This window comes from Enterococcus sp. DIV0086 (genome assembly GCF_050498705.1).
Lineage (GTDB): Bacteria > Bacillota > Bacilli > Lactobacillales > Enterococcaceae > Enterococcus > Enterococcus faecalis.
Genome location: NZ_JBNIDN010000001.1, coordinates 115344 through 230686 on the forward strand (window position 1 = coordinate 115344; position 115343 = coordinate 230686).

A 115343-nucleotide genomic window follows, 5' to 3' on the forward strand; every position below is an offset into this window, starting at 1 on the left:
ACAAGTAATTCAGGAAGACCTTCCAACGTAGTTGTGAAGGCTTTTTTTACGAAAAGAATAAAAAAATGTTAAAATAAAGAAACTGAGATAAAAGTAGTAAGCTGTCTGTTCTAAAGAGGCCGGGACAGGACCGTTTAGTTCAGAGAAAGCGGACAATTACCAAAAACAAGCGGAGCAGTAGTCGGCAGGACTGTTAGCTCCAGACAATAAAAAAGAGTCAAGAAGGAGTTTTTATGACGAAAGAAAAAACATTCAAACTTGTTGCAACGGCTGCTAGTGGCTTAGAAGCATTAGTTGGAAAAGAATTGCGTGATTTAGGGATTCCCTGTGAAGTAGAAAATGGCCGGGCCGTCTTTGAAGGCACTGTTGAAACAATTGCTACTGCCAATTTATGGCTACGGACAGCAGATCGTATTAAAATCGTCGTTGGCGAATTTAACGCCTATAGTTTTGATGAATTATTTGAAAAAGTTAAAGCACTTCCTTGGGAAGATTATTTGCCTTTAGATGCAGAATTTCCAGTTGCAGGTAAATCAATTAAGTCAAAGTTGTATAGTGTTCCTGATTGCCAAGCCATCACCAAAAAAGCCATTGTTAACCGTTTAAGAGAAGTTTACCATCGTCCAGCGACGGTGCCTTTAACCGAAACAGGAGCTTTGTTTAAATTAGAAGTGGCTCTTCTAAAAGATAAAGTGACGTTGACGTTGGACACGACTGGGTCAAGTTTATTTAAACGGGGCTATCGCATTGAAAAGGGGGGCGCACCTCTTAAGGAAAACATGGCAGCTGCTTTAGTGATGTTGACCAATTGGCGCAAAGATCGTCCTTTTTATGATCCAGTTTGTGGTTCTGGAACAATTTGTATTGAAGCAGCATTAATTGGCCATAACATTGCCCCTGGCTTTAATCGTAGTTTCACTTGTGAAACATGGGATTGGGTTGATCCAGCGATTTTTGAAAAAGTACGTAACGAAGCCGAGACAAAGGCAGACTACGATGTTGAATTAGATATCTGTGGTTCAGATGTTGATGGACGAATGATTGAAGTCGCACGAGCGAATGCTGAGGAAGTTGGTTTAGGTGATTCAATTACCTTTAAACAATTGGCCTTAAAAGATTTTACAACCGAGAAGGAATATGGTGTAATGGTAGCTAACCCGCCTTATGGTGAACGTTTAGGAGAAGAGGAAAGTGTTCGCCGTTTGTATAAAGAAATGGGCCATGTTTTCCGTCCGTTAACTACTTGGAGCAAGTATATACTGACGAGTGATCTTGCTTTTGAAGAATATTATGGTGCCAAAGCTACTAAAAAACGGAAGCTTTACAACGGAGCCTTACGAACAGATTTATTCCAATACTGGGGAACGCGTCCACCAAGAAAACCACGGGAAGACTAAGAAAGCTGGTGTAAAAAATGAAGGAAGCTGTATTTTTACAAGAAGTGAAAGAAATTCAATTACTAAAAAATGCCTTGACATTATTAGACTGGGATTCATCAACTGGGATGCCAGAAAAAAGTAGTCCTTTTCGAGGAGAAGTAGAAGGATATTTAACCGGATTATATTTTGAACGAAGTATTGGCCCAGTTATTCAAGAAGCATTGGCCTATTTTGAAACATGCCCTGAAGAATTATCTGAATTAGGGAAACTGGTTTTTGAAAAAGTAAAAGAAGAATATGCTTTGAATAAAAATGTTCCAGCTGAACGTATGCAAGAATATGTTAAAGTATTAAACCAAGCACATACAGATTGGCTAAAAGCACGCGCTGCACAAGATTTCGGCTTGTTAGAAGAAACCTTAACGAAGGTCGTTGCGTTCCAAAAAGAGTTCATTCCTTATTGGCAAAAAGAAGAAAAAACTCCGTATGATGTGTTATTAAATCAATTTGAACCAGGGATGACGGTTGAGAAACTAGACCAAGTATTCGACCAAGTAAAACAAGGGATTCAAGAGATTCGGACCGTTTTAGCAGAAAAAGGTACGCCGCCTAGAACTGACTTTTTATCTAGAAAAATGACCAAAGAACAACAACGCCGTTTTGTGATTGGTGTGGTTGAGCAATTAGGCTATGATTTTTCAAAAGGACGATTAGATGATACAGTTCATCCATTTATGACAGCTCTAAATCGAAATGATGCGCGGATTACTACGCGCTGGGAAGAAAATAATTTCTCAATGGCAACATTTGGTGTGATTCATGAAGCGGGTCATGGGATGTACGAACAAAATTTTGATCCTAAATTTGACTTTACGCCACTAAGCGAAGGTGCCTCTATGGGGATTCACGAATCACAATCGCTCTTTAATGAAATTATCATTGGTAGCAACCGGGCTTTTTGGCAAAAACAATACCCGTTTTTCCAAGAATGCGCAGAAGGTACTTTTGATGATATTGCTTTTGAAGATTTCTATGCTTCTTTAAAAGAAACGAAAGCAAGTTTGATTCGGATTGATTCCGATAGTCTCACCTATCCTTTGCATATCATTATTCGTTATGAAATTGAGAAAATGTTGTTTAATGGTTCTTTGGAAGTCGCTGATTTGCCAAAAGTGTGGAACGAAAAATACCAAGAGTACTTAGGCGTATCACCTGAAAATGACTTAGAAGGTGTCCTTCAAGATGTTCATTGGTCTGGAGGTAGCTTTGGTTATTTCCCATCTTATGCCTTGGGTTATATGTACGCCGCACAACTATTTCACGCAATGAAACAAGAATTATCTGTTGATGAAATTTTAGCTTCGGAGGATTATTCTGATATCCGTAAATGGTTAACACAACATATTCATCAGTACGGCGCTTCACGTAAACCAAATCAATTAATTTATGATGCAACGGGAGAAGAATTGAATCCTAGTTATTTAATTGATTATATGAAAGCTATTTATTTTGATGTTTATCAAGTGCAATAAGTGAAACAAGCAAGGGGAAGTGGACAACAACAATGTTATCAATTCGTGAATATTTAGAAGCTGGTGAAACAACAATCTCAAACTTACTATTTGATCATTACCAAAAAATTGGTTTGAAAGATGATGAATTTCTCTTTTTACTGCAACTTTTTCGTTCGCAAAATGCAGGCGATTTATTTCCAGACTTAATGGCGATTGCAGAGACGATGGGCAAAACGCCAGATACGATTTATAAGTTGTTAAATCAATTGGTTTCTCGCGGATTTATTCGAATTGAAACACAACAAAACCAAAAAGGTCAAATGATGGATACTTATGATTTACTGCCTGTTTTTCAAAAGATTCAATTATTTTTACAAACGAGCAAAGAAAAACAAGTTGTCGCAAACCACGAAGATGAAATTAAACAGCTTTACCAAGGCTTTGAAAAAGAATTCGGACGTCCACTTTCACCAATTGAATTAGAAATGATTGGTCAGTGGTTGAACACGGACCATTATTCCCCTGAATTAATCCGGTTAGCGTTGCGAGAAGCTGTTTTAAATCAGGCGTATAGTTTGAAATATATTGATCGTATTTTACTTGCGTGGGAGCGTAAAAATATTACCACCAAAGAACAAGTTGCTGCTGATCAGAAAAAACGAAAAGATTCTATGATTCAAAATGAGATTGAACAACAAGGTCAGACACAAGAAGCGTTACCAAAGGTTACATTACACAATTGGTTAAATCCAGAAGACAGTGAATAAAAAGGAGGTGGGCCATGCTATCAAAAGAGAAAACGATGGAAGCTATTGAAATTATGTATGAGATGTTTCCAAATGCAGAATGTGAATTAAAACATAAGAATCCTTTTGAATTATTAATTGCTGTGATTTTAAGTGCGCAAGCAACCGATGTATCGGTAAATAAAGCGACTCCTGGTTTATTCGCAGCTTTTCCAACACCAGAAGCTTTAGCAGCTGCACCGGTGGAGGAGATTATTGCTAAAATAAAAACCATTGGCTTATATCGCAATAAAGCAAAAAATATTAAAGCGTGCGCACAACAACTTTTAGAACGTTTCAATGGAGAAGTTCCGCAAACCAGAGATGAACTGGTCAGTTTACCTGGCGTGGGGAGAAAAACAGCCAATGTAGTAATGGGAGATGCTTTCGGCGAACCGGCTTTTGCAGTAGATACACATGTGGAACGAGTGTCCAAGCGCCTTAGAATTTGTAAGCTAAATGCGAATGTTACTGAAGTTGAGCAAACCTTAATGCGTAAAGTTCCGAAAGAACTCTGGGTGAAAACGCACCATACCATGATTTTCTTTGGGCGTTATCACTGCCTAGCAAGAGCGCCTAAATGTGAAGCCTGTCCGCTACTCTATATGTGTCAAGAAGGCAAAGAACGGATGAAAGGGAAATAACATATTTTTTCCTAAAAAAGCGAGCCACAAGTCCAACCGACTTGTGGCTCGCTTTCTTTTTTGATGTTTAAGAAACGCAACAAATGATTGCGGTTTCTTAAAAATTGATTTAGTATAGACAGTGTGGTATATACTAGAAAATTTATTTTTTTGAAGAAAGATAGGCGATGAAATGACAGAAAATGCACCCAAATTTAAGCAAATTTCTGCAGAAATTGAAAAGAAGATTCGAGACGGTCTGTATGTAAGTGCACAAAAATTACCTTCAGAATATGATTTAGCTAAAGAATATAACTGCAGTCGCTTGACCATCCGTAAAGCGATTGATGATTTGATTCGCAAAAATATTTTGGTAAAACGACATGGTAAAGGTAGTTATGTGATGTCGCAAGCGAAAATTCAAAGTGGTCGCGCTGGCTTACAAGGTTTTACTGAGGCAGCCAAAGCTTACGGGAAAAAAAGCCAGACAGAAGTCATTTCCTTTGAAGAAGTAGTACATCCCGCTGAGAAAATTCGGGAGGCGCTCCAAGTAGGCAAAAATGAGGCGATTTATGAACTGATTCGCCGCCGAATGTTAGACGGCGAGCCAATGACAGTTGAAAAAATTTATTTGCCACAGGCATACGTACAAGGCTATACGAAGCAAGACTTCGAGGGCTCTCTTTTCTGCTTAATCGAGAAGAACGTCGAGATTGCTTATTCGCATCAAGAAATTGAAGCAATCTTAGTTGAAGCGGAAATTTCAGAATTATTGAATGTTCCTGTGGGCCAGCCACTTTTACAAGTCCACTCTATCACCTATGCGCTTGATGCAACCCCCATTTTATATGATGTCTCTTTATATCGAGCAGATCGGTACACGTTTAAAAACACACTGACCCGCTATAGCCCGTCTGAAAACAACCAAGTGGAGCTAGGAGGTTCTTGGAACGAATGAAGATCAAAGAAGAAATAGCCGCTCAAAAAGATTTATTTTATGAAGACTTAAACAAAATTATGGCGATTCGAAGTGTGAAAGGGTCGCCTAAAAAAGAGGCACCTTTTGGTGAAGGACCGAAAAGAGCCTTGGAAGAAACGCTGAAACTGGCAGAGCGTTATGGCTTTCAAACTGGGATTGTCAATGACGCAGTTGGCTATGCGCAATGGGGAACAGCGGAAGAATATCTGGGAATTATTGGTCATTTAGACGTAGTACCAGAAGGTTCTGGCTGGTCAGTGCCGCCCTTTCAATTAACGAAAAAAAATCAACGTTTGTATGGTAGAGGAATTCTAGATAATAAAGGTCCTATCTTGGCTTGCCTGTATGGAATGAAATTACTGAAAGAACTTGGTTACCAACCAAAGAAAACCATTCGCTTAATGTTTGGCACGGATGAAGAAAGTGGGAGTGGAGATATCCCCTTATATTTAGAGAAGGAAAACGCACCCGTTTTTGGATTTACTCCAGATTGTAAATATCCAGTAGTTTATGGGGAGCGAGGGATTGTTAATTATGAAATCACAACGACCATCCCAGATGATTCAAGTGAACAAATTGGTCAGATTATGGGTGATCAAGCAAAAGACCACGTACCTGATCAATTAAGTGTGGTGATTACGGGAAAAACAACAGCAATCACGGGAAAACGCGCCCCTTCCAATGCGCCAGAACTAGGCAAGAACGCGATTACTTTATTGGCACAGAAAATTAGCGAGGAACAGTTAGTCAAAGGAAATTTATTACAGTATTTCGACTGGTTAACCGCTAGTTTTCACGAAAAGCACTATGGCGAAGGAGTAGCTCTGGACTTTAAGGATCAGGATAGTGGGCAATTGATTTTAACGCCCTATGCGTTGGAAAAACGAGGACAGCAATTGGTGTTATCATTGGCCGTGCGTTATCCTGTTTCTATTACAGAAAACGAAGTAACCACGCAGCTAACGAAGGCACTATTTCCAGAAAGTGAAGTGACCGTCATCCGCCGCCTCCCTAGTACGCTGTTTCCAAAAGATGAGCGCAATGTTCAAAAATTAACCAAGGTTTATGAACAAATTACTGGCTTAGATGGGACGCCAGTCACAACTACAGGTGCTACGTATGCTCGTTTTATGCCGAATATCGTTGCTTTTGGTCCATCATTTCCTGGTCAAAAAGGCATTGCGCATAACCAAGATGAATATATGGATGAAAAAGATTTACTGCTTAATCTGGAAATCTATATGCAAGCGATGATTGCATTAACAGAAGCGTAAAACCAATAGAAGATACACGTATGAGAAGAAGCCAATGTGTTTCGTAGAGGTCGCATACGTGTATCTTCTATTTTTCTGTATAAAATTTCATTTTCAGTATATACAAAACAGTATATACTAGTTTATAATGGTGGAGAAATGTAAGCGTTAACGAAAGGGCGGATGGAAAATGACTTGGGGTGCAATTGCGACATGGCGGATGGCACATGATGGGTTACTAAAAGCTACAGAAGAATTACAACAAGGAGGTGCTGCAGGCACGGCCGTGGAACAATTAATTAAAGAAGTAGAAGACTATCCTTTTTATAAGTCAGTGGGCTACGGCGGTTTACCTAATGAGGAAGGGATTTTAGAAATGGATGCTGCCTATATGGATGGAGACACATTTGCAATTGGTGCTGTGGCAGGAATTACAGATGTTAAAAATCCGATTTCAGTGGCTAAAGCATTAAGTAAAGAGAAGTTTAATAGTTTTCGTGTTGGCGCAGGTGCAACGAAATATTCAATGTTGCACGGTTTTGAAAGAAAGAATATGTTGACAGAACGCGCTAATCAATGGTGGCAAAAGCGTTTAAAAGAAATTCAGGAAAATCAGTTGAACCCCTATGATGGGCATGATACTGTCGGCGCTATTACGTTAGACCAAACAGGATCAATGGCAGCTGGCACTTCCAGTTCGGGACTCTTCATGAAAAAAGCAGGACGTGTTGGTGATTCACCACTGTCAGGTTCTGGTTTTTATGTTGATAGCGAAATTGGTGGTGCTGCGGCTACAGGATTAGGTGAAGATTTAATGAAAGGCTGTCTTTCTTATGAAATCGTCCGTTTAATGGGGGAAGGGCGCTCGCCACAACAAGCATGTGATCAAGCGGTCTATGCTTTTCACGAAAAATTGACCCAACGTTATGGGAAAGCAGGAGCTTTTTCACTAGTGGCCATGAACAAACAGGGAGACTGGGGCGTAGCTACGAATGTGGAATTTACTTTTACGGTTGGTACTGATATGCAGCAACCAGAAATTTATATTGCAAATCCAGGCAAGAATCATACCACAGAGATTCAGCTAATTTCACAAGAATGGTTAGCGGCCTATGAAAAAAGAATTAAAGCACCAATCGAATAAATGAGGAGAGTGAAGGAACATGAGTAAAAAACAAATTTATCTTTTTTGTGATGCAGGGATGTCTACAAGTATTATGGTGAATAAAATGATGGAAGTGGTTGAAAAACATCAAATGCCTTTAATGATTACTGCTTTTCCTATTGCAAGAGCACAAGAAGTGGTTGAAACAGAGAAGCCTGTTGCTATTTTATTAGGACCACAAGTCCGTTTTTTATTAGAAAAAACAAAAGAACAATTTGCTCCTCAAGGGATTCCTGTCGCTGCAATTGCGCCAGAAATTTATGGCATGATGGATGGCGAAAAAGCATTGAAAGAAGCGCTGCGGTTAATTAAGCAAAATAAAAAATAATAGATAGGAGTGACGACCGTGCAAAAATTTTTGGATTGGTTAGAGCGCGTATTGACCCCTTTGGCAAAAGTGATAGGAGAAAATAAGTATTTAGTAGCGATTCGTGATGGCTTCCTTTTATCAACGCCCTTGTTGATTGTTGGTTCGGTCTTCTTATTAATTGCTAATTTTCCTTTGCCACAATGGGATACTTGGATGTCTCATTTGCTTGGTAAAGACTGGGCGACAATGATGTCTGTTCCAGCTAGTGCTAGTTTTGATGTAATGACCATTCTGGCCGTTGTCGGTATTGCCTATAGTTTAGGGAAACAATTCAATGTGGATGCAATGCAAGCAGGAATTATCGCATTGGTTTCATTTTTTATTGTAACGCCTTATCAAACATTATTTACACCGGAAAATAGTTCAAAGGTTTATGAAGTTATCAGTTTACCTTTAAAATGGATGGGTTCCAGTGGCTTGTTTTTAGGAATGATTGTCGCGTTAATTGCGACTCGTTTATTTGTGGCCATTGTTCGTAAAGGGTGGACAATAAAAATGCCAGAAGGAGTGCCACCAACAGTGGTTAAGTCTTTTGAGGCCTTGATTCCGAGTTTTTTAGTTGTTACTCTCATGTTTTTAGTCAATTGGCTGGCTGCTTTAAGTCCTTATGGTAATTTACAAGATGTTATTTTTGAATTTCTACAAACGCCCTTATTGAGTCTTGGTAATACCTTAGGTGCAATGAGCATTGCTTATTTATTTTTACACTTCTTTTGGTTCTTTGGCATTAACGGAGGTAGTGTGGTTGGCGCAGTCTTTAATCCTGTTTTGCGGGCATTGTCTGTTGAAAATTTACAAGCATTTAAAGACGGTCATGAAATTCCCAACATCATCACTGGACAATTTCAAGATATGTTTGCAACATTTGGTGGCGCCGGTTCCACACTCTCATTAATCATTGTGATGGTCTTATTCTGTAAAAGTCAACGAATTAAAAAGCTTTCGCAACTTTCACTAATTCCTGGTGTTTTTGGGATTAACGAACCAATCATTTTTGGGTTACCAATTGTTTTAAATCCAATCCTTTTAATTCCATTTGTCTTAGTACCTGCGATTAATATTATTATTGCCTATTTTGCTATGGATTGGGGCTTAGTGCCATTGACGAATGGTATTCAATTGCCGTGGACGACCCCACCAATTATCTCAGGATTTTTAGTCAGCGGTTGGCAAGGATCAATTCTGCAAGCTCTCTTATTGGTACTAGGAATGTTCATTTATTATCCTTTTATTCGAGTTATGGATGACCAATATTTACGTGAAGAATGGAAAGCACAAGAAGAAGAAAGTGAAGAAATTGATTTTGATTCCTTTGACTTCGATGATTTATAAATAAGGAGGAAATAGGCGTGAAAAAAATTCTTTTAGTCTTAAACCACAGTTTAGCAGGATTTGGCAGTGATGAACAAGCTCAGCTGAAACCAAGTGGTAAAAAAGCTCCCTTAGGTCCAGGGGTAACATTGCTACCATTTTTACAGGAGCGAGGAGCAGAAATTGTTGCGACACTTTATTGTGGAGACCAATATTATTTGGAAAACGAGGAAGAGGTAGCAAAGAAATTTATTGGCTTTGCAAAAAAGTTTCATGCCGATGCGGTTCTTTGCGGACCTGCCATGCATTATCCTAATTTTGGAGAAATGGCTGCTCGTCTAGCTTGTAAGTTTAATGCTGTAGGCATTCCTGCAATTGCAGCGATGGCAGAAGAAAATCCAGCAGTTAGTCACTATTATCAGCAAGTACCGATTGTGAAGATGCCCAAAAAGGGCGGCATTGGTTTAAATAATTCGTTTAAACAAATGGCGCAATTGGTCGTGGCAAAAGCAAATGGAAAAGAAACCAAACAGTTAGAAGAAACAAGTTGTTTTTAATTGATGATAATCTAAAGAGAAATCCAGAATGAACGCATGATTGTGTTCGTTTTGGATTTTTTGCTTTTGTTTAGCGAATGTATGTTCTATAATAGGGAGGCAGATAGGTGGGATTACGTGAAATCAACGAGAAAAATTGCGGTTCGTCAAGTGGTCGAATTTATTTTAAGGCGGGGAAGTATCGATTCTCGCCATGTGAGTGAACATACACCACAAGAAGGTAGTCGCCTTCATCGAATGTTGCAAAAGGAAGCGGGGAGCCTTTATCAAAAGGAAGTATCTTTAAAAATTGAGGTGCCTTTAAATGGCCATAATTATTGTGTAGAAGGTCGTGCAGACGGCATTTTTGTGAAAGAAACTGGGCAAGTGGTCATTGATGAAATTAAAACATCCGAACCAGCGTTTGAAGAATTGCCGCCAGAAAAGGTCGAATTGTTTTGGTATCAAGTGATGTGTTATGGTCACATGTATTGCCAACAAGAACAACTTTCTGAAATAACGCTGCAACTAACTTATTATCAGACCACCACAAAACAAATCACACGACAAGAACGCCATTTTACAGAAGCTGCATTAGCGGAGTTTTTTACTGATTTGATGAAGCGCTATGAACAGTGGGTAATTTTTAAAGAAGAATGGCGTATTTTGAGAAATAAATCATTAAAAAATCTTAGTTTTCCTTACGGGGAGTATCGCAAAGGGCAACGAGAATTGGCGGTAGCCGTCTATAAAACAATTCTTAGTAAACAGCGGCTCTTCGTGGAAGCACCAACTGGAACAGGCAAGACAATGTCCACTCTTTTTCCAGCGATGAAAGCAATTGGTGAAGAAGAAGGCGAACGGATTTTTTATTTAACAGCTAAGACCATCACGCGGCAAGTGGCTGAAGATGCCGTCAAAGCGCTGTCCGAAAAACAAGCGCAAACTAAGAGTATTACGTTAACAGCAAAAGATAAAATTTGTTTTTTAACTGAACGAAATTGTACACCAGAACATTGCCCGTTTGCTGACGGCTATTATGATCGTTTAAATGAGGGACTGTGGGATTTATTGCAACATGAAAATCATTTAACGAGAGAGGTTATTGAACGGTATGCACAAAAGCACCAATTGTGTCCATTCGAGTTGTCGCTAGATGCAAGTCTTTGGTGTGATTTAATTATTGGCGATTACAATTATCTATTTGATCCAACGGTTTATTTACGGCGCTTCTTTGAAGAACCCCAAAGTGCAGAAGAAAATATTTTTTTAGTGGATGAAACCCATAATTTGGTTAATCGTTCACGGGAGATGTATTCGGCCGCTATTTCTAGGAATGCGGTTTTGCAAATTCAAAAAAGATTGCAAAAAGAATCTGTTCAATTAAAAAGAGCTTGTCAAAAAGTCTTAACTACGTTTGATGATATTGAAGCAATCTGTGAAGAAAAAGACACGGATTTTTTTGCCCAACGTGCGCCAATTGATTCATTAGTTAAACAGATACATCGATTAACAGAAGTAATTGCAGAATGGTTGCCAGAAAATCAACACATTGAGGAATTGGCGTCGATTCTCAGTTTTTATTTTGATTGTTTAAGTTATCTTCGAATCAGCGAGTATTACGACAACGGCTTTTATACGTCTATTTCTTTGCGAAACTATGACTGCGTTGTGAAACAATTTTGTGTCGATCCGGCTTATTTATTGTCACAACGATTAGATAAAGGGAAAGCGAGTATCTTATTTTCGGCAAGTTTAACACCTCTGAATTATTATCAAGAAGTGCTTGGTGGAGGTGAAGAAAGCCTACGTTATCGGATTCCGTATCCTTTTCCAGAAGAAAATCAATTGTTGATGATTGGTAGTCATCTCCAAACAACCTATAAAAACCGTGAAAAAAGTTATCCACAGATTAGTGAACTTTTAGGGAAGTTAAGTGAAACAAAAACAGGTAATTATTTAATTTTCTTCCCTTCTTATGCCTATATGGATGATGTCTATCAAGTATTTAGCCAACGCTACCCGCAAGTAAAAACTCAAATTCAGGGAACGGACTTAAACGAAAAAGAGCGAGAAGCATTTTTAGCTGAATTTAAAGAGAATCCTCAAGAAACTTTCATCGGTTTTTGTGTTTTAGGTGGTATATTTTCAGAAGGAATTGACTTGAAAGGTACCCGATTGATTGGTACGATAATTGTTAGTGTCGGGCTACCACAAATGAATCCGGAGCAAGAACTGATTCGCACGTTTTATCAAGAAGAGCGAGGGCAAGGGTTTCAATTTGCGTATCAAATTCCTGGTATGAATAAAGTCTTGCAAGCGGCTGGACGTGTCATTCGAGATGCGCGAGATAAAGGCTTTGTGTTGTTATTAGACGAACGATTTGAATTACCAAGTGTCCAGCGTTTCTTTCCGCCGCATTGGTTGGCGCATCGAAAGGCAAACACCAATGAACAACTCATTCAACAAGTGAAACAATTTTGGTTAAAAAATAAAGAAAACAAAGGAGGAAACAAATGAAGACCATTTTAGTCCTTCATACAGGTGGGACCATTTCCATGTCAAAAGTAGCAGGAGGAAGTGTTGCCCCGAATGAAAAAAATCCGTTGATGGAACAAGAAGCATTATTTTCTGGCAAGGTTCATTTAGTTGTCGAAGATATTTTTAATATTCCCTCACCACACATGACCTTAGAACGGATGTTTCAATTAAAAGAACGGATTCAAAAAGCTTATTCTGAACCAATTGATGGCGTGGTTATTACGCATGGAACAGATACATTAGAAGAAACAGCTTATTTTTTAGATATAACCTTAGAGAAAAAAATCCCCATTGTTTTAACAGGAGCAATGCGGTCAAGTAACGAAATCGGTAGTGATGGCTTGTATAATTTCATCAGTGCTATTTGGACTGCTTGTTCAGACGAATCGTACGATAAAGGTGTTTTAGTCGTGATGAATGATGAAATTCATACGGCGCGTTATGTGACAAAAACACATACAACGAACGTAGCAACATTTCGGACGCCAACTTTTGGACCAATTGGAACCATTGCGAAAGAACGTGCTTTTTTTGCGAAAGAGGTCTTACCGCAAGAAGTTTGCGATGTTTCTTCTGTGAAAGGAAATGTTCACGTAGTGAAGGCCTATGCGGGGATGGGTGAACGGATGTTTGAATTATTAAATACCCCCGAAACGGATGGGTTAGTAATTGAAGCGCTAGGTGCGGGCAATTTACCGCCAGAAACGCTCCCAGCATTACAAAAGATGCTAGACAACGGGATTCCAGTCGTTTTAGTTTCTCGTTGTTCTAATGGCATCGCTGAAGATATCTATGATTATGCTGGTGGTGGCGTTGGCTTGAAAAAAATGGGGGTCGTTTTTGCCCGTGGTTTAAACGGACCGAAAGCGCGGATTCGTTTAATTGTTGGTTTAAACAGCGAAAAAAATCCTGCAGAGTTAAAAGAATTTTTGGAACAGTAACTAATTTTAAGGAGAAAATAAATGAAGCTGTTTGAACGCATTCATCAAGATACTGAAATTCGACAAATTTATGATGCAATTGGTCAAATGGAAGATGAAGAAGCTGGGTGGGCATACCATAATTGGTTTCATGTAAACAATGTCGTAGCCATGACGGAAATGATTTTGAAACAACTTGCTGTTTCAGAGGAGTATTTAGAGGCGGCAAAAATTGCGGCACTGCTCCATGATGTGGGTGCGCTACAAGGAAAAGCAGGACATGCACTTCGTGGGAAACAATTTGCAGAAGCATATTTTCGTAAGCAAAAGATTTGTTTGCCTTATCAAGAAGAAATTTTATCTTCTATAGAAAATCATAGTAACGGCTTTGATTCGGAAGAGTTAATGACACTAGCGCTAATCATTAGTGATAAATTAGATATTACAACCTCTCGTGTTGCAAAGGCTGGTTATTTCGTGCCAGGAATGCGGCAATTTCAATTTTTAAAGAAAATTGAAATTATGCTTTCAGAACAAGAGGTTTGTGTCTCGTTTACGGCAGAAGAAGAACTGGATTTAGAAGAATTAAATGCGTTTTATTTTATGCCAAAGGTTTTTAAAGCAATTGCCGCTTTTTCAGAAAAAATCCAACGTCGACCAATCGTTTTATTGAATAAACAAGAATGGCCGGTACCAAAACAAAAAAAACCTTCAACTATTCATTAACAGTTGAAGGATTTTTTTAGCGATAATTGTTAAACTCAAGAGCCATTGGTAAATCTAATTCTCGTAAAAGAGCCATGACTTTTTGTAAATCATCCCGACTTTTTCCAGTTACCCGAATTTTGTCTTCTTGGATTTGTGACTTAACTTTAATACCAGAGTTTTTGATAGCTGTGTTGATTTTTTTCGCATTTTCTTTATCAATACCACTGATTAAATCACCATATTGGCGAGCAGTACCGCCTAAGGCTTTTTCACTTTCTGAGAAATGAATATTCTTAATCGGAACATTGCGTTTGACTAATTTTCCAAATAAAATATCCTTCACTTGCTCGACTTTATAATCATCTTCAGCTACGACTACTAATTTATCGTTTTCCAATTTAATATCAGCAATTGACCCTTTAAAGTCAAAACGATTTTTCAATTCTTTCAAGGCAATTTGAATCGCGTTTTTGACTTCCTCCATATTGACCTCTGAAACTACATCAAAACTTGCTTCTTTTGCAGCCATGTAAAAACCTCCTAAAATATTCTTTGCTTCATCATATCATGAAATAGTAAAAAAGGTTAGGCTAGAATCATTTTGAATAGAGAAATAAGAAGATCAATTTTTAGGGATATCTTCTCGCATTCTTTCATGGAAACGTTGCAAAAAAATTTTTTTCAATGTTCGCTTTTAGCCCCTTTTCTTTTAGGATAGAACCTGTTATTCTAAGTCAGAAGAATAGCGAAGGAGCGAAGAAAAATGAGTCGATTGGTTAGTACTTACCAAAGAAATGAATCGATAAAAAAAATAGCAGTGATGGCGATAACCGCTTTGACTTCTGCGGTCGGTTTGAATTTCTTTTTGATTCCGGCAAAAGTTTTTTCGGCAGGGATGAACGGAATTGCGCAAATCATTGCTACATTATTATATACAAATTTAGGAATCCATATTAATACAGGGATTTTCATTTTATTTTTAAACATTCCCGTCTTCATTCTAGGGTTTGTAAAATTAGGGAAACAATCAACTATTCTTAGTTTCATCAATGTTATTGGCATTTCCGTTGTCACTATGTTTGTGCCAATCGTAACAGTCACAACGAATCCTTTGATGAACGCAATTATGGGTGGTGTCTTAGTCGGTGTTGGCGCAGGGCTTTCATTGAAAATGGGCTTTAACACTGGCGGCATGGACATCATTTCACTGATTCTTTCAAAAACAACAGGGAAAACCGTTGGTAATTTTATGTTCTTATTAAATGGTATTATTGTGCTGTTGGCTGGTTTTGTATTTAACTGGGAAAGTGCGTTGTATACTATTATTTCTATTTACTGTTTGAGTCAGGTGGTCGACATGATTCATACCAGTCACCAAAAAGTCACAGCAATGATTGTCACCACGAGACCAGAAGCCGTTGCCTTAGAAGTTTCTCAACAAATCGCTCGTGGCATGACCTTGTTGCCTTCAATCGGCGGCTATTCAGGTGCAGAAGGTCGGATGATTATGATGGTCATTACTCGCTACGAACTCTATGATTTAGAACAAGCAGTTTACAGTATCGATGAGAATGCCTTTGTAAATATTTTACCAACACAATCGGTTTTAGGGCGTTTTGCCAATGAAGATGAACAACGGATTTTTCATAGTACAGGAACATTTCCTGAGCTTCAATCCTACAAGGTGAAACGTTATCCACCAAAGAAAAAATTAAAATAGCAAGTCGGCCTTCAGGTCCCAAAGTCTTAACGGGAAAACTGGAGGTTTTTTTATAAAAATGAAGGTTATGTGAAAGAATAGACAAAAATTTTCTGAAAAAGGGAATTTTACTAGAAAAGTGTCAGGAATTCTGCTAAAATAGAACCGTTGGTTAGGGAACACCTAACAAATAAAGTTTTTAAAAACTTAGGAGGAATTTTTTATGCCAGTAGTATCAGGAGCAGAATTCTTAAAAGCAGCACGTAAAGGCGGCTATGCAGTAGGTGGCTATAACACAAATAACTTAGAATGGACACAAGCGATTTTAGAAGCAGCAGAAGCTAAAAAAGCACCAGTTCTAATCCAAACATCAATGGGCGCTGCTAAATACATGGGCGGCTACAAAGTAGCTAAAGACATGATTACTAATTTAGTAGACTCAATGAATATCACAGTTCCAGTAGCAATTCACTTAGACCACGGTGACTACGAAGCAGCTTTAGAATGTATCGAAGTTGGCTATACTTCAATCATGTTTGATGGTTCTCACTTACCATTCGAAGAAAACTTAAAATTAGCGAAAGATGTAGTTGAAAAAGCTCACGCTAAAGGTATTTCTGTCGAATGTGAAGTTGGTTCAATCGGTGGTGAAGAAGACGGAATCATCGGTACTGGCGAATTAGCTGATATCGAAGAATGTAAACAAATGGTTGCTACAGGTATTGACTACTTAGCATGTGGTATCGGTAACATCCATGGTCAATATCCAGAAAACTGGAAAGGTTTAGCATTTGATCACTTACAAGCAATTGCTGAAGCTGTCGGTTCTGATGTACCTCTAGTATTACACGGAGGTTCTGGTATTCCTCAAGAACAAATTGAAAAAGCAATTTCAATGGGTATCTCAAAAGTTAACGTAAATACAGAATTCCAATTATCATTCGCTAAAGCAACGCGCGAATATATTGAAGCTGGTAAAGATTTAGAAGGTAAAGGATTTGACCCTCGTAAATTATTAGCACCAGGTAAAGCTGCAATCATCAAAGATGCAGAAGAACACATTGATTGGTTCGGTTCAGCTAACAAAGCTTAATCAACTAGTTACGTTAAAGACAGCCACAGCACGTGGCTGTCTTTTTTATTTTTTGTTATTTTTTCATTCTATTAAAATACCTGAGAAGTTTTCTTTTTTCTTAAGCTTGATTATGATAGAATGATTGGGTAGTTTATTTAGAAAACGTATATTACAGATAGGTGAGAATATAAATGAAAAAAATCGTAATCAATGGGAATCGTCCATTAAAGGGCGAAGTAACCATTAGCGGCGCCAAAAATAGTGTGGTCGCTTTAATTCCGGCTGCTATTTTAGCAGATTCGCCTGTGACTTTAGATGGCGTTCCTGACATTCAGGATGTTCACTCATTAATTGAAATTTTAGAAATTATGGGTGCTAAAATTACTTTTGAAAATAATACATTAATTATTGACCCAACAGAAGTTGTTTCTGTGCCAATGCCAAAAGGAAAAATCAATAGCTTACGTGCGTCCTATTATTTTATGGGCTCACTTCTTGGTCGATTTGGGGAAGGCGTTGTTGGCTTACCTGGCGGTTGTTACTTAGGACCTCGTCCAATTGATTTACATATCAAAGGATTTGAAGCATTAGGCGCTCATGTAACCAACGAACATGGGGCGATGTACTTGAGAATAGACGAAGCTGGCTTACAAGGAACACGAATTTTTATGGATATGGTATCTATTGGCGCTACAATCAATGTCATGTTAGCCGCAGTTAAAGCCAAAGGCAAAACGATTATTGAAAATGCTGCGCGTGAGCCAGAAATTATTGATATTGCTACATTATTAAATAACATGGGTGCAAAAGTCCGAGGAGCTGGAACGGACGTTATTCGGATTGAAGGTGTCGAAGAATTACATGGTTGTCGTCACTCGATTATTCCAGATCGAATTGAAGCTGGGACTTATTTAGCTATGGCAGCAGCTATGGGTGAAGGAATCAAAGTTCGAAATGTTATTTATGAGCATTTAGAAAGCTTCATTGCGAAATTGCAAGAAATGGGCGTTAAGATGACAATTGAAGAAGACATGATTGAAGTTCATCCATCACATGATCTGAAAATGACGACGGTGAAAACCTATCCGTATCCTGGGTTTGCCACAGACTTGCAACAACCGTTAACGCCATTACTTTTAAAAGCGCAAGGAACTGGTGAAATTATTGATACAATTTATGCTCAACGAAATAAGCATATTCCTGAGTTGGTGCGGATGGGGGCCGATGCTTCGGTTGAAGGCAATATGATTATTTTAAATGGTCCAAATCAATTACATGGTGCAGAAGTAGTCGCCTCTGATTTACGGGCAGGCGCTTGCCTAGTCACTGCCGGCTTGATGGCTGAAGGTACGACCACGATTTATAATGTAGAATATATTTTACGTGGGTACGACCACATTATCGAAAAGTTAACTGCTTTGGGCGCTGATATTCAAATGCTAGAAACCGAAGAACAAGAAGGTCCGTTTGAGGTGGATCAATGAGCGACTATTTAACAATGGCTGAATTGGAAAACAGTACGTTAAAAGATATTTATGCGTACGCGAAAGAGTTTAAAATTCCTTATTATAGCCAAATGAACAAAAAAGAATTGTCTTTAGCTGTGATTCGTGCACAAGCTGAGAAGCAAGGTTTTTTCTTCATGGAAGGAATTTTAGATATTGTTTCTCAGGATGGTTATGGCTTTTTGCGGCCAATTAATTATGGACCAAGTGCAGAAGACATTTATATTTCTTCTTCTCAAATTCGTCGTTTCGGATTGAGAAATGGGGACAAAGTAGCTGGCAAGGCGCGTCCGCCAAAGGAATCAGAACGTTACTATGGACTCATGCATGTTGAAAGTGTCAATGGGAAAGATCCTGAAGAAGCGAAAGAGCGGCCACATTTTCCAGCGCTAACACCGTTGTATCCTGAAAAACAATTAACGTTAGAAACAACGGCTGGCAGATTATCAACACGAATGATTGATGTATTTGCACCAATTGGTTTTGGGCAACGTGGTTTAATTGTAGCGCCGCCAAAAGCGGGAAAAACAAGTGTTTTAAAGGAAATTGCTAATGGGATTACAGAAAATCATCCTGATGTGGAATTGATTCTGTTGTTAATTGACGAGCGTCCTGAAGAAGTGACTGATTTAGAGCGAAGCGTTAAAGGCGATGTGGTTTCTTCAACTTTTGATCAACAACCACAAAATCATACGCGAGTTGCTGAATTGGTTCTGGATCGAGCAATGCGCTTAGTTGAAGATAAACGGGACGTAGTTATTTTAATGGACAGCATCACTCGTTTAGCAAGGGCCTATAATTTAGTGGTCCCGCCTAGTGGTCGAACCTTAAGTGGCGGAATAGATCCAGCTGCGTTTTTCAAACCTAAACGATTTTTTGGTGCTGCCAGAAATATCGAAGAAGGGGGCAGTCTGACTATTTTAGCCACGGCATTGGTGGATACAGGTAGCCGAATGGATGATGTCATCTATGAAGAATTCAAAGGTACAGGCAACATGGAGCTTCATTTATCTCGTGAATTAGCAGAGCGCCGTATTTTCCCAGCAATTGATATTAAAAAATCAAGTACGCGAAAAGAAGAGTTGTTAATGACACCAGAACAACTAGAAGAAACGTGGAAATTGAGAAATAATATGTCGGGAGACTCGCTGGAATATACGGATCAATTCATAAAAATGTTGAAACGGACCCAAAATAATCAACAATTATTTGAAGTTTTCCATGATGTTTCGTTTGGCAAACAAATTAAAAGAAATCCAAAAAGATAATTGCATACCAACTGAAAACATGGTAAGATAGCATTGTTGTATACCGACAAAATAACTCTGATACAGCAAATGGATCAGGGCAAAGGAGCGAAAAAAACGTATGAAACAAGATATCCATCCAAATTACCAACCAGTAGTATTCATGGATTCAACAACAGGTTTCAAATTCCTTTCAGGTTCAACTAAAGGATCTTCAGAAACTGTTGAATGGGAAGATGGCAACACTTATCCATTATTACGTGTTGAGGTTACTTCAGACTCACACCCATTCTACACTGGTCGTCAAAAATTCACACAAGCCGACGGACGTGTGGACCGTTTCAACAAAAAATACGGTCTCAAAGACGAAAACGCAAATCCAGACGCATAGTCTTTCAAAACATTGTTATGACAAGGTTTATAGAGGTTTTCCACTGTGGTGGGGAACCTCTTTTTTTGCGTTAGATATGCAGTTTTAATTCAGAGAAAAGAAATAAAGCAACTTACCAATCTTTTCCTCTTTTTTTTTCAAGATTATCCTTCCCAAAAGTCAAAGATTGATCAGCATTGTTTCGCTGATTTGTTAGACTAGTAGGTACATTCAGCTTTATAAAGGAGATCTTGAAGAAATGAGTAGAAAAAAAGTCGGTGTTTTCTGTCTATTGCTGTTTTTCACATTTTTGATTATTGTTCCAAAAGTAGAAGCTACAGAAGAAATGAAGACTAAATTTACAGTAACGCCTGTTTTACCAGAAAATCAAGTGTCAGGAACATCAAGTTATTATGATTTAATTCTAGCACCAAAGCAATCTTCCACTATTGTCTTAGATATAAAAAATAAGACAGACGAAAAATTGTCCATCGTATTGACTCTAGCAAATGCATCAACAAATGATAATGGGTTGATTGTGTACAATGATTTTGATAAACTACTTGATTCATCGTTAAAGGTTCCGCTGACAGACTTGGTTACTTTAGAAAATGAGGAAGTGAGTGTGCCGCCTCATCAAACAGTATCAGCAAAGATGAAGGTGAAGGGACTTGATCAGCCTATCAAAGGAGTTGTGTTAGGCGGGGTTTATGCGCATCTCAAAGATGAAAAAACAGAGGAAGAGAACCAAACAATGGGATTAACCAGTCGCTACGGGTTTAATGTTGCGATTGCCATGAGGAGTGCTGAGAATGCTCCTTTAACAGAGGTGAACCAACTGAAATTAGTGAAAGTAACACCTACAATTGCTTTAGGGGCCAAATCACTAAAGGCGGTCATTCAAAATCCATATGCTGCTATTTTTCCAGAAGTTCGTTTAGAAGGTCAAGTGATAAAAAAAGGATCCTCTAAAAAAATTGCACAACGGACACTAAAAAATGTTCGCTTTGCCCCAAATAGTTCCATGAATTTTCATCTTGATTTGGGTAAACAACCGCTAGATGCTGGGACTTATATATTTACAGGACGTGCTATTTTACAACAAGATGAACAACAGTCTTGGCCTTTTCAACAAGAATTTACGATTAACACTCGTGAAGCAAAAAAATTGAATCAAGAAGCTACGGTCAAATGGGTCCTACCCACATGGTGGTTACCGACTTTCTACACGTTGTTAGTAATCACAATTGGGGCAATTTATAGTGTCATTTGGCGCAATAATTATCAAAAAACAAGCGAAAAGGAGAGTGAGAATAATGGCTAGTTGGTTTTGGTTGTCTGGCGGTTTAGCGGTCATTTGTTTTATGTTTTTCCTCTTTTCTTTGCTGACTAGTATGAGTTTTATTCAGCATGCAAAAGAGCCCAGAAGTATTCTAAAAGAAACACTTTTGAGTTGGTTAATGCTTTTACTTAGTGGTGGCTGGATTACAATCGGACTATTGTTATATTTTTCGCTAAAGAATCAATAAACAAAAAACGAGCATTCATTGTTAGATAACCGTGAATGCTCGTTTTTTTGTTTTAGGAAAATGCTCTTTAGCAACTTGCCAGATTTCATTGGGCAACCTGACTGAAATTGTTAAATTGTTCTGTCGAAACGACAAAAAAGTGGTAAACTAAACGTGTATGTTAGTTATTTAATCAAAAGTAATGTATCCGCTTACTTATAAAATGGAAACGAAGGAGCATATTGCAATGACAGAAAAACTTTTAGGAAGTATCGAAGCCGGTGGCACAAAATTTGTATGTGGCGTTGGGACAGATGATTTGACCATTGTGGAACGTGTCAGTTTTCCCACAACAACCCCAGAAGAAACAATGAAAAAAGTAATAGAATTTTTCCAACAATATCCTTTAAAAGCGATTGGGATTGGTTCGTTTGGTCCGATTGATATTCACGTTGATTCTCCTACGTATGGTTATATCACTTCTACACCAAAATTAGCTTGGCGTAACTTTGACTTGTTAGGAACTATGAAACAACATTTTGATGTGCCAATGGCTTGGACAACGGATGTGAATGCTGCGGCATATGGTGAGTATGTTGCTGGAAATGGGCAACATACATCTAGTTGTGTATATTATACAATTGGAACTGGTGTTGGCGCTGGAGCGATTCAAAACGGTGAGTTTATTGAAGGCTTTAGCCACCCAGAAATGGGGCATGCGTTAGTCCGTCGTCATCCTGAAGATACGTATGCAGGAAATTGTCCTTATCATGGAGATTGTTTAGAAGGGATTGCAGCAGGACCAGCAGTTGAAGGTCGTTCTGGTAAAAAAGGTCATTTATTGGAAGAGGATCATAAAACTTGGGAACTAGAAGCTTATTATTTAGCGCAAGCAGCGTACAATACTACTTTATTATTAGCGCCAGAAGTGATCATTTTAGGCGGCGGTGTCATGAAACAACGTCATTTGATGCCGAAAGTTCGTGAAAAATTTGCTGAATTAGTCAATGGATACGTGGAAACACCGCCTTTAGAAAAATACTTGGTGACGCCTCTTTTAGAAGATAATCCAGGAACAATTGGTTGCTTTGCCTTGGCAAAAAAAGCTTTAATGGCTCAAAAATAACCATTTATTCGTAGTTCATGCATTATATTTGAAGGAAATGGCTAAGAATGATACTCTTATTATGTAATTAATTATTTAGGAGGGATTAGCATGGCAGATTTAAAAGGACGTTTTGACGATGCAAAAGATAAAGTAGAAGGTACTGCAAAAGAAGCGCAAGGCAAAGTTACGGATGATAAAGGCAAAGAACTTGAAGGAAAAGCTCAATCAACCTTTGCTGACGTAAAAGACAAAGCACGTGATGCCGGCGACGACCTTAAAGAAGGCGCTGAAAAATTAACTGATAAAGTTAAAGAAGGCTTTGAAGACTTAAAAGACAAATTTAGTAAAGATAAATAAAAATTAACAAAAGAGCGTGGGCTTACGTTATTTCAACGTAGGCCCACGCTCTTTTGTTTAGACATCAAATCCTTGTTTTTGCAAGAAAATTTTTACTTCTGGGCGACGATTATAAGAAAAATAGGACAAAGACTTCTGTGACCAATCCGCTGTTTGGGCGTTACTTGAGCGGCTGGCATAATAATCTTTTAATAATTCATCATATGTGTGCATATTTGTCAATTTGTCTGATTGGTAGTGATTTTCGCTTAAAATATTTTCAAAAGGCATCCGTGGTTTTACACCATTTAACGTTTCTGGTACACCGATTGTTAATCCGAAAAGTGGTACAGTTAATTCAGGCAAAGATAAGCGTTTGGCTACTGTGTCTAAGTCATTTCGAATGCCGCCAATATAACAAATCCCTAAATCCATAGATTCAGCCGCAATGGCCATGTTTTGCGCAGCAATCGTTGTATCAACGGCAGCTACTAATAATGATTCTGGTGTCTTTAAGGGTTCTAATGATTGCCCCTCTTTTGACAAAATCGTTGCATGACGATACAAATCAGCAACAAAAACATAGAACACACCAGTGTTAACGACATAGTCTTCACAATTCGCTAAACGTCCTAATTCTCTGCGTAGCTCAGGATCTTTGATTTCTATAATTGTATAAGCTTGTAAAAAATTGGAGCTTGATCCTGCTTGAGCTGCAGTAATTAACTGTTGTTTCTGCTTGTCCGTTAACGCTTGCTTTTTAAAATGACGAACGGAACGGTGACTTAGTAATTGTTCAATTGTTTGATTCATAAAAAACCTCCGTTTAAATTAAGAAAGAGAACAGAAAAACCCACAGCTTAATAGTGGGTTTCTCTGTCGTTAATTGCTAAAGATTACAGAATACGTTCAAATGGATCTAAACTAATTCCTTGGTCTAAAACGATTTTTGCGTATTCTTTCGCTGCAAATAAAGAATGATCTTTGTAGTTTCCACACTCTTTTGCAGAGACTGCTGGAACAACTTCTGTATTGATTACTTTGTTTAAAACGTTGACTAATGCATCACGGATTTCTTGTGGTGAATGTTGATCCCACATAATCATATAAAAACCAGTGCGGCAACCCATTGGCGAAATGTCAATGATTCCTTTTAATTCATCACGCATGTTAACTGCTAATAAATGTTCCAACGTGTGTAATGCGCCTGTTGGTAGGGCATCTTTGTTTGGTTGTAAGAAACGTAAGTCATATTTTTCGACTAACGCATCACCATTTTGTTCTGTGCCAGCAAGGCGAACATATGGTGCTTTTACTGTGTTGTGATCTAATTCAAAACTTTCTACGCGTGCCATGAAATTTCGCTCCCTTTATAATTAAATTCGTTTTAACTATAACAAATTTAAGTCAAAAGTCAATGGATAGTCCTTTGATGGGTAATAGTTTTAAAATATCATGGGAAAATAAAAAAAATCATTTTTTTGACTATGTAGGTTTTTTCAATACTATGGTAAAATAGGACAAGTAGCTTTTACAAGAAGGTAAGAGGGGAGTATGAAAATATGGGAAAAGAATATCATGTTGCCGTGGTAGGAGCAACAGGTGCTGTCGGGACAAGAATGATTGAATTGTTAGCAGAAACAAGTTTGCCAATTGCCAGTGTGAGGTTATTGGCGTCTAAGCGTTCTGCTGGACAAGCGATTCAGTTTAAAGGACAACCTCTTATCGTGGAAGAATTAGTCCCGGAATCATTTGAAGGAATCGATTTAGCGTTATTTAGTGCTGGTGGGAGTATTTCCGAAAAGTTTGCACCAGAAGCAGTTAATCGCGGAGCTGTCGTTGTTGACAACACTAGCCATTTTAGAATGGCAAAAGATGTTCCTTTAGTTGTTCCAGAAGTGAATCCGGAAGCCTTGAAAAATCATCAGGGAATTATCGCAAATCCCAATTGTTCTACGATTCAAATGATGGTGGCCTTGGAACCAATTCGGCAAGCGTTTGGCTTAGAACGAATCATCGTTTCAACGTATCAAGCTGTGAGTGGCGCAGGTATCCGTGCAATTAATGAGCTAAAAGAACAAGCCAAAGATTTTTTAGAGGGAAAACCTGTCAGCGAATGGTCAGCTGAAATTTTACCAGCTGGCAGTGACAAAAAACATTATCCAATTGCTTTTAATGCGTTGCCTCAAATTAATGTTTTTTCAGAAGCAGGGTATACCTACGAAGAATGGAAAATGATGAATGAAACAAAAAAAATCATGGGGGACAACGAGCTAAAAGTCGTTGCCACCTGTGTCCGTATTCCGGTAATTTCAGGACATTCTGAATCTGTTTATATAGAAGTGAAACAAGCAGATGCATCGGTCTCAGCCATCCAAGAATTAATGGCGCAAGCTCCAGGTGTAATTTTGCAAGATGAGCCAAGTGAACAACTATATCCACAAGCGCTAAATAGCGTCAACCAGAAAGAAACATTTGTCGGCCGTATTCGTCAAGACGTTGACGTGAAGAACGGTTTCCATTTATGGATTGTATCAGACAACCTATTAAAAGGAGCTGCTTGGAACTCGGTCCAAATTGCTGAAACGCTACACGAAATGAATTTGCTTCGTGTACCTGAAAACGACTAGAAGGTTTGTATTGTATACTCGGGAGGGAATAGGATGGATTTAACGAATGCAACAATTATTACGGCAATGGTTACGCCGTTTCAAGAATCGGGAGAAATAGATTTTGATAAACTACCGCAATTGGTAGACTATTTATTGGCCAATCATACAGAAGGCGTTATTTTAGCAGGAACAACTGGTGAATCACCCACGTTAACCCATGAAGAAGAATTACAATTATTCCAGCGAATGATTGAACTGATCGATGGACGTATTCCGATTATTTGTGGTGTGGGTACGAATGATACACGTGACTCAGTCGCTTTTGTGAAAGAGTTAGCGACAATCGCTGGTATCGATGCTGTTTTGGCGGTTGTTCCTTATTATAATAAACCAAATCAAGAAGGTATGTATCAACATTTTAAAACCATCGCAGAAGCAAGTGAACTGCCAATTATTTTGTACAATGTTCCTGGTAGAACGGCTGCATGCCTAGAAGTGGAAACTACTTTGCGCTTAGCACAATTGGAAAAAATTGTGGCAATTAAAGAATGTGCAGGGTTAGATGCAATTACTGAGTTGATTGAAAGAGCGCCAAAAGACTTTCTAGTGTATACTGGAGAAGACGGGTTGGCTTTTGCCACCAAGGCACTTGGCGGACAAGGGGTTATTTCGGTAGCCAGTCATGTCTTCGGTTCGTCAATGTATGAGATGTATCAAGCGCTGGAGCAGGGGAACTTGCCGGAAGCGGCTAAAATTCAACGACAGTTGTTACCAAAAATGAACGCCTTGTTTTCAGTGCCTTCGCCGGCACCCGTGAAAGCGGCCTTAAATCATTTAGGTATTCCTGTTGGAAATTTACGTTTACCTCTAGTTGCTTGTACACCAGAAGAAGAGCAAAGAATTATTCGCACGTTAGAGATTTAAAGAACGTGTAATCATAGAGAGGTGAAAAGAGTGAGTACAATAAAAATCGTTCCATTAGGCGGCGTTCGTGAAAATGGAAAAAATATGTACGTTGCTGAAGTGGAAGATGAAATTTTTGTACTGGATTGTGGATTACAATATCCAGAGAACGAACTTTTAGGAATTGACGTTGTCATTCCGGATTTTACGTATTTAGAAGAAAATAGTGAACGAATTGCAGGGGTCTTTTTAACACATGGCCATGCAGATGCAATTGGGGCCTTACCGTATTTGCTTTCAAAAATTCAAGTGCCTGTTTTTGGGACAGAATTAACGATTGAACTAGCAAAACTAAGTGTCAACAGTCATGCGGAAACGAAGAAATTTAAAGATTTCCATGTGATTGACCCGCATACAGAAATTGATTTTGGTCAAGCAACGGTGAGCTTCTTTAAAACAACGCACACCATTCCAGATTCGATTGGTGTTAGCATCAAAACAAAAGAAGGTAACATTGTTTATACTGGTGATTTTAAATTTGATCAAAGTGCGATTGAGATGTATCAAACCGATTATGGCCGCTTGGCTGAAATTGGGAAAGAAGGCGTCTTGGCGCTACTTAGTGATTCATCAAATGCTGAAAACCCAGCCCAAGTTGCATCGGAAGCCCAAATCGCTGATGAAGTGTTCGACACGATTCGCTATTGGGAAGGACGAATCATCGTGGCATGTGTGGCAAGTAATTTGCAACGGGTCCAACAAGTATTGAATGCAGCGGATCGTTCTGGTCGTAAAGTCGTTTTGACAGGCCAAGATTTTGAACGGATTATTCGGACGGCGATGAAATTGGAAAAATTACAATTACCAAGCGAAGATCTATTAGTGAAACCAAAAGAAATGAAAAAATATGCACCCGAACAGTTATTAATTTTAGAAACAGGCCGGATGGGAGAACCTATTAAGTCACTTCAAAAAATGGCTAATAATACACATGGTGTCGTTCGAATTGAAGAAGGCGATTTAGTTTATATTACGACAACGCCAACAACGGCCATGGAAACAACGGTTGCCAAAACAGAGGATATTGTCTATCGGGCCGGTGCTACGGTGAAGCAAATTTCCGACAATTTACGTGTGTCTGGTCACGCTAATCCGAATGACTTGCAATTGATGCTGAACTTAATGAAACCAAAATATTTCATTCCTGTCCAAGGTGAATACCGCCAGTTAGCTGCGCATGCGGACTTAGCACACGAAATTGGCATGCCTTATAAAGATATCTTTATTACAGGTCGTGGGGACATTTTAGAGTATACAAAAGGTAGAATGTCGGTAGCTGGCAGCACAACGGCCGAAAATATTATGATTGACGGGATTGGTGTCGGCGATATTGGTAATATCGTTTTACGAGATCGTCGTATTCTTTCCGAAGATGGTATTTTTGTGGCTGTTGTGACAATTAATCGCCGAGAAAAACGAATTGTTTCACCAGCTAAAATTACTTCTAGAGGTTTTGTTTACGTTAAAACAAGTAAAGACCTAATGAAAGAAAGTAGCAATATTGTCACAGAAATTGTTGAAAAGCATTTAGAAAGTGACGATTTTGAATGGAGCAAACTGAAACAAGAAATCCGCGAAAACTTAAGCCGTTATTTATTTGAACAAACCAAACGTCGTCCTGTGATCTTACCAGTTATCATGGAAGCGACGCAACGCAAGCGTCCCAAAAATAACGCATAGTTCGTCCTGATAAAAGCAGGTGATTTTAGGAGAAATTCTTCTAAAGTCATCTGTTCTTTTTTGTAACTTTCTTCTATAAATATGGTACTATTAATCAGAGCGCTGAATAAAGGAGGCGATTTTAGTGGAAGAGATTGTGTTGTTCCATACCAATGATCTTCATTCTCACTTTGAAAATTGGCCCAAAATACGGCGTCTGGTTAAAGCCAAACGTTCGCTGTACCAAAAAGAGGGCAAAACAGTCGTAACCATTGATTTAGGTGACTTTTCAGATCGGTGTCATCCTTTGACCGAAGCAACAGATGGTCGAGCAAATGTAGCTATAATGAATACATTAGCGTATGACCTGGTTACAATTGGAAATAATGAAGGAATCGGCAATTCAAAGAAACAATTAGAGCATTTATATGATCAGGCAGCATTTGAAGTGGTCTTAGCTAATTTAGAAGACCCAAAAACCAAAACGTTACCAGATTTTTGTCAAGCATATAAAATTATGACAACTAAAGAAGGCACAAAGTTAGGGTTTATTGGCTTAACCGCACCATTTCCTTTAACGTATAATCCTAATGGCTGGACAATCAAACAAGTGGAAGCAGTCCTTCCTCAACTGATTACAAAAGTTGCGCCTCAATGTGATGTTCTCATTTTGCTTAGTCACTTGGGGATAGATACTGATTTTATGATTGCGGCGAATTATCCTGAAATTCAAGTGATCTTAGGTTCCCATACACATCATTTATTTAAAGATGGTGAAAAAATTAATCATGTACAACTAGCAGCTGCTGGCAAATATGGACAGTATATTGGTGAAGTGCATCTGTTTGTGGATACCGACACGAAGCAAGTCACAAGTTATGCAAAAACGATTGAAACAGCAAGTTTAGAAGAGCAAGCAACTGATGCCAAGGAAATTGCGGGTTACTTAACGGAAGGTCATCGACTATTGCAAGCGCAGCAAATTGCACAAATCCCTGAAACCTTGTCAACGGACTTACGGCAACCGCATGCCTTTATAACTGTTGCCTTGAAGGCGTTAAAAGAAGCGGGGCAGACCGAAGCGGCTGTGTTAAACAACGGGTTATTTTTAGCAGATTTACCAGAAGGAATAATCAATGCAGACCAATTACATGAGGCCTTGCCTCATCCAATGCATTTAATCAAGGTTACCTTGAAAGGGTCAGACATGAGCCGTTTGATTCGTGAAATGGAAAAAAGTCGTCAATTTCTGCGGAAATTTCCGATTCGCGGGATGGGCTTCCGCGGGAAAATTTTTGGCGAATTATGTTATGATGGGATTCGTTTTGAGCGAAATAGCCAGACCGTTTTTTGGCAAGGGAAACCTATTCAGCCAGAGCAGAAGTATACGCTGACAACAGTGGATCACTTTCAATTTGTTCCGTTTTTCCCAACGATTGAGTTAGTTGGAGAAGTCGAATTTTTATTTCCAGACGTTTTAAGAACTGTCGTGGCGAACTATCTGCATGCCCACTATCCAATCAAATAAAAACAAGGTATAATAAAAACTAGGTGGTGAAAAAATGACAGACAAAAAGACAACCGAAAAAAAAGAAACAGAAACAGAAACTGCTGCAACCTTTACAGAAGAACTAACAGCAGTTCTTGAAGAAATAAAAGAAGAACCTGTAAAAGAAAAGAAAAAAGGGGAAATTGTCACCATTGTGAATGAAACAGATATTCAAATTGGTGAAAGAGAGTACCGAATTGTTAAAAATCATCGTGATGCCTTTGATCCTGAACGCTTAGGTGAACGGTTTAGTGAAGTATTAGCGCGTTATGATTATATCGTAGGAGACTGGGGCTATGAACAGTTACGCTTGCGTGGCTTTTTTGATACTTCTAATCGTCGGGCAGCGCCGGATCAACGCATTGATACACTAGAAGACTATTTGTATGAATATTGTAATTTTGGCTGTGCCTATTTTGTAATTGAACGAACAGGGGAACGTAAAGAAAAAACAACGCATCGTCGTCGTCGCCATAAAAAGAATAATCGTTCTAACGCGTTTGTCGAGGAAAAGAGTGCGCCCGCTAATAAAAATAGCAAGCCAGTGATTCGTACGCGAAAAGAAGAAAATAAAAAAACGACTACACCCAAACAGCCTAGTCCCAAAAAATCTGGCAAAGGCTTTACGATTCGTCAACGTGAGGAGTAAACAGAGTGAAAAAAGACTATCAAGGATATTTAATTGATTTAGATGGAACGATTTATTTAGGAAAAGAACCAATTCCAGCCGGAAAACGTTTTGTCGAGCAGTTACAGGAAAAAGATTTGCCTTTTTTATTTGTAACGAATAATACCACTAAATCTCCTGAAACAGTGGCACAACGTTTAGCAAATGAATTTGATATTCATGTCCCAGCATCCCTTGTTTATACAGCGACTTTAGCGACGATTGATTACATGAAAGAAACCAATCGAGGCAAGAAAGTCTTTGTCATCGGCGAGGCTGGTTTAATTGACTTAATTTTAGAAGCAGGTTTTGAATGGGATGAAACAAATCCTGATTATGTTGTCGTGGGACTTGATACAGAATTATCTTACGAAAAAGTGGTTTTAGCTACCTTAGCCATTCAAAAAGGGGCGTTGTTTATTGGGACCAATCCAGATAAGAACATTCCGACAGAAAGAGGCTTATTACCTGGTGCAGGTTCAGTTGTGACGTTTGTGGAGACAGCTACTCAAACAAAACCAGTTTATATTGGCAAACCAAAAGCGATTATCATGGAACGAGCGATTGCGCATTTAGGTGTGGAAAAAGAGCAAGTAATTATGGTTGGAGATAATTATGAAACCGATATTCAATCAGGGATTCAAAATGGTATTGATAGCTTGTTAGTTACATCAGGTTTTACCCCTAAGTCAGCTGTTCCAACTTTGCCAACGCCACCAACCTATGTTGTTGATTCCTTAGATGAATGGACTTTTTGAGTATGATGAGGTCGAAATTGCGTTTAAGGGAAACACTTGGACTCATTTGTTTGTTTTTAACGATTGTGGCTTTAAGTATCACGATCACGATTAATTTTCGTCCATTGTATCTTTTTGATATCCAACACTTAAATATTTTAAAAGACGTAGAGGTTGATCGTGTGACCTTGATTAAAAATTACGATCATTTAATGATGTACTTAAACAATCCTTTTGAAAAAACATTAGTATTTCCTGATTTTCCAATGTCTGATAGCGCGGCTTTTCATTTTTATGAAGTGAAAAAATTGTTTTTATTGTGCTATGGCGTATTACTAGTTACGTTGTTGCCTAGTGTCCTTTATTTAAAATATTTGGTAAAAAATCAGCGTTTATGGACATTGATACGGCCATTTCAGTGGGGAATGTTTTTGCCTGTGCTTTTTGGCTTTTTCATGCTAATTGGCTTTGATCAATTTTTTATTGCGTTTCATGGATTATTTTTTAACAACGATGCTTGGTTATTTAATCCGCTGACTGATCCGATTATCAATGCCTTACCTGAAGCCTACTTTATGCATTGTTTTATCTTGTTTTTTGTTTTATTAGAAGGCCTGTTTTTGATAGGTATTTTAATCGGAAAACGTTCTTTAAAAAAATAAAGAGAGAAAAGTGAACAATTCCAAAATTGCTCGCTTTTCTTTTTTATTCAATCTAGTTTTAAAAACTAGATTGAATAATTGTCAAAAGTATGATATTCTTTTTTAGAAATGGCTAGGAGGGTTTTTATGGACGAGATAGAAAAATCACTGCAAAATTGGGGCCAACAATTGGAAAACGTTCATTTGCCAAGATGGCATGAGTTACCAGATATTGAATTATATATGGATCAAGTGATTACTCTGATAGAAAAATACTTATCCCCATTGATTACACTGGAAAAACATACTTTGTTAACGTCCTCAATGGTTAATAATTATGTCAAACACGGGTTAATCCCGGCCCCAGTGAAAAAGCGCTACAATCAAAAGCATTTAGCGTTTTTAATTGCGATTACGTTGTTGAAACAAGTGTTAACATTGCCAGAAATTAAGCAAGGCATTTTATTCCAAGGAGCCACGGTTGGTATTCGTGAAGCGTACAATTTATTTTGTCAAGAACAGGAACGAGCGATTTATGTGATTGCTGCTCAAGCGCAAGAAAAAGAAGTTCAGGCCAAATCACAAGAACCTATGGGGATTGAATATTTGGCTGTAAAAGCAGCGACAATGTCTTTTGCTACTAAAATGTTTAGTGAAAAAGTGATTGAATTGGAACAAGAATACTTAAAAGAAATGGATGAGATGACACATGAATAAAGAAAAGATCGCACTACTGGTTGATTCTGGGACAGATGTTCCAGAGGCATTAGTCAAACAATACGGCATGTATGTCTTGCCTTTACAGATTATTTATCCTGAAAAAACCTATACAGATAAGGTAGATATTACACCAGAAGAAGTGTATCAACGTTTAGAGAAAGAAATCCCTAGTACTTCATTACCAGATGGTGCAACAATCCAAGCTATTTTTGACAAAATTAAAAAAGCGGGTTACGAAAAAGTCTTAGCGGTGACCATTTCTAGTGGTTTAAGTGGAACCTATAATGTGGTTCGCTTGCTTGGAGAACAAACCGAAGGACTAGATGTATTTGTTTTAGATACAAAGAACATTGGTATCGGGGCTGGCATTCAAGCGATTCGAGCAGCAGAATTAATTGAAACAGGATTAGGATGGCAAGAATTACAACAAAAATTAACAGAAGAAGTAGCCAACGCAAAAGTATTTTTTAATGTAGCCACTTTAGAATATCTACAAAAAGGTGGACGAATTGGTTTAGTCACTTCTATTTTAGGCAATGCGCTAAAATTAAACCCTATTATTTCTTGTAATGAAGAAGGCATTTATTATACGGTGGCTAAGTCTCGTGGCCGTAAAAAAAGTCTTGATAAAACGTTTGAGTTGGTGACGAACTTTATAAGTGAGGCACCCCGTTTTCGTTTGGCAGTCGCTCACGGTGCGGCAGAGGAAGAAGCAAAAGCAATGATGGAACACTTGAAAGCGGCTTTTCCACAAGCAGAAGAAATTTACTTTGGAACGATTAGTCCGGCATTAGTTGTTCATACAGGACCAGGACTTTTAGGTGTTGGTATACAGTTATTAAATGATTAATTAAATGAAAAATCTCCTCAAATTTTTTTGAGGGGATTTTTCATTTAAGATTTCTCTTTTTCATAGAAATATCATTTTGCTGAAAAAACAACGAAAATTATATTGAAAATTTCACGAATGTGTTACAATTTGTCTACAAAGGGGGAATTTTTTGTGAAAAAAGCAATAGCAGAATGTTTAGGAACATTTATTCTTGTCTTTTTTGGGACAGGAACAGCCGTTCTAGGAAATGGTATGGAAGGGATTGGAACAACGGGGATTGCCTTAGCCTTTGGGTTAACAATCGTTGCTGCTGCCTATAGTATTGGCACAATTTCAGGTGCACATCTAAATCCAGCTGTTTCTATAGGAATGTGGCTTAATAAACGAATAACAACAATGGAACTAATCTACTATGTAGTGGGACAAATTGTTGGCGGCTTGATTGCCTCATTTGCATTATTAAGCATTCTAAAAGGTGCTGGTAAAAGTATTGAGAACTTAGGTCAAAATGGTGTAGGGGAATTAAGTGTTGCTGGTGCATTGACAGTCGAAATTATTTTAACATTTATTTTTGTTTTAGTTGTCATGACAGTTACAAGTGCTAAGAAAGGCAATGCTTCATTAGCAGGAATCGTAATTGGGTTAACACTAACAATGATTCACTTAGTCGGCATTCCTTTGACAGGAACTTCTGTCAACCCAGCTCGTAGCATCGCGCCAGCCGTTTTTGCGGGTGGTTCAGCGTTATCTGAGTTGTGGATTTTTATCGTTGCGCCATTAATTGGTGGATTATTAGCCGCTCTTGTAGCAAAATTCGTCTTAGATACGGAAGAATAGATTAGCGAAAGAAGAATCTTTGATAACAAGCGTCAATTGTTGTCAGAGATTCTTTTTTTGTTATACTAGGAGAACCTAAAGGCGCATTTTTAACCAAAGATGAAAACATCATCAAAATAAGGTATAATAGGAAAGTATCAAATAAGATTAGAAGGAAAAAGAGGTGTCTCTTTGTGAAGAAAATTTTAGTAGTTGATGACGAGAAGCCAATTTCAGAGATCGTTAAATATAATTTGGTTAAAGAAGGATATGAAGTATTTACTGCTTATGATGGAGAAGAAGCACTTGAAAAAGTGGAAGAAGTGGAACCAGACTTAATTATTTTAGACTTAATGCTCCCTAAAATGGATGGCTTAGAAGTCGCACGAGAAGTGCGCAAAACACATGATATGCCAATCATTATGGTGACTGCCAAAGATTCTGAAATTGATAAGGTTTTAGGATTGGAATTAGGAGCCGATGACTATGTAACGAAACCATTTTCAAATCGTGAATTAGTTGCTCGTGTAAAAGCCAATTTACGGCGAGGTGCAACCAATGCGAAAGAAGCCGAGGTGACAACACAATCTGAATTAACGATTGGTGATTTAACCATTCATCCTGATGCATATATGGTCTCAAAACGGGGTGAAAAAATTGAATTAACCCACCGTGAATTTGAGTTACTTTATTACTTAGCAAAACATATCGGACAAGTGATGACTCGTGAACATTTATTACAAACCGTTTGGGGTTATGATTATTTTGGTGATGTGCGGACAGTGGACGTAACCGTACGTCGTTTAAGAGAAAAAATTGAAGATAGTCCAAGTCATCCAACGTATTTAGTTACTCGTCGTGGGGTTGGTTATTATCTAAGAAATCCTGAACAGGAGTAATCAGGTATGAAGAAAAAAGTTCACTTTTTTCAATCTGTTAATTTTAAGATTGCTTTATCATTTATTCTGCTGTTACTAATCGCGATTCAAATCATTGGTGGCTATTTCATTCGTGAATTGGAAGCCACTACAATTTCCGATTTTAAAAAAAATATGGATTCCCAAGTTGTCCAATTGTCAAATACGTTAAGCACGCAGATGAGCAACAAAGATCTCGAACGTAGTGACGTTGATGCAAATTTAAAAAAAGCGTTATCTGATTTTTCAAATGCAGACATTTCTGAAGCGAGAATTGTCGATGATAAAGGGATTATTCGGGCAACCAATGATTTAAATCAACAAAATATTATTGGGAAAAAGAATGATTATCGTGATTTAAATGACTTTACGAGTAAAAAATATCAAGCTTTAGATAATGATAAACGCGTGTATGTGAATGTCCAGCCGATTCAATCGCCTACTGGAGAAACAGTGATTGGTGTCCTTTATGTGAAAAGTAATTTAGAAAATAAATACCAAGAAATTACCAACACAGCAAGTATCTTTTTCACTGCTTCTATTATTGCCGCAGCAATCTCGATTATTGTGACCTTACTGATTGCACGATCAATCACGAAGCCGATTGGTGAAATGCGCGAGCAAGCCATTCGAATCGCTCGTGGTGATTACGCTGGAAAAGTAGAAGTCCATGGAAAAGATGAATTAGGCCAATTAGCAGAAACATTTAATCAATTATCAGAACGGATTGAAGAAGCACAAGAAACAATGGAATCAGAAAGAAATCGTTTAGATAGTGTCTTAACGCATATGACAGATGGTGTCATTGCGACGGATCGCCGCGGAAAGGTGATTACAATTAATGAGATGGCCCTTTCATTATTAAATGTAAAAAATGAAAATGTGATTGGGACCTCGTTATTAGAGTTGTTAGATATTGAAGAAGATTACACATTACGGAAGCTGTTAGAAGAGCCAGATGAACTGCTGATTGATCGCTCAACGTCTGATCGTGAAGAAGACCAAATGATTATCCGGGTAGACTTTACGATGATTCGTCGGGAATCAGGATTTATTACTGGCTTAGTTTGCGTACTTCATGACGTCACAGAACAGGAAAAAAACGAACGGGAAAGACGGGAATTTGTTTCCAATGTTTCTCATGAGTTGCGAACGCCTTTGACAAGTATGCGTAGTTATATAGAGGCTTTGAGTGAAGGAGCTTGGGAAAACCCTGAGATTGCGCCGAATTTCTTAAAAGTCACGTTAGAAGAAACCGACCGGATGATTCGTATGATTAATGATTTGTTAAATTTATCTCGGATGGACTCTGGGAATACACATCTTCAATTAGAGTATGTGAATTTTAACGAATTGATTAATTTTGTCTTGGATCGCTTTGATATGATGATTGAAAATGAGCAAAAAAATTACAAAATTCGCCGTGAATTTACTAAACGCGATTTATGGGTAGAGTTAGATACAGACAAAGTAATTCAGGTTTTAGACAACATTTTGAACAATGCGATTAAGTATTCGCCAGATGGCGGCGTCATTACCTGCCGACTAGTTGAAACACATAATAATGTCGTCTTTAGTATCTCGGACCAAGGTTTGGGCATCCCTAAAAAAGATCTCGGGAAAGTCTTCGAGCGTTTTTATCGTGTGGATAAAGCACGTGCGCGAGCACAAGGTGGGACTGGTTTAGGTTTAGCAATTTCTAAAGAAGTAATTCGGGCCCATAACGGGAGTATTTGGGTGGAAAGTACAGAAGGTGAAGGATCGACTTTCTATATTTCACTACCATATGAACCTTATGAAGAGGATTGGTGGGAATGATGAAATTATCAGAATGGATTACAAGAATTGGCTTGATTTTGATGGTCATTTTAAGTATATATTTTTCAGTCAATATCTGGCTGAATTCTGCCAAAAAAATACCAGAAATGAAGTCGGGAAGCCAAGTCACAACAGCTGTCAATGAAAAAGCCATTGGCGATGTCTATTTACCTTTGCAATTGATTCGAATAGCCGATGGAAAAGCGATGCAAAGTAATCGTGAAACATTAATTAGTAATGTTCAAAATGATATTAAAATGGCTACGTTTGGTAAATTGACACAAGTTGTGACAAAAAATGCAGAGCAACTTAAGCGCTACAACCAAATGGAACAAGGCATTGAACTTCTTTATCAAGGTCCCTTTTTAATCTCGGACTATGCTTCGATTTATAATCTATCCATTAATTTTACTAACTTTAATGAGTTGACGGACCAGTATTTTACGAAAATTCAATTGGATTTTAACGAAAATAAGATACGTTTTTTAGATTATGACCAAGCCAACGTCTATGAAGCGCCCATGACTGTCAATAAGGCGCGCTTAATGGGAATTATCAATAAAGAGGGATTACAATATCAAGACGTTTCCGAAAATACGCTAACCAAACAAGGGCAATGTTATTTAACCAATGATATGAAGTTGAAAAAGTACAGTTATATTTTAGCTTCGCAACCAGTTACTCGTTTTAGGAATGCTTTTTTCAATGAAACGGAAGATATCCAAACCAATGAAGACAGTCAAGACTTAACCTATACGAGTAAAGAAGAACGATTGTTTGCAGAAGAAAAACTGGGAAAAATCGATTTTAAAGGGACCTTGCCAGAAGAGAATAAACGGGACTCAATCTATAATCAAAGCTTTTCTTATGTAAAACGTTTAGGAACCAATATGGGGAATTTACGTTACTTTGATCGAACGAAAGATAGTGTCAATTATCGGACTTTTGTGGAAGGTTTCCCAGTGTTCAGTAATGATTTAAAAGGCCAAGTGGATATTCGCATCACGAACAACGATGGTGCTGCGCCAAGCGTAACCATTAACACAAGTGTGAATACGATCCAAGTGCCGATTCCTTCAGAAGAAGAAGTGACGCTGGAAAGCACGGAAAAATTGATTAAGCGTTTAGAAACGGCTGGTGCTAAAAAGGAAAAAATTCAATCGGCTGTTATCGGTTATACGTGGCAGACAATTGAAGAAGTCAAACAAGTCGTTGATTTAAGTCCGGAATGGTATGTCCTTTATAACAACAATTGGTACACTGCAACGGACTTGGTAAAACAATTACCAAGCTTGGAGGTGGGCTAATGGATTTTAAACGAATTGAGTGGATTTTCTTCTTAGCATTTTTAGGATTAAATATCTTTTTATTTGGAATTTATCGGGAAGGTCAACAAGAGGAGAGCAACGTCTCTTCTTCCAGCCAAACAGAATCGATTGAAAGTCGGTTGGAAAAAGATAACATCTCGTATAAAGGAACACTTTCTTCAGAACGATTGGAAGGTTATTATTTAAGTGGCGAACAAACCAATTTTTCTGCTGCTTTAAAAATCCAACGTGAAAAGAATAAAAATTTTTTGAGAAATGGGCTGCAAATTGCGGATAATACTTTAACGAGTGTACCTAGTAAAAACTATTTTATTGATCCTAAGAAAATTGATAAAGATTTAAGTACCTTTTTAAATGAAAAAAATGCTTTATTATTCGGAGACGAATATCAATACTTACCAGAATTTTCTCATTTAAAAGAGCCGACGGCAGAAATTGTGGCTGCACAATCGTATAAAGGAATTCCTTTTAGAGACGACACGGCAAAATTAAGTATTTTAGCAGATACGTCAGGTGAATTATGGAAAATTAGTAAATATTCGCAAACGCACATTGAAAATATTGAAGAGTTACGAGACAAAACGGATTTATATTCCAATCGTGATGCGATAGACACGCTCTATATGAATAACCGGATTCCTAGTAATTCCAAAATAACATTCATTAAATTGGCCTATTCAAGAATTTATAAAATTCGTGAGAAAAATGTATACGTTCCAGTCTGGTTTGTAGGAATTTCTACTGGTGAAGATTCAGTTGAAATTGAACAGGTGAATGCCGTAAGTAATACCATCATCACAAATAATACTGTGCCAAAGGTGGAAAAACATTAAGGTCCGTTGTATAATGAAACACGTTAATGTTGTAATGTAGAAGGGAAGAGTTTTAAATGGATTCAGAGTTTGCTTTTAATATCAGTGTTCTTGCCAGTGGCAGTACAGGCAATTCCCTTTTTATTGAAACCAACCAAAAGAAAGTATTAGTAGATGCGGGTTTAAGTGGCAAAAAAATCACTTCACTTTTAGCAGAAGTCAATCGCAAACCAGAAGATTTAGATGCGATTTTAGTTACACATGAACATCGGGATCACATTCATGGCGTTGGCGTGTTAGCGCGAAAATATAAGTTAGATGTCTATGCTAATGAAAAAACGTGGCAAGCGATGGATCCCATGATTGGCAAAGTCGATGTCGCTCAAAAACATATTTTTGAAATGGGCAAAGTTTTGACCTTGGGAGATATGGACATTGAAAGTTTTGGTGTCTCACATGATGCGATTGCGCCTCAATTTTATCGTTTTCATCGCAATAATCGTTCCTTTGTTGTTCTAACGGATACAGGTTATTGCAGCGATCATATTCGTGGCACGATTGAAAACGCAGATGCTTATTTAGTCGAAAGCAATCATGAAATTGAAATTTTGCGAGCAGGACCTTATCCATGGAGTCTTAAACAACGGATTTTAGGAGATAAAGGCCATCTATCCAATGATGATGGTGCTCTTGTGATGGCGGATGTGTTAGGTGATAAAACAAAACGCATTTATTTAGGTCATCTTAGCAAAGAAAATAATACGAAACTTCATGCGCGAATGGCAATGGAGTCTACTTTGAAGCAAAAGGATTTAGGCGTCGGTGAAGCATTTAAGGTATATGATACAGACCCCGATTCAGCCTCAGAGTTATTTCAAATTTAGAATAATGGTGGTTTATCAGTTTTTGAGCGTGGAGCAAAAATCCAAAGTGATTTTTGTCCCATGCTCATTTTTTGTTCTTTTATCCAGCTGGTTTGACAGAGACATCGGTGATAATACTTTTAAACTCTTAGTTAATTTTTTGACAAATACTTGTGTTTGTCTGGTGTTAGGAGTATAGTTAACTAGATTTTTACTAGTGGGAGGTCTATAATGTTTCAATTTTTACCAAACTCTGTTTTACAGATGAGCACTATTTTTCTTTCGATTATTATCGAAGCATTGCCTTTTGTCATGTTAGGTTGCTTGATTTCAGGCGCTTTACATGTTTTTTTAACACCAGAACGAGTAAAAAAAGTGTTACCTAAAAATAAATTTTTATCAATTTGTGTAGGGAGTTTCCTAGGGTTTTTCTTCCCTTCTTGTGAATGCGGGATCGTCCCAATTGTGCATCAATTTGTTAAAAAAGATGTACCAACACATACCGCTTTTGCTTTTATGTTAACGGCACCAATCATTAATCCAATTGTGCTATTCTCAACATACGTAGCCTTTAGTGGCGCAACAAAATTTGTGATTTGGCGAGTTTTAGGCAGTATGATTGTCGCGTGGGTTATCGGCATTTGGTTAGCTTATTTTCGAAAAGAATCAATTTTAACAGAAAAAGAGTTGGCGCAGATTAAAGAAGAGCAGGTTGCTCATACGCATGAACACGTTGATGAAGTTCGTTCATTTTGGAAAAACGGCTGGTCAGCGTTAACCCATAGTATTGATGAATTTTTTGATACAGGTCGCTATTTAATTTTTGGTTCTTTGTTGGCAGCAATCATGCAAACGTATATCCCAACTGGTGCACTTATGCAATTAGGCCATTCAAAGATTTTAGCGATTCTAGTCATGCTAGTCATCGCTGCCACTCTATCACTTTGTTCAGAAGCAGATGCATTTATTGGTTCTTCTCTTTTGAGTTTGTTTGGAACAGGACCAATTGTCGCCTTCCTAGTTTTTGGTCCAATGGTAGATATTAAAAATTTATTGATGATGAAACGTTATTTTAAAATGTCATTCATTGTACAATTTGTTTTGATAGTGGCGCTTGTCGTAACTATTTATGCGGCAGTAGTTTAGAAAGGAGGCCTACAATCGATGATACGATTTATTATTTTAATTGGATATATGGGTTTGATGATGTATCTTCAAATTTCAGGTGAACTGAACCAATATATCAATATTCATTATAATTACTTAGCTGTTTTATCAATGGTTTTAGCTTTTATTATGGCGATTGTCCAATTGATTTTGTGGAACCAAGCAGATCCATCAATGCAAAAAAAACATGAAGACATGCACCAACATGGGGGACATGAACATCATGGCCATCAGCATAATTTGGAAAAACCTAGCCAAAGAGGGCTTGCCTATTTACTACTTTCTTTACCATTGATTGTTGGCTTATTATTTCCGACAGTTAGTTTAGACACAACAATTGTTGAAGCAAAAGGATTTAACTTTCCAGTAAGTAAAGAATCAGTAGGGGATCCTGATATGCAAACGCAATATTTGAAACCTGATACAAGTATGTATTTCAATAAGACGGATTATGACAAGCAGATGGCAAAAGCCATGAAACAATATGATGGCCAATCTGTGATTTCAATTACGGATGAAAACTATTTGGAAATTATGGAACTAATCTATAATTATCCAAGTCAATTTGCAGGGAAAAGGATTTCTTATAAAGGCTTTGTCTATAATTCAAAACGAGAAGAAAGTGTTGACCAATTTGTCTTCCGTTTTGGGATTATTCATTGTGTCGCTGATTCTGGCGTTTTTGGCTTGTTGGTTCATTTTCCTGAACATACTCAATTTCAAAACAATGATTGGGTAACGATTACCGGAACGGTTGAGTTATCCTATTATCCACCGTTTAAACGGCAAATACCAACTGTGCAAGTGGAGAAAGTCAAAGCAGATCAAGCACCAAAAAATCAATATGTCTATCGTTCCTTTTAAAAAAAGTTGGTTGCTTCCTTATCAAATGGCAGCAACCAACTTTTTTGCTATCTATTTTTTAATTTTGTTGCGCTTACGACGAATAAAACCCAAAGATTCTCTTTTTTCCCGAAAGCTGCGGATATTCTGATTGAAAACCTCAGAAGCGACTAAGCCTAACGCAATTACCCCAGCAATCATTACAGCTTGCACGGTAAAATAGGCGCCTTTTTCATAATTGCCAATTACGATATTCCGAACAGCTTGATAAGCTAAGCCACCAGGTACCAATGGAACAATACCAGGAATATTAAAAATCGTGACAGGCATTTTCAATATTTTTGAGAATAGGTAGCTTACTGCCGCAACACCGACAGCACCGATGAGGGAACCTAATGCCGCATTTCCACTAAAAACTTCAACGATTACCCAATAAAGCATCCAGCTTACACTACCAGTTAGACCACAAGCCACCAGTGATCGTCGAGGAACATTAATAATAATTGCAAACGCCGCAGAAGCTAAAAAACTAAAGATAAATTGTACCAAAACGATTCCTAGCAAGTAAGTCACTCCTTTTAATAGAAAAGTTGAAAGACAAAAGCAATGCCAAAACCAATCATTCCTGAAGTCATTAATGCTTCAGTCCCACGAGAAACACCCGATAAGTAGTGTCCAGCTAGCAAATCGCGAAGAGCATTGGTAATTTGCACACCAGGCACTAAAGGCATGACACAACCAATGATGATTAAATCTTGTGATTGTCCGAGTCCCAATTTGACTGAAAGAATAGCGGCTGCACCAATGAACAGCGAAGCTAAAAATTCAGATAAAAATTTAATCTTGAGAAACTTTAAACTAAAATAATAAAGACTATAGCCGCAACCACCAATCAGAAAAGTCAAGAACAAATCGGACCAGACACCACCAAAAAGAATCATAATTGTAGCGCTGACAACGGCCGCACTAACAATGCGTGCGCTAATTGGAAAATGTCGGTGTTCACTATCTATCACTTTTAGTTTATTCAGTAATTCCTCTAAAGAAAAATCACCAGCCACATAAGCACGAGACAGCTGATTCACACGAGAGATTTTTTCTAAATCAATGCCACGTTTCATTACTTGAACCATACGAATCGTGGAGGTTCCATCTATGCCAACAAATAACCCGGTTTGTGTCACATAGCTAACCATTCGATAGTTGCCAGAAGCAAGCGCAATTCGGCTCATTGTATCTTCAACACGGTACATTTCTGCATCGCTTTCTATCATAATTTTACCAGCTAACAAACAGGTTTCTAAAAGTAAATCCAAATGAGCAGGAGTCATTGAGCAAGCCTCACTTTATGTATTTTCTTCTAGTGTACTACAAACGAACCAAAAAGAGGAAATAAATAACAGCTGCAATCGAAAATTTACATCGTAAACAGATTGTTAGCGAATTGTAACATTAAAAGGCTGATATTATTTAATCATAGATATTTAAAAGTTTTCAAAAGAGAAACGTCGATTTTTTCGCAAAATGAATTGGAGGGAAAGGTGATATTCTGGCGATTTAGCAGACCTTTATTCTTGTTTTATAAAGTTGTGTATTTGTTTTTATAATTTTAAAATTATCGATGGCTGTCATTTTTTTACGAAGCCTTTATTAATAAAAGACTAAGAAATAACAAAAAAGAGAGAAGAAGAAGAAATTTTGTTTGTAGTTTCGGTTCTTTTCTAGTAAAATGAAATTGTATAAAAGTAGAAGTGAGGTGTAGTAAAATGGGTTTTACAGACGAAACAGTACGCTTTGATTTTGATGATAATCGAAAAAAAGCAATCAGTGAAACGTTAGAAACCGTATATCGGGCATTAGAAGAAAAGGGATACAATCCTATTAACCAAATAGTAGGGTATTTACTTTCTGGGGACCCGGCTTACATTCCTCGTTATCAAGATGCTCGAAACTTAATTCGTCGTCATGAACGTGATGAAATCATGGAAGAATTAACCAAATATTACTTAGCGAACCACGGAATCGATATCAAATGAGGATCATGGGGCTAGATGTAGGTTCACGGACAGTCGGTGTGGCTGTTAGTGATTTATTAGGTTGGACAGCACAAGGCATCGAAATTATTCGCATCAATGAAGAGGAAGAGAACTTCGGTTTTGAGCGATTAGGTGAATTGGTGAAAGAATACGAAGTCACGAAATTTGTCGTAGGTTTACCGAAAAACATGAATAATTCCATCGGTCCTAGAGCTGAAGCATCCATGGCATATGGTGATAAGATTCAAGAATTATTTCAATTACCTGTTGACTATCAAGATGAACGATTAACAACTGTCCAAGCAGAGCGTTTCTTGGTGGAGCAAGCAGATGCTTCAAGAGCCAAAAGAAAAAAAGTCATTGATAAACTAGCGGCAGTAATGATTCTACAAAATTATTTAGATGCACATAGCCGATAATTATCGAGCTTTGAATACATCAAGGGAGAGAAGAAGAATGACAGAACACAACCACGATCATGATCACGAAGGACATGAACACATTACTTTAGTAGACGAACAAGGAAATGAAACATTATACGAGATCTTACTAACTGTTGACGGTCAAGAAGAATTCGGTAAAAATTATGTTTTATTATATCCAGCAGGAATTCCTGAGGATGAAGATGTTGAATTGCAAGCTTACTCATATGTGGAAAACGCAGAAGGTACAGAAGGCGATTTACAGCAAATCGAAACAGACGCTGAATGGGATATGATTGAAGAAGTTTTCAATACATTCATGGCTGAAGAAGAAGAGTAAAACTGTAACGAGAGAAGCGCTACTTCTCCTATTGAGAAGTAGCTTTCTTAATAATAATTGTTATAATGTACATGTTGTTTCTATCATAAGATACTATCACTATCATTGAGTGTGGTGGATAAAGAAGGACAGCATTGTCTAGTTTTACAAGATGTTGTAAAAACGTAACATCCTTGTAATGACGTTAATTTGGCAACTATCTAGCATAATTTATAATTTGTGTTATACTAAGTATGAGGTTTTGGAAATACTGTTAATTTTATAATATTAAATAAAAAAATGGCTCCACCTACTGGCATAGGTAGAGCCGTCAGAAATTCAGTTAAACAAACACGTAATTATTGGTGTGGTGCATTGCCACGAACTGAAATTCCAGTTAATAAAGCAAGTAAATCAAACATATATTTCACCTCCTTTATTATGATAGCTTCATTATAACATTATCTGTAAAATGATGGTATGTTTAATACAAAAAAAATAGAAAGATTGGAGTTTTGACTGTGAGAGTAGCGGGAGAAAAAATCAAAACAGCGCGTAAAAAGAAAAAATTATCGCAAGCTGAATTGGCAAAAGGAATTTGTACACAAGCAACAATTAGTAACATTGAAAACAAAAATGTGTGTGACAGTTTAGACATTTTCTCATCTGTATGTCTACGTTTAGACTTACAAGTAGAAGAATGTATCGAAGGTTCTAGTGAGAAAAAACTCGAAAGCTTATTAAATAAAGTAGAAGAATTATGCTTTTACTTTAAGCACGATGAAGCCTATGATTTGTTGAAAGACTATCCAGATGATATCGAAAGTTCAAACAGAATTTTAGAAACAAAATTTTTCTATTATAAAGGAATTACGAGTTTATTAGGTAAGAAAAATAATAGCGAAGCATTGTTCTATTTACATCGTGGTTCTGAAATTAGTCGTGATATTAATATTTATAATATTTTGAGCATGAATGCGATTGGTATTTTATATGAATTAGAAGATGATATTGAAAAAGCAAAAGTTTATTACGATAAATCTTTACAGTTGCTAAGCGAATTCAAATTAGATTATCCATTAGAGCAATGCCGTATTTATTATAATACCGCAAAATTCTATTCATTAATTAAAGACTATGCAAAGAGTATTGAATTAAGTGATAAAGGAATCGAAATTAATCGGACGCACAGTTCTATTTACTCTTTAGATTGCTTATTATACGAAAAAGCGTTTAATAAACAAATGCTAGGACTAGATGCTGTTGAAGATTATCGTATTGCGTACTACTTTACACGTTTCTTTGAAAATAAAAAATTACTTACTTATATTGAAAAAGATATGCAAGAGTTTAACATCAGTTTTAAATAATGAATTATCGTTTCAGATTTTAAAAAGAACAACCTAACTCAAGAGGAGTTAGGTTGTTCTTTTTTTCTCTTTTTAATTTGTTTCTTTGACAGCGTTACGGACGCTTTCAGCGACGACTTTTGCGACTCCTTCTTGGAATGGATCGGGAATAATATTGGTCGGCGTGAGTTCATTATCGGGAATCAATTTTGCAATACCTTTGGCAGCGGCAATTTGCATTTCAATCGTAATCTTTTTCGCCCGAGCATCTAAGGCACCACGGAAGATACCAGGGAAGGCTAACACATTATTAATTTGATTCGGAAAGTCACTACGACCAGTTCCGACAATATAAGCGCCTGCCGCTAAAGCTTCATCAGGAAAAATTTCAGGAACCGGGTTAGCCATTGCAAAAATAACTGGCTGCTCATTCATCTGTTGAATCCACTCGGGTTTTAAAACACCTGGTGCCGAAACACCAACAAAGACATCAGCGCCTTCAAGAGCAGTAGCTAAATCACCGGTACGGTGTTCCCGATTGGTTAGCTTCGCAATTTCTGCGTGGTGTGGTGGCAGAGCTGTATCTGTTTCGCTCAGAATCCCTGCACGGTCAACAATGATAATATGTTTTACGCCAGCAGCTAAAAATTTTCTTGTGATCGAAAGACCAGCGGAGCCACCGCCGTTGATTACCACATGAATGTCCTCTATTTTCTTGTTGATTAATTTTAAGCTGTTGTACAAAGCCGCTAGAACAACAATCGCTGTCCCGTGTTGATCATCATGGAAAACGGGAATATCTAGTTCATCGATTAAACGCTGTTCAATTTCAAAACAACGAGGAGCGCTGATATCTTCCAAGTTAATTCCCCCAAAGGTTGGAGCCAAAAATTTCACCGTTTGAATAATTTCTTCGGTATCTTGTGTATCTAAAACAAGGGGAATCGAATCCACACCAGCAAAGCGTTTAAACAATGCAGCTTTTCCTTCCATGACAGGCATCGCTGCTTCAGGACCAATGTTACCTAAACCTAAAACTGCTGAACCATCACTGATAACGGCGACGGTGTTTTTCTTTGTCGTTAATTCGTAAGCGCGTTCTTTTTTTTCATGTATGGCAGAAGAAACAGCCGCAACACCTGGTGTGTAGGCAATTCCTAAATCTGCTTTTGTTTCAATCGGAACTTTAGGGCAGACTTCCAATTTCCCCCCAAATTTTTTTGCTTGCTCAATCGCTAATTCTTTTACATCTTTTGTTGACATATCATTTTCCTCCTAAATAATTCACTTATAGTTAAAAAAGCATTCTAAAAATAGCAGTCATTGTTATTACTGTAATGGCACCGCCTAAACGTGTCGCAACTTGTGCAAACGGCATTAAGTTCATTCGATTGGCTGTACTTAAAATAGCCACATCGCCAGTCCCACCCATACCACTCTGACAAGCGGAGACAATGGCAGCCTCAACGGGATTCATATTCATGAAGCGTGAAACGAAAAATCCTGTAGCAATAACAGTGAAAACGACACTAATTACCACAACAAAATATTGCCAGCTAAGCATTCCTACGACATCTTTTAAAGGAATATATAACATACCTAAGCCGACCATTAACGGGAACGTAAAATTGCCAGAGATAAATTTATAAAGCTGTTTTGATCCGCGTTGGGTTTCTTTCGGTACTACGTTTAAGTATTTTAAAAAAGCTGCGACAACAATCATCAAAACAGGACCAGGAAAGCCTGTTAAGTGTTGCAATAAACCGCCTGTAATAAATAAGGTACACGCAATTAAAACACCAGCACCCATTAATTTTACATCAATTGGTGCTTTGTCTTCTTCTAAAGCATCACTTAAATCATCTGAATTGGTAATTTTAATCAACTGACCTTGTCCAGAAAGTTCAGGGCGTTTTTCTCCTAAACGACTAAGTAAACCTGAACACATGATAGCAAAAAAATTACCAATAATGGTTGCGGGAATTAATTGCCCCACTAATTGTTCACTTGGCAATCCAGTAATGGCACTATAACCAAGGGATAAAGGAAGAATGCCTTCACCGATTCCACCAGCTAAAACAGGAGTGACAATATAGAAAAGGCTATGTTTCCAACCGAGACCTAACAGCGTTCCAACTAGGGTCCCAACACCCATTGCTAAAATCATTCCTAATGCCATCGGGACAATCATGCGCATTAAACCTTGGACTAAAATTTTGCGGTTCATTCCAAGGATACTTCCACAGACCAAACATGCAATATAGAAATAGAGAAAGTTTGCTTGTTTCATTAAAATATCTGTTGAGTCTAAGACATTTTGGTTGAGTAAATTGAAAAAGACCATAATTGATGGTACTAATAAAGATAAAATTGCGGGACCGCCAAAATGTTTCAAAATAGGAATATTTCCACCAATTGTTCCAAGTAACCAACCCATTGTTAAAATTACGGCAAAACCACCTAACATATTGACTGGTAGTTGTTCTAATAGAGCCGTAACAAGAATAATGCTAGCTGTTACAAGATAAACAGGTAACGTAACCGAACCAATCCTCGTTTTGGTTAATTTGTTGCGCCAATCTGTTTCATTAGCAGCTGTTGCGTGCAATTTCTTTTCCATGCTATTTCCTCCTATAACTTTAATCTATATTCATCATAATGTAAACGTTTTCTTTAGAGTAGATTATTTAATTAATTTAACTAAAGAAAAGTTTTTTAACCAAATCTTCCTATGCTATACTTTATTTGAAGAGAAAAGAGGGATGGAATGAAGCGTGGCGGGAAATTATGGTGCTTCTTATCAGTGATTTTTATTGCAACATTAATTATTATGATTACTTTCTTTTACGGAGTAACGACGGTCCAAACAATTAAAGAAGTTCGTAAAAACCAAGAGCAAGCACTTTTAGCCGTCGGGGAACAGTTGGCTATTGAACCGAATGTTATTGAAGCCTTAAAGAATGATCACTATTCAGATGAATTGGAAGCGTATACGGTTCGTTTAGGTGAAATCCATCAGTTGGATTTTATCGTGATTATGAATATGCAGGGGATTCGTTTAACACATCCTGATCGCCAAAAAATAGGTAAGCATTTTGAAGGTGGCGATGAAGTGCGAGCATTAAAAGGGGAGGAACATTTGTCTGTTAGTCAAGGGAGTTTAGGAGAATCATTACGAGGTTTTGTCCCAGTCTATGATCAAGGAAAACAAATTGGGGTTGTGGCAATGGGCATTAAAATGACCTCGCTTTCACAATTGATTGAACGAACAAAAAATGATTACACAGTGAGTGTCCTTTTAAGTGTTGGTTTTGGCTTTATATTAGCCATCGTGGTTTCTTATTATTTAAAAAAACAACTTCACGATTTAGAGCCAAGAGAAATTGCTCGTCTATTAGAAGAGCGAAACGCCATGCTTGAGGAAACGAAAGATGCAATCCTTGTGATTGATACCGATCAAAATATTTTATTAGCAAATATTGAAGCAACTAAAATGTATCGTAATATAACAGATAATGAAGAAAATTTACTAGGAAAGAAACTTTCAGCATTGGTTTTATCTCCTGAAAAATTAATCGTACATTCAAAAACAGAGCAATTCTATCGTCAAAATGGCCAGGATTATTTCGTCTCAATCGCCCCGATTAATGTCCGTAAAAAAACAATTGGGCATGTTATCTTTCTGAAAAATGCGACGGAAACGTTTATTGTCGCAGAACAGCTTGTCAGCACAACGACATATGCTTCGGCATTACAAAGTCAATCACATGAATTTATGAATAAGATGCATGTCATTTATGGCTTAGTCGATTTAGAAGATTACGAGGCGCTAAAACATTATCTAGCCGATTTATTGAAACCAGAAAAGGAATTTGCACAGCGCTTAGCTATTTTGGTTAGGAATCCTATTTTAGCAGGTTTTTTAAGTGGGGAAAGAATCAAGTTTGCAGAAATTAAAACACAATTAGCTATTGAAATTTATCCAGAAATTCCACCAAATAAACGAGATGAAGATACGCAAAATTTGATTGCTATCTACCGTTATATTCATCGTTTCCTGATGGAACAACCGTTACCAGAAGAGATCATTGAAACCATTGATTATCAGCCAGGAAGTTTGACGACGACTTATTCGTTTGCTTATCCAAAAGAACAACTGCAACGCTTTGAACAAGAGTTTTTCACTTCTTATTTGGCAAGATTATTAGAGAATGCGGAAGCGACATTGACTTGGGAAAACCAACAAAACAATTGGCTTGTCATTCGCATAAATGTTCATTACGAAGGAGCAGAGGAAAATGAACCTATTGATTATTGAAGACGATCCTATGGTTGCATATATACATCAAAAATATCTTGAAAAATTAATTCACCAACCGACTATTTTTACGGCGCCAACAATTGCTGAAGGTCTACAACTAACGAAAGAAAAACAACCAGCACTTGTTTTATTAGATGTTCATTTAAAAGATGGCAATGGCTTGACCTATCTGGCAACAATTAGAGATGAAAAAATTGACACAGAAGTTATCCTGATTACGGCTGCCAACGAGTTAGAAAATGTTAAACGAAGCTTACATTTAGGCGTTTTAGACTATTTAGTTAAACCCTTTTCTTTTGAGCGATTTCAACAAAGTATCGAAAACTATCAGAAAAAAGCTGCTCAATTCACGCTGGAAACGAAGGAGCTTTCGCAAACAAAAGTGGACCAATTGTTTCATTCTTCACAGACAAACGCACGTAAAAATGAACAAGATCTTCAAAACATGTCCTTAGAAAAAGGACTAACACAAGCAACATTACAATTATTGTTAAAAAAATAGACGAATTTACCGACTATTTTACGATTCAAGAATTATCAGAAGCGAGTCAGCTTTCACATGTTTCTGTTCGTAAATATGTGTTGTTTCTAGAAAAAAATAACCTTTTAGAAAGTAAAAATAGCTATTTAAAAGTGGGGCGTCCCTATCAATCGTATCGGAGAATTTAGTATTTTTTATTTTTTAGTAAATAAAAAAAGTAATTGAAAAGTGGCAAAATACAGAGGATACTCCTTTTTATTCTCATTTAAAGAACTTAATTGAGAATGTAAAAGAGGATATTATTTGTTATTTTTTAAGAATATATGATATTCTTTATTATGTAAGAAATAATATTATATGGGAGGAACGAGCGATGAAAGTTATTGTTTTAGGATCATCACATGGAGGTTATGAAGCGGTAGAGGAATTACTAAATCTTCATCCTGATGCAGAAATTCAATGGTATGAGAAAGGTGATTTTATCTCATTCTTGTCTTGTGGCATGCAGTTGTACCTAGAAGGAAAAGTGAAAGATGTTAATTCTGTTCGCTATATGACTGGCGAAAAAATGGAGAGTCGTGGTGTGAATGTCTTTTCTAATACTGAAATTACAGCGATTCAACCAAAAGAACATCAAGTGACAGTGAAAGATTTAGTGTCAGGTGAAGAACGTGTTGAAAATTATGATAAATTAATCATCAGTCCCGGAGCTGTCCCATTTGAATTAGATATTCCAGGTAAAGATTTGGATAATATTTACTTGATGCGTGGTCGTCAATGGGCCATTAAATTAAAACAAAAAACAGTAGATCCAGAAGTCAATAATGTGGTTGTGATTGGTAGTGGTTATATTGGGATTGAAGCTGCCGAAGCATTTGCAAAAGCCGGTAAAAAGGTTACCGTTATTGATATTTTAGATCGTCCATTAGGGGTGTATCTAGATAAAGAATTTACAGATGTTTTAACAGAAGAGATGGAAGCCAATAACATTACCATTGCAACTGGTGAAACAGTTGAACGTTACGAAGGCGACGGTCGTGTGCAAAAAGTCGTTACAGATAAAAATGCGTACGATGCTGATTTGGTCGTTGTAGCGGTTGGTGTCCGTCCAAACACTGCTTGGTTAAAAGGTACCTTAGAATTACATCCGAATGGCCTAATCAAGACGGATGAATACATGCGGACAAGTGAGCCAGATGTATTTGCAGTAGGGGATGCTACGTTAATTAAATACAATCCTGCAGACACAGAAGTAAATATTGCCTTAGCAACGAATGCTCGTAAACAAGGTCGCTTTGCTGTGAAAAACCTAGAGAAACCAGTTAAACCTTTCCCTGGTGTTCAAGGATCTTCTGGCTTGGCCGTCTTTGATTATAAATTTGCTTCAACAGGGATTAACGAAGTCATGGCTCAAAAATTAGGAAAAGAAACAAAAGCGGTGACAGTAGTAGAAGACTACTTGATGGACTTTAATCCAGACAAACAAAAAGCTTGGTTTAAATTAGTGTATGATCCTGAAACAACACAAATTTTAGGCGCTCAATTAATGTCAAAAGCAGATTTAACTGCAAACATTAATGCTATTTCATTAGCGATTCAAGCCAAAATGACAATTGAAGACTTAGCCTATGCGGATTTCTTCTTCCAACCAGCGTTTGACAAACCTTGGAATATTATTAATACAGCGGCTTTAGAAGCGGTGAAACAAGAACGTTAATAGAAGAGAAAATAAAACCCATGAGTATTTATAGTACTCGTGGGTTTTATTTTTATTTTGTATTCAATTGATTTTTCAACTCTTGTTGGACACGAGTTAATTCTTGTTCATCCACACGTTGATAGGAAACACCATCTTGCATAAAACCAGTACCTTGAAGTTGGTCTTGTTTCACTTTACCAAAGGCACTGCGATAATCTAAGGCAATTTTTTTCATGTCATCAAAACTTAAATCTGTCTTCATATTATCAGAAACAGCTGTTAAAATTTCTTGATAGTTGCTTACGCTATTAAGACTTAAGACTTTTTGGACGATGCCTTCAATCACTTTTCTTTGACGTTCTTGGCGGCCGTAGTCACCATTAGGATCTTCGTAACGCATTCTTGAATAGGAGAGTGCTTGTTCACCATCCAATGAAATTTTACCAATCGTAAAATCATATCCGTCTTGTGAAAAAGTCAGATTATTGTTCACTTCGATTCCGCCAACCGCGTTGACTAATTCTTTTAAACCAGCCATATTAATTGAAACATAATGATTAATAGGTATGTTTAAATAGTTTTCAACTGTGTCCATTGCTAAAGATGCCCCACCAAAAGCATAGGCGTGATTCAATTTATCTTGTTTTCCTTGACCTGGAATATCAACATAGGTATCTCGAGCAAGACTGACTAAGGTTGTTTGCTTGTCACGAGGATTAACTGTTGCAACAATTGTTGTATCCGAACGACCTTGCTCGACACGCCCATCATCGCCTGTATCAATCCCTAATAATAAAACAGAAAAAGGCTCCTTATTGTTTAAATTGACCTGACTTTTTTTAGATCGTTCTACTGTTTCATAGGTTTTATCCATTGATTTAGAAACATCCCAATAAAGTTTTGCTCCCATTCCAACAACTGCAAGAAATAGAACCAAGATAATTCCAAAGATAATGGCAAAAATTTTCTTCCCTTTTGACATATTTTTCCTTCAATAATTTATCACAGGTTGTGATTTTTTTCTTATAGGTTAATCTTACTAATTTTTAGTGAAGAAGTATATAATAATTGTTGAAAGACTATAAAACTTTAAGGTATTTTGCATTATTTTTGCTTAATCTTTTGAAATATCTCAATTCTATTAAAATATGCGAATTAGTATATTACACGTTTTCAAGGTGTTTCATTGTTGATTAATTAGAATTTTAGTGGTATTTTTGTATTTGTAATTAGTACAGATTTTAATTGGAGGTATAACAGTGAGTAAAAAAGGATCAGATATCATAGTAGAAAGTTTAATCAATCACGAAGTGCCCTATATTTTTGGGATTCCCGGTGCAAAAATTGATGGAGTTTTTGATGCATTAGTTGACAAAGGTCCAGAATTAATTTTAGCTCGACATGAACAAAATGCAGCCTTTATGGCACAAGGGATTGGTCGTTTGACGGGAGAGCCTGGCTTAGTTATTGCAACTAGTGGACCTGGTGCCAGCAATTTAGCAACTGGGTTAGTAACTGCGACTGCAGAAGGGGACCCTGTTTTAGCATTGGCTGGACAGGTGAAACGGTCCGATTTGTCAAAATTAACTCACCAAAGCATGAATAATGCTGCATTATTTAGTCCAATAACAAAATTCAGTACAGAAATTCAAGATCCAGAAACATTATCTGAAAATATTGCCAATGCTTACCGTATCGCCAAAACAGCGAAAAAAGGCGCAACATTCTTATCGATCCCACAAGATGTCACAGATAGTCCGGTGACAGGCGAAGCAATTAAGCCTTTGTCGGCTCCGAAACTGGGCCATGCATCAGCAGAAACAATCGCAGCTTTAGCTGAACGAATCAAGCAAGCGAAATTACCTGTTTTACTTTTAGGAATGCGGGCCTCTGCACGAAAAGTTACCGCAGCCATTCGTGAATTGGTTGCTATAACTGGTTTGCCAGTCGTGGAAACGTTCCAAGGAGCAGGAATTATTTCAAAAGAATTAGAAGAACATTTCTTTGGGCGTGTTGGTTTATTTCGAAACCAGCCTGGGGACCGTTTGTTAAAAAGAAGTGATTTAGTGATTGCGATTGGTTATGACCCCATTGAATATGAAGCACGTAATTGGAACGCAGAAAAAGATGCGCGCGTTATTGTTATTGATGAAGTTCAAATGGAAATTGATCAATATATGCAACCGGAAGAAGAGCTAATTGGTGATATGTCTAAAAATATTTTGAAATTATCAGAAGCATTTAGTGAACCAATATTAACAGAAGATGCGCAAGATTATTTAGAAACGCTTCAAGAAAAATTAACGATTAAAGAAGTAAAAACAAGTACAATTGAAAATCGATTACATCCATTAGAAATTGTTCAAACGCTTCAAGAAAAAACCACGAATGAAATGACAGTTACTGTTGACGTAGGGAGTCACTACATTTGGATGGCTCGCCACTTTAGAAGTTATGAACCGCGTCATTTATTATTTAGTAACGGTATGCAAACATTAGGTGTCGCTTTGCCTTGGGCAATCTCGGCTGCGCTGGTTCGTCCAAATACACAAATTATCTCTGTTTCTGGGGATGGCGGTTTCCTATTTTCAGCGCAAGAATTAGAAACAGCGGTTCGGTTAAAGCAAAATATCGTGCATATTATTTGGAATGATGGTAGTTATGATATGGTTAAATTCCAAGAAGAAATGAAATATAATCGATCCTCTGGCGTAGATTTTGGTCCAGTTGATTTTGTGAAATATGCTGAAGCTTTTGGAGCCAAAGGGGTTCGAGTACATTCACAAGCAGAATTTGCCGCAGCTTTAGAAGAAGGAATGCAAACAGAAGGCCCAGTGATTATTGATGTTCCTGTGGATTATTCAGATAATCAAGAATTAGGTAAAACATTGTTACCAGATCAACTTTATTAGGAGATGGAAAAATGAGCGAACAATATGTTTATCAACATGGTACGCTAGGCGGTTTAATGGAAAGTTTGATGGCAGGAACGGCAGAAATTGGTACGTTACTCACGCAAGGTGATTTTGGAATTGGGACATTAGAAGGATCAAATGGCGAAATTATCTTATTGGACGGTACATTGTATCATGCAAATCAAACTGGCGAAATTACTATTCTAGAAGGCGAAGAATTAACGCCATATGCCGCAGTTACTCGTTTTCAAGAAGATGGCGCATTCCCTGTATCAACGGAAACCGATGAAAATATTAAAGCACAAATTTTAGAAAAAATTAGTCCTAATTTTTTTGCGGCAATTAAAATTAGCGGTCTTTTTGCGAAGATGCATGTCCGTGTGGCACCTAAACAAGAAAAACCGTATCCACCATTTGTAGAAGCCGCACGCAATCAACCTGAATTTACAGCGGAGAATATTCAGGGAACAGTTGTAGGGTTCTTTACACCTAAATTATTTCATGGTGCTTCTGCCGCAGGGTTTCATTTGCACTTTATCAGTGAGGATCACCAATTTGGTGGGCACATTCTTGATTTTGGCATTAAACAAGGGACTGTTTCGTGGATGGAAACAGCAGAATTGCGGCAGCATTTTCCAGTTCATGATGCTGATTATCGGAATAAAGAAATTGATATTGCAAAAGCTTTGTTCGCAATTGAAGAAGCGGAATAACTGAATAACAAGGCACATTTCTCCACGCCCATTCAAGTTGACCTAGTTAGTCAACTTGAATGGGCTTATTGCTGTTCGTCGCTTTTTGTTGTTATTTTTCAAAAAAAAATAGTATCCTTTTTATAATAAGCAAATAGCAATTGGAAAGGATGGCGTAATGGACACACTTTATAGAAGTTGGCAATTATCTGGTTGGCTCTATCATGATATTTTTGTTATCATTGTAGCAATTATTTTTATAGTAATTAGTGGTATTTTGGTTATTTCCTTAATAAGAAGGCGGAGTACAAGGAGACTGGTTCCCTATGCGTTAATTTTATTGGTTTATCTTGCAGTGGTACATTTTGCTGGTTTAATCTTTTTCGGAATGTTTCGTTCAGTAACGATTGAAGAGAAAAGTGCGACGTTTTATTCTGAAAAAACGAAAGGCTTAACTTCAATCGAGCGAATGATTATTCCAAATGGACGAACGAATGGCATTAGCACCAGTAACTCATTGTTCCAAGTGATTTCTGTTAATAGTCAGACGGGCGAACGAATGTGGAGTAAACGTTTAGGTTGGCGTGATTATTTAATTGGTCAAACAGATCAATATGTGGTTTTGAATAATGCTGATAACGAGGCCATTTACTTACTAGATACAAAAACAGGGAAAAAACAGTTTTCTGAAGGGGATTTAGTGAAGAAATTCCCTGAATTAAAAGACTATTTAAGCTCTAATTTTGTTGATTATCGTTTTATGGATAATCGCTATCTCTATATTTATGGATTAAACAATCGATATTATCAATTAGATTTGAAAAATTGGCAGTTAAAACAAGACCCAACTTTCAAAGAAGTCTTTCAAACACAAGAAGCGCCTAAATGGACGGTAGATTCAAATGAGAGTCAAATTGGTCAAGAGCTGTCATCGGAAGAGCGTACAACAGTGCAAGGAAAACTAGAAGAGCAACTAATAGCACCAGTTTTACTAGGCAAGAAAGATGAAGCAAATTATTATGTTCTGTCATACAAGAAAAGACAAAGTAATCAAGCGATAGTTGGCTTATACAATTGGCAGAAAAAAACATACGAGTGGCAAACATCGTTGCTTTTAACTAAAGAAAATGTACCTATTGAAGCTTTTCAAGTAGAGGATGCGTTATTCATTAAAGTCCCGCGTTATTTATACAAAATTAACCTGAATAATGGTAATCAAGAGTATCAGTTTGATTACCGTTGGGGCCAAGTGATTCGTTAAACGAAAAGCGGTAAAGCATGCTTAGACAAATAGAAGGAGCAAATAGTCCTTATGATATAAAAAAACGCTTAGAAGAGTAGTGATTCCGCTAGTTTTCTAAGCGTTTTTTTTATTTTATGCAGGTCCAGAGATTAAATTCCAGATAAGCGAACCTGTATATGCGCCAGGAAATAATTGTGAAACAGGGGTTTGGATTGCAAGAGAAATATCGGTCATGCGGCCGCTCCACATTCCTTGTCCTTTTCTATCACCAGCGTTACTCATTAAAGTCGCACCGTTACCGATAATAATTGGGTTGGTCGGGAAGTCGGGTGCAGCAGGATCTTCTGAAAAATCCAGTCCATACATTGTATTTGTCATAAAGAAACGCCTTAACGTTTTGTCATAGCGGGCATAGCCGCCTGTTAATTGAAACGTAATGATGCCTAGTAAAGAATGAGCTTCGTTTCGCATGTGTGGGATTTCAGCAGTGACATGCCAACCAGTTAAGGCTCCGCGAACATCCCCCATCCCGAAGTGTCTCATTGTATGAGTATTACCTTCAGAAGGTCGGATAGGAACTGCTGTTAAATCACCAGAAATCGCTTGGGTTTCAAAAGTAAATTCTTTCGGAATAAAGAGCAAGTCAAAACTAGTGTTAGGATTTTCTAAATCAGGATCAATGGCATCGTTAACCGATTCATCGCCAGGCAGCCCTCCAAGTTCTAGTTTAACTGAAACAGGCGTTTTTCCAGAACGGGTGGCAAAAGAAACCGATGGGTCAAAACTAAAGAGACTGAATACTAGCAACAAGACGGCAAGTGATTGATAAGTGAGTAGATTGTTTTGCTTCAAGAAAGTTCCTCCTTTAGGTGCTGATAATCTAAGTATACGCAAAAGGAGCTGTTTTTATTTATCAGTAATTTACAGGTAATTCGAAAATATTGAGATAGATAGTGTTTAATATTAGTAGAGAAAGATGAGTCGACAATTTTTACTTGTTGATTCTGTCTTTTTTGAGCACAATTCGTTATATCAAGCATGCTAAAATATAAAAGAAATCATCAAGTATCACTAATCAAAATGGAGAGGAGGAGAAAAATTGAGTAAGTGTTTCGGGTTGTTGATGATTTTATTTGTATTATCTGGCTGTTCAGGAAGTAGGAATTCGCAACAGGAAGTCGTTATAGAAAGGTCTGCTAATAATGACAAAGCAAGACAATTTGTTGATCAAAAAAATCCGCATTTAGGAACGCAATTAGAAGCAGAATCTTATACTAAACAGGAAGCGATTGAATTTTTACAAAATGGTTTAGGGATACCAACGAATGACTCGGCGTTTCATTATACGTTTAAGCAGTCAAATAAAGGAAGTTATGTTGTTCAAATTATATCTGAAAAGAATAGTGTCTCAAAAGAGAATGAATTGTTCGGATATTATCAGGTGTATCAAGATGGTATTATAGTGAAAATGATGGAAAAGGATCAAACGTTCCAAGAAAATTAAATGATAAATAAAAAAGTTGACAAAAAACACAAACAGTTTTGTTTGTGTTTTTTTGTTTAATGTTCGTGTTTTATTTTTTAATAACCTTTTCCGAAAAAATATACGAACGTTCGGGTTTAAAAACGAACAAAAAGATGAAAATATGTTGAAATATACGTTTTCCTTGCGTATACTGATGAAGTGAAAAAACGAACGAGGAGTGTACGAATGAACAAGAAAGTTCCTTATTTAATTGTGGCACCGGGGCTAGTACTATTATTATTTTTCTTAATGATTCCATTAATTACTAGCATTTTGCCAACCATTTTTACTGATCATGGCTTGACACTAAATCAGTATGTTACTTTTTTTAAAGATGACTATAATGTTTCAATTTTCTGGCGAACGATAAGAGTTTCGTTAATTGTGACGGGTATTTCAATTGTGTTGGGCATTCCAACGGCATACTTTATTGCTGGAGTTTCCAAAAAATGGCGTGGCTTTTTAATGGCTATGACCTTGTTTCCACTATTAACCAATTCAGTTATTCGAAGTTTTGCTTGGATTAACATTTTAGGAAAAAACGGTGTAGTGAATACGTTGTTATTAAAAACAGGCTTAATTGAGCAACCGCTGAATTTATTGTATACAGAATTTGCAATTATTATCGGTTCAGTGTATTTATTTTTACCAACAATGATTATGACCTTAGTTGGGGTTATGGAAAACATTGAAGGAGAAATGCTAGAAGCGGCTGAGACGCTAGGCGCCAATCCAATGACGGCTTTTCGGAAAATTGTTTTACCTTTATCAATTCCAGGCACCATTGTAGGAAGTATATTAGTGTTTACAGGAACTTTAACGGCTTATACGACGCCACAGCTGTTAGGTGGTAACCAAAAAATGATGATGTCGACCTTCTTATATCAAAAGGCTAATACTTTAGGTGATTGGCAATCGGCGAGTGTTCTTGCATTTATTATGATTTTAACAACATTAATTGTGATGAAAGGCCTAGACATGGTCGCTAAGAAAGTAGATCGGAGAGAAGCAAATCATGCGTAAGCAAAAAGGACTATCTGTTATTGCAATTCTAGTTTTTCTGTTTTTATTTTTACCATTATGTTTGATTGTGGTGACTTCTTTTGGAACAGCCGCAGCGATTCAATTTCCGATTAAAGGATTTACTTTAGATTGGTACGCCAAAGCCTTACAATCGGAAACGTTTATGGACAGTTTTAAGTTAAGCTTGTTGATTGGGGTATTAGCGACTGTTTTAGCATTAATAGTAGGGATTCCTGCTTCCTATGCGCTGGCACGTTATTCCGTTCGCGGGCGCAACTTTATTAAAAGCTTTTTCTTATCCCCAACTGTGATTCCAGGAATTGTGGTCGGGTATACGTTATTTCAATATATTGTTATTAAATTAGGTTTGCCTGTATTTCAAGGATTATTAATGGGGCATTTTTTAATTAGTTTGCCTTATATTATTCGAGTGGTTGGGTCAAGTATGGAACAACTAGATTATTCAATGGAAGAAGTAGCTTGGACATTAGGTTGTACAAGATTGCGAGCTTTCATTCAAATTGTTTTACCCAATGTGTCTTCAGGAATTTTTGCAGCCTTTATGTTAGCATTTGTCAATTCGTTTAACAATGTTCCTGTATCGATGTTTTTATCAGGTCCCGGTGTGACGATGCTGCCTACTTCTTTATTAAGTTATATGGAATACAATTATGATCCAACTGTTTCAGCAATTTCTGTATTGTTGATGCTACTAACAATGGGCTTAATGTTTTTAATTGAAAAAACGTTGGGACTAGCTTCCATTGCCTAAAACATGGAAGAAGCACGAGATAGAAAGAGGAGAAAATTTTGACTTTTGTGGATTTAAAAGATATTCGCGTCAGCTATGACGGAAAACAAGATATTTTAAAAGATTTAAATATTTCAATGGAAAAAGGAGAGTTAGTTTCTTTATTAGGACCGAGTGGTTGTGGTAAAACGACTACGCTAAGAGTGATTGCTGGATTAATTAAGCCAAACGACGGACAGTTTTTCGTTGATCAAGAAGAACTAACAAAGGTTCCTGTCCATAAAAGAAACTTCGGGATGTTTTTTCAAAGTTATGCGTTATTCCCTCATTTAACGATTGCAGAAAATGTGGCTTTTGGGCTGAAATTACGCAAAGAAAGCAAACAAACCATGGACCAAAAAGTCACGGAAATGCTAAAAGTATGTGGTTTAGAAAGTTTAGGCGACCGTTATCCAAAACAATTATCTGGTGGTCAAAGACAGCGGGTTGCGCTAGCACGTGCTCTGATTATCGAACCTAAACTATTACTACTAGATGAACCGTTGAGTAATTTAGATGCAAAATTGCGAGTGGCGATGCGGATTGAAATCAAACGGATTCAACAACAATTAGGCATTACGACAGTTTTTGTCACACATGACCAAGAAGAATGTTTTTCTATTTCAGATAAAGTGGCCATTATGAATAATGGCGTGATTGAACAATATGATTCACCAGAAACGATTTATCGTTTGCCTCGTACTAAGTTTGTCGCTGAATTTATCGGTTTTGAAAACTTTTTCTCTGTCGAAAAAATGGAAGCCGGTCATTATCGGACACAAACAAATCAAATAGTGAAAACGACTAATCCTGAACCAAATGTTACAACGACGGTGGCAACGATTCGTCCAGAGGACATTGAGATTGTTTCAGAAGCTGCTACTAATACTGTCGCAGGTACTGTCGCTGTCCGAACATTTTTAGGGAAAAGCTATCAATATGAAGTGGAAACAGCGTTAGGTACATTGCTGGTTAATGGAACAAGTGAACAGTTATATGAAACAAACGAAACCATTCACTTGGCTTTTCCAGCTGAGAAATTAGTTATTTTAGAAAAATAAAAACCATTTTGGAGGAAGATTTAAAAATGAAAAAACGCGTAATTTTAGGGACATTAGTCGCTGCAACGTTATTAATGACTGCTTGTGGAAACAGCGAAGCAACTACGAAAAGCGAGAGCAAAGGTGGAAGTAATGCTTTAGTCGTTTCAACTTTCGGATTAAGTGAAGATATTGTCAAAAAAGACATCATCGCTCCGTTTGAAAAAGAGAATGAAGCGAAAGTTACCTTAGAAGTAGGCAATAGCGCAGACCGCTTTACGAAATTAAAAAATAATCCCAATGCGGGAATTGATGTCATTGAATTAGCACAAGCAAATGCAGCACAAGGTGGAAAAGAAGGGTTATTTGAAAAAATTACAGAAAAAGAAGTACCTAATTTAAGTCAGTTAACGCCGGGAGCAAAAGAGGTTTTTGAAAGTGGTGCTGGCTTACCAATCGCTGTAAACAGTATCGGGATTGTTTACAACAAAGAAAAATTAGGCAAAGAAATTAAGAACTGGGATGATTTATGGTCAGCTGATTTGAAAGGTAAAATTTCTGTTCCAGACGTTGCCACGACGGCAGGTCCTTTAATGTTATACGTTGCTAGTGAACATGCTGGTCAAGATATTACAAAAGATAACGGGAAGGCCGCTTTTGAAGCGATGAAAGAATTAAAACCAAACGTTGTTAAAACGTATTCAAAATCGTCAGACTTAGCTAATATGTTCCAATCTGGTGAAATTGAAGCAGCTGTGGTTGCTGATTTTGCGGTTGATATTATTCAAGGCGCAGCAGAAAACGTGACGTATGTCGTCCCAGAAAGCGGCACGTATGCCAACTATAATACAGTCAATATTCCTAAAAAAGCACAAAACAAAGAAACCACCTTTAAATTTGTTAACGCACGGATTAGTGAAGAATCACAAAAGGCCAAAGCGATTTCATTAAATGAAGGACCTACAAATCAACAAGTAACGCTAAGCGAAAAAGAAGCGAAAAATAAAACATATGGTGCCATTGCCGAACGTGCCAAAACAGTCGATTTTAATTTTATTAATAGTCAACTAGCGGATTGGATTGATCAATGGAATCGGACGATGAATCAATAGTTTTAGAAAAGAGGGACAAAATGAACGTCGATGTATTACTAAAAAATGTGTGGCTGTATCAAACAGTCACTCAAACATTCGTTCAACGAAATGTTGCGATTAAAAATGATAAATTTTATTACATTTATGAAGAAGAGAACGTCAATTTGCAGCCCAAAAAAACAATTAATGCCGAGAATCAATGGATGATTCCCGGCTTAATTGATGCACACATGCATATTGAAAGTTCCATGACGACACCTACTATTTTTTCCAAAGCAGTAGTGCGTTACGGTGTGACAACGGTGATTGCCGATGCCCATGAAATGGCTAACGTATTTGGCTTAGAAGGCTTAAAAGCTTTTATGGCCGCTGAAACAGAACTAGATATCTTTCACGCAATTCCTTCCTCGGTTCCTTCGACCACTCCCGAATTAGAAACAACTGGTGGGATTATCGGCTTAGCAGAAGTAGCAGAATTACTCAAAGAGCCAAAAGTGATTTGTTTAGGGGAAGCCATGAATTTTAAAGGGATTTCCTATGAGCCAGATTCTTTAATTCGTCAAATTATCGATTTGTGTCAAAAACAACGACCAACCATGCCTTTAGAAGGCCACTGTCCTAAAATCGAAGATCAAGAGTTAGCAGATTTTCTATATAGTGGTATCACTTCAGATCATACCCATCAATTTCCTAAAACGTTAAAAGAAAAAATTGAAGCGGGCGTCTTTATTCAATTTCAAAATAAATCAATCACTCCTGAAAACATTCAGGTGATAGTAGACAATGACTTCTACAATTATGTAAGTATTATCACGGATGACGTGATGGCTGATGATTTGCTAAAAGGTCATCTAAATGAAAATGTCAAAAAAGCCGTTCAAGCAGGGTTGCCTATCGAAAAAGCCATTTATATGGCAACTTATACGCCGGCCAAACGAATGGGTCTCCATGATCGCGGCGAAATTGCACCTGGTAAAAAAGCTGACTTTTTGTTATTAAATGACTTAGAAAGTTTTGATATTAATACGGTTTATAAATCTGGAAAGGTCGTTTTTGAAAAAGGCGAGCCCTTCCATTATCCAGAAAAAATCGAAGAGTTTCCAGCCGCTTACCAACAAACTATCCAATGTAAAAAGTTAACAGAAGAAGATTTACTTTTAAAGGTGGCTACAACAAAAGAAACAGTTCGTTGTAATGTGATTCAAAAACAAGAAATTGGCACATTTACAGAGCGAATTACAAAAGAAATTCCTGTTGAAAATGGACTGTTGCAATGGCAAAAAGCCAACTGTGCCTTATTAATTGTGATGGAACGTTACGGAAAAAATGGCAATATTTCTTTTTCTTTAATGGATCAACCCCTTTCCGAGAAAGGAGCCATTGCGACAACCTGGGCCCATGATCATCATAATTTAATGGTGATGGGTAATACGATTGAGGATATTCTGTTAGCGCAGAATGAATTATTAGCGATGCAAGGCGGCTATTTGGTTGCTTCGGATCAGCAAGTGATGGCAACTTGTCCTTTACCAATTGGTGGGATTTTATCGCAAGCACCGATTGAACAATTAGGCGCTTCTTTACAAAAAGTCCGACAAGCTATGCAAGCGTTAGGCTATCAAAATATGAATGAAATCATGTCCTTTTCCACACTATCATTGCCTGTCTCGCCAGCCATTAAAGTGACAGATTTTGGGATGATGGATACGAAGTCACAACGTTTCTATCCATTAGTTTTTCCAGAGGATGGAGTTCTTTTGCATGAAAACACTCATTAAAAATGTGCATATACTAACAATGGATGAGCAATTTTCAGAAATCAAAGCCGGCTATTTAGTGATTGAAGAAGACACAATTGTGGAATTAGCACCAATGACCACACTTGATGAAAAGCGAATGGCTGCAAATCAAGTAATCGATGGCCAAAATGGAATTTTAATGCCTGGGATGATTAACACCCATACCCATGTAGGCATGATTCCGTTTCGTTCGTTAGGAGACGATGTGCCAGATCGACTCCGGCGTTTTCTTTTTCCATTAGAACAATTCATGACAAAAGAATTAGTAGGATGCAGTAGTGATTATGCAATTGCTGAAATGTTACTGAGTGGTATTACGAGCTTTTGTGATATGTATTATTTTGAAGATGAAATTGCTAAAAGTTGTGAAAAAATGAGTGTTCGTGCTTTGCTCGGAGAGACGATCATTGATATGCCCACTTGTGATAGTCCGGAGCCTTCAGGCGGTCTTTTTTACGCGGAAACCTTTATTCGCAAGTGGCAAGGCCATCCGTTGATTACGCCTATACTTGCGCCACATGCACCGAATACCAATTCACCAGAAGTGTTAGCAAAAATTATTGAACTTAGTCGGCGATACCAAGTTCCTGTGACCATGCACGTTGCTGAAATGACTTATGAAATGGCTGAGTTTGAAAAAGCCTATCAAAAAACACCAATTGCTTTCTTAGAAGAACTGGGTTATTTGAGCGAGCCGTTTATTTTAGCGCATTGTATTTTGGCAACAGATGAAGATCTTGCGAGTTTAGCTGCTACTAATGGAAAAGCGCGTGTCGCTCATTGTATCGGTGCGAATACTAAATCAGCCAAAGGCGTAGCGCCGATTAAGCAAATGCTTGATCAAGGGATTATTGTCGGTTTAGGCACGGATGGACCTAGTAGTGGGAATACATTAGATTTATTCACCCAAATGCGCATGGTTGCGAATTTTCATAAGACAGCACACCAAGATCGCTCCTTGTTTCCTGCGAAAGAAATTGTTTATCTGGCAACGATGGGGGGCGCTAAAACATTAGGTTTGGCGGAGCAAGTCGGCTCATTGGAAATGGGCAAAAAAGCGGATATAACATTAATTGAAACGCAATCAGTTAATATGTTTCCGATTTTTGATGCCTATTCAGCGTTGGTCTATTCAGCAAATGCTAGCAATGTTGAAGCCGTTTGGGTGAACGGTCAACAGTTAGTTGCCAATAAAGAATTACAACAAGCTAATCTCAAAGAAATCAAGGAAAAATTATATCAGGCCATGAATACGTTTGTGAAAGAAGCTAAAAAAAGAGCTGCTCTCTAAACAGAGCAAGTAGGACGTATCGGATTGATTAAATAACGCTGAATTGACGTTTAGTGATTTAGGTTCTAATAGAGCGCAGACAAACTTTTAATGAAAGAGTTGTCTGTGTTCTTTTTTGTTATAAACATTTTTCTTTTTCTATATATATTTTTAAGGTAAGTTGTATTATAGTAAGTTTGAGAAGATGAGAATGAGAGGAAAAGCAATGAATATACAACGGTTTATAGAAAAACGCAAAGCACGTGGTTTGTCGCAAAGTGAATTGGCTAAAGGGATTTGTACGCAAGTTACGGTTAGTCGTTTTGAAAAGAATGGTCAAGTCCCAACTTTAAAAATATTGATCCAACTATGTAATCGTTTAGAGCTACCTTTGGGGGAACTCTTCCCGCGCGTAGGGATTAAACAACCTGAAATTCTTGAAAAAATGGAAGAAGCAGAATTCTTCTTGATTACCAGCGAACATGACCAATTGCAAACAATTTTAAAAAATATTCCTTTTGATGAAATCAAAGATTCCCAACTGTTATTAGAATATTATTATTTACAAGGCTTTGTCATGATTTTTCAAAATGCTTCGTTGATGGATTGCTTATTTACCTTTGAAAAACTTCTGTTTGAAGAGCAAAAATACACGAGCGATATTTACCGTTTGTTAGCTTTTACTGGAATTGGCATGGCCTATGCCAAAGAAGGCGAAATTGAGAAAGCCGAATTTTATTTCAATAAGGTCTTCAAGGAAATTTATCTCTATACTATTCAATCAATGGAAGATACTTGGCGAGTATTAAATGTTGTCTTTCACTGTGGTGTTTTTTATGCAGAAAAAGGCGATTTAGAAACAAGTGATGCTTTGTTAGAGTATGCGATTTCCATCTGTTCTGATAATCACGTCACGTATTACTTGGCAAGAGCAGCTTTCCAACTTGCGAAAAATGCCTTAGCTGAAGAAAAGCCGCAAGAGCAAATTTTAGAACTACTACAAGATGCCCGCGCGTATGCAAAAATCAATAAAAATCGCATCTTGTTGGAAGCAATTCAAACATTGAAAGAAACAATTTTATCTAAGAATAATTAGTTTATATAGAAAATTATATATTTATTTTCAAAATATAATAAAAAAAGCGTTTTTTAAAAGAGTTCAAGACACATTACGACCTTAAATGAAAATTTTAAGGTCGTTATTTTATATAAAAAAATATATAAACGACTTGACTGGCATCAAATAAAGGCGTATGATTCATTTGTGAATAAATGTGAAATAAAACACAATCTTTCGTGGAGAGGAAGTCTTGAGGTGCAACAAAGTCAAACTATTTATTTGATGGGCACAGTAATAGATGTTTTTGTAGACCATGAAGAACCTGAAAAAATTCTAGAAGAAGTGCATCAAAGATTGATCACTTATGAACAACGTTTTAGTGCAAATGATTCAACTTCGGAACTGATGGCTGTCAATCAACAAGCTGGGCAAAAACCAGTCAGCGTTCATCCAGAGTTGTATCAATTAATTGCATTAGGGAAAAAACATAGTTGTGATCCAGCTAGTCATTTGAATGTTACCATTGGCCCACTAGTTCAAACATGGCGAATCGGTTTTAAAGATGCCCGTGTCCCGTCAGAAGAGGAAATTAAAGCCTGTTTGAAAAAAATTAATCCAGAAAAGATTCACTTAAATCCCTTAAAACAAACGGTTTTTTTGGAAGAAGAAGGAATGAAATTAGATCTGGGGGCTTTAGCAAAAGGCTATATCGTTGATTTACTAATTGCCTATTTGAAAGAAGTCCATGTTACGTCTGCTTTGATTAATCTGGGCGGCAATATTGTGACATTGGGGCCCTCTACGCATCAAAACAAAAAATGGCGAATTGGTATTCGCAATCCGCAAAAATCCAGAGAAACAATCAGCTTACTTGTCGAAGTGGCTAATCAATCGGTTGTGACGTCGGGCATTTATGAAAGAAGTTTAACCGAAGCTGGGCGAGTCTATCACCATTTGTTGGATCCGACAACCGGATACCCATTGGAAACTGAAATGGCCAGCATCACAATTATCTCGGATGCTTCAGTGGATGGTGAGATTTGGACAACGCGTTTATTTGGTTATCCAATTCCAGAAGCGCTTGAAATCCTCAATCAACTAGATGGGATTGAAGGAGTCATCATTACACAAGACCAGCAAATTTTATATAGCAGCGGGTTAGCAGATACTCTTCACATTATCCATTCATAGAACCGAAAAAGAAAGGACAGCTCATTATGAAAAAAATTATCGGCTTAGTAGGAACGAACTCAGAGCAATCAACCAATCGTCAACTTTTGCAATTTATGCAACACTATTTTGCGCAGGAGGCTGACATTGAACTAGTTGAAATTGTTGACTTTCCTATGTTTAACAAGCCAGAAGACAAAGTTTTGCCAGAAATAGTTAAAACGGTTGCTGAAAAAATTGAAGTAGCAGATGGCGTCATTATCAGTACGCCTGAATATGACCATGCGGTGCCGGCTTCTTTGATGAATGCCCTAAGTTGGTTATCTTACGGGATTTTTCCGTTTGTTGATAAACCAGTTATGATTACTGGTGCATCCTATGGCACGTTAGGTTCCTCTAGAGCACAAGCGCATCTGCGTCAAATTTTAGATGCTCCTGAATTGAAAGCACGAATTATGCCAAGCTCTGAATTTCTATTAGCGCATTCCTTACAAGCTTTTGATGAAAACAATGCGTTAAAAGATTCAGAACAAATAGATAAACTAGCTGGTTTGTTTGCAGATTTTTGTGTATTTATTGAAATTACAGAACAGCTGAAACATGCGCATGCGCAAAATAAAAAAGAAGCAGAAAATTTCTCATGGGAAACGATTTAACGAAATGGAGTGAATAAAATGAAATTAATTGGGATCGTCGGATCAAACGCTGATTCTTCTTATAATCGGTTACTACTGCAATATATTGGCAAAGAGTTTTATAAAATGTTCGACTTGGAAATTTTAGAAATTAAAGATATTCCAATGTTTAATCAAAGTAAGGATCAAACGAACAGTGTCTTGATTCAGAATATGAATCGCAAAATTTTACAAGCAGACGGCGTAATTATTGCGACGCCCGAACATAACCATACCATTCCTGCCGGTTTGAAAAGTGTGTTAGAATGGTTATCTTTCAAAATTCATCCGCTGGAAAATAAACCAGTAATGATTGTTGGTTGCTCTTATTATGATCAAGGAACCTCACGTGCGCAATTACATCTCCGTCAAATTCTTGATGCACCTGGTGTCAATGCAATCGTGATGCCTGGAAACGAGTTTTTATTAGGAAAAGCTAAAGAAGCATTTGATGAAAACGGCAACTTAATTGCGGAGGGAACACGTCAATTTTTAGAAAGCACATTACAAAAATTCGTGGAATTCATTGATGTGATTTCAAAATTAGAAGGGGCTAAGCCAAAAGACTTACCTGAGGATTTACATGCAAAAGGAACCATTGAAACAACGATCGAAGGGGTTGATATGGCAGCAGATGATTGGGTAGAACAAGCAGCAGAAGCGGTTCAGGCTGTGGAAGGCGACACATACGTAAAATTAGATCGAGGCATTTTAACCGTAGATCAGCTAAATTATTTCTTAAAATCAATGCCAATGGAATTGACTTATGCAGACAGTAACAATCAATTTTTATATTACAATAAAAAAATGGCTGCTGAAGAAATGTTTGCTAAACGGCAACCAGGACAAGTTGGTAATCCATTAGCGAATTGCCATCCGCCAAAAGCATTGAAAAATGTAGAATGGGTGATTCAACAATTACGGTCAGGAAAAACAGATGCTATTCGCGTTCATGTTCCAATGCACGGACCAGATACCTATGTAGTGCATAATTATCAAGCGATGTATGATGATAATGGAAATTACGCGGGAATTAATGAGTATATTTTAGACTTTAAACCAATTGTTGATTGGTATTTAAAACAAACAGGGCAAGAATTAGTCGGTGGAAAAAACGTCGATGCAGTCAGTGGTGCCTCCAAAAAAGAAGCACCAGAAACGGCAGATAGTGTCTCAAGTGCATCAGTCCATGAAGAAGAGTCAGCGACCGAAAAGCCAACAGTTGACAGCGTTTCTAGCGCTTCAATTAAAGAGTAAAATAACAGCAAAAAATAGCGGCAACAAGTAGTCATACTGTATTCAGATTAGCAATGCCAAATGAGGACTTTTATTGACAGAAGCTGATACTTAAAAGAGTAAGAACTTTATAGGAAGATAGTATAGAAGGCGAACCAAAAGTTTCAATCATTTTTGACGAATAGGCTAGAAAAGAAACAGAAAATTAGTCAAACAAATCAGCTTTTCTTTAAATTTAAAGTAAAAAAATAACAAAAAAAGCCTCCTTGGTGACGCAAGGGGGCTTTTTTTGGTTAAAATAATACTTTTCTATGAAGATTCCTAAATATTGAAAGAATCATTTTTAAATTTGTGGAAAAAATAAGCAAGATTGACACTCACGTCTTGTTAAAAAAATAGATACTTAAGGCGTGATAGTTTGGAGTTGAAAATGTGACTACTTTGTTAGATGAATTATTAGACCAAGAATTCCGAGATAAATTACTTATTTATCAAACTTTTATGAATAGTGAAGGTCCATTATTAAAAGAAGAATTTTATGGATATTTTGATTTATCCACTCAAAAGTTAGAATCGTTGTGCCGTCAAATAAATTATGAATGTACACAGATTTCTTCAAGGAGTCAAATTCTTTTTCCAGCTAAAGGACTGATTAGTGCGCAAAAATTATCGCAAATTGATTATCAAGCCTTAAGAAAATACTATTTTGATCAATCACTAATGGCCAAGTTGCTTCTTGATGTGGGCCTCTATCAAAAGCACACGATTCAAGAATTTTCTCAAATTCATTTTATGAGCAAAAGCAAAATTTATGCCTTCTCGTATAAGCTAAATCTGATTTTAGCTAATTGGCGTATTAAATTAAAGTCAACAGGCTTGGTTGGAGAAGAGAAAAATATCCGAAGTTTTTGTTTTCAATGCTTGTATTATTTTTATGGAAGTAATCAAGAAAGGCTGCCTAACATTTTGCTGGAAAATAGTCCTGGCATTAAGCGATTTATAAACGATTTACAACTGATGTATCAAAGAACGTTTAGTCTTAATCAAAGCGCACAACTATTTATTCTTTTAACGATCCAACGTTTTCGTGTATTTTCTGATCATGTAGTGGACTCTTTTACGGAAGTTCATGTGCCTAGCTGTTTACAGCATGCGTTTGAAAAAATCTATACAAGCGAAACGCCTCTTTTTAAAGAGGATTTTGGCAAAGAAACTTCATATATTTTTCTTTTTTTAAGTTTAAATGAATACATTGATAGTCCGATTGTTTTTCCAGATAAGTTAACCATGTTAGACGAATTTATTGATCATATGAATAGTGTTATTCCTTTCTTTGAAAAGCGAATTACGGTGGAAACAAAAGAAAAATTAAAGTTGATTTGTTATCGCTGGGACCGCCTATACTTTTCAGTGGCTGCATTTATTCCCGCCAAGCAGAGCAGTTTCTTTGAAGAGCGGTTTCCTCAAATTCATCGCGCCTTAGATGGTTTTATACAAAAGACAGAGTCGCTGCATCAAAAACGATTTTTAATGTATGAACGCGTGCATCTATATTATGATTTTATGTTTTGTTTGTTAAATGATCGGTCTTTTTGCGCAATTGAAAAAACGATTCATGTATTTGTTGATTTTTCTGGTGGGGAGGATTATAACCGCTTTATTGCAAAAATTATTGCTTCTTTCAATTATATGGATGTCATGATTGATCACAAATTAACCTTAGAAACCGATTTGTATTTGTCCGATTTTTATAGTTCGAAAGTACGGTGTCGTCAATTGACATGGCGTCATTTGCCGGAAACAAAAGATTGGCAAGTATTTGCTGAGGTGGTCAGAGAACTAAGAAAGGGAGAGACTCAGAAAAATGAGCACTATGGGAGAGACCCAATCGAGATGTGGCGAGAACAAGAATACGAAGGATAGTCAATTGAGACATGCAGGTAACTATAAAGACTTAACTGGTCAAAAGTTTGGTGAGTTGACAGTAGTAGCACCAACGGTAAAAAGAAAAGAAGGGCTAATTGTTTGGACCTGTCGCTGTTCTTGTGGGAGCTATACAGAAGCTTCAAGAAGACAACTAATTCGTGGGTATCGAACCAAATGTGCGCACCATCGCTATCAAACAATGTTGAAAAAAAACTATCATGAATTAGTCGTGGTACGGATCGAAAGTATTCAACAGACAATGAAAGCGTATTGTCTGTGTTCGTGCGGACAATCTTGCTGGGTTCGCTGTGAAAATTTGTTGAATGGCCATACCAAAAGTTGCGGTCATCGTAAAAAGAAGGATTACCGACAAAGAGTTGCTGGCGTAATTCCAGGGAAGTTACAAAGTAAACGCCCCAAAAATAATAGCAGCGGACACAAAGGAGTGAGCCAGACCGCTTCTGGGAAATGGCTGGCTTATATCTCTTTGAAAGGCAAGCGTCATAACTTAGGTATCTTTACGAAAAAAAGTGAAGCAATTTTAGCAAGAAAATTAGCAGAACGTCGTCTATTTCAACCAATTTTACAACAAGAAATAGTGACTACAAATAAGGAAGTTTAGCAACAGAGAGGATGCGAAAGATGTTAGCAGGCTTATTTTCAGTAACTGGAATGATTTTATTGGGGATTTTATTTTGCTTAATTGGTTATCAAACGTTTCGAAAACATCATCATTAAGAGAAGAATGTTCTAGCTAGATAATTTCATCGACAGATGAAATTATCTAGCTTTTTTTATAAAAAAGCTAAGAAAAGGATAAGAGATTGTGGAAATTCTTTAGGTTGTTTAACAAAGCCTTAATTTCCTTTGTTTTAGATTGTGGTTAAGAAGATTTTTCTCTATACTAAGTCTTCGGAAATCAAAGAAAAGAAAGGAGCGAGTGATGTGGTTAAAAAAATTGGTTTAAGTATAATGCTCTTATTTTTTTTCTTAATTATCGCACTCCCAATCTATGCGTGGAAGATTGAGCCGAATTTAGTTCACGTTAATCAGGTGACTTTGGGAAAGAAAAATCAACGAGAACCATTGAATGTTGTGCAACTTTCGGATATACAAGTTTCAGAATTTTATGAGACGAAGCGGTTAGATAAAGTCATAAAAAAAGTCAATCGTGAAAAACCAGATATTATCGTTTTTACAGGTGATTTATTTGACAATTATGCCAAAAATCCGCAACAAAAAGAACCGATGATTGAAAAGTTAAAACAGTTGCAAGCGACAATTGGAAAATATGCAGTTTGGGGAAATCATGATTATGGTGGCGGTGCTTCTGCGGTGTATGATGAAGTCATGGAGGCCAGTGGCTTTACCGTTATGAAAAACCAAGGAGAAACAGTAACCTTAGCAGATGGACGCCGTCTTTTTATTGGTGGTTTAGATGACTCGTTATTAGGAAATCCTTCCGTTTCAGAAACATTATCCTATCGAGAAACGTATGACTATGCGTTATTAATGACCCATGAACCAGATGTCGCGGATGCATTTGTTGGTACGGGTACACAGTTAGTTTTAGCAGGACATAGCCATGGCGGACAAATTTGGATTCCTTTTTATCCAATCACAAATGTTTTAGCAGAAAAGTATACCAGAGGATTGTATCAGTTGGACCAAGAAACGCAACTATATGTTAATACAGGCTTAGGAACGACCGCCATTCATGCCCGTTTTGGGGTGATCCCTGAAATTACACATTTTACTATCTATATTTAAAAAGTCTGGTCAATCCGACCAGACTTTTTTCTGTTATTTAACAGAATTATTTTTAAGAAAAAGATGTTCATATTTTTGGTGAAACGTTTCTATAAAATGCTTTAAAATATCTGAAAAGAGTATTTTTATGGAAAAAGAAGCAGGGAAAATAATTTCTTTATAAATGGTCTATAGCGCTTTTTAATGCTGTTATTTTTAAATAAAACCATAATGTAAGGGTTTACAACCGTTTGAAGTGAATGTATAATCTGTTTGTAGAAACGTTTCACTAAAAAGAAAGGAACCCTGCTTATGAAAAAACTAAAAAAGTTTTATGATCAGCGGCAATTGCATTGGATGGTACTTCCGGGTGTAGCATTCATGATTGTCTTTAACTACATTCCAATTTATGGAATTATCATTGCTTTTAAAAATTATACGATTGTTGATACGGTTTCTTCTGCACCATGGGTTGGACTTGAAAATTTTCGAATCATTATGGAAGATAGTTTTTTTTGGGAAGCAGTTCGTAATACCTTAGCGATTAGTTTAATGAAACTTTTTTTAGGATTCGCTATTCCGATTATCTTAGCGGTAATGATTTTTGAAATGAGAGATGGACATTTAAAAAAAGTGATTCAGACGATTTCTTATATTCCGCACTTTTTTTCTTGGATCGTTTTAGGCGGGATGTTGATTTCGTGGCTTTCAACAAATGGCTTTATCAACCAAGTCATGATGTCGTTAGGCTTAATGAATCAGGGCGTCAATCATTTGTTAGATCCTGATAAGTATTGGTGGATTGCTGTTCTTTCTGATTTGTGGAAAGAAGTAGGTTGGGGCACGATTCTCTATCTTGCTGGTATGTCTCGTATTGATCCAACGTTTTATGAAGCGGCGAGAATTGATGGTGCTTCAAAATTAACACAAATCCGAACGATTACTTTGCCCTTATTAGCGCCGATTATTTCGTTGAACTTAATTCTAAATGTTAGCGGTTTATTGGGATCGAACTTAGATCAAACGTTGGTTTTAATGAATGCTCAAAACCAAAACAAATCAGAAGTAATTAATTCATTTGTTTATCGTATGGGGCTAACGCAAGGGGACTTTTCTTATGCGACGGCAGTTGGTTTAGGGATTTCTGTTATTTCAATTGTTTTATTAGTCATTACAGATCGCATTACTAGAAAAATGAACAATGGTCGGTCGGTTATTTTATAAAGGAGGCAACAGCTGTGATTAAAAGAAAATCAAAAGAAAACAAATGGTTTTACTTTTTCAATACGTTAATTCTTGTGTTGTTTTCTTTATTAATTATCGTGCCAATTTGGAATATTTTAGTTTCCTCAGTTTCGTCAAGTTCGGGTTTAGCCGGTAAAGGCTTGGTTTTATGGCCGAAAGGATTTACGCTAGAAAATTATCGGAAAGTTTTTTCGGATAGTAGCATTCCGCGAGCGTTTTTGATTTCTGTTTTAAAAACAGTCATCGGTGCGTCGACGCATACGCTGTTCTGTGCAATTGTTGCTTATGGACTTAGTAAATCTAGACTAGTCGGGCGTAATATTTATACAACGATGGGTGTCATTACAATGTACTTTGGTGGGGGCATGATTCCCACGTATCTTTTGATTAAGTCATTAGGACTCTTAGATACCTTCTGGGTATATATCATTCCAGCTTTATTTAGCTATTATGATGTAGTTATCTTAATGAACTTTTTCCGAGAAATTCCACCATCTTTAGAAGAATCCGCCAAAATAGACGGCGCCAGTGAGTTTCAAATTTTTTATAAAATCTTTTTACCTTTAACAAAACCGGCATTAGCCACCATTATTTTATTTAATGGGGTAGGTCAATGGAATGACTTTATGACCACGAAATTATATATTACCAAAGAATATCTGTATCCATTGCAGATGAAAATTTATGAAATTATTGTTCAATCAAACTTGAGTACCATGACAGAGAGCGGCAGTACAGATATGGTGGTGCAGGCAACGACACGTGGTGTTCAGCTGGCAACAATTGTCATTACAACGATACCAATTTTAATCATTTATCCATTACTACAAAAACACTTTATCGGCGGTATGATGGCCGGTGCAGTAAAAGAATAAAGAAAGTAGGGAACAATATGAAAAAAGTTTTAGGCGGTTTATTGGTGGCAACGGCGGTCGTTAGTTTAGCGGCCTGTAGCGGTGGGGAAAAGAAAGCTAGCTCAGATGTCTCAATTAAGGATCGGTATGAATTAGATGAAAAGACGCCTGCTTGGAAGTTAGATAAGAAGAAAGAACCGACCAAGATTAAATGGTATATTAACTCAGATTGGACGGCGCTGCCTTTTGGAAAAGACGTGACCACTGCGCAGATTAAAAAAGACTTAAATGTGGATATTGAATTTATTTCCGGCGATGATTCAAAATTAAATGCCATGATTTCAAGTGGAGATATGCCTGATATCGTGACATTAACTGAAAAAACTGGACAAGCAGCATTGAAAGCAGATTCTTGGGCCTATTCTTTAAACGATTTAGCTAAAAAATATGACCCCTATTTAATGAAAGTTGTTAACCAAGATACGTTTAAATGGTATGCCTTGGAGGATGGAAAAACATATGGTTACCCTAATTACTCTAATACACAAGCGGATTATGAAAGTGGAAATATCCCAGTAAATGATAATTTTGTTATTCGTGAAGATGTCTATAATGCATTAGGCAAGCCAGACGTTTCAACACCAGAAAATTTTGAAAAAGTCATGCAACAGATTAAAGAAAAATATCCTGAGATGACCCCAATGGGTTTCACCACAGTGGGCGATGGTGCAGGACCATTTTTAGACAAATTACAAGACTTCTTAGGTGTTCCTTTAGAGGATAAAAATGGGAAATACTATGATCGAAATTTAGATAAAGAATATTTAGAATGGTTAAAAACATTTAATGATGTTTACCGAGCAGGCAATATTAGTGATGATAGCTTCACAGATGATGGAGCGACGTTTGATGAAAAAGTGAAACAAGGAAATTATGCAACCATGCTCGTTGCCGGAACCAGTGGTCAAGGTGGGAACTTCACAGAATTTATGAAAAAATCTGGCACACGTTATATAGCCATTGATGGACCAAGTAGCACTTCTGGCCGAAAACCAACATTAAATCAAACCGGCATTTCAGGTTGGTTAAGTAATTACATTACGAAAGATGCGAAAGATCCAGCGAAAGTCACTCAACTATTCACATATTTAATTGATGAACCAGGACAAATTTTAACAAAATATGGCGTTGAAGGAGTTACTTATGCGTACAATGATCAAGGAAAAATTGATTATTTACCAGAAGTGAAAAAATTAGAACAAACAGACAATGATGCCTATAACAAAAAATATGGCATTAGTCGTTTCCTATACTTTAACAATGACCGTGTTAATAAACTAAAAGTGCCAATGGAAAGTGCTTTAACGCAAATGCAAGAATGGGGCAAAGGAAAATTGGTCCCACATTTCGTAATTGAAAATATTAATCCAGATGCAGGAACTCCGGAAGCTCGGGCGAATGAAGCGATTGAAACCAAACTAAATACAACCGTTATTTCAATGATTCGTGCGAAAGATGATAAAGCCTTTGACAAATCTTTAGAAGACTACAAAGCATTCTTAAAATCAAATAAATGGGATGCAATTGAAAAAATAAAATCTGAGAAAATGGCAGAAAACAGAGACAAACTTAAGTAAGAGAGGAGGAGAGAAAAGCGGATAAAGCAACGAGAAATCCGCTTTTCTCTTTTAATATGAATAAGCTATTTGCATATGAAGGTTGGTATTATCGGATTTTTTCTTTTATTGCCAACTTGATCATTATTAATTTTCTCTTTTTAATTACCTGTATAACAGGCATCTTTAGCGGTGTCGGCTTAATTGCGTTGTATCGAACGATCTATCGTTTGTATCGTGAAAAAGATATTCCTGTTTTACGAACGTTTTGGACAGCGTTAAAAACTAATATCATGCGAGGTTTTATTTTAACAGGTGTCTTGTTCGTTGCTTTTTTACTGGGCGGTATTGTCGTAACAAGTTTATTTAAAATAGCCACTAGTTTAGGTTTCTTAGCTATTTTTCTATTAAGTTTTGTTGCATTATTTTTGACGAGTTTTCTTTTTCTCTTTTCCGTTTTTAATTGGTCCGTTAAAAAGACACTAGGTGAGACGGTTTATGTGGTCTTAAGTAATAGTGCAAATGCGATTATTTTGTTTATTTTACCTCTTTTAACGTTTGTTTTTTTCTATAAGCTTAATTTGTTTTTATATATTGCGTTAGGATTCGGGACAACGGCTTTTCTTCAAGTTGCGTTTTTTCAGAAAGTGTTAGGTGTGGAACATGAATGAGTATTTTGAGTTTTGGCAAAAGACCAAGGAAGAACTTCAAAAAATACCGCTAGATATCCATCGGCGGGTCATTGACTATCCATTGGAAAATGTTCAAGTGGAACAGGTCGACTTTTTAAGTTTCCTAGGTGAGCGCATCTTTGGCTATTTGTTACTTCCTAAAACGGCGGGGAAACAGCCAATAGTGATTGATTGTTTAGGCTATATGAATCATATTCAAGAACCTTGTCAATTTGCTCATTGGACACAAATTGGTTGTGCTTGTTTTGTCATTGATAATCGAGGTCAAGGGGGATTAACCAAAGATCGTGTGCCATATCAAACAATTTGGCATGAAGCACCAATGGGACGAGGATTTCTAGACAAAGAAGATTGGTACCAACGCCGCTTGTTTGCCGACCATTTACGTAGCGTAGAAGTGGTGCGGACCTTTACTGAAATTAATCAGGACCAAATCATTCTTCGTGGTGGTTCCCAAGGGGGTGGCGTAGTGTTAATGGTGAACAGTTTAGTCGACTTCCCGATTTTAGCTACTTTTGCAGATGTTCCAAGTCATTCTTGTTTAGAAAATAGAGTAGCAGAAGGAACGGGTTCGTATCAAATTATTCATCAGTACTTACAAGAGCATCCTCAAGCGCATGAAAAAATTGCCGCGGTTCTTCCTTATTTTGATAGTCGTCACTTTGTTTCGCAAATTAAAAATCCAGTCTTTGCTTCTGTTGGGAGTCACGATCCGATATGTCCAATGAAAGATTTTTTCCCTTCTTATCATCAGATAAAGGCAAGAAAAGCAGTCAGAGTGTATTGGAAAAAAGGCCATGGTGGCGGTGAAACAACCCAGATCCGTCGAGAGATGCGTCAAATTCAACAACTATTGCAGGAGGTTAAAAATGAAAATAGCTACGTATAATGTCCGGGTAGATACAGAGTATGACCAAGATTGGCAATGGTCTTTTCGTAAAGAGGCTGTTTGTCAGTTAATCAATTTTCATGATTGGAGCCTTTGTTGTATTCAAGAAGTACGACCGAATCAAGTCAGGGATTTAAAGGCGTATACAACATTCACCTGTCTTTCTGCGGAAAGAGAAGGGGATGGTCAAGGAGAAGGACTAGCGATTCTCTATAACGAACAAAAAGTTCAGGCTATTGATACAGGGTATTTTTGGTTATCTGAAACACCTCAGCAGCCAAGTATCCATCCTGAAGCTGGCTGTCCAAGAATTGCTTTGTGGGGACTATTTAAGGAAACGACTCAAAATACGCCTTTTTTAGTCATCAATGTTCATTTGGATCATATTTCAGCTCATGCTCGTTTAGCAGGAATGACCGTTATCTTAGAGGAGTTACATGACAAAATTGCACAGTATCCAACTTTATTAATGGGCGATTTTAATGCAGAGTCGGGGGAAGCGGTGCATCAACTTGTTCAAAAAAAATTTCAAGATAGCAAAAATTTAGCTACTCATTATGGCCCAAGAGGAACATTTCAAAATTTTACTTACACAAAACCTTGGGCGGAATTAGAAGAAATTGATTATATTTATGTAAAAGGTTGGCAAGTACAGCAAACCGCAAGTTTAACAGATAGTATTGATGGACGTTTTCCCTCCGACCATTTTCCTTTAGAAGCAGAAGTATGTATTGAAGAAAGGTGAGAGTATGAAAGAAAATCAACTGATTCAATTAGTCGAAGAAATGACAATTGATGAGAAAATTAATCAATTATTACAATTAGCAGCAGCGTTTTATTCAGATAAAGCAGAAGAAAAGACCGGCCCTATGTCAGAGCTAGGACTAAGTCAAGAAACGATTGATACGGCGGGGACAACACTGGGTGTTTCCGGTGCAAATGAAGCAAAACGTGTTCAAAAAGAATATATGCAAAATCATCGATTAAATATTCCAACACTTTTAATGGCGGATATTATTCATGGTTTCAGAACCATCTTTCCGATTCCTTTGGCTTTAGGAAGCACTTGGGATGAAGCAGCGGTTGAAAAAATGGCGGAGATTTCAGCAAAAGAAGCTGCTGTTTCAGGATTACATGTAACCTTTTCACCAATGGTTGATTTAGTGCGCGATCCACGTTGGGGACGTGTCATGGAGTCAACAGGTGAAGATCCATTACTCAACAGCCGCTTAGCTGCTGCAATGGTTAGAGGTTACCAAGGAGAAAATTTAAAAGAAGACAATTGGCGAGTAGCCGCGTGCGTGAAGCACTTTGCGGCATATGGTGGTGCCTTAGCTGGTCGGGATTATAATACGGTAGATATGTCTGAACGGCAGCTAAGAGAAATGTATTTACCTGGCTATAAAGCTGGATTAGATGAGGGTGCAAAACTTGTCATGACGTCCTTCAATACAGTGGATGGGATTCCTGCTACAGGCAACCAATGGCTGTTTAGAGACGTATTACGAAATGAATTTGGCTTTGAAGGAGTTGTGATTTCAGACTGGGGAGCGATTAAAGAATTAATTCCTCATGGCGTTGCCAAAGATGAAAAACAGGCAGCAGAATTGGCTATCAAAGCTGGTGTAGATATTGAAATGATGACCACGTGTTATCCAGATTATTTAAAAGAATTACTTGAAGAAGGCCGGATTGCTGAAACACTTATTGATGAAGCAGTTATGCGAATTTTAAAACTAAAAAATGAGCTAGGCTTATTTGAAAATCCCTATCGTGGTGCGGATGAACAAGCGGAAGCAGAAGTGATTTTAAGCAAAGAACATCGAGAAATAGCTAAAAAGATTGCTCAAAAATCAATGGTTCTTTTAAAAAATGAAAATATTTTGCCTTTTACACCGCAAGAAAAAATCGCGCTTGTCGGCCCAGGGGCCCAATCACAAGATATTTTAGGGGCCTGGTCATGGCAAGGAAAGAAAGAAGAAGCCATTTCCCTCGTGGCTGGTGCCCAAAAATTAACCACAAATCTCCTAGTTGCCCAAGAACCCTTTGATTACTTTGAACCGACCGCGGCGGCCATTGAAGAGGCTTTAACGTTAGCTAGTCAAGCAGATAAAGTAGTAGTGGCACTAGGCGAAACAGATTGGATGAGTGGGGAAGCTGCCAGTCGCAGTGATATTCGTCTACCCGAAAAACAATTAGTAGTAGTTGCACAAATTATTGAGAAAAATCCCAATGTTGTTGTCACGGTCTACAGTGGCCGGCCCTTAGATTTACAAGGGATAGATGTTGCAAAAGGAATTGTGCAAGCTTGGCAACCTGGAACAGAAGGGGGCAATGCGCTAGCAGAAATTTTGTGGGGACAGTACAATCCAAGTGGTCGTTTAAGTATGTCGTTTCCAGAAACGGTTGGTCAAGTGCCAATTTTTTACAATGTCGACAATACTGGGCGTCCTTATGAGTCAGCACCAGAAGAAAAATATGTTTCTAAATATTTAGATGTCTCTAATTACGCTAAATATCCCTTTGGATTTGGCTTAAGTTATAGTCATTTCTCTTATCAACCAATTCAACTAAGTGCATTAACATTTACCAAAGAACAACCAGTCACGGTCTCTGTTTTAGTAAGAAATGACAGTCCAATCGCTGGAGAGGAAACCGTGCAATTTTATGTACGTGATTTGGTTGGACAAGTGGTTCGCCCAATTAAAGAGTTAAAAGATTTCCAAAAAGTTTGGCTGGAACCAAAGGAAGAAAAAGAAGTTCAGTTTCTTCTTTCAGAGGATATGGTGCGCTATGCTCATTCAGACAATCAGGTAACCAGTGATGCAGGTGAATTTATCGTAATGATTGGTGGAAATAGTCGCGATGTACAAACCGCAACAGTCACGTTAAATGAATAAGATGGGAAGGATAAGTTATGCAGATAAAGAATCTTAAGCAAGCAGACACAGTTGCTACATTTCTAGAGACAGGTGATTTAAAAGAATTGAATAGCTGTGGCATGATGATTAATCAATTAGAAGGTAATCCTTTAGACGGCAGTATGAACCAACTCTATTTGCGGATAATTACAGGGGACACAATTAATTATCGACCAATGATTGGTTCCAACAGTCAAAGTGATTTTTATCTTTCAGATAACCAATTGACATGGCGGGGCGAATTTGAAGCGGTTCGTTACCAAGTTGACTTTCGTTTGGGGCCAAGCAATCAATGGTTCTGGCGGGTTAATGTCACTGGAACTGGCTTAGTAGATATTGTTTATGGTCAAGATATTGGCTTAGCGACAAAAGGAGCCGTTCAGTCAAATGAAGCGTATGTGTCGCAGTATCTTGATCATCACATTTGGCAAGAGGGCGAAGAGCTTGTTGTTTTATCAAGACAAAATCAACCGCAAAATGAGAAGTTTCCAGCCCTTATTCAAGGGAGTTTTCAAAAATTAGTAGGCTACTCAACGGACGGCTATCAATTTTTCGGACGTTCATTTAAACAAACGAACACACCAGAAGCATTGGGAAAAAGATATTTAGCAAATGAAGTCTATCAATATGAATTTGCTTACACCGCTTTACAAACGGAAGCCGTCCAATTAACGAATGAAAGTAAGGAATTTGTTTTTTATGGTGCGGTAACAGAAACACATCCGCAAGCATTAGCTGAACCTTTTTTATCGAAAGAAGACTTACAAGCTATTTATGAAACTGTGACATTCGATTCATTAGAAGAAACACAGGACTATCCTCCGAAACTTTTAGGAGAACCTATCACAGGAAATCCATTAACAGAAGAAGATTTGGCTGCACTTTATCCCATTCAGACACAAATTGAAAAAGTAGCAGGTCAGACGTATTCCTTTTTCACGGAAAATTACCATCACGTTGTTCTTCAAGAAAAAGAAATTGCCATGGAAAGAGCACATGGCCACATTTTATTAAGTGGTAAAGGCTTAACGGTTGACGAACCTTTGCTTAGTACGACAGTGTATATGTATGGCATTTTCAATTCACAAGTAGTTTTAGGAAATACGACCATGAACAAATTAATGAGTAATAGCCGAAACGCTTTAAACGTTATGAAACGCTCTGGTCAACGAATCTACATTTTAGAGAACGGCTTATGGTGCTTACTAACAATGCCTTCTGCTTTTGAAATGGGGTTGAACTCTGCTACGTGGTATTATAAGTTGCCAAAGGATACAATTCGGGTACGCACCTTCACTTCGCCTGATTCAAGAGTGATTCAATTGGAAGTGACCAGTCAAAAGGATGCATATATGTGGGCTGTTTCTAACCATTTGTTATTAGGACCGGAAGAAGTCCCAACCTATCAATTAGAACAAGCTGGCAAAACACTTCGAGTGACGGGAAATCATTCTGCTACAGAAAATTATTACCCAGAACTAACCTATGCATTGACAGTTGATAAATCATTTCAAGTAACCGATAGCACATTATTTGGTGGAGCTGAAGCAGACTTATTAGTCTTGGCAATCGAAAAGACCCAAAAATTTTCACTACTTATTACGGGCAGCACAGAGGACCAAGCATTAGTCAATGCACCATTAGATTTTGAAAAAGCAGAAAGTCAATATTTAGCATTCATTAATGGCTTGTTACATCATTTTGAGTTAACACACACAGACTCAAGTGTGCAGCAAATGAATCAATTAACTCGTTGGTATACTCATAATATGCTCGTTCATTATTTGTCGCCACATGGCTTAGAACAGTATGGTGGAGCAGCTTGGGGCACACGAGATGTGTCGCAGGGACCGACAGAATTTTTCTTTGCGACGCAACAGCCTAAGATCGTGGCCTCCATTATTCAGCATCTATTTGAAAATCAATTTGAGGACGATGGCAACTGGCCGCAATGGTTTATGTTTGACCGATACGAAGAACAAAAAGCCAGTGAAAGCCATGGCGATATTATCGTCTGGCCATTGAAAGTAGTGGCTGATTATTTGGAACAAACTGCAGATTATTCAATCTTAGCTACGGAAATCCCTTATACAAGTCGCAAAGATAATCACAAAACAAAAGAAACAGCATCTTTATTTGAACATTTGAAAAAAGAAATAAATTATATTGAACAACATTTTTTACCAGAAACTTTTCTATCTTGTTATGGCGACGGCGATTGGGATGACACGTTACAACCTTATGATAATCGTCTTAAAGAGCAAATGGCTAGTAGTTGGACCGTTGCCTTAACGTATCAAGTATTGAAAAAATTTGCGGCTTTAATTACGGAAATCGATGCTACTTATAGTCAGCACTTAGCAATTTTAGTCGCAGGAATAAAGAACGATTTTCAAAAATATATGTTGGCGGATGAAACGATTCCAGGGTTTATTTATATGGAAACACCAGAAACTTTTGAACAAATGATTCACCCAAATGACCAAAAAACAGGGATTCAATATCGATTATTGCCAATGACCCGTAGTATGTTAGCTGAATTATTAACACCGGAACAAGTAAGTCATCATTTAGAAATTATTGAAAAAGAATTAACGTTTCCTGATGGCGTGCGCTTAATGAACAAACCAGCGAACTATCGAGGCGGTGTGAGCACTAATTTTAAACGAGCAGAACAGGCGGCTAATTTTGGTCGCGAAATTGGTTTACAGTATGTTCATGCGCACATTCGCTATACAGAAGCGATGGCGAAAATTGGTCAGCGAGACAAAACCTGGCAAGCATTAATGCAAATCAATCCAGTTCAATTAAAAGAAGTGGTTCACAATGCAGAGTTACGCCAAGCCAATGCCTATTTTAGTAGTTCCGATGGCGATTTTAAAACAAGGTATGAATCACAAGAAAATTTTGGTAAACTAAAAGATGGAAGTATTGGGGTAAAAGGTGGTTGGCGAATTTATTCAAGCGGGCCAGGAATTTATTTAAATCAATTAATTACAGCTGTTTTAGGGATTCGGCAAAAGGCCCAAAGTGTGGTTTTTGATCCCGTGTTACCAGAAAAATTGTCTGGTTTAGCACTAACTTACCAATTGTTTGATAAACCTGTCACATATAAATTTTACCCAAATCAGTCAGCGAAAATAGTTATCGATGGTCAAGAGGTTCCGTTTAAGTTTGAAGAAAACCCTTATCGAGAAGGGGGAATGGAAGTTCAAAAAGACGAGGTGCTTTCATTATTAAATGAAGCAAGTGTTATTGAAATTTACCATTAGAAAGGAGAGTAGTCCATGGTAGGAATTAAAGATATTGCAAAAAAAGCAGGCGTATCAATCTCGACCGTTTCTTACGCATTGAATGGTAGTTCAAAGGTAACTGAAGAAACACGAACGCGCATCCAAGCAATTGCTGAAGAGCTAAACTATGTTCCTAACATGGCCGCTCGCACATTAAAACGTCGTCAAACCAATATTATTGGTGTCTATTTGGCTGATTATGGCGGTAGTTTTTATGGTGAATTGTTGGAGGGAATTAAGAAAGGCTTAGCACTGTTTGATTATGAGATGATTGTCTGTAGCGGTAAAAAGTCACATCTTTTCATTCCTGAAAAAATGGTGGATGGGGCAATTATTTTAGATTGGACATTTCCAACAAAAGAAATTGAAAAGTTTGCTGAACGAGGCCATTCGATCGTTGTCCTTGATCGAACCACTGAGCATAGGAATATTCGGCAAGTTCTCTTGGATAATCGTGGCGGTGCCACGCAGGCAATTGAGCAATTTGTCAATGTGGGTTCAAAAAAAGTTCTTCTGCTTTCTGGACCAGAAAAAGGTTATGATAGCCAAGAAAGATTGGCTGTTAGTACACGAGAATTAACTCGTTTTGGGATACCTTATGAAATTATCCAAGGCGATTTTACCGAACCTTCTGGCTATGCGGCTGCTAAAAAAATTTTGAGTCAACCACAGACAGAACCAGTCGATGTTTTTGCTTTTAATGATGAAATGGCGATCGGTGTCTATAAATATGTTGCAGAAACAAATTACCAAATGGGGAAAGACATTCGGATTATTGGTTTTGATAATTCTGAACTAGGTGCGTTTGTGCAACCGCGATTAGCAACAATTGCCTATTCTAAACATCGATGGGGCATGGTGGCTGCAGAGAAAATTATTCATTTAATGCGGGGAGAACTTGCTGAGAGCGAACACATTTACACACGTTTTATAGAAGGAGAATCTTTTCCGTCTGAATAATAAATAAAAAGTTTGGTCCAATGCTAGCTAAGCTAGCGGACCAAACTTTTTTCTGTAATGGTAATTTCTTCTGATGCAATGGGTTCATCCAGACTGAGAAGGCGATCTCTAAATTTAAAATGGACCGGCTTGTTCTCATTAATAAATTCATACGGGTAAGCGCCTTGGATTGTTTCACCAGGATTGATTTCATCTGCTAAACGATCTAATTTGTCTTGGAAAGGTGAATCTGTTAAGACTGCATATTGTAAATTTTGGGCTTTTCCGTGGACAGTTTGACTAACTTCCATAAAACTTTGAATCATTAGCTGAATATTTTGTGTTTTTTCGGTTGTATTGGTTAATTCAAACAGGACATAAAACATTGGTTTGCCTTGATAATCTTTTCCTTTATGCAAGGCAGTTAAGGCTAAACGCCCATCTGGAACCAACAATGTTCGATTTTCATACGTCCCAATACTTGTCGCCAACACTTCATCAGGTGCGGGCGCACTTTGACTTGCTGGGCTGCCACTTACAGTTGAACAAGCACTTAATAAGGTACTTAGAACGAGTAAGCTCATTAAAATGTAGGGTTTCCTCATATAAAGTCCTCACTTTGGTTGATTGACTATGTAAAAAACAAATTGCTTGTATCTATATAAAAAAGAGTGCTACAAGCAATATTTTAATCGTAGTTCTAGTAAATAGCAATACTTTTATCAAAATTCATGTTTGGAAATATAATTTGAAAAATATTTTTAACTAACAGAAAAACATTTCTAACAAAAAGTATTGGCTCAAAGTAAAGAGATCGTTTTGTTAGAAATGAGAAATGGCAACATAAAAGTTTTCTATTTTTCTGCAATTAAGACAGTTTCAAAAGTGAATTCACTAGGAATATGATTCGCAATTGAGTATTCAAAAATATGTCCATTGCCTAGGTAAGCAATTTGTTCTGCACGCATCAGGAAATCATTATCGGTTAAGTTTAGATATTTTTTTTCCAACGCAGAAGGACGGATCCCAGAAATGCTGACCCGCGCACTTTGAATTTTTTGATGCAATTGTTCCGAAATATATTGATAAATGGAGACTTTCAATTCTTTCATTGTCAAGTTCGGAATTAAAGCAACGGGCATCCAAGTGTATTCAATAATTGAGGGCACATCTTCGATAATCCGTAAACGAATAATTTTGTAGACTAACTCTTCTTCTGTAATACTTAATTTTTCAGTCACCCAAGGCTCAGGTACTTCTGTTGCAAAGCCTAAAACCACGGATTCAACTTTTCCATCGTAGGTTGAGTAAGTGCCGGTTAACGGAGAAAATTTAGTAATGGTTCGATTTTGAAAGTCTTGAACAAAGCTGCCCGAGCCACGTCGTCTGACAACATAACCTTCTTGCACAAGCAAATGTAAGGCTTTTGTAATGGTTAGTTCGCTGACTTGATATTTTTCTGCAAGAAGACGACCTTGGGGTAACTTTTGATTAATGGGATAAACACCTGCTTCGATATCCTGTTTTATAGCAGCATAAATTTCTTTATAACGTGTATTTGTCCGCATCAGAGTCCTCCTTTATCACCAGTATTTCTCTCATTATACCATGAATTTAACATGTTGAAACTATATATTTATTTTTAACGTAACCACTTAATAATCAAGTACTTAAATAAAAGTAGTTGACTTATTCTTTTCAAAACTATATAGTTTTAAAAGTAAACAGAAGAACTTATTGATCTGATTGGTACTTTTTGTGAAAACCTTTTACAATAAAAGGGCAGCACAGAAAAGAGGGAGGTATGACAATGGAACATCACCAACTAAAAGCATTTCCGCAAGATTTTTTATGGGGCTCAGCTTCGGCAGCTTATCAAGTAGAAGGTGCTTGGAATGAAGACGGCAAAGGCGCATCTGTTTGGGATGAATTTGTTCGGCTACCAGGAAAAACGTTCAAAGAGACAACTGGCGATTTAGCCGTCGATCATTATCATCGTTTTAAAGAAGATGTGGCTTTAATGAAACAACAAGGTTTAAAAGCATATCGTTTCTCGATTGCATGGACACGAATTTTACCTGAAGGGCGTGGTCAAGTAAATCAAGCGGGACTGAAATTTTATTCAGATTTAATTGATGAGTTATTAGCGGCAGGAATTGAACCAATGGTAACTTTATATCATTGGGATTTGCCAGCTGTTTTGCAAAAAGAATATGGTGGCTGGGAATCAAGAAAAATTATTGCTGATTTTGTGGCCTATGCGAAAATTTTATTTGACGCTTTCCGTGGCAAAGTTCGCTATTGGATTAGTTTAAACGAACAAAATGTGTTTACTTCGTTAGGTTATCAATTAGCCGTGCATCCTCCCGGCGTAACAGACAATAAACGGATGTATGAGGCCAATCATATTGCTAATTTAGCCAATGCAGCAGTGATTAATGCGTTTCATGAATTAGAAATGCCTGGCAAAATTGGCCCTAGCTTTGCTTATACGCCTGTTTATGCCGTTGATGCGCATCCTGCCAATGTTTTAGCGGCTGAAAATGCAGAAGATTTGCTGTCGCATTTTTGGTTAGATGTCTATCTTTGGGGAGAATACCCAATTGCCGCATTAAATTACTTACAGGAGCAAGGTGTGGCCCCAACGGTAAAAGAGGGCGATTTAGCGTTACTACGTTCAGCCAAACCTGATTTTCTAGGTATTAATTATTATCGGACGGATACGGTTGCTGCTAATCCATTAGATGGCGTCGGAATAGGGAAGATGAATACAACGGGTGAAAAGGGTTCTGAAACGGAATCTGGGGTACCGGGTCTATTTAAAAAAGTAAATAATCCATATGTTGAACGAACGAACTGGGATTGGGCCATTGACCCGCAAGGTTTGAGAATTGCCTTACGACGATTAGCTAGTCGCTATCAAGTGCCTATTTTAATTACTGAAAATGGGTTAGGCGAATATGATACCTTAACAGAAGATAAACAAATTCATGATACGTATCGCATTGATTATTTGCGAAGCCATATCCAAGCGATTCAAGAGGCGATTACGGATGGCGTTTCAGTTATTGGTTATTGTACATGGAGTTACACCGATTTACTGTCGTGGCTCAACGGCTATCAAAAGCGTTATGGTTTTGTCTATGTGGATCAAGATGAAACACAAAAAGGTTCCTTAGAAAGAATCCCGAAAGACAGTTATTATTGGTATCAAAAAGTCATTGAATCAAATGGACTTATCTAATTATAAGAAAAGAGTGTGGAAAATATGACAGTAAAAATGGGGCTTATTGGATTTGGTAAAAGTGCCAACCGCTACCATTTACCTTACGTAATGATTCGAGAAACACTAGAAGTGAAAACGATTTTCGATTTACATGTTAATGAAAAAGCAGCAGCGCCCTTTAAAGAAAAAGGCGTAAATTTTACCACTGACCTTAATGAATTATTGACGGATCAAGAAATTGAATTGATCACAATCTGTACGCCTGCGCATACACATTATGATTTAGCCAAACAAGCCATTTTAGCTGGTAAATCAGTGATTGTGGAAAAACCATTTTGTGATACGTTAGAACATGCAGAGGAATTATTTGCTTTAGGGCAAGAAAAAGGTGTAGTAGTGATGCCTTATCAAAATCGACGTTTCGACGGCGATTACCTAGCGATGAAGCAAGTAGTAGAGCAAGGCTTTTTAGGAGAAATCAATGAAGTGGAAACACATATTGATTATTATCGACCAGGAAGTATCACGGAACAAGGACCTAAAGAAAATGGTTCGTTTTACGGACTAGGCATTCATTTAATGGATCGCATGATTGCTCTTTTCGGGCGTCCAGATCAAGTCACTTATGATATTCGTAATAATGAAGTGAGCGAGGCAGTCGATAATTATTTTGACGTTGATTTACATTATGGTTCAAAATTAAAAGTAAAAGTTAAAACGAATCATTCTGTCGCTAGTCCGTATCCACGTTTTATTGTTCATGGCAGCAATGGCTCGTTCATCAAATATGGTGAAGATCAACAAGAAAATGATTTAAAAGCCGGAATCATGCCAGATGCACCAGGCTTTGGAGAAGATTCACCAATGTATTATGGAGAAGTGACCTACCGTAATGGCAATGGCGACTGGATTAAAAAACAAATTAAAACGCCTGTAGGTGATTACGGTCGTTATTATGATGCCGTTTATGAAACGTTGAAAAATGGTGCACCGCAACTAGTAACTGAAGAGCAAGCATTAACTAACATCGAAATTTTAGAAGCAGGTTTTCTTAACCCAAGTCCAAGTGTTTATCATTTGAAAGAAAACTAAAGCGTATTTAAATGACTTGAAAAGCGCCTGCCCTACAGTCCAGACAACTGTGGGGCAGGCGCTTTTATTTATAAAGAGTTGTGAATTTTAATATAAGAAACGTATATTGTTAGTAAAAATAAAAAAAGGAAAGACATCTTAGTAGCACTACTTCCCCAAGAATTGCTACTAAAATGTCTTTTGTGATGCTCGCTCAATTGAAGAGCCTTAAATAGGATATCGAATATCCAGTATAAATGCAAGTAAACTACTTTATAGTTAATATTAGTATACTTCATAAAATGATTTTTCAAAGAGAAAAAGGCTTGTTATGAGAAAAAATTAATTTTTAACTCGTTTTTTCTAAGCAAGATTCAGGTGAAAAAGACAATAATTACTGAAGCTGAATGGTAATTAAAGAGGTTCTTTGCTAAAATAGGAAAGACAAGAAAGTTTGGTTAACGAAAGAACCAAATCAGAAAGGAGGACAACCAGTGGAAAGTTGGCTTTTTTTACTACTGATTGCCTTGATTGCGTTTGTTGCAAAAAATCAAAGTTTATTAATTGCGTCAGTTGTTGTGCTTGCTTTAAAAGCTTTACCAAATAGTGCGAAAATCATGTCGTGGTTGTCAGATAAAGGCATTAATTTAGGCGTCACAATTATTTCAATTACCATTTTAGTCCCGATTGCTACGGGACAAATTGGCTTAAAGGATTTAATCCAATCATTCAAAACACCGATGGGATGGCTGGGGATACTTTGTGGAATTCTGGTAGCTGTTTTATCCTCAAAAGGAGTAGGTTTAATTAATCAATCGCCAGAGATTACGGTGGCCTTAGTTTTTGGAACGATTCTTGGCGTCGTTTTTTTAAAAGGAATTGCAGCTGGTCCGATTATTGCATCGGGGATGATGTACGTAATCATTACTACCTTTCAAGCCTTTCAACACTAAAAAAGCAAACAAAACGCGTAAACGTTTTGTTTGCTTTTTTAGTGTTGATAAATGTCCACATTACTATCTAATATGCCACTTTCATTTTTTAAAGTAATGGTTCCCGCATTCGGATGAATCACTAGCTGTAAATGCCCTGTTAAAAACATTTGGTCATACGTCGAAGTATAGACGTGAAAAGAATCATTAGCAATTGTTTCGGTATAAGGCGCTTCCGCTTGATCAACAGGAACGATAATGAAACGATCGCCAATCATACAACAACCTTCTGCGGAAGAATAAGGATTAGAGCCGTCATTTGCTACCAACAAGAAGGTGTTCGTTTCAGTTAAGAAAGGGGCTAAACGTTGTTTTACTTCTTCAGAAATAGTCAGAGACATTTGCCTCACTCCTTTAAATAGTATGTAAAAGGAAGAGGGTAGCTTGTCGCTATGCCGCTCTTCAAAGGTTTTATTATTTGCTTGTTTCTTTACTGCTTTTTTTGAAAAGAGCAATAGAAAAGGCGACAACTAAGACAACTGTTGCAGCTAAAACAAATGGATTTTTTGTTGCTGATGTGAACCCTAGGACTGTTGAACCAATCGCACCTACGTAAGATAAAATAATCGCTGCTTTCTTTGGTGTTGAAAGTTCTGTAAAGCTATCGCGGAAGGCGACACCTAAACCTAAAGCGCCAATAAAGGCAAACATCCCAAAAATAATGTGTAAAAAGACCATGAATTTCACCTCCAACAGTCAGTATAGAGAGAAATAGCTAGTTTGTAAACTAATTGAGCTTACTTGTGTTATTTATCACTTGATAAATGTTTTTGCCAATGCAAAAAACAACGTACGATCAATCGGCAGTACGTTGTTTTTTAGTTTAATATAATTAGGAAGCAGAAGCCTTATTTTGCTGGATTTTTTTGATCGATTCTTCTGTTGGCGTCACATATAACGTTCGTTGGTTTTCATAAATCACATAACCTGGTTTTGCTCCATTGGGTTTATGCACATGTTTTACTTGGACATAGTCAACAGGCACTTGTGAAGAAAGTCGATATTTTGAAAAATAAGCTGCTAGAAGTGCGGCTTCAGTAAGGGTTTCTTCGCTAGGATGTGCGTCACGAATAATTACATGAGATCCAGGAATATCTTTGGCATGGAGCCAATAATCAGTTTTTTTAGCGGTTCGTAAAGTCAATTGATCATTTTGCAAATTGTTTTTTCCAACGAGAATAGGTGTGCCATCTGTGGCATAAAAAAGATCGGGTTGGCTTTTTTTCGGCTGTTTTTGTTTTTTATTTTTTTTTCGTTTTAAATAGCCTTGCTCAATCAGTTCTTCACGAATCACTTCAATGTCCATTGGTGTCGCAATTTCAAGTTGTGCCACAACTGACTCTAAATAAGAAATTTCTTGTTGCGTTTGCTGAATTTGTGTCTTAACAACTCGGACAGCATTTTTCAATTTTTGATATTTTTGAAAATATTTTTGTGCATTTTGATTAGGTGAAAGTGCAGGATTTAGCGAGATACGCAACGGTGCATTTTCTTCATAATAATTTGGTAATTCCACCTCGGTGGCTCCTTTTGGGACTTGTGCCATGAAGGTTGTTAATAGTTCTCCGTCGCGACGGTAATTTTCAGCGTTTTCTGTATCGGCTAAGGTTTGTTGTAATTTTTTAAGTTTCTTTTGATTTCTTTTTAGTTCATTTTCAATTTTGCGAATTAGTTCGCCGCCTTGTTGTTTGACACGGTCTTTCTCTGCTTTACCAGAATAAAAGGCATCTAGTAATTCACTGAGTGTCGGATACGTTGTTTGTTCACCAACTAATGATTGATAAGGAATGGGCGTAAAATATTCTTTTTTTTCAGTGACGGTTAATGTCGGTACAACAGCTTCAGTGACTGAGGACCAAAATTCTGTCCAGATGGCCATTTTTTCATTTGGTTGTGCAAGTAAACGGGCACTTAATTCGTCTGCTGTATCTTTGCCTAGACCTTGGAAATGTTGTTGTAAATAGCGTCCGTTTAATTCAGGAGCTGTAGAAAGAAGCGCAAAGACTTCTTCTTTTGCGGCCGTGAGCGGATTAAGCCCCATTGGTTTTGGCGGTTCAATATAAGTTGCTCCAGGAAGCAACGAACGATAACTATTTTGGCTCATTCCAATGTGTTTTATCGCATCTAAGATTTTTCCAGAAGATTGGTTAACTAAAACGATTGTACTGTGACGTCCCATTAATTCAACAATCAAAACAATATTTTGTAAGTCACCTAGTTCATCTCTTTTTGAAAAGGTGAAGTGAATCACGCGATCATTTTCTATTTGTTGAATCGTTTCTAAAATGGCACCGTCCAGAAATTTTCGTAACATCATCACAAAATTAGGAGGTGTTTCCGGATTGCTATAGGTAATTGTAGATAGTTGTATGCGCGCATAACTAGGATGTGCTGATAATAATAATTTATGGTTTTTACCTTTCGCACGAATGACTAAAACGACTTCGTTTTCATAAGGCTGATGGATTTTTGAAATCCGGCCACTTACGAGTGTTTCTGTCAACTCATGAACCATGCTATGAGTAAATACGCCATCAAATGACATAATAAATCCCTCGTTTCTTTCCGACTAATAGCTTTATTATAGCGGAGTTTTTGAATTTAAGAAAGAAGCTTGTTAAAAAGGAGTTGGGTTTTCCTTAGAAAGCTGGGGAAGTTTGCTGGTTTTTTTAGTAATTAAAGCGCAAGGGTAGGCAAGAAAGAAAATGATTAGTATAATAGATAAGAACTAAAAGCGAGGAGCGATTAGAAGTTGAATAATTTTATGGAAGAACTAAAAGAGGCACTTTATGAATTAAGACAAAGAAAACTGTTAATGATTACCGCTATTGTAGCATTAGTATTAATAATTGGCTCAATCATTTTTATTCCAACGATGCAAAAAAATATTCGAGCTGCTCAAGTTGAATCGTTAGTCGCAGGACCCATCAAATCAGAGAAAGTCAGTGTCTTAGATTACAAAACAGCAGACAAGAAAATCCAAGAAACAGGAGCCATGTCAGTCATGTTTGCTAAACCGTCTGGCAAGCAATACGATCAAATGGTGAAGCTGTTTAATTCAGATAAAATGAATGAATTTCATCGTTCGCTGTATGTCTATCCGTTAATTTATAATGCTGGCAAAGCACAAGAGCAATACAATGTTAGCGGCGATGAGATTACGCTTGTTTTCTTTGAAAACGGCAAAGAAAAGACACGGACGGTTGTCGAAAAATCTATGGATTTAAAAACACAATTAATACCAGAATTAAATCGATTACCAATGGCTGGCGTTTTGAAAGACCAGCAAAAAGCGGCGCAAGAAGCTGAAAAAGAAGCAGCAAAGACCGCGGAAACACAGACGACGACCAGCACGACTGGCGTTGCTCAATCTACTGAAACGACGACAGAAAGCACTGATACAGTACCAGAAACTGGTGAATAATAGCTAGCTATGTTAAACTTAGATTGTAGAAAGTTTTAAGGAACTAGAAAGAGGGGATTTTCGATGGCATTAGTAATTTCAATGACGATTTTAGTAAGTTTATGGCTGATTCAATCGCAAAAACAAGCAGTTAAAGTTCCCGTGAAAATTGAAAGAAACCGAAACAATTAAGTGGTAAATATGCTGAAATAAAGAAAAACGAGCCTCTCATAAGAGTGGCTCGTTTTTTAGAAGTAAAAGAAATGCAAGAAAATAAAAACTTTTTCTTGACGAACAAAATCAATATAGTGTAGACTACCTTTAACAACATAACTAGGAGGGAAAATACATGACACAATTATCTAACGTAAAAGAAATGCACCAATCATGGCAAAACTGGCGTAGATAGTTGTATGTATGATTCTTTCATAGATACAACTTTAGAAGACTTATTCTAAAAAGTGTATCTATGCTGGTTATATTCAAGAAGAAAAAACGACCACATAGAGGACCCATCTATGTGGTTTTTGTTTTGCATAAAAACAACGACCACTCCTAAACACTTAGGATAAGTCGTTGTTTTTTTGCTACGAATCACTACGATTGGCACGAAGTGACAGAGTAGATGATGAGTAGCACAAGGTGAACGAAGAGAACGTTGTCCCATTCGTAGAAAAAGTGCTCCTGCGATTCTCACCAAAATTGCGATCCTCGTCGCAGTTAAATCCTGACAAGTACTACGATTGGCACGAAGTGACAGAGTAGATGCAGGCTGCGCTTACTCGCCGCAGTTTGGCCTTTAAGAGTGATGAGTAGTACAAGGTGAGCGAAGAGAACGTTGTCCCAATCGTAGAAAAAGTGCTTCTGCGATTCTCACCAAAGTTGCGATCCTCGTCGCAGCTAAATCCTGACATTTGTAAAAAAGTGTTCCTAGGATTTTGACTAAGCAGAGGATTACGAATCTCAGTTTCACTTTCAACGGAAGAAATGCCCTATAGATAATGGTTTTATTATTAAAAAGAAAAAGTTGCCAAACAAAAGGGCAGTTAGGAGAATGCAAAATGAAAAATAAATGTTTAACGTTTGTCGTGTCTTTATTAGCTATTTATTTAATTGGTGCTTTTTTTGTGAATCAAAAAGTGACGAATTCAAAGAAAGAAACAGTTACTGTAGGGGTTTTGCAGTTTGTCAGTCACCCCGCATTGGATGAAATTTATAAAGGTGTTGAGGAAGGGTTAAAGGAAAATGGCTATGACAAAGGCAAAAACTTAGAAATTATTTTTCAAAATGGTCAAGCCGACCAGAGTAAGTTAGCAATCATGAGTCAACAATTAGTACAAAAAAAGGCAGACGTTTTAATTGGAATCGCCACGCCAGCTGCGCAAGCGTTAGCCAACACTACCCAAGAAATCCCAATCATTTTAGGCGCCATTACGGACCCTGTTAGTGCTGGATTGGTGAAAGACAATCAAAAGCCAGGCGGTAACATCACGGGTGTTAGTGATCAATCACCTTTGTCAGCCCAGATGGATTTACTAAAAGAATTGATACCAGCTGCCAAAAAAATAGGTATTCTCTATGCTTCCTCAGAAGAAAACTCTCGATACCAAGTAGCTGAAGCGCAGAAAGCAGCTGAAGCCAAAGGATTGACAGTGAAAACATATGCTGTGCCATCAAGTAATGAAATTGCACAAACGGTTCAAGTGATGACTAAGGAAACAGATGTGATTTATATACCAACTGATAATACGATTGCTAATGCCATGCAAACGGTAGTCGGAGAAGCAAATCGAACCAAGACGCCGATTATTCCTTCGGTGGATACAATGGTAGAACAAGGCGGTTTAGCAACTGTAGGGATTAATCAACATGCGTTGGGGGTACAAGCCGGCAAAATGGCAGCAGAGGTTCTGTCTGGAAAAAGTCAACCAGCAACTACCCCCATTTATACCTTTAATACAGGCGACACAATTATCAATGAAAAACAAGCTCAAAAGTTAGGAATTACGATTCCCGCAGAGTTAGCAAAAAAATCGAAATTGATTAACTAATTATCAAAGAAAGTAGGAGAAGCGATGATTGTTTCAGCAATTGGACAAGGAATGTTATGGGCCTTGTTAGGACTAGGTATCTTTATGACTTATCGTATTTTAAATTTTCCAGATATGACCACAGAAGGTTCATTTCCGTTAGGAGGGGCGGTTTGTGTAACTGCCATTACAACAGGGGTTTCACCATTTGTAGCGACTCTTTTAGGGGTCGGAGCAGGAATGCTTGCCGGTTTAGTGACTGGTTTACTATTTACAAAAGGAAAAATTCCAATTATTTTAGCAGGAATTTTAGTGATGTCTGGTTTAAATTCCGTGATTTTATTTGTGATGAAGTCGCCAAATAAGTCTTTATTAAACCAACCGAAGATTCAAGATGTTTTTCAAAAAATGGCCTTACCAGATTATTATGATACTATTTTTTTAGGGATTAGTGTTTTGGCTGTGGTAATGATTTTACTGTTATTTTTCTTTAACACTAGTTTAGGACAAGCCTATATTGCGACAGGTGACAATGAAGAAATGGCTCGCTCGATTGGCATTCAAACGGATCGCATGAAAATTTTAGGATTGGTTTTATCGAATGGCTTGATTGGCTTATCTGGCGCTTTGATTGCCCAAAATGATGGATATGCGGATGTAAGTAAAGGAACCGGTGTCATTGTGATTGGCTTGGCTTCACTCATTATTGGTGAAGTACTGTTTGGAGAATTAACGTTTGGTGAACGGCTGATGGCGATTGTTGTAGGGAGTATTATTTATCAACTATTGATTTTATTAGTGATTAAATTAGGCTTTGATACGACGTATTTGAAAATCTTCTCAGCAGTGATTTTAGCAATCTGTTTAATGATCCCACAATTGAAAAAAGCATTACGACTACACGGCTTTTCTGATAAGGGGGAAACGAAATGAAACCAGTTGTTGAATTAAAAAATGCGACAAAAATCATTGATAATGGGATGAATAAAAAAAAAGTGATTTTGGATCATGTGAACTTAGCCATTTATCCTGGGGACTTCATTACTGTTTTAGGTGGAAATGGCGCAGGCAAGAGTACGCTATTCAATAGTTTAGCAGGAACTTTGACACTAACAGAAGGACAATTTTTAATTGAAGGAGTCAATCGCACCAATCTTTCTGAAGTCAAACGGGCCAAATCTCTAGCGCGTGTTTTTCAAGATCCTAAAATGGGGACAGCTCCAAGAATGACTGTGGCAGAAAATTTATTGCTTGCCATGAAACGCGGACAAAAACGTCCCTTAACATTACGGAAGATAAATGAGCAACGCGCCTTGTTTACAAAAATCTGTCAAGAAGTTGGCAATGGCTTGGAAAATCATCTGGATACACCGACAGGTAACCTTTCTGGCGGTCAACGCCAAGCCTTAAGTTTATTAATGGCCACTATCACAAAACCAGAATTATTACTTTTAGATGAACATACTGCTGCCTTAGATCCCAAAACATCCAAGCAGTTGATGCACTTAACGGAACAACGGATTGAAGAAGGGAACTTAACTTGTTTGATGATTACCCATCGAATGGAAGATGCTTTACGATATGGCAATCGTTTAATTGTTTTACAAAAAGGTAAAATTGTTCAAGATTTAAACGCTGCTGAAAAAGCACAATTAACGCTACAAGATTTGTTGCTGTTCTTTGAAGAAGTAGAATAAAAAAACAAGCTCAGAAAATGAGCTTGTTTTTTTATTTTTTGACCAATCGGAAGAGTCGCTTGGGAAAAAAACGTTTGACAATTCGTTCCAGTAGCGAGGTCACCATAAAGCCCGCTGCGATGGCTGCAGCAGTAAAGACAACTTTTAAAATCAACTGCAAACCGTCATCAATATTTCCTAACAAAATGCTCCGAACTGCTTGATAGGCAGGGCCTCCTGGCACTAAAGGAACCAAACTCGGAATATAAAAAATAATCATCGGCATTTTTTTGTAACGGGAAAAAAAGATACTAGCGATTCCTAACCCGACCGTTCCTAAAAAGTTTGCAAAGGTTTGACTAGCATCAAAAGTTTGCGTTAAGACATAATAAATCATCCAGCCTGTCATGCCAGTAATGCCACAAGCCACCAGTGCTTTACGAGGAATGTTCGTAATAATACCAAACGTCACAGTCGCTAAAAAACTAAAGAGAAGATGAAAAATTAGTTCCATTTGAACACTCCTTACATAAATAATTTAAAAATCAAGGCAATTCCCAGGCCAACAGACCCAGCAATAAAAATAGCTTCTGTCCCTCGCGCCGTCCCGCTGATGAGGTGGCCCGCTAAAATGTCGCGAAAAGAGTTCGTAATCGCCACACCTGGAACTAACGGCATTACCGCACCAATAATAATATTATCGATGTTGACCGCTAAGTGAAAATGCACAGCCAAATAGGCCAACAAACCAATGACAAAAGCGGCTGCGAATGAATCGAGGTAAGGAACTTGGAATAACTTTTGGGTAAAAAGATAACTGGCATACCCAATCACGCCAACAAAAAAAGTTGCAATAAAATCTTGCCAAGTGCCACCAAAAATGTACATTAACGTACAACTAACAATCCCGGCTGCTAACAAGCGTAACGAAATTGAAAAAGTGGGGGTATCTGTTTCTAATAGAGTTAAGCGCTGATAAAGCTCTGGCAAAGTAATCTCCTTTTGCGCAAATTCTCTTGATAATTGATTGACAAGGCTAACTTTTTCCAAATTAATCGAGCGCTGGGGGATGTTTTCTAATTGCGTATAATTACTGGAACGAAAGCCCACGAAAATCCCTGTAGCCGTCGTGTAACAAACGCTCTCTGGCTCGCCAGCATTTGTAGCAATCCGAGTAATTGTATCTTCGGTTCTATATACTTCAGATCCGCTTTCCAGCATAATTTTTCCAGCTAAAATGCATGTATCAATAATTAATTGTTTTCTTTTTTCGCTATTAACCAAAGGAATGGCTCCTTTCATTTCGAGTTCACTTTTAGTGTATCATTTTTTTTAAGAACTGTACGCAATTTAAAACAGAGATAGAAAAAAAGTGTGATTTTTTACAAAAATGAAACGAATCTTAAGAATAAATGAAAACAAATAAGGAATTAGTAAAAATTATGGGTTAGTTGTAAGAATCTAGGATCTTTCCTTGCATTTTAGTAGGAAACATCCTATCCTAAACATAGAAAAACAAAGGGGTCAATAAAAATGGACAACCAATGGTTACTCTACGGAATTAGCAGTGTTGTATTAATTATTTTAATCAGAAGAACAATCCTATCAGGAAACATCGTATTAAGTTGTTTGTTGGGAGCGATTTTGCTGATTCAAGTAGTGGGAGTAGCTCTCTGTGCACAGCAGAAAAAGAAAAATGAACATACAAAAGAACTACCTTCTTCTAAAGTACATCAATAGAAGAAGGTAGTTTTCTCTTATAGTAAATCAAATTTTTTCAAGCCATTAACAATGCCATTTTCAGTATTTTTAGTTGAAATAAAGGTGGCTTTTTCTTTTAGTTCTTCTCGCGCATTACCCATGGCAATTCCATAATCACAGGCCTCAAACAGCGCCAAATCATTGATGCCATCACCAAAGGCATAAGTGGGAATGCCGTTTAATCCCAAGGTGTTAAAAAGATTTTTGACACCAGAGCCTTTAGAGACCCCTTTACGAACAATATCAATTGAAAAAGGACCATTGCGATAAAAGGTCAATTCAGGAAACCGCTCATAGTAATATTCATCATCATCGCCATGTTGACTTAAGACCAACATCATGTTGACGGCATCATTCTCATAACCTGTGGGATCAATTTCTGGAACAGCTGAATGAATATAATCATAGGCTTGTTTCACTGTGCCAGTATGCCCTGTACAAAAAATACGGCGCTCATTGTAAAAAGCCAATTCATGACCACGCTGTTTGACATGTTCATGCAGTGAAACACATTCCTCTGTTGTAAATTCATCTGAATAAATCGTCTTTCCTTCATAATGAATAAATTGCCCGTTCATTACAATCGCTGAGTCAATGCCACTGGCTTTCATGATTGGCTGAATCTCACACAAGGTCCGTCCTGTCGCAATTAAAGGTAAAATTTGATTGTCTTTCAAGGCCGCCACTGCTGCGGTAATCTCAGGAGTAATTTGCGATGTTCCATCTAACAAAGTTCCATCTAAATCAAAAAAAGTAATAGCTTTCATTTTATCCATACCCTAACATCCTCTCTACGCTTGTTATTTTAACAAACTTTTCTGAAAAGACAATGGGTTCCTTTCGTTTTCTTTAAAAGAGCAGGAAAAAAAGTGATTTTTGATGGTTCTGTAAAGGATTTTTGAAGAAATATAGAATCGGTTGGTACAAATTCAATTTTAGAGTATACTACAATAGAGCAGTTTTATGAAAAGTGAATAAGGAGTGAATGAAATGAATATATTAATGATTGAAGACAATGAATCCGTCTCAGAAATGATGCAAATGTTTTTCTTAAATGAAGGGTGGGAAGCTACCTTTAAAGATGATGGCAAAGAAGGATTGGCGACTTTTCTTGCTTCGCCAGAAAAGTGGGACATGATTACGTTAGACTTAAACTTACCTAGTATGGATGGGATGGCTGTTTGTCGTGAAATTCGCAAAGTTTCAGCCAATGTTCCCATTATTATGTTGACCGCTCGTGATTCTGAAAGTGACCAAGTAATTGGCCTTGAAATGGGTGCGGATGATTATGTGACAAAACCATTTAGTCCATTAACTTTGATTGCACGGATGAAAGCTCTACATCGTCGTGCCGAGGTGGCAGAGGCTGCGCATGATACGTCTGAGAATACAGATGAAACGTTTGATGTGATTACGGATCATTTTAAAATGAATACGAAAACACGAGAAACATATTTAGATAATCAATTAATTGAAGGCTTAACACCTAAAGAATTTGATTTGCTATACACTTTAGCAAAAAAACCACGCCAAGTCTTTTCACGCGAACAACTACTAGAATTGGTTTGGGACTATCAATACTTTGGCGATGAACGGACAGTTGATGCCCATATCAAAAAATTACGACAAAAAATTGAAAAAGTGGGTCCTCAAGTCATCCAAACGGTTTGGGGCGTAGGGTATAAATTCGACGATTCAGGTGTTGCTTAATGAAGTATTTGTATCAACAATTACTTGCTTTTATAGGTGTGATCGCTCTGATTATTCTCATTGTCGGGACGTCTTTCACACAATTGACCAAGCGCACAATGCAAGAAAATAACTATGAACAGCTGTATGGTTATGCAGAATCGGCTTTAGAAACACGTGACTTTTTTATTAATGTTGCAGGTGTTTCAGATCGAGATGTTTTATCCTATTCATTTCAGTTGACTGAGCGTGTACTCCAAAAGCAAGATGTGCAATTTGTGTTTATTAATAAGGACCGCGTAGTGCAGTACCCACCAGTTGATAGCACAAAAAAATTAGACTTTTCCTTAATCGATAAAAATTGGGATCAAATCATGAAAGGTAATCGTGTTTATGCAACAGAAAATATTGATATCTATGGGGAAAAGAATACTTCAGCTTATGTGATGCTACCTGTGCGTGATAAAAATACTAATAATCTGCTTGGTGCAATAGTTATTACACAACCTGCCAAAAACGTTGACCGAAGTGTTCAGTCCGTGACACAAAACTTGATTAAAGGCTTTATTTTTTCTGGTGTGATTGCCTTGTTACTAAGTTATCTATTTGCGACTTTCCAAGTGAAACGAATTAATCGGATGCGTAAAGCCACCAAAGAAATCACTAGTGGAAATTTTGATATTCAATTACCGGTTCATGACAAAGATGAATTTGATGACCTAGCAGAAGATTTTAATAAAATGGCTGCGTCTTTAAAAGAATCACAAGAAGAAATCAATCGGCAAGAAGAGCGCCGTCGTCAATTTATGGCGGATGCCTCTCATGAAATGCGGACGCCTTTAACAACTATTAATGGCTTGTTAGAGGGATTGCAGTATAATGCTATTCCTGAAAATCAAAAAGAGAATGCGATTAAACTGATGCAAAATGAGACCGCTCGCTTGATTCGCTTAGTCAATGAAAATCTTGATTATGAAAAAATTCGGACCAACCAGATTCAAATTGTTGTGAAGAAGTTCAACGGAACAGAAGCTTTAGAAAATATTGTGACTCAACTAACGGCCAAAGCTGAAGCCGCCGGTAATCAATTGTATTTAGACACCACCGAACCAATTGATGTGTATGCCGATTATGATCGTTTCGTTCAAGTAGTTGTCAATATTGTTCAAAATGCCATCCAATTTACTGAAAATGGCGAAATTCATATTGCTTTAGAAAAAGGCTATTTAGAAACTATTGTCCGTATTTCTGATACAGGAATCGGCATGACGGAAGAGCAAATTCTGAATATCTGGGATCGTTATTACAAAGTAGATCCATCCCGTAAAAATACGAAATATGGAGAATCAGGATTAGGCTTACCAATCGTTCAACAATTGGTCCGTTTGCATAAAGGAAAAATCAATGTTGAAAGTGAACTTGGTAAAGGCACCACGTTTATTATTTCATTTCCTGATGTTGAAATCACTGAAAACTAAAGAAAACGTCTGGTCACAATCAGTGCCAGACGTTTTCTTTAGTTTAATAACGCATGTAGAGACAGGGGGTGCACATAGGGACTATCAATAATTTGTGGCTCTTTTGTCAGAAATAGCAAGCGCTTGTTTCTTTTTTGAACTGCTATTTTTAATTGAGGTAAAATTTCTTGACGTTGTCCAATCGTTAATGAAGAAAAGATATCATCAATCACTAACGTACTTGTTTTTGAAAGCAAAAGTTGTATTATGCGCATTTTAATTTTTTCAAAATTCGTAAAAGAAGTAAAGGAACGACCAAGTAAGGCAGGTTCTAATTGGAACACCTGGAAAGCTTCGGCTAGAACTACTTTTCGATCCCGTTCTTTGATCGTACTAGCGATAAATAAATTTTCTTCTAATGGCAAGTAGGGCAAAAAGGTTTCACTAGAAGAAAGCCTAGTAATGGTTAATTGGTTTGTTTGGAAAAAATCGGCCAATGCGAGTTCTTGTTCTGGAGCAGAATAAATGATTCCATAAACTTCTCGCAAAGCTAACGCGTCGAATGAGGATTTTTTTTCGGTTGTTTTTTTGAATGATGGTGTGACATTCATAGAAAATCCCTCCCTTATTTCTTATGTGTACGTAAATAAATCAACGTGAAAGGAGTCCCGCAAACAAGAGGAATACCAAGCAAGATTAAGCAGTTAACAAAGCAGTTACGGATTGTATAAAGTGACTGCATACTTTTAAAATCAAAAGAAAACGCTTGGATCGTTTGAATCCCTAAATGCTGGATATTTGTAATCGTGACATCCTGGTCGGTGCTTTTAGCTAAAAATGCTGGAGTTTCCAAATGAGACCACTGTAAAATAGCATCACGAGCAGCCCAAAGAACAGTATTATACGTTTCTTGAAACATTAAAGTGAAAAGTAAAAAACTGAAAATTCCTAATAGAGCCGGTAAACATAACTCTAGTAAGAGCTGTTTGGTGACATACATATTTGAAAAGTGCATGTGATACCATGTATGTATTTCTTCCTTTTTTATGCGTAATGTCACATACATCAACAGAAGAAAAGTAACACCAAAGAAAATGACACTACCTAGATAGAGGTGCCAATAGTATTGGATCAGTTGGTAATGGTAACTAGTTTGTTTTTCAATATCGACAAAGTCTGGCATCGTTCGTAAAAACTCTTTTTCAAAATCAATTAAGTTAAACAGCCCAGTCAATAAGAAAGAGAACAGGAAGAAGAAGAGTGCAGTGATTAACGTGATTTTTTTATGATAAAAACTACTAGCTGTAGCGTAACGGACACTTCTCATCAACTTTCACCTCTCTAAACTATCTTTAGTATAGTGAAATAATATGAATTAATTATGAAAAAGTAGCAAAAAAGCTTGAGCAAATTGCTCAAGCTTTTTGAAGATTTATTTACCAGTTTTTTGATAGCCTTGATAACTGTCAGTGTGATATTCATCAACGGTTGATTTATTATTGTTTTTACTGTAAACACTCGTTGATTTTTCACCTTTTTCTTTTTCAATTGCTTCCAGTTGTTGCAATTGGTTCTTGTAATCATAGTCTTCTGGGTTAACTGGTTTTAAGCCGCTATTGGTATAGAAACGAAGCAAGTCACCGTTAGTAATTTGGTCAGACGTTTCTAATTGTTTCGTCGCTTTGGCTTTTAAATCAGCGACTTCTTTCTTAACTTCTTCGGTTGGCTCTGTAATTAAAGTGCCTGTTTTAGTATCGTAAATGCTAGAACCTAAAATAGTATATTTAGGTGTTACAACATTGCCGTTGCGGAAAGCAACGATTTGATTGTGTTGTTTAGAGAATAAATCTTGGCCTAACTGAATGTAGTTTTTCGTATCGACACCAAGTAAGTGTAGAAGGGTTGGTAAGGCATCAACTTGGCCACCATACGTATGGTTCACACCACCATTTTCTTGACCAGGAACGTGAATCATATAAGGAACACGTTGCATATTGGCGTTGTCAAAATCGTTCCAATCTGCTTTGGTTTTACCTACTAATTCTGCTAAGTTTTGGTTTCTTGAATTAGAAACCCCATAGTGATCGCCATAAAGAACAATGACTGAGTTTTCATAGAGACCTGAAGATTTCAAGTAGTTAAAGAATTCTTCGACCGCTTTATCTAAATAATTCGCTGTTGCAAAGTAACCATTAATTGTTTCGTCAGAGGTTTTTGCAATTGGGAATCCTGCTTCATCGTTTGTAAATTGAGAATAAGGATAGTGATTGGATACAGCAATAAATTTAGAATAGAACGGTTGTTGTAAATGTTCTAAATATTGAACGGATTGATTAAAGAATGGTTTATCGTGTAACCCATATTGGAATGAGTTATCTGAATTAACATCATAATAACTAGCATCAAAGAAATAGTCATAGCCTAAACGTTTATAGGTTTCATTTCGATTCCAGAAGTTACCGGCATTTCCGTGGAAAGCAGCGCTAGTGTATCCTTGCGTTTGTTTTAAAATATCGGGTGCTGCTTCAAACGTATTTTTCCCACCAACTTGTGTAAAGAGTGAACCTTGGTCTAAACCAAATAGTGAATTTTCAAGTAACGTTTCGGCATCACTTGTTTTTCCTTGACCAACTTGGTGGAAGAAGTTATCAAAGCTAAAGGTACTTTTACTATTGTAAAGACTATTGATAAATGGTGTGACTTCGTGTTCTACGCCATTTTCATCTTTTAATTTGTAATTAACTAAAAATTGTTGGAAACTTTCTAAATGGATATAAATTACATTTTTGCCTTTTGCAATACCAAACTTACTATCATCGGGTGCCGCATATTGTTGTTTCACGTAATCTTCAACTTGTTTCATATCGTTAGCACTGGCTTCGGCACGGACTTGGTTTGTTTGGTAAGTTGTAATGCCATCGTATACGGTAAAGGCATTTAAGCCTAAGAATTTCACGATATAGTCACGAGAGAATTGACGTCCTAATAATTGGGGACGTTCTGTTTCAGCCATAAATAGATTGAATAAGAAAAAGACAACAGAAAGGAGTGTGACAGAGACTGCTACACGTGCGCGGACTGGACGCGCATCTGTTTTAATTTTTTTCGTTAATAATAATACGCCAATAATAATGAAGTCTAAGAAATAAATGACGTCATAAGGTCTAAAGAGACGTAAGGCACTTTCGCCAAGACCGCTAGCTACTTTGCCAGCACCAAGCATCGTATTAACTGTGATGAAGTCAGTAAATTCTCGATAATACACGACATTTGAGAAGAGCAGTAAACTCATCAAGAAGTAAATAATCATCATTGTAATATAAGAAGCTTTTTTACGGCGAACATACAAAGCGATGGCTAATAAAAAGACCGTTGTGGCAATTGGATTAATTAAGAGTATGAAATACTCGTTAATATTTTCCAAACGTAAATGGAAATCAACGGCGTACGCAAAGAGGTTTTTTAGCCACAGTAAGATGGCGATTAGCGAGAATAACCCCAGTCGCGTGTTCAAAATATTTGTTTTAAATAATTTTTTCAAAATAAACGTCCTTTCTAAACGATGATTCTATAAAAGTAAAATTAGGTAAATTTCGTATTTTACAATATCGCTTTAATTTTACTCTTTCACAAATTTTATGTCAATTCTTACCGAAGTGAGGAATGGTGATGTTAAAGAAAACTTACTATTTCCTTAAACTTTTTAGTTCGTTAAATGACGTGAAGCTTGAATCCTTTAAAGACAGATGGGCCTTTTTTTGCTATACTAGATAGGACTTTGAAAAGTAGGTGTACAGAATGAAACTTCAAGTAACTAAAAAAGCAGAACATAAATTTAAAAAAGGATATCCTTTAATTCAGAAAGAAGATTTGCAACAAGTGCCGGCGCCGTTGCCAACAGATTGGCTTACTTTGATTGATAGTAAAGGCCAGCGTTTAGCCGAAGGATATTTAGGCGAACAAAATAAAGGAATTGGTTGGTTGCTGTCATGGCATGGACCAATTAATCAATCTTTTTTTCAACAACTCTTTGAAATAAGTCGTGAGAAGCGGACGTCTTTTGAAAAGGATTCGCTAACAACCGCGTATCGATTATTTAATGGAGAAGGGGATGGCATTGGGGGGCTAATCATCGATCGCTATGCAGATTACGCCGTTTTTTCATGGTATAATGAAACCCTTTATCAGAAAAAAGCCGAACTTTTGACGGCGTTTCGCACAGTTTACCCTGACATTATTGGTGCCTACGAAAAGATTCGCTTTTCCACAAAAAATTTACCCGAATCACAGTTTTTGTATGGCGAACAAGCACCCGAGCCATTACTTGTCACTGAAAATGGCGTTCAATTTGCTACCTATTTAAACGAAGGATTAATGACAGGCATCTTTTTAGATCAAAAAGAAGTTCGTGGTCGATTAGTAGATGGTTTTGCAGTAGGTAAAACAGTCTTAAATATGTTTAGTTATACAGGTGCTTTTTCAGTAGCTGCCGCTATGGGGGGTGCCGTGGCCACCACTAGTGTGGATTTAGCTAAACGAAGCTTACCGAAAACGACTGAGCAATTTGAAGTCAATCATTTAAATCTTGCCCCGCAAAAGATTATTGTCATGGATGTTTTTGACTACTTTAAATATGCTTCGCGTAAAGGCTTGAGTTATGACATGATCATTTTGGATCCGCCAAGTTTTGCTCGCAACAAAAAGAAAGTTTTTTCCGTTGCTAAAAATTATGGGGAGCTAGTGAAAGATTCTATTGATATTTTAACGGATAAGGGAACGCTTATTGCCTCAACCAATGCGGCAAATTTATCCTTAGCCAAATATCAAAAAATGGTGATTACTGCCTTGCAAGAGAAAAATGTCCGTTACAAGATTACGGACACGTATCAATTACCGGCAGACTTTCAAGTGAATCCTAATTTTCCAGAAGGTAATTACTTAAAAGTCCTGTTTATCGAAATTGAAAAATAATTTTTTACACCAAGCAAAAGTCCCAGCGCCGCTAATCGGCATTGGGACTTTTGCTTGGTTTTTATTTTATAGTAACTTTTGGGCTTTTTGGGTGTTTGCAAAATGCAGCTTCGCGTAGTTCGCTAATAAGTCTAGGCCGCCTTTTTTCAAAATACGGGCGGCTACTTGGTCTGATTTGCTGCCAGCACCAGAGGGCACAGAGAAACCCAATTCTGCAGATTCTTTGTCTAACTCTTCTAAAAAAGCAGCGCGGCTAATAATAGAGGCGGCAGCAACAGCAACATGATACTGCTCTCCTTTAGTGACGAAGAACAATTTTTCAGTGACTTGATTTTTTTCATTACGAACATATTTCCGATAATTATTTTCAGGGGTGAACTGGTCAATCAAAATCCCTTCTGGCTTTGTGGGAGCCAACTCTTGTAGCAACAGATAAATCGCTTGGTTATGCAAAGCAACTTTCATGTGTACAGCATTGTAGTTTGGTTGGATCTCATTGTATTTTTTTGGTTCAACGATTAATAACTTGTAAGGAATCAGTTCTTTAATGACATGTGACAATTGAATAATTTGTGGGTCGGTTAATTCTTTGGAATCACGAACACCTAATGATTTTAGTTTGCTAATCATGCTTTTGTCAACATAGGCAGCACAGACAGTTACTGGACCAAAATAGCTACCATTACCGACTTCATCGGAACCTATCACAGACCAGTTGCCAAAATCAGCAGGCAGTGTAGTAGTCTGGGGAGAAATTTTTTTCTTTGGTGTGGTACTCGTTCCTTCCCAACGAGCGGCCTCTTTTTCAGCTTGAGGTCCCTGAAACATGACTTTACCTGATTGATAAGCAGTGATGGTAGTGGTACCAACCTTGGCCACAAAGACAGTATAAGGGACCGTTTTATTTAAACGATTGGGTTGATAAACAGTGGTCATCTCTGCTAATGTTTTTTTACTAACTTTAATTACGTGATTCTGTGCCATCAATTGTTCCTCATTTCTTGATATTTCTTCTTTACTATAGTAAAGGAAAAACAAGTAAATGAAAAGGTTTTGCGTTAGCTTGTTCCTGAAAATGACAATGTTTAGGAAATGTATAATTTTTTTCTATAGTTGGACGCTAGTTGTTATCTAAATTTTTATTCAGTGCTATACTGTGGGAGAGAAGGAGACGATGAAAGAGTCGACTAGAACAAGGGGTGATGTGTTTGAGAAGAAAAAAAGAAATGCAAGAAAATGAACCAATAGCAGTGACTGCTAACGCGGAACGCTATTATCCAGAAGATAAACAAGGCTTGACGGCCACACAAGTTGAAGAAAGACAGCGAAAAGGCTTAGTCAATGCCGCCGTCGATACAGAGTTTATCACAACGAAGCAGATTGTTATTAATAACGTATTTACGTATTTCAACTTAATTTTTGTGGTACTAGGTGTGTTATTAATGCTGGTACAATCTTATAAAAATATGACCTTTTTGCCAGTAGTAATCATTAATACGGTCATTGGAATTTACCAAGAAATTAAGTCGAAGAAAGTATTAGATAGCTTAAATATTCTAAACGCTACAAAAGTAACCGTTGTGAGGGATGGCCAAGAACAAGAAATTTCGCCAGATGAACTGGTTTTGGATGATGTGGTGCTCTTTAAATCGGGTGAACAGATTTCTGGGGATGCAATTGTCTTATCTGGTGAAGTCCGTGTGAATGAATCCTTGTTAACTGGGGAATCTGATGAGATTACCAAAGTAGCAGATAGCCAACTTTTGTCAGGTAGCTTTATTGTGTCAGGTTCTTGTTATGCAAGAATTGATAAAATTGGCGCTGAGGCCTATGTTCATCAATTAACGCTTGAAGCGAAATCAATTAAAAAAGGGGAACAATCAGAGATGGTCGGTTCCATTAACCGTTTGGTGAAATGGGTAGGGATTATTATTATTCCAATCGGCTGTGTTCTATTTTTCCAAAGTTATTTCATCAACCATCAAGGGCTTCATGACAGCATTGTCTCCATGGAAGCTGCCTTGATTGGGATGATTCCAGAAGGGTTGTACCTTTTAACAACCGTTGCATTAGCTGCCAGCACAATGCGCTTAGCGAAGCGCGGCGTTTTATTGCACAACATGAAAAGTATCGAATCCTTAGCACGTGTTGATGTGTTATGTGTAGATAAAACAGGAACAATTACTGAAAACACGATGGAAGTCCAAGAGTTGGTTCCTGTGGTGAGTATCGAAAATGATGGTACAGACTTAACCAATGTCGAAAAATTAATTGGCGATTTTTGTCGAACAATGTCAGCTGACAATGATACGATGAAAGCGATGAAAGAATTTTTTGTTACTAATAATCAGAGGGAAGCCGTTAGCTATACCTCGTTTTCGTCTGTCGAAAAATTTAGTAGCGTGACTTTCCCAGAAGCGACGTATATTCTTGGGGCGCCAGAGATGATTTTGAGAGACAATTATGAAATGTATCAATCTGAAGTGGAACATTATACAAGTCAAGGCTATCGCTTATTGGTGTTCGGAAAGTATTTAGGAGAATTTCAGGAAACGTTGGCAGCAGAGGTTCAACCTCTAGGCTACATTCTTCTTTGGAATCCGATTCGTAAAGAAGCCAAAGCAACTTTTGAATATTTCGCTGAACAAAATGTGGCCATTAAGGTCATTTCTGGCGATAATCCTTTAACAGTATCCAATGTAGCACAAGCGGCAGGCATTATTGGTGCTGAAAATTATGTGGATGCGCGAACATTAACTACAATGGAAGCCCAGACAGAAGCTTTAGAAAAATACACCGTTTTTGGTCGTGTCACGCCAGAACAAAAGAAACAATTTGTGCTATTGTTGAAAAAATTAGATCATACAGTGGCGATGACAGGGGATGGAGTCAATGATATTTTAGCCATGAAAGAAGCAGATTGTAGTATTGCCATGGCTTCAGGAAATCAAGCTACAGCACAAGCCTCGCAAGTTGTGTTGTTAGATTCTGATTTTTCAACAATGCCGGAGGTTGTCTTTGAAGGCCGCCAAGTAGTTAATAACATTGAACGCTCTTCAAGTTTATTCCTTGTAAAAAATATTTTCTCCTTGCTGATGTCTGTCTTTGCTATGATTTTTGCCGTGACATATCCTTTACAACCGACACAAGTCACATTGATTAGTTTATTTACAATTGGTATTCCTTCGACATTTCTAGCTTTGGAACCAAATCATCGTCGCATTGAAGGGAAATTTCTTTTCAATGTGTTATCAAAAGCAATTCCTGGTGGGTTAACGGATATGTTAGTAGTCGGTGCCTTACTAATTTGTGGTGATATTCTTGCACTTCAAAAAACGGACATTTCAACGACTGCAACATTGTTGCTAGTTTCAGTCGGCTTTATGGTTCTTTATAAAATTAGTTCACCAATGAATCGTTACCGCAAGCGCGTAATGATTGGCTGTTTAATCGGAATGGTTATTACAAGTATTTCCATGAAAAACTTGTTCTCGTTAACTTCGGTATCGCCAACAGCCTTGTTACTTTTAGCCATTCTTTTCTTTGCAGCAGACTCAACTTTCCAACATTTATCAACCATTTCTGAAAAAGTTCAATTATGGTTTTATAAGAAAAGACATTAGGAGCAAAACACCGAGCCAAAATTATTTTGGTTCGGTGTTTTTTGTTTTTTATTGTTGGGAAAAATAAAAACACTTGTACCTAGTTAATCCTTGATAGTATAAACCTAACCAATTATTTTAGGTAGGAAGGATTGAATAAAAATGAAAAAAAGAAGTTTTGTCTATTGGGGAATGTTTTTCATTCTTTTGTCGACGCTGATAACGCCTTTTCTGAAACTTGAAACAGGATATGCACAAACGGAACCAACTAGTACCAGTGAAACCAATCAAATTTCTGCTACGCCAAACGTAGTGCCGCGTAAGCAAGTAGGCAACATTGTGACAGCGATTCAGCTAACGGACAAAGAGGGAAACCCACTTGGGACCATTAATCAATATACAGACATCTACCTCCGAATTGAGTTCAACTTACCGGATAATACCGTTAATAGTGAGGATACGAGTGTGATTACTTTGCCCGAAGAGCTACGTCTCGAGAAAAATATGACCTTTAATGTAGTAGATGATACAGGTGCTGTGGTTGCAATCGCACAGACCGATGTAGCAAATAAAACGGTCACGTTAACGTATACAGATTACGTAGAAAACCATGCCAATATTAGTGGGTCTTTATATTTTACAAGTTTGCTTGATTTCGAAAATGTCGAAAATGAATCCAAGATTCCTATTTACGTCACTGTTGAAGGGGAAAAAATATTTGCTGGCGATCTTGATTACCAAGGTGAAGACGATGATGTTAACGAAAAATTTAGCAAGTATTCATGGTTTATCGAAGACGATCCAACCGAAATTTACAATGTGCTACGGATTAATCCAACAGGGCAAACGTATACTGATTTAGAAGTAGAAGATGTGCTAAAAACAGAAAGTTTAAGTTATATGAAAGACACTATGAAAATTGAACGAGGACAATGGAAACTGGATGGAAACGCTATTTGGCAGTTCACGCCAGAGGAAGATATAACTGGTCAGTTGGCTGTCCAGTATGGTCCTGATGACCGTAATTTTTCGGTGCATTTTGGCAATATTGGGACTAACGAATATCGTATCACCTATAAAACCAAAATCGATCATCTTCCCGAAAAAGGTGAAACCTTCACAAATTATGCAAAATTAACAGAAAATCAAACGGTGGTGGAAGAAGTCGAAGTGAGTCGTGTCTCACAAACGGGTGGTGGAGAAGCCAATGGTGAACAATATGTTGTTGAAATTCATAAAGAAGATGAAGCAGGCCAGCGTTTAGCAGGTGCAGAGTTTGAACTCATTCGTAACTCAACCAATCAAACAGTGGCCAAAATCACAACAGATCAAAACGGAACAGCGATTGTTAAAGGCTTGTTAAAAGATAACTATACTTTAGTAGAAACCAAAGCACCTATCGGTTACCAACTTTCGCAAAACAAGATTTCAATAACACCTGAAGACTTTGATAAAAACTTAGTTGCACTGAAAACTGTTGTGAATCATAAGATTTCATATCAACCAGTCGCTGCTTCATTTTTAGCTGGAAAAGTTCTTTTAGGAAAACCACTGAAGGATGCTGAATTTCAATTTGAATTGTTAGATGAGAACGGTACAGTACTAGAAACGGTTAGTAACGATACTTTAGGGAAAATTCAATTTTCACCATTAACCTTTGAAACTCCTGGAAACTATCAATACACCATTCGGGAAGTAAACACGCGACAGGCAGGTGTTTCCTACGATACGCATAATCTTCAAGTTCAAGTAACCGTCGAGGCACTTTTAGGAAATCTTGTGGCGACTATTCAGTATGATGGAGGTCAAGTATTTACTAATCACTATACGCCAGAAGAACCTATAGAAAGTACCACACCACCAACGAGTGGGACAACAGATACTACCACGAATTCAACCACAGAAACTACTTTAAAAAACCATGAAAAACAGGCGATTCGTAATAAAGAATTGCCAAAAACAGGAGAAACAAAAGAAAACGCGTTTCTTTTCTTAGGTAGCCTTCTTTTGATTCAAGGATTATTTATCTATTTTAAAACGAAAAAATAATCGCTTAGATAGTTTCAGTAATCGAGACAAAATGTGCAAATTTCGAGAGATTTAGCTTGTTCATTTGAGTTTGGAGTGGTTCTGTGCTATACTATCTTTAGCGTAATGATACTAGTTGGGAGTGAGCGGATTTCTGCTCACTCTTTTTGATGGAAAAGTCATCAGGACACGGTTCGTTACATCAATCTCGAAGGAGGCGAAAATTTTGAGTAGTGCTGTGGAAACTGTAACAAAGTTAGTCACACCAATCTTAGAAGAACAAAATTTTGAACTTGTGGAAGTAGAGTTTGTTAAGGAAGGAAAAAATTGGTTTTTACGAGTATTTATCGATAAAGAAGGTGGCATTGATATTGAGGAATGTGCCTTTGTCAGCGAAAAATTAAGTGAAAAACTAGATGCAATGGATCCAGATCCAATTCCGCAAGCGTACTTTCTGGAAGTTTCTTCTCCGGGAGCAGAACGTCCGTTAAAGAAAGAAAGCGATTATGAACAAGCGGTAGGCAAGTACATTCATATTTCTCTTTATCAAGCAGTTGATGGAGAAAAACAGATTGAGGGTACCTTAGTCCATCTTGATTCAGAACAATTAACATTAAGTGTAAAAATTAAAACCAGAGTGAAGGAAATGACTTTTGAACGTAAAAATATCGCAAAAGCTCGTTTAGCCATTCAATTTTAATCAACAGACTCGAATGTAAAAAAGGGTCCACTAAAAGTTTTACTTTTAGCTGGGCCTGTGACAAGTTTTAACGAGAAGTTTTTCCCTTGGAAGAAGAATTACTCGTTCAGCTTTAACGAATCCATAGGAGGAAAAGAAAAACAATGAGCAAAGAAATGTTAAATGCATTAGACGTATTAGAAGCTGAAAAAGGGATTCCTAAAGATACGGTGATTGAAGCGTTACAAGCAGCTTTAGTTTCTGCATATAAAAGACATTATGGACAAGCAAGCAACGTCGAAGTTGAATTTGAACCAAAAAAAGGCAATATTCACGTGTATGCTGTCAAAGAAGTAACAGAAGAAGTATTTGATTCACAATTGGAAGTTTCATTAAAAGATGCCGTTGCATTAAATGGGGCATATGAAATCGGCGACAAAATTCGTTTTGAAGTTACACCAAAAGACTTTGGCCGCATTGCTGCCCAAACAGCAAAGCAAGTAATTTTACAACGTGTCCGTGAAGCAGAAAGAACAATTATTTATAATGAATTTAGCGAATACGAAAATGACATCATGCAAGGAATTGTTGAACGTCAAG

107 protein-coding genes and 1 pseudogene (1 of these 108 only partly in view) are annotated in these 115343 nt (G+C 37.4%); 87 read left to right on the forward strand and 21 right to left on the reverse strand.

Annotation, left to right across the window (positions count from 1 at the left end; translation table 11 throughout):
* Positions 1–233: 233 nt before the first annotated feature.
* The 13 genes from IGI63_RS00570 to IGI63_RS00630 all read left to right on the forward strand — a co-directional run bounded on the left by IGI63_RS00570 (position 234) and on the right by IGI63_RS00630 (position 14102).
* Complete coding sequence (locus IGI63_RS00570; RefSeq protein WP_429975124.1) at positions 234–1397, forward strand: THUMP domain-containing class I SAM-dependent RNA methyltransferase; 1164 nt, start codon at positions 234–236, stop codon at positions 1395–1397.
* 17 nt (positions 1398–1414) lie between these two features.
* The gene (locus tag IGI63_RS00575) at positions 1415–2911 is read left to right on the forward strand and encodes a carboxypeptidase M32 (RefSeq protein ID WP_002408581.1); all 1497 of its coding nucleotides are present in this window, start codon (positions 1415–1417) and stop codon (positions 2909–2911) included.
* Between the two features lie 32 nt (positions 2912–2943).
* The gene (locus IGI63_RS00580) at positions 2944–3660 is read left to right on the forward strand and encodes a DnaD domain protein (RefSeq protein WP_002361632.1); all 717 of its coding nucleotides are present in this window, start codon (positions 2944–2946) and stop codon (positions 3658–3660) included.
* Positions 3661–3674: 14 nt separating this feature from the next.
* Positions 3675–4322: an endonuclease III gene (nth, locus tag IGI63_RS00585; protein ID WP_002357985.1), complete on the forward strand. Its 648-nt coding sequence runs from the start codon at positions 3675–3677 to the stop codon at positions 4320–4322.
* A 172-nt stretch (positions 4323–4494) separates the two neighbouring features.
* The gene (locus IGI63_RS00590; protein WP_064687139.1) at positions 4495–5259 is read left to right on the forward strand and encodes a GntR family transcriptional regulator, LSA1692 subfamily; all 765 of its coding nucleotides are present in this window, start codon (positions 4495–4497) and stop codon (positions 5257–5259) included.
* On the forward strand, positions 5256–6554 hold the full coding sequence (locus IGI63_RS00595) for a Sapep family Mn(2+)-dependent dipeptidase (RefSeq protein ID WP_429975125.1): 1299 nt from the start codon (positions 5256–5258) through the stop codon (positions 6552–6554). Before IGI63_RS00590 ends, IGI63_RS00595 begins: the two co-directional genes overlap by 4 nt.
* A gap of 169 nt (positions 6555–6723) precedes the next feature.
* A complete protein-coding gene (locus IGI63_RS00600) occupies positions 6724–7677 on the forward strand; it encodes a N(4)-(beta-N-acetylglucosaminyl)-L-asparaginase (protein WP_429975126.1) in 954 nt (317 codons plus the stop codon).
* Between the two features lie 19 nt (positions 7678–7696).
* Positions 7697–8026, forward strand: a complete 330-nt coding sequence (locus IGI63_RS00605) for a PTS sugar transporter subunit IIB (RefSeq protein ID WP_429975127.1) — start codon at positions 7697–7699, stop codon at positions 8024–8026.
* A gap of 18 nt (positions 8027–8044) precedes the next feature.
* On the forward strand, positions 8045–9400 hold the full coding sequence (celB, locus tag IGI63_RS00610; protein ID WP_429975128.1) for a PTS cellobiose transporter subunit IIC: 1356 nt from the start codon (positions 8045–8047) through the stop codon (positions 9398–9400).
* Positions 9401–9417: 17 nt separating this feature from the next.
* On the forward strand, positions 9418–9936 hold the full coding sequence (locus IGI63_RS00615) for a GrdB-related putative oxidoreductase (protein ID WP_172759921.1): 519 nt from the start codon (positions 9418–9420) through the stop codon (positions 9934–9936).
* A gap of 36 nt (positions 9937–9972) precedes the next feature.
* On the forward strand, positions 9973–12435 hold the full coding sequence (locus IGI63_RS00620; protein WP_025191250.1) for an ATP-dependent DNA helicase: 2463 nt from the start codon (positions 9973–9975) through the stop codon (positions 12433–12435).
* On the forward strand, positions 12432–13397 hold the full coding sequence (locus tag IGI63_RS00625; RefSeq protein ID WP_002357976.1) for an asparaginase: 966 nt from the start codon (positions 12432–12434) through the stop codon (positions 13395–13397). Before IGI63_RS00620 ends, IGI63_RS00625 begins: the two co-directional genes overlap by 4 nt.
* 21 nt (positions 13398–13418) lie before the next feature.
* Positions 13419–14102 carry an HD domain-containing protein gene (locus IGI63_RS00630; protein ID WP_429975129.1) on the forward strand — a complete coding sequence of 228 codons (684 nt, stop codon included), beginning with the start codon at positions 13419–13421 and terminating at the stop codon, positions 14100–14102.
* Positions 14103–14118: 16 nt separating this feature from the next.
* Here IGI63_RS00630 and IGI63_RS00635 read toward each other — a convergent pair whose 3' ends face one another.
* On the reverse strand, positions 14119–14613 hold the full coding sequence (locus IGI63_RS00635) for a YajQ family cyclic di-GMP-binding protein (RefSeq protein ID WP_002357974.1): 495 nt from the start codon (positions 14611–14613) through the stop codon (positions 14119–14121).
* Between the two features lie 234 nt (positions 14614–14847).
* On the opposite strand from IGI63_RS00635, the gene IGI63_RS00640 reads away from it, so the two are divergent.
* The 9 genes from IGI63_RS00640 to IGI63_RS00680 all read left to right on the forward strand — a co-directional run bounded on the left by IGI63_RS00640 (position 14848) and on the right by IGI63_RS00680 (position 22953).
* On the forward strand, positions 14848–15804 hold the full coding sequence (locus tag IGI63_RS00640) for a YitT family protein (protein WP_002381974.1): 957 nt from the start codon (positions 14848–14850) through the stop codon (positions 15802–15804).
* A 202-nt stretch (positions 15805–16006) separates the two neighbouring features.
* Positions 16007–16876: a class II fructose-bisphosphate aldolase gene (locus tag IGI63_RS00645; RefSeq protein WP_002357972.1), complete on the forward strand. Its 870-nt coding sequence runs from the start codon at positions 16007–16009 to the stop codon at positions 16874–16876.
* Positions 16877–17049: 173 nt separating this feature from the next.
* Entirely contained in the window at positions 17050–18342 is a 1293-nt protein-coding gene (locus IGI63_RS00650; RefSeq protein WP_429975130.1) for a UDP-N-acetylglucosamine 1-carboxyvinyltransferase, read from the forward strand.
* Positions 18339–19631 (forward strand): transcription termination factor Rho, encoded by a 1293-nt coding sequence (rho, locus tag IGI63_RS00655; RefSeq protein WP_002357968.1) that lies wholly within the window; start codon positions 18339–18341, stop codon positions 19629–19631. Before IGI63_RS00650 ends, rho begins: the two co-directional genes overlap by 4 nt.
* A gap of 100 nt (positions 19632–19731) precedes the next feature.
* Entirely contained in the window at positions 19732–20001 is a 270-nt protein-coding gene (locus tag IGI63_RS00660; protein ID WP_002357967.1) for a type B 50S ribosomal protein L31, read from the forward strand.
* A gap of 238 nt (positions 20002–20239) precedes the next feature.
* Entirely contained in the window at positions 20240–21304 is a 1065-nt protein-coding gene (locus IGI63_RS00665) for a DUF916 and DUF3324 domain-containing protein (protein ID WP_429975131.1), read from the forward strand.
* Positions 21297–21509, forward strand: a complete 213-nt coding sequence (locus tag IGI63_RS00670; RefSeq protein ID WP_002357965.1) for a hypothetical protein — start codon at positions 21297–21299, stop codon at positions 21507–21509. The genes IGI63_RS00665 and IGI63_RS00670 overlap by 8 nt, the downstream gene beginning before the upstream one ends.
* 226 nt (positions 21510–21735) lie before the next feature.
* Positions 21736–22614 carry a fructokinase ScrK gene (gene scrK, locus IGI63_RS00675; protein WP_002361643.1) on the forward strand — a complete coding sequence of 293 codons (879 nt, stop codon included), beginning with the start codon at positions 21736–21738 and terminating at the stop codon, positions 22612–22614.
* 90 nt (positions 22615–22704) lie between these two features.
* On the forward strand, positions 22705–22953 hold the full coding sequence (locus tag IGI63_RS00680; RefSeq protein ID WP_002357962.1) for a YtxH domain-containing protein: 249 nt from the start codon (positions 22705–22707) through the stop codon (positions 22951–22953).
* A gap of 57 nt (positions 22954–23010) precedes the next feature.
* Here the strand turns inward: IGI63_RS00680 and nfsA are convergent, their stop codons facing one another.
* Together nfsA and IGI63_RS00690 are read right to left on the reverse strand one after the other, a co-directional pair.
* Complete coding sequence (gene nfsA, locus IGI63_RS00685; RefSeq protein ID WP_429975132.1) at positions 23011–23745, reverse strand: oxygen-insensitive NADPH nitroreductase; 735 nt, start codon at positions 23743–23745, stop codon at positions 23011–23013.
* An 83-nt stretch (positions 23746–23828) separates the two neighbouring features.
* Entirely contained in the window at positions 23829–24287 is a 459-nt protein-coding gene (locus IGI63_RS00690; protein WP_002357960.1) for an S-ribosylhomocysteine lyase, read from the reverse strand.
* A 207-nt stretch (positions 24288–24494) separates the two neighbouring features.
* Here IGI63_RS00690 and IGI63_RS00695 point away from each other — a divergent pair, with 207 nt between their 5' ends.
* The 17 genes from IGI63_RS00695 (at position 24495) to IGI63_RS00775 (ending at position 41897) form a co-directional block, all read left to right on the forward strand.
* Positions 24495–25562 (forward strand): aspartate-semialdehyde dehydrogenase, encoded by a 1068-nt coding sequence (locus IGI63_RS00695; RefSeq protein ID WP_429975133.1) that lies wholly within the window; start codon positions 24495–24497, stop codon positions 25560–25562.
* A gap of 33 nt (positions 25563–25595) precedes the next feature.
* Positions 25596–26468, forward strand: a complete 873-nt coding sequence (gene dapA, locus IGI63_RS00700; RefSeq protein WP_002357957.1) for a 4-hydroxy-tetrahydrodipicolinate synthase — start codon at positions 25596–25598, stop codon at positions 26466–26468.
* Positions 26469–26498: 30 nt separating this feature from the next.
* The gene (locus IGI63_RS00705) at positions 26499–28187 is read left to right on the forward strand and encodes a ribonuclease J (RefSeq protein WP_002357956.1); all 1689 of its coding nucleotides are present in this window, start codon (positions 26499–26501) and stop codon (positions 28185–28187) included.
* Positions 28188–28311: 124 nt separating this feature from the next.
* A complete protein-coding gene (locus tag IGI63_RS00710) occupies positions 28312–29694 on the forward strand; it encodes a bifunctional metallophosphatase/5'-nucleotidase (protein WP_429975134.1) in 1383 nt (460 codons plus the stop codon).
* Between the two features lie 34 nt (positions 29695–29728).
* Positions 29729–30364, forward strand: coding sequence for a YutD family protein (locus tag IGI63_RS00715; protein WP_010710466.1), 636 nt, complete (start codon positions 29729–29731; stop codon positions 30362–30364).
* Between the two features lie 5 nt (positions 30365–30369).
* Entirely contained in the window at positions 30370–31140 is a 771-nt protein-coding gene (locus tag IGI63_RS00720; protein WP_002357953.1) for a TIGR01457 family HAD-type hydrolase, read from the forward strand.
* A complete protein-coding gene (locus IGI63_RS00725; RefSeq protein ID WP_002382167.1) occupies positions 31128–31781 on the forward strand; it encodes a TIGR01906 family membrane protein in 654 nt (217 codons plus the stop codon). Before IGI63_RS00720 ends, IGI63_RS00725 begins: the two co-directional genes overlap by 13 nt.
* Before the next feature lie 126 nt (positions 31782–31907).
* Complete coding sequence (locus IGI63_RS00730) at positions 31908–32477, forward strand: DUF1836 domain-containing protein (RefSeq protein WP_002357951.1); 570 nt, start codon at positions 31908–31910, stop codon at positions 32475–32477.
* Entirely contained in the window at positions 32470–33330 is an 861-nt protein-coding gene (locus tag IGI63_RS00735) for a DegV family protein (protein WP_429975135.1), read from the forward strand. Before IGI63_RS00730 ends, IGI63_RS00735 begins: the two co-directional genes overlap by 8 nt.
* A gap of 117 nt (positions 33331–33447) precedes the next feature.
* Entirely contained in the window at positions 33448–34149 is a 702-nt protein-coding gene (locus IGI63_RS00740; RefSeq protein WP_002390101.1) for an MIP/aquaporin family protein, read from the forward strand.
* Between the two features lie 173 nt (positions 34150–34322).
* A complete protein-coding gene (gene yycF, locus IGI63_RS00745) occupies positions 34323–35027 on the forward strand; it encodes a response regulator YycF (protein ID WP_002357947.1) in 705 nt (234 codons plus the stop codon).
* Positions 35028–35033: 6 nt separating this feature from the next.
* A complete protein-coding gene (gene walK, locus IGI63_RS00750; RefSeq protein WP_429975136.1) occupies positions 35034–36863 on the forward strand; it encodes a cell wall metabolism sensor histidine kinase WalK in 1830 nt (609 codons plus the stop codon).
* Positions 36860–38170, forward strand: a complete 1311-nt coding sequence (locus tag IGI63_RS00755) for a YycH family regulatory protein (protein WP_002397184.1) — start codon at positions 36860–36862, stop codon at positions 38168–38170. The genes walK and IGI63_RS00755 overlap by 4 nt, the downstream gene beginning before the upstream one ends.
* On the forward strand, positions 38170–39024 hold the full coding sequence (locus tag IGI63_RS00760) for a two-component system regulatory protein YycI (protein ID WP_002365516.1): 855 nt from the start codon (positions 38170–38172) through the stop codon (positions 39022–39024). Before IGI63_RS00755 ends, IGI63_RS00760 begins: the two co-directional genes overlap by 1 nt.
* Before the next feature lie 56 nt (positions 39025–39080).
* The gene (locus IGI63_RS00765; protein WP_002357943.1) at positions 39081–39887 is read left to right on the forward strand and encodes an MBL fold metallo-hydrolase; all 807 of its coding nucleotides are present in this window, start codon (positions 39081–39083) and stop codon (positions 39885–39887) included.
* A 210-nt stretch (positions 39888–40097) separates the two neighbouring features.
* On the forward strand, positions 40098–41012 hold the full coding sequence (locus IGI63_RS00770; RefSeq protein WP_002379342.1) for a permease: 915 nt from the start codon (positions 40098–40100) through the stop codon (positions 41010–41012).
* Positions 41013–41030: 18 nt separating this feature from the next.
* A complete protein-coding gene (locus IGI63_RS00775) occupies positions 41031–41897 on the forward strand; it encodes a TIGR03943 family putative permease subunit (RefSeq protein ID WP_002357940.1) in 867 nt (288 codons plus the stop codon).
* Between the two features lie 51 nt (positions 41898–41948).
* On the opposite strand, the gene IGI63_RS00780 is transcribed toward IGI63_RS00775, so the two are convergent.
* Positions 41949–42449, reverse strand: a complete 501-nt coding sequence (locus IGI63_RS00780; protein WP_429975137.1) for a threonine/serine exporter family protein — start codon at positions 42447–42449, stop codon at positions 41949–41951.
* A gap of 5 nt (positions 42450–42454) precedes the next feature.
* Complete coding sequence (locus tag IGI63_RS00785) at positions 42455–43207, reverse strand: threonine/serine exporter family protein (protein ID WP_002357938.1); 753 nt, start codon at positions 43205–43207, stop codon at positions 42455–42457.
* Between the two features lie 435 nt (positions 43208–43642).
* Here IGI63_RS00785 and ireB point away from each other — a divergent pair, with 435 nt between their 5' ends.
* The 4 genes from ireB (at position 43643) to IGI63_RS00805 (ending at position 46023) form a co-directional block, all read left to right on the forward strand.
* Positions 43643–43912, forward strand: coding sequence for a regulatory phosphoprotein IreB (gene ireB / locus IGI63_RS00790; RefSeq protein WP_002357937.1), 270 nt, complete (start codon positions 43643–43645; stop codon positions 43910–43912).
* Positions 43909–44331, forward strand: coding sequence for a Holliday junction resolvase RuvX (gene ruvX, locus IGI63_RS00795; protein WP_002357936.1), 423 nt, complete (start codon positions 43909–43911; stop codon positions 44329–44331). Before ireB ends, ruvX begins: the two co-directional genes overlap by 4 nt.
* A gap of 37 nt (positions 44332–44368) precedes the next feature.
* Complete coding sequence (locus IGI63_RS00800; protein WP_002357933.1) at positions 44369–44674, forward strand: DUF1292 domain-containing protein; 306 nt, start codon at positions 44369–44371, stop codon at positions 44672–44674.
* A 500-nt stretch (positions 44675–45174) separates the two neighbouring features.
* Positions 45175–46023 carry a helix-turn-helix domain-containing protein gene (locus IGI63_RS00805; protein WP_002385984.1) on the forward strand — a complete coding sequence of 283 codons (849 nt, stop codon included), beginning with the start codon at positions 45175–45177 and terminating at the stop codon, positions 46021–46023.
* Between the two features lie 72 nt (positions 46024–46095).
* Here IGI63_RS00805 and IGI63_RS00810 read toward each other — a convergent pair whose 3' ends face one another.
* Both IGI63_RS00810 and IGI63_RS00815 read right to left on the reverse strand, forming a co-directional pair.
* A complete protein-coding gene (locus IGI63_RS00810; protein WP_002360544.1) occupies positions 46096–47265 on the reverse strand; it encodes an NAD(P)-dependent malic enzyme in 1170 nt (389 codons plus the stop codon).
* Between the two features lie 31 nt (positions 47266–47296).
* Positions 47297–48622: a 2-hydroxycarboxylate transporter family protein gene (locus IGI63_RS00815; RefSeq protein ID WP_002357930.1), complete on the reverse strand. Its 1326-nt coding sequence runs from the start codon at positions 48620–48622 to the stop codon at positions 47297–47299.
* A 147-nt stretch (positions 48623–48769) separates the two neighbouring features.
* Between IGI63_RS00815 and IGI63_RS00820 the strand changes: the two genes are divergently transcribed.
* The 3 genes and pseudogenes from IGI63_RS00820 to IGI63_RS00830 all read left to right on the forward strand — a co-directional run bounded on the left by IGI63_RS00820 (position 48770) and on the right by IGI63_RS00830 (position 52521).
* The gene (locus IGI63_RS00820; protein ID WP_429975138.1) at positions 48770–50320 is read left to right on the forward strand and encodes a Spo0B domain-containing protein; all 1551 of its coding nucleotides are present in this window, start codon (positions 48770–48772) and stop codon (positions 50318–50320) included.
* Positions 50301–50992: pseudogene (locus IGI63_RS00825) on the forward strand (response regulator). Before IGI63_RS00820 ends, IGI63_RS00825 begins: the two are co-directional and overlap by 20 nt.
* Positions 50993–51177: 185 nt before the next feature.
* The gene (locus IGI63_RS00830; protein ID WP_429975139.1) at positions 51178–52521 is read left to right on the forward strand and encodes an NADH peroxidase; all 1344 of its coding nucleotides are present in this window, start codon (positions 51178–51180) and stop codon (positions 52519–52521) included.
* Positions 52522–52573: 52 nt separating this feature from the next.
* Here the strand turns inward: IGI63_RS00830 and IGI63_RS00835 are convergent, their stop codons facing one another.
* On the reverse strand, positions 52574–53485 hold the full coding sequence (locus IGI63_RS00835) for an LCP family protein (RefSeq protein WP_002385983.1): 912 nt from the start codon (positions 53483–53485) through the stop codon (positions 52574–52576).
* A gap of 277 nt (positions 53486–53762) precedes the next feature.
* Between IGI63_RS00835 and alsS the strand changes: the two genes are divergently transcribed.
* From alsS to IGI63_RS00850, 3 genes are all read left to right on the forward strand, one after another.
* A complete protein-coding gene (alsS, locus tag IGI63_RS00840; protein WP_002357923.1) occupies positions 53763–55415 on the forward strand; it encodes an acetolactate synthase AlsS in 1653 nt (550 codons plus the stop codon).
* Between the two features lie 11 nt (positions 55416–55426).
* On the forward strand, positions 55427–56131 hold the full coding sequence (gene budA, locus IGI63_RS00845; RefSeq protein ID WP_429975140.1) for an acetolactate decarboxylase: 705 nt from the start codon (positions 55427–55429) through the stop codon (positions 56129–56131).
* A 157-nt stretch (positions 56132–56288) separates the two neighbouring features.
* Positions 56289–57371: a PA2928 family protein gene (locus IGI63_RS00850; RefSeq protein ID WP_429975141.1), complete on the forward strand. Its 1083-nt coding sequence runs from the start codon at positions 56289–56291 to the stop codon at positions 57369–57371.
* A gap of 114 nt (positions 57372–57485) precedes the next feature.
* Here the strand turns inward: IGI63_RS00850 and IGI63_RS00855 are convergent, their stop codons facing one another.
* The gene (locus IGI63_RS00855) at positions 57486–58247 is read right to left on the reverse strand and encodes a WxL domain-containing protein (protein WP_025189512.1); all 762 of its coding nucleotides are present in this window, start codon (positions 58245–58247) and stop codon (positions 57486–57488) included.
* A 229-nt stretch (positions 58248–58476) separates the two neighbouring features.
* Between IGI63_RS00855 and IGI63_RS00860 the strand changes: the two genes are divergently transcribed.
* The 23 genes from IGI63_RS00860 to IGI63_RS00970 all read left to right on the forward strand — a co-directional run bounded on the left by IGI63_RS00860 (position 58477) and on the right by IGI63_RS00970 (position 86179).
* Complete coding sequence (locus tag IGI63_RS00860) at positions 58477–58857, forward strand: hypothetical protein (RefSeq protein WP_025187334.1); 381 nt, start codon at positions 58477–58479, stop codon at positions 58855–58857.
* Between the two features lie 207 nt (positions 58858–59064).
* A complete protein-coding gene (locus IGI63_RS00865) occupies positions 59065–59901 on the forward strand; it encodes an ABC transporter permease (protein WP_002382189.1) in 837 nt (278 codons plus the stop codon).
* Positions 59894–60673: an ABC transporter permease gene (locus IGI63_RS00870; protein WP_002357916.1), complete on the forward strand. Its 780-nt coding sequence runs from the start codon at positions 59894–59896 to the stop codon at positions 60671–60673. Before IGI63_RS00865 ends, IGI63_RS00870 begins: the two co-directional genes overlap by 8 nt.
* A 38-nt stretch (positions 60674–60711) precedes the next feature.
* On the forward strand, positions 60712–61752 hold the full coding sequence (locus IGI63_RS00875) for an ABC transporter ATP-binding protein (RefSeq protein WP_429975142.1): 1041 nt from the start codon (positions 60712–60714) through the stop codon (positions 61750–61752).
* A gap of 26 nt (positions 61753–61778) precedes the next feature.
* Entirely contained in the window at positions 61779–62843 is a 1065-nt protein-coding gene (locus IGI63_RS00880) for an ABC transporter substrate-binding protein (RefSeq protein ID WP_429975143.1), read from the forward strand.
* Positions 62819–64603: an adenine deaminase gene (locus tag IGI63_RS00885; protein WP_429975144.1), complete on the forward strand. Its 1785-nt coding sequence runs from the start codon at positions 62819–62821 to the stop codon at positions 64601–64603. The genes IGI63_RS00880 and IGI63_RS00885 overlap by 25 nt, the downstream gene beginning before the upstream one ends.
* Positions 64587–65915, forward strand: a complete 1329-nt coding sequence (locus IGI63_RS00890) for an amidohydrolase (protein WP_429975145.1) — start codon at positions 64587–64589, stop codon at positions 65913–65915. The genes IGI63_RS00885 and IGI63_RS00890 overlap by 17 nt, the downstream gene beginning before the upstream one ends.
* Before the next feature lie 184 nt (positions 65916–66099).
* Positions 66100–66990 (forward strand): helix-turn-helix domain-containing protein, encoded by an 891-nt coding sequence (locus IGI63_RS00895; protein ID WP_002382193.1) that lies wholly within the window; start codon positions 66100–66102, stop codon positions 66988–66990.
* 219 nt (positions 66991–67209) lie between these two features.
* Entirely contained in the window at positions 67210–68145 is a 936-nt protein-coding gene (locus tag IGI63_RS00900; protein ID WP_429975146.1) for an FAD:protein FMN transferase, read from the forward strand.
* Positions 68146–68171: 26 nt separating this feature from the next.
* Positions 68172–68780, forward strand: coding sequence for an NADPH-dependent FMN reductase (locus IGI63_RS00905; protein ID WP_429975147.1), 609 nt, complete (start codon positions 68172–68174; stop codon positions 68778–68780).
* 18 nt (positions 68781–68798) lie between these two features.
* The gene (locus IGI63_RS00910; protein ID WP_002360528.1) at positions 68799–70055 is read left to right on the forward strand and encodes an NADPH-dependent oxidoreductase; all 1257 of its coding nucleotides are present in this window, start codon (positions 68799–68801) and stop codon (positions 70053–70055) included.
* 411 nt (positions 70056–70466) lie between these two features.
* Positions 70467–71957: a helix-turn-helix domain-containing protein gene (locus tag IGI63_RS00915; RefSeq protein WP_002366520.1), complete on the forward strand. Its 1491-nt coding sequence runs from the start codon at positions 70467–70469 to the stop codon at positions 71955–71957.
* Positions 71908–72582: a hypothetical protein gene (locus IGI63_RS00920; protein WP_429975968.1), complete on the forward strand. Its 675-nt coding sequence runs from the start codon at positions 71908–71910 to the stop codon at positions 72580–72582. The genes IGI63_RS00915 and IGI63_RS00920 overlap by 50 nt, the downstream gene beginning before the upstream one ends.
* A gap of 257 nt (positions 72583–72839) precedes the next feature.
* Positions 72840–73730 (forward strand): metallophosphoesterase, encoded by an 891-nt coding sequence (locus tag IGI63_RS00925; protein ID WP_002384670.1) that lies wholly within the window; start codon positions 72840–72842, stop codon positions 73728–73730.
* Between the two features lie 291 nt (positions 73731–74021).
* Positions 74022–74933 (forward strand): ABC transporter permease, encoded by a 912-nt coding sequence (locus IGI63_RS00930; RefSeq protein WP_002382199.1) that lies wholly within the window; start codon positions 74022–74024, stop codon positions 74931–74933.
* 14 nt (positions 74934–74947) lie between these two features.
* Positions 74948–75829, forward strand: coding sequence for a carbohydrate ABC transporter permease (locus IGI63_RS00935; RefSeq protein WP_002357901.1), 882 nt, complete (start codon positions 74948–74950; stop codon positions 75827–75829).
* A 17-nt stretch (positions 75830–75846) separates the two neighbouring features.
* Positions 75847–77445, forward strand: a complete 1599-nt coding sequence (locus tag IGI63_RS00940) for a sugar ABC transporter substrate-binding protein (protein WP_429975148.1) — start codon at positions 75847–75849, stop codon at positions 77443–77445.
* Positions 77446–77501: 56 nt separating this feature from the next.
* On the forward strand, positions 77502–78095 hold the full coding sequence (locus IGI63_RS00945; RefSeq protein ID WP_016627167.1) for a DUF624 domain-containing protein: 594 nt from the start codon (positions 77502–77504) through the stop codon (positions 78093–78095).
* On the forward strand, positions 78088–79005 hold the full coding sequence (locus tag IGI63_RS00950; RefSeq protein WP_429975149.1) for an acetylxylan esterase: 918 nt from the start codon (positions 78088–78090) through the stop codon (positions 79003–79005). Before IGI63_RS00945 ends, IGI63_RS00950 begins: the two co-directional genes overlap by 8 nt.
* The gene (locus IGI63_RS00955) at positions 78986–79750 is read left to right on the forward strand and encodes an endonuclease/exonuclease/phosphatase family protein (RefSeq protein ID WP_002377753.1); all 765 of its coding nucleotides are present in this window, start codon (positions 78986–78988) and stop codon (positions 79748–79750) included. Before IGI63_RS00950 ends, IGI63_RS00955 begins: the two co-directional genes overlap by 20 nt.
* Before the next feature lie 4 nt (positions 79751–79754).
* Positions 79755–81905: a glycoside hydrolase family 3 N-terminal domain-containing protein gene (locus IGI63_RS00960; protein ID WP_429975150.1), complete on the forward strand. Its 2151-nt coding sequence runs from the start codon at positions 79755–79757 to the stop codon at positions 81903–81905.
* 17 nt (positions 81906–81922) lie between these two features.
* Positions 81923–85198 (forward strand): GH36-type glycosyl hydrolase domain-containing protein, encoded by a 3276-nt coding sequence (locus IGI63_RS00965; protein ID WP_429975151.1) that lies wholly within the window; start codon positions 81923–81925, stop codon positions 85196–85198.
* 15 nt (positions 85199–85213) lie between these two features.
* Positions 85214–86179, forward strand: coding sequence for a LacI family DNA-binding transcriptional regulator (locus IGI63_RS00970; protein ID WP_002357893.1), 966 nt, complete (start codon positions 85214–85216; stop codon positions 86177–86179).
* Between the two features lie 32 nt (positions 86180–86211).
* Here IGI63_RS00970 and IGI63_RS00975 read toward each other — a convergent pair whose 3' ends face one another.
* Together IGI63_RS00975 and IGI63_RS00980 are read right to left on the reverse strand one after the other, a co-directional pair.
* On the reverse strand, positions 86212–86742 hold the full coding sequence (locus IGI63_RS00975) for a DUF5067 domain-containing protein (RefSeq protein ID WP_002384665.1): 531 nt from the start codon (positions 86740–86742) through the stop codon (positions 86212–86214).
* A 270-nt stretch (positions 86743–87012) separates the two neighbouring features.
* The gene (locus IGI63_RS00980) at positions 87013–87726 is read right to left on the reverse strand and encodes a GntR family transcriptional regulator (protein WP_002366529.1); all 714 of its coding nucleotides are present in this window, start codon (positions 87724–87726) and stop codon (positions 87013–87015) included.
* A gap of 242 nt (positions 87727–87968) precedes the next feature.
* Between IGI63_RS00980 and IGI63_RS00985 the strand changes: the two genes are divergently transcribed.
* The 3 genes from IGI63_RS00985 to IGI63_RS00995 all read left to right on the forward strand — a co-directional run bounded on the left by IGI63_RS00985 (position 87969) and on the right by IGI63_RS00995 (position 91408).
* Positions 87969–89402 (forward strand): glycoside hydrolase family 1 protein, encoded by a 1434-nt coding sequence (locus IGI63_RS00985; RefSeq protein WP_429975152.1) that lies wholly within the window; start codon positions 87969–87971, stop codon positions 89400–89402.
* Between the two features lie 24 nt (positions 89403–89426).
* On the forward strand, positions 89427–90476 hold the full coding sequence (locus IGI63_RS00990) for an oxidoreductase (protein ID WP_429975153.1): 1050 nt from the start codon (positions 89427–89429) through the stop codon (positions 90474–90476).
* A gap of 473 nt (positions 90477–90949) precedes the next feature.
* Positions 90950–91408: a DUF441 domain-containing protein gene (locus tag IGI63_RS00995; protein WP_002357887.1), complete on the forward strand. Its 459-nt coding sequence runs from the start codon at positions 90950–90952 to the stop codon at positions 91406–91408.
* A gap of 38 nt (positions 91409–91446) precedes the next feature.
* Here IGI63_RS00995 and IGI63_RS01000 read toward each other — a convergent pair whose 3' ends face one another.
* The 3 genes from IGI63_RS01000 to efbA all read right to left on the reverse strand — a co-directional run bounded on the left by IGI63_RS01000 (position 91447) and on the right by efbA (position 93992).
* On the reverse strand, positions 91447–91788 hold the full coding sequence (locus IGI63_RS01000; protein WP_002391631.1) for an iron-sulfur cluster biosynthesis family protein: 342 nt from the start codon (positions 91786–91788) through the stop codon (positions 91447–91449).
* Between the two features lie 73 nt (positions 91789–91861).
* On the reverse strand, positions 91862–92125 hold the full coding sequence (locus IGI63_RS01005) for a hypothetical protein (protein WP_002381957.1): 264 nt from the start codon (positions 92123–92125) through the stop codon (positions 91862–91864).
* Positions 92126–92279: 154 nt separating this feature from the next.
* Positions 92280–93992 (reverse strand): fibronectin-binding protein EfbA, encoded by a 1713-nt coding sequence (gene efbA / locus IGI63_RS01010; protein WP_002391630.1) that lies wholly within the window; start codon positions 93990–93992, stop codon positions 92280–92282.
* A gap of 219 nt (positions 93993–94211) precedes the next feature.
* Between efbA and IGI63_RS01015 the strand changes: the two genes are divergently transcribed.
* From IGI63_RS01015 to IGI63_RS01030, 4 genes are all read left to right on the forward strand, one after another.
* Positions 94212–94871, forward strand: coding sequence for a hypothetical protein (locus IGI63_RS01015; RefSeq protein WP_429975969.1), 660 nt, complete (start codon positions 94212–94214; stop codon positions 94869–94871).
* Positions 94872–95911: 1040 nt separating this feature from the next.
* On the forward strand, positions 95912–96901 hold the full coding sequence (gene trpX / locus IGI63_RS01020) for a tryptophan ABC transporter substrate-binding protein (RefSeq protein ID WP_429975154.1): 990 nt from the start codon (positions 95912–95914) through the stop codon (positions 96899–96901).
* Positions 96902–96925: 24 nt separating this feature from the next.
* Positions 96926–97813 (forward strand): ABC transporter permease, encoded by an 888-nt coding sequence (locus IGI63_RS01025; RefSeq protein ID WP_002357879.1) that lies wholly within the window; start codon positions 96926–96928, stop codon positions 97811–97813.
* Entirely contained in the window at positions 97810–98577 is a 768-nt protein-coding gene (locus IGI63_RS01030; RefSeq protein ID WP_231432957.1) for an ABC transporter ATP-binding protein, read from the forward strand. The genes IGI63_RS01025 and IGI63_RS01030 overlap by 4 nt, the downstream gene beginning before the upstream one ends.
* Positions 98578–98608: 31 nt before the next feature.
* On the opposite strand, the gene IGI63_RS01035 is transcribed toward IGI63_RS01030, so the two are convergent.
* Positions 98609–99070: a threonine/serine exporter family protein gene (locus IGI63_RS01035; protein WP_002357877.1), complete on the reverse strand. Its 462-nt coding sequence runs from the start codon at positions 99068–99070 to the stop codon at positions 98609–98611.
* Between the two features lie 11 nt (positions 99071–99081).
* Positions 99082–99858, reverse strand: coding sequence for a threonine/serine exporter family protein (locus tag IGI63_RS01040; RefSeq protein WP_002363785.1), 777 nt, complete (start codon positions 99856–99858; stop codon positions 99082–99084).
* Positions 99859–100089: 231 nt separating this feature from the next.
* Between IGI63_RS01040 and IGI63_RS01045 the strand changes: the two genes are divergently transcribed.
* On the forward strand, positions 100090–100296 hold the full coding sequence (locus IGI63_RS01045) for a hypothetical protein (protein ID WP_002357875.1): 207 nt from the start codon (positions 100090–100092) through the stop codon (positions 100294–100296).
* Between the two features lie 17 nt (positions 100297–100313).
* Here IGI63_RS01045 and IGI63_RS01050 read toward each other — a convergent pair whose 3' ends face one another.
* A complete protein-coding gene (locus tag IGI63_RS01050) occupies positions 100314–101093 on the reverse strand; it encodes a Cof-type HAD-IIB family hydrolase (protein WP_002363786.1) in 780 nt (259 codons plus the stop codon).
* Positions 101094–101307: 214 nt separating this feature from the next.
* On the opposite strand from IGI63_RS01050, the gene IGI63_RS01055 reads away from it, so the two are divergent.
* Positions 101308–102027, forward strand: coding sequence for a response regulator transcription factor (locus IGI63_RS01055; RefSeq protein WP_002381953.1), 720 nt, complete (start codon positions 101308–101310; stop codon positions 102025–102027).
* Positions 102027–103484, forward strand: a complete 1458-nt coding sequence (locus IGI63_RS01060) for a sensor histidine kinase (protein ID WP_002407008.1) — start codon at positions 102027–102029, stop codon at positions 103482–103484. Before IGI63_RS01055 ends, IGI63_RS01060 begins: the two co-directional genes overlap by 1 nt.
* Before the next feature lie 38 nt (positions 103485–103522).
* Here IGI63_RS01060 and IGI63_RS01065 read toward each other — a convergent pair whose 3' ends face one another.
* The 3 genes from IGI63_RS01065 to IGI63_RS01075 all read right to left on the reverse strand — a co-directional run bounded on the left by IGI63_RS01065 (position 103523) and on the right by IGI63_RS01075 (position 107004).
* Positions 103523–104074, reverse strand: coding sequence for a hypothetical protein (locus tag IGI63_RS01065; RefSeq protein ID WP_429975155.1), 552 nt, complete (start codon positions 104072–104074; stop codon positions 103523–103525).
* 14 nt (positions 104075–104088) lie between these two features.
* Positions 104089–104790, reverse strand: coding sequence for a hypothetical protein (locus tag IGI63_RS01070; protein ID WP_002360505.1), 702 nt, complete (start codon positions 104788–104790; stop codon positions 104089–104091).
* 105 nt (positions 104791–104895) lie between these two features.
* Complete coding sequence (locus IGI63_RS01075; protein WP_002357869.1) at positions 104896–107004, reverse strand: LTA synthase family protein; 2109 nt, start codon at positions 107002–107004, stop codon at positions 104896–104898.
* A gap of 257 nt (positions 107005–107261) precedes the next feature.
* On the opposite strand from IGI63_RS01075, the gene IGI63_RS01080 reads away from it, so the two are divergent.
* Positions 107262–108434 carry a class I SAM-dependent rRNA methyltransferase gene (locus IGI63_RS01080; protein WP_002377725.1) on the forward strand — a complete coding sequence of 391 codons (1173 nt, stop codon included), beginning with the start codon at positions 107262–107264 and terminating at the stop codon, positions 108432–108434.
* 66 nt (positions 108435–108500) lie between these two features.
* Here IGI63_RS01080 and rnhC read toward each other — a convergent pair whose 3' ends face one another.
* Entirely contained in the window at positions 108501–109418 is a 918-nt protein-coding gene (rnhC, locus tag IGI63_RS01085) for a ribonuclease HIII (RefSeq protein WP_104845531.1), read from the reverse strand.
* A 218-nt stretch (positions 109419–109636) separates the two neighbouring features.
* On the opposite strand from rnhC, the gene IGI63_RS01090 reads away from it, so the two are divergent.
* From IGI63_RS01090 to nusA, 4 genes are all read left to right on the forward strand, one after another.
* On the forward strand, positions 109637–112057 hold the full coding sequence (locus tag IGI63_RS01090) for a cation-translocating P-type ATPase (protein WP_429975156.1): 2421 nt from the start codon (positions 109637–109639) through the stop codon (positions 112055–112057).
* Positions 112058–112198: 141 nt separating this feature from the next.
* The gene (locus IGI63_RS01095) at positions 112199–114085 is read left to right on the forward strand and encodes a SpaA isopeptide-forming pilin-related protein (protein WP_429975157.1); all 1887 of its coding nucleotides are present in this window, start codon (positions 112199–112201) and stop codon (positions 114083–114085) included.
* 205 nt (positions 114086–114290) lie between these two features.
* Complete coding sequence (gene rimP, locus IGI63_RS01100) at positions 114291–114764, forward strand: ribosome maturation factor RimP (RefSeq protein ID WP_002357863.1); 474 nt, start codon at positions 114291–114293, stop codon at positions 114762–114764.
* Positions 114765–114907: 143 nt separating this feature from the next.
* Positions 114908–115343 carry the start of a transcription termination factor NusA gene (gene nusA, locus IGI63_RS01105; protein WP_429975158.1) on the forward strand. It continues 764 nt past the right edge of the window, so 436 of the gene's 1200 nt are visible here — the first part of the coding sequence; it begins with the start codon at positions 114908–114910; its stop codon lies off the right edge, out of view.

Bases quoted from the DNA above. Each gene is read 5' to 3' on its own strand.
- IGI63_RS00570 (WP_429975124.1), top strand. From the start codon at position 234: ATGACGAAAGAAAAAACATTCAAACTTGTTGCAACGGCTGCTAGTGGC.
- IGI63_RS00575 (WP_002408581.1), top strand. From the start codon at position 1,415: ATGAAGGAAGCTGTATTTTTACAAGAAGTGAAAGAAATTCAATTACTA.
- IGI63_RS00580 (WP_002361632.1), top strand. From the start codon at position 2,944: ATGTTATCAATTCGTGAATATTTAGAAGCTGGTGAAACAACAATCTCA.
- nth (WP_002357985.1), top strand. From the start codon at position 3,675: ATGCTATCAAAAGAGAAAACGATGGAAGCTATTGAAATTATGTATGAG.
- IGI63_RS00590 (WP_064687139.1), top strand. From the start codon at position 4,495: ATGACAGAAAATGCACCCAAATTTAAGCAAATTTCTGCAGAAATTGAA.
- IGI63_RS00595 (WP_429975125.1), top strand. From the start codon at position 5,256: ATGAAGATCAAAGAAGAAATAGCCGCTCAAAAAGATTTATTTTATGAA.
- IGI63_RS00600 (WP_429975126.1), top strand. From the start codon at position 6,724: ATGACTTGGGGTGCAATTGCGACATGGCGGATGGCACATGATGGGTTA.
- IGI63_RS00605 (WP_429975127.1), top strand. From the start codon at position 7,697: ATGAGTAAAAAACAAATTTATCTTTTTTGTGATGCAGGGATGTCTACA.
- IGI63_RS00620 (WP_025191250.1), top strand. From the start codon at position 9,973: ATGATTGTGTTCGTTTTGGATTTTTTGCTTTTGTTTAGCGAATGTATG.
- IGI63_RS00625 (WP_002357976.1), top strand. From the start codon at position 12,432: ATGAAGACCATTTTAGTCCTTCATACAGGTGGGACCATTTCCATGTCA.
- IGI63_RS00630 (WP_429975129.1), top strand. From the start codon at position 13,419: ATGAAGCTGTTTGAACGCATTCATCAAGATACTGAAATTCGACAAATT.
- IGI63_RS00635 (WP_002357974.1), bottom strand. From the start codon at position 14,613: ATGGCTGCAAAAGAAGCAAGTTTTGATGTAGTTTCAGAGGTCAATATG.
- IGI63_RS00640 (WP_002381974.1), top strand. From the start codon at position 14,848: ATGAGTCGATTGGTTAGTACTTACCAAAGAAATGAATCGATAAAAAAA.
- IGI63_RS00645 (WP_002357972.1), top strand. From the start codon at position 16,007: ATGCCAGTAGTATCAGGAGCAGAATTCTTAAAAGCAGCACGTAAAGGC.
- IGI63_RS00650 (WP_429975130.1), top strand. From the start codon at position 17,050: ATGAAAAAAATCGTAATCAATGGGAATCGTCCATTAAAGGGCGAAGTA.
- rho (WP_002357968.1), top strand. From the start codon at position 18,339: ATGAGCGACTATTTAACAATGGCTGAATTGGAAAACAGTACGTTAAAA.
- IGI63_RS00660 (WP_002357967.1), top strand. From the start codon at position 19,732: ATGAAACAAGATATCCATCCAAATTACCAACCAGTAGTATTCATGGAT.
- IGI63_RS00665 (WP_429975131.1), top strand. From the start codon at position 20,240: ATGAGTAGAAAAAAAGTCGGTGTTTTCTGTCTATTGCTGTTTTTCACA.
- IGI63_RS00670 (WP_002357965.1), top strand. From the start codon at position 21,297: ATGGCTAGTTGGTTTTGGTTGTCTGGCGGTTTAGCGGTCATTTGTTTT.
- scrK (WP_002361643.1), top strand. From the start codon at position 21,736: ATGACAGAAAAACTTTTAGGAAGTATCGAAGCCGGTGGCACAAAATTT.
- IGI63_RS00680 (WP_002357962.1), top strand. From the start codon at position 22,705: ATGGCAGATTTAAAAGGACGTTTTGACGATGCAAAAGATAAAGTAGAA.
- nfsA (WP_429975132.1), bottom strand. From the start codon at position 23,745: ATGAATCAAACAATTGAACAATTACTAAGTCACCGTTCCGTTCGTCAT.
- IGI63_RS00690 (WP_002357960.1), bottom strand. From the start codon at position 24,287: ATGGCACGCGTAGAAAGTTTTGAATTAGATCACAACACAGTAAAAGCA.
- IGI63_RS00695 (WP_429975133.1), top strand. From the start codon at position 24,495: ATGGGAAAAGAATATCATGTTGCCGTGGTAGGAGCAACAGGTGCTGTC.
- dapA (WP_002357957.1), top strand. From the start codon at position 25,596: ATGGATTTAACGAATGCAACAATTATTACGGCAATGGTTACGCCGTTT.
- IGI63_RS00715 (WP_010710466.1), top strand. From the start codon at position 29,729: ATGACAGACAAAAAGACAACCGAAAAAAAAGAAACAGAAACAGAAACT.
- IGI63_RS00725 (WP_002382167.1), top strand. From the start codon at position 31,128: ATGGACTTTTTGAGTATGATGAGGTCGAAATTGCGTTTAAGGGAAACA.
- IGI63_RS00730 (WP_002357951.1), top strand. From the start codon at position 31,908: ATGGACGAGATAGAAAAATCACTGCAAAATTGGGGCCAACAATTGGAA.
- IGI63_RS00735 (WP_429975135.1), top strand. From the start codon at position 32,470: ATGAATAAAGAAAAGATCGCACTACTGGTTGATTCTGGGACAGATGTT.
- IGI63_RS00740 (WP_002390101.1), top strand. From the start codon at position 33,448: ATGTGTTACAATTTGTCTACAAAGGGGGAATTTTTTGTGAAAAAAGCA.
- walK (WP_429975136.1), top strand. From the start codon at position 35,034: ATGAAGAAAAAAGTTCACTTTTTTCAATCTGTTAATTTTAAGATTGCT.
- IGI63_RS00755 (WP_002397184.1), top strand. From the start codon at position 36,860: ATGATGAAATTATCAGAATGGATTACAAGAATTGGCTTGATTTTGATG.
- IGI63_RS00760 (WP_002365516.1), top strand. From the start codon at position 38,170: ATGGATTTTAAACGAATTGAGTGGATTTTCTTCTTAGCATTTTTAGGA.
- IGI63_RS00765 (WP_002357943.1), top strand. From the start codon at position 39,081: ATGGATTCAGAGTTTGCTTTTAATATCAGTGTTCTTGCCAGTGGCAGT.
- IGI63_RS00770 (WP_002379342.1), top strand. From the start codon at position 40,098: ATGTTTCAATTTTTACCAAACTCTGTTTTACAGATGAGCACTATTTTT.
- IGI63_RS00775 (WP_002357940.1), top strand. From the start codon at position 41,031: ATGATACGATTTATTATTTTAATTGGATATATGGGTTTGATGATGTAT.
- IGI63_RS00785 (WP_002357938.1), bottom strand. From the start codon at position 43,207: ATGACTCCTGCTCATTTGGATTTACTTTTAGAAACCTGTTTGTTAGCT.
- ireB (WP_002357937.1), top strand. From the start codon at position 43,643: ATGGGTTTTACAGACGAAACAGTACGCTTTGATTTTGATGATAATCGA.
- ruvX (WP_002357936.1), top strand. From the start codon at position 43,909: ATGAGGATCATGGGGCTAGATGTAGGTTCACGGACAGTCGGTGTGGCT.
- IGI63_RS00800 (WP_002357933.1), top strand. From the start codon at position 44,369: ATGACAGAACACAACCACGATCATGATCACGAAGGACATGAACACATT.
- IGI63_RS00810 (WP_002360544.1), bottom strand. From the start codon at position 47,265: ATGTCAACAAAAGATGTAAAAGAATTAGCGATTGAGCAAGCAAAAAAA.
- IGI63_RS00815 (WP_002357930.1), bottom strand. From the start codon at position 48,622: ATGGAAAAGAAATTGCACGCAACAGCTGCTAATGAAACAGATTGGCGC.
- IGI63_RS00820 (WP_429975138.1), top strand. From the start codon at position 48,770: ATGAAGCGTGGCGGGAAATTATGGTGCTTCTTATCAGTGATTTTTATT.
- IGI63_RS00830 (WP_429975139.1), top strand. From the start codon at position 51,178: ATGAAAGTTATTGTTTTAGGATCATCACATGGAGGTTATGAAGCGGTA.
- IGI63_RS00835 (WP_002385983.1), bottom strand. From the start codon at position 53,485: ATGTCAAAAGGGAAGAAAATTTTTGCCATTATCTTTGGAATTATCTTG.
- budA (WP_429975140.1), top strand. From the start codon at position 55,427: ATGAGCGAACAATATGTTTATCAACATGGTACGCTAGGCGGTTTAATG.
- IGI63_RS00850 (WP_429975141.1), top strand. From the start codon at position 56,289: ATGGACACACTTTATAGAAGTTGGCAATTATCTGGTTGGCTCTATCAT.
- IGI63_RS00860 (WP_025187334.1), top strand. From the start codon at position 58,477: ATGATTTTATTTGTATTATCTGGCTGTTCAGGAAGTAGGAATTCGCAA.
- IGI63_RS00865 (WP_002382189.1), top strand. From the start codon at position 59,065: ATGAACAAGAAAGTTCCTTATTTAATTGTGGCACCGGGGCTAGTACTA.
- IGI63_RS00870 (WP_002357916.1), top strand. From the start codon at position 59,894: ATGCGTAAGCAAAAAGGACTATCTGTTATTGCAATTCTAGTTTTTCTG.
- IGI63_RS00880 (WP_429975143.1), top strand. From the start codon at position 61,779: ATGAAAAAACGCGTAATTTTAGGGACATTAGTCGCTGCAACGTTATTA.
- IGI63_RS00885 (WP_429975144.1), top strand. From the start codon at position 62,819: ATGGAATCGGACGATGAATCAATAGTTTTAGAAAAGAGGGACAAAATG.
- IGI63_RS00890 (WP_429975145.1), top strand. From the start codon at position 64,587: ATGAAAACACTCATTAAAAATGTGCATATACTAACAATGGATGAGCAA.
- IGI63_RS00895 (WP_002382193.1), top strand. From the start codon at position 66,100: ATGAGAATGAGAGGAAAAGCAATGAATATACAACGGTTTATAGAAAAA.
- IGI63_RS00905 (WP_429975147.1), top strand. From the start codon at position 68,172: ATGAAAAAAATTATCGGCTTAGTAGGAACGAACTCAGAGCAATCAACC.
- IGI63_RS00910 (WP_002360528.1), top strand. From the start codon at position 68,799: ATGAAATTAATTGGGATCGTCGGATCAAACGCTGATTCTTCTTATAAT.
- IGI63_RS00920 (WP_429975968.1), top strand. From the start codon at position 71,908: ATGGGAGAGACCCAATCGAGATGTGGCGAGAACAAGAATACGAAGGAT.
- IGI63_RS00930 (WP_002382199.1), top strand. From the start codon at position 74,022: ATGAAAAAACTAAAAAAGTTTTATGATCAGCGGCAATTGCATTGGATG.
- IGI63_RS00940 (WP_429975148.1), top strand. From the start codon at position 75,847: ATGAAAAAAGTTTTAGGCGGTTTATTGGTGGCAACGGCGGTCGTTAGT.
- IGI63_RS00945 (WP_016627167.1), top strand. From the start codon at position 77,502: ATGAATAAGCTATTTGCATATGAAGGTTGGTATTATCGGATTTTTTCT.
- IGI63_RS00950 (WP_429975149.1), top strand. From the start codon at position 78,088: ATGAATGAGTATTTTGAGTTTTGGCAAAAGACCAAGGAAGAACTTCAA.
- IGI63_RS00955 (WP_002377753.1), top strand. From the start codon at position 78,986: ATGAAAATAGCTACGTATAATGTCCGGGTAGATACAGAGTATGACCAA.
- IGI63_RS00960 (WP_429975150.1), top strand. From the start codon at position 79,755: ATGAAAGAAAATCAACTGATTCAATTAGTCGAAGAAATGACAATTGAT.
- IGI63_RS00965 (WP_429975151.1), top strand. From the start codon at position 81,923: ATGCAGATAAAGAATCTTAAGCAAGCAGACACAGTTGCTACATTTCTA.
- IGI63_RS00970 (WP_002357893.1), top strand. From the start codon at position 85,214: ATGGTAGGAATTAAAGATATTGCAAAAAAAGCAGGCGTATCAATCTCG.
- IGI63_RS00975 (WP_002384665.1), bottom strand. From the start codon at position 86,742: ATGAGCTTACTCGTTCTAAGTACCTTATTAAGTGCTTGTTCAACTGTA.
- IGI63_RS00980 (WP_002366529.1), bottom strand. From the start codon at position 87,726: ATGCGGACAAATACACGTTATAAAGAAATTTATGCTGCTATAAAACAG.
- IGI63_RS00985 (WP_429975152.1), top strand. From the start codon at position 87,969: ATGGAACATCACCAACTAAAAGCATTTCCGCAAGATTTTTTATGGGGC.
- IGI63_RS00990 (WP_429975153.1), top strand. From the start codon at position 89,427: ATGACAGTAAAAATGGGGCTTATTGGATTTGGTAAAAGTGCCAACCGC.
- IGI63_RS01000 (WP_002391631.1), bottom strand. From the start codon at position 91,788: ATGTCTCTGACTATTTCTGAAGAAGTAAAACAACGTTTAGCCCCTTTC.
- IGI63_RS01005 (WP_002381957.1), bottom strand. From the start codon at position 92,125: ATGGTCTTTTTACACATTATTTTTGGGATGTTTGCCTTTATTGGCGCT.
- efbA (WP_002391630.1), bottom strand. From the start codon at position 93,992: ATGTCATTTGATGGCGTATTTACTCATAGCATGGTTCATGAGTTGACA.
- IGI63_RS01015 (WP_429975969.1), top strand. From the start codon at position 94,212: ATGGAAGAACTAAAAGAGGCACTTTATGAATTAAGACAAAGAAAACTG.
- trpX (WP_429975154.1), top strand. From the start codon at position 95,912: ATGAAAAATAAATGTTTAACGTTTGTCGTGTCTTTATTAGCTATTTAT.
- IGI63_RS01025 (WP_002357879.1), top strand. From the start codon at position 96,926: ATGATTGTTTCAGCAATTGGACAAGGAATGTTATGGGCCTTGTTAGGA.
- IGI63_RS01030 (WP_231432957.1), top strand. From the start codon at position 97,810: ATGAAACCAGTTGTTGAATTAAAAAATGCGACAAAAATCATTGATAAT.
- IGI63_RS01035 (WP_002357877.1), bottom strand. From the start codon at position 99,070: ATGGAACTAATTTTTCATCTTCTCTTTAGTTTTTTAGCGACTGTGACG.
- IGI63_RS01040 (WP_002363785.1), bottom strand. From the start codon at position 99,858: ATGAAAGGAGCCATTCCTTTGGTTAATAGCGAAAAAAGAAAACAATTA.
- IGI63_RS01045 (WP_002357875.1), top strand. From the start codon at position 100,090: ATGGACAACCAATGGTTACTCTACGGAATTAGCAGTGTTGTATTAATT.
- IGI63_RS01050 (WP_002363786.1), bottom strand. From the start codon at position 101,093: ATGGATAAAATGAAAGCTATTACTTTTTTTGATTTAGATGGAACTTTG.
- IGI63_RS01055 (WP_002381953.1), top strand. From the start codon at position 101,308: ATGAATATATTAATGATTGAAGACAATGAATCCGTCTCAGAAATGATG.
- IGI63_RS01060 (WP_002407008.1), top strand. From the start codon at position 102,027: ATGAAGTATTTGTATCAACAATTACTTGCTTTTATAGGTGTGATCGCT.
- IGI63_RS01065 (WP_429975155.1), bottom strand. From the start codon at position 104,074: ATGAATGTCACACCATCATTCAAAAAAACAACCGAAAAAAAATCCTCA.
- IGI63_RS01070 (WP_002360505.1), bottom strand. From the start codon at position 104,790: ATGAGAAGTGTCCGTTACGCTACAGCTAGTAGTTTTTATCATAAAAAA.
- IGI63_RS01080 (WP_002377725.1), top strand. From the start codon at position 107,262: ATGAAACTTCAAGTAACTAAAAAAGCAGAACATAAATTTAAAAAAGGA.
- rnhC (WP_104845531.1), bottom strand. From the start codon at position 109,418: ATGGCACAGAATCACGTAATTAAAGTTAGTAAAAAAACATTAGCAGAG.
- IGI63_RS01090 (WP_429975156.1), top strand. From the start codon at position 109,637: ATGTGTTTGAGAAGAAAAAAAGAAATGCAAGAAAATGAACCAATAGCA.
- IGI63_RS01095 (WP_429975157.1), top strand. From the start codon at position 112,199: ATGAAAAAAAGAAGTTTTGTCTATTGGGGAATGTTTTTCATTCTTTTG.